This is a genomic window from Alkalilimnicola ehrlichii MLHE-1 (genome assembly GCF_000014785.1).
Classification (GTDB): Bacteria; Pseudomonadota; Gammaproteobacteria; order Nitrococcales; family Halorhodospiraceae; genus Alkalilimnicola; species Alkalilimnicola ehrlichii.
Genome location: NC_008340.1, coordinates 568514 through 679981, shown reverse-complemented (window position 1 = coordinate 679981; position 111468 = coordinate 568514). Strand labels below are relative to the sequence as shown.

Here is a 111468-nt window from a genome sequence, read left to right as displayed (position 1 = left end):
GCTCACCGGCAACCTCGATAGGATGACGCTCCACCTTGCTGAGACGGGTGCAGAGGGGCAATACCCGGTCCATCGGTGACGCGTCGTCGAACAGCATGGCACCCCAGTGCTCCGTGCCCAGCCGCGCCAGTCCCACATCGTCCCCGGCCAGGTGGCAGAAGCGCTCGGCACAGGCGGCCGCGGCGTGGTCGAGGCCGCGCTGGCCGAAGGTCTCAAGCACCCTGGTGAACGGCGTATGCACTGCAACGACGTGCACCGACTCACCCTTTGCCTTCGCCGCTTCAATCGCGGTCCGTACCTGCTCATGGAACAGGTTGCGATTGGGCAGGCGCGTGGCACGGTCGTAGTTGACGATGCGGACGAACTGGTCGCGCTGGGCCAGGGCCTGGTGGCGGGCCCTCAGCAGCATCTCCAAGCGTTCCAGCAACTCGGCGCGGTCGATGGGGCTGACCACGAACTCATCGACGATGGACCGCAGGCGGCCGGCCCGACTGCGGAGGTCAGCCCGCGGGAGCACCAGCATGACCGGCAGAAAGACCGGCTGCTGCGCATGTTTGGCCTCGTACAGGGCATCCTGCCAGCGCAGCAGCGCTGGTCCGTCAGCGATGGCAAGGTCGAAGCCCTCGGCCGGGAGGTGGCCGTCCTCGACCTGGACCACGCGGTAACGGGCCGAGAGCAGGTTTGCCAGCTGCTGGCGATTGCCCCGCCCTTCCATCAGCAGCAGGATGCGTCCGGCCTGGTCTGTGTCGGCAGAGCCCGCCGACGCCACCGGCCGCCAGGCGGCGAGGGCCGGGCCCCTCGGCCCCGAGCTGCCCGAGTCAGACTCCGCGGCCATGGGTATCCTCCCTCGTTGACCCCGGCCCCGGAGGCAGGCTTTGCAACAGTTTCAGCAAGGCGTCCTTGGCCACGGGCTTGCGCAGGATGCTGGCCGCGCCGTACTGCAGCGAGCGGTTGCCGGCGTCACGGTCCTGGCTGGCGAACAGCACCACGAAGGGGACGCGGCAGTCCTGCAGTTGCTGGCACAGCGGCCAGACAGCCTGGCCGAAACCGGTCGGATCCACCAACGCGACCCAGTGCCCATCCCTTTGCTTCAGGAGCGCCTGCAACGCGTCGGCCGTGGGCGCACGGGCCGCGGCCATGCCCGCTTCCTCGGCCGCCGCGGCGAGCACCCGCGCATTGCCCGGCTGGCGCACGATCAGGATGACCCCTCGTTTGCCCGCTGCCGTCATTTCGACTCGGTCTCCCGCCGGGTAGCCATGCCGGGCGCCACGCTCGCCGGCTCCCCGACGCGGAAGCCACCCGGGGCGATCTCGAACCGGCGCTGCTGGCGATCAAAATCGGACATGCGTTTCTTGAGGATGCCGACGAGTTTCTCGAGCCGATCACCACCATGCACGTAACGGAAAAAGATGACGTTGTCCGCCAGATGACTGATCTCGCGCGACGATATCTGCAACTCCTCGCCGAAAGAATGGTTCTCGTTGACCAGGAGCACCGTGACACCCCTGCGCGACAGGGACTTGGCGAGCGTGTGCAACGGCCGCTGGACGGCCTCGTCCTGATTGAGCGCCATATCGAAGCCGGTGACGCTGTCGATCACGACCACGTCGATTTCCTCGTCCTCGACACGCTGCAGCAGATCACCCATGAACTCGTCTGCGAGATAGCGCAAGGGCTCGATCTGCTCCACTACCAGGCCCCTCGATTGCAGCGGTCCGTCGACATCGACATCGAGCGCGCGCAGGCGCCGGAGATAGCCGTCCAACTCCTCCTCGAACTGGAACACGCTGGCGCGATGCCCGTCGTGAGCGGCCGCGGCCGCGATCATGGCCGCCACCGTCGATTTGCCGATCCCACTAGGGCCCGTAATCAGCGTGATGGTGCCGTTCTCGAGGCCACCATGGAGCATTTCGTCGAAGGCGGCATTGCCGCTGCGGAACTGCACCGTACCTGCCCCGTCCGTCAGACGTCGCGTCGGCGGCACGGTGCGAGGGAACACATGAATGCCGCTCTTATCGACGCGGTACTCGTGTCGGCCGCGCTGGGCCGCGGAGCCGCGCAGTTTCGAGACCTCAATCGTGCGGCTGGATGGGCCCGCCTCCAGATTGATAACGCCATCGGCGAGAAACTGGAGATCGTCATCCGGGTTCTCCATGGACGACTCCGAGGTGAACACCACGGTGGCCCCACGCTCGACGAGAAACCGCAGCAGCGACACGACCTGTTGGCGGAACTGGTAACGGTCGGCGGACACGAGTCGCAGGTGTGTCAGCGAGTCGATGAACACGCGGTGCGGCTGGATCCGTTCGACCGCTTCCACTACGGTGTCGATCATCGGTGCCTGCTCGACATCGGACGCCGCGAAGACGTCGTAGGTCTCGGAGCCGGCGAAGAACTCCTCGGTTGGTGCCAGGCTCAGGAACTCGATGCCGCGGGTGTCGAGACCGACGGTGGCCGCGTTGGCACGGAGCTCCGCCTCCAGCTCCTGGAAGCCGATGAAGAGCGTGCGCTCCCCCTCGCCGGCGGCGGTGAGAAAACTGAGGCCGAGCGTGGTCTTGCCCAGCCCCGGCCCACCGCGAAGCAGGTAACCGCGACGGGCGATCAGGCCGCCGTCGAGGATCTGGTCAAGGCCGGCCACGCCGGAGGAGACACGCTCCGGCAGCCCGGCCGCCACGGAGGCATCGCCGCGTGAAGCGGAGGACATATTGGCTCTCCTTCAGAGCCGGAACAGGTGTTGTTCCCGGGACTCTGGATTGACAAGTTTACCCTGACACTACCAGGGAATCGTACGCCAATCCGCCCTTGATCCCAATCGACAACGGCAATCACCCACAGCCCCTCCAGAAGGATTCGGCCAGGCGGGCCCCGCATTCATCGCGCCTGTTCGCCGACCCCGTCCGTTTCCGGTGCGCTACCAAACACCCGGTCCGTCAGTTTGACGTACCAGGCCGCCGACTGCACCTGGATGATGAAGGCCAGCGCAACCACCAGCGCCGCATCGGCACCTGCCTCGCCAAAGGCGTTCATGGCCAATGCCAGGGCAATGGAGAGATTGCGCATCACCGTGCCGTAGACCAGCGCAATCCCCTCGCCCCGCCCCAACACGGCGCGGGCAATGCCGGTGCTGAGGGTGTAGTTGATCAGGTAAAGCAGGACCACCGGCACGGCGATAATCAGCAGGTCGCCGGGAGAGGCGATCAGGTCCCCGGCCTTCAGGGCCATGGCCACGAAGACGATACCCAGCACCCCCAGGGAGGAGAGCGGCGGGAAACGCGGGGCCCACCGCCTCTGGTAGCCCTCCTGGCCGTAGCGACGGCGCAGGTAGTGCTGGGTGATCTGCCCGGCCACCAGTGGCAGCAGCACGATAATGGCGATCTGGCGGAAGACCGTCAGCAGGTCCACCGGCACCTCGGCGCCCATCAGCCATTGCACGTAAAAGGGCGTCGCCACCGAGCCCACAAGCAGGCCAATCACCGTCATCTTGATGGCGGCGGGCACGTTGCCTTTGGCAAAGCCGGTCCAGGCAATGGTCATGCCGCTGGTCGGCAGCAGCGCCGCCAGCAGCAGCCCCAGGGCGAAATAGGGGTGATCGGCCAGGAACAGCAGCCCGATGGCAAAGGCGATGAAGGGAATGACGCCAAAATTCACCAGCAGCGCCAGGCCCTGGGCGCGACCGTCCACCCCTTCCAGGACCGAACGCACCTTCAGATTGACCATCATCGGGTAAACCATCAGGAAGGTGAGAGGCAGAATAAGCGCCTGCAGCCAGTCGCTCGGCGCCACGGCCCCGAAAACGAACCCCATCGCCATCATCGCGGGGATGGCGATAGTCAGCTTACCGGTAAGCTTGGACAGGATCTGAAAGGCGTTCATGGGTTCTCCCGTTGCGTCTCATTACTCGGCTTTTCCGTCGGATACCGGCCGCCCCACCGCGGCCATGAACGCCCCGAGTGGCAGCCGATCCGGCAGCATGCGCTCCGTGCCGGCGCGCAGTGCCCGCGGGCCGCGGGCACAGAAGAGGCCCCAACGGAGGTCCGTCAGCCGCCAGCCCGGCAGTGCCTGGAACCAGCGGCGCAGGTCTACCCCGCGATCCCAGCGCGCGCCGCGATAGCCCCCCCGCCCGGCCTTCTGCCAGTGCAACAGACTCGGCCGGTGGAGCAGCCCCAGGGCCACCCCCTCACGCGCCACCCGCGCCATCTCGGCCAACGCCACCTCCGGGGACTCGACAAAGCACAGGCTGGTGATCGCGATGCAGTTGGCGAAGGCCCCGTCCGGGAATGGCAGGGTTCGGGCATCACCCCGGACATACGCCACGGAATCATCCAGCGAGCGGGCGTAGCGCAGGGCATCGCCGTCCGGGTCCAGCCCGACCAGATCGAGGCCGGCCTGGGCAAAGCGCCGGGTAAAGTGGCCAGTGCCGCAACCGACATCCAGAACCCGGCTCCCCAGGGCCGGCCTCAGCAGCCGAAAGAGCAGATCGAACTCCCGCTTCGCCACCCAGCGGCCACGCGGACTGTGGTACCAGGCCTCGTAACCCGCAGGATGATCCCGGCTCTGACGCCCTGACATCGACACCCCCACTGGCAGACATCGGACCCAACCCGATGCGGGCACGGCCTCCAGTGTTTGACCTTAACCGGGGAATCCTCTACCGTCAATCAGAACGTATATTGTTATATTGAACACATCCACAGCAAGGATTCACCCCGAAACCCAGCCTGACAATCGGAGCCAGCACATGCACTACCTCATCCTGATCAACGATCCCCCTTATGGCACTGAGCGCGTCTTCAACGGCCTGCGTCTGGCCCACGCGCTGCTCAAAAAGGCCGACGACAACCGGGTCGACGTCTTCCTGATGGCCGATGCCGTGGTGGGTGCCAACGCCGGCCAGAAGACACCGGACGGCTTCTACAATGTCGAGCGTATGCTGCGTCGGGTGCTTGCCGGCGATCGCGGCCGTGTCCTGCTGTGCGGCACCTGCATGGATGCCCGCGGCATGTCCGACGACGACACCATGGACGGGCCACGCCGCAGCACCATGGACGAATTGGCGCAGATCACCGCTGACGCGGACAAGGTCATTGTTTTCTGATTCAGAGTCACCATGAGCGCACCAACCCCGATCTACCTGGACTACAACGCCAGCACGCCCATCGCCCCCGAGGTAGCCAAGGCCATGGCCCCCTACCTGCAGGAGGCCTATGGCAACCCCTCCGCCGGTCACTGGGCCGGCGGTCCGGCCCGTGAGGCGGTGGAGCAGGCGCGCCGGCAGGTGGCCCGGCTGATCGGGGCGGCGCCGGACGAGATCGTCTTCACCAGCGGCGGCAGCGAGGCGAACAACCACGCCATCAAGGGCACCTGGTACGCCACAGAGGGGCCATTTCACATCATCACCACGGCAGTGGAACACCCGGCCACCCTGGTCCCCTGCCGTTTCCTTGAATCCCTCGGTGCTAGCCTGACCGTACTCCCCGTGGACCGATATGGGCAGGTGAACCCGGACGCGGTCCAGGCGGCCATCACCCCCGAGACCCGCCTGATCAGCGTCATGCACGCCAACAACGAGGTGGGCACCCTGCAGCCGGTGGAGGCCATCGGCCGCATCGCCCGCGACCACGGTGTCCGCTTCCACGTGGACGCGGCGCAATCGGCCGGCAAGGTGCCCATCAACGTCCAGGCCATGGGCGTGGATCTGCTCTCGCTCGCCGGCCACAAGTTCTACGGCCCCAAGGGCATCGGCGCGCTCTACGTCCGTCGCGGCATCGACCTGACGCCGCTGATCCACGGCGCCGGTCACGAGGGGGGGCGCCGCGCCGGTACCGAGAGCGCGCTGCTCGCCACGGGGCTGGGCACCGCCGCCGAGAAGGCGCGTGACCTCAGCCCCATGGCTCGGGTTCAGGCGCTGCGCGACCGGCTCTGGACGGGCCTGAAGGGCCATTTCGGTGATACCCTTTGCCTGAACGGTCACCCTCAGGCCCGTCTGCCCAACACCCTGAACGTCGCCTTCGCCGACTGTGTAGGCGCGGCCATCCTGGACCGGCTCGACGGTGTCGCCGCCTCCACGGGCTCCGCCTGCCACGCCGGCTCTGTCACGCTCTCACCGGTGCTGGCCGCCATGGGGGTCCCGGAGCGGGTGGGCATGGGCGCACTCCGGTTCAGCCTGGGCCGCTGGACCACGGAACAGGAGATCGACGAGGTTATCGCAAGGCTCGCCCGGGCGGTCCCCCAGGCCCGGGCCGCCACCACACAGGAACCATCATGAGCCACACCCCCGAGACCACCCGCAAGCGCGATCTCCTCGCCCAGATTGCCACCGTCGGCAAGGCCCTGGGCCACGCCTACCGGCTGGAACTGCTGGAATACGTCGCCCAGGGCGAGCGCACGGTGGAGGCCCTCACCCAACTCACCGGGCTGCATCTGGCCACTGTCTCGCAGCATCTGCAGCACCTTCGCCGCGCCGGCCTGGTCCGCACCCGCCGTGAGGGCAAATACATCCACTACCGGGTGGCCGGCGACGATGTGGTCAACCTGGTCAACAGCCTGCGCTGCGTCGCCGAAAACAACCTCTCCGAGGTACAGCGGCTGGTCCAGGACTACTTCGACGATACCGAGGCGCTGGAGGCCCTCCCCACCGCCGACCTGCTGGAACGGCTGCGGGAGGGGTCGGTGACCCTGCTCGACGTGCGGCCGGAAGAGGAGTACCGCGTCGGCCACCTCCCCGGCGCCATCAATATCCCGGCCTCGGAGCTGGCGCAGCGCCTGCGCGACCTGCCACCGGGCCGGGAGGTGGTGGCCTACTGCCGCGGCCCCTACTGCGCGCTCTCCCACGACGCGGTCCGTCTGTTGCGCGAGCGGGGTGTCAAGGCCCTGCGCCTGGAGGCCGGTTACCCGGAGTGGAAGGCGGCCGGCCTGCCGGTGGAAGACCGCTGACACCCGGCGGTCACATCAGGATCGCCAGCAGCACCGGCAGGTAGAGCAACGACAACAACGTGGAGACGAACACCAGGCTGGCCACGTACTCCGGCTCCCGGCCCGCGCGCACCGCAAACAGGTAGTTGAATACCGCCACCGGCATACTCATCTGCAGCACCAGGATGGCGTGGGCCAGGGGCGAGAGCCCCACCAGAAGGCCGGCCCCCCAGGCCAGCAGGGCGGCCACCGGGATTCTCAACAGGCTGAAGCCCACCCCCGACATCAGGCCGGTCACCCGAATGCTGGCCAGAGAGACCCCCAGGGTGATCAGCATGAGCGGCACGGTGAACCCGGAGATCAGGTCCACCGTGTTGTCCAGCCAACGGGGCAACTCACTGTCGGTGATCAGCAACCCAACCACGATGAGTATGGCGTAGACCGTGGGGGTCCGGAGCAGTGCCCGCAACGGATTCCCGCGGCTGGCCATCATCGTCCCCAGGGTGAACTGGAACAGGGTGACGGTGATCATCACCGTGATCCCGAAGGCGAAGCCGGTACCGCCGAAGGCGTAGAGGACCACCGGCAGGCCCATGTTGCCGGTATTGGGGTACATCATCGGCGCCAGCAACACCCGCCAGTCGCGACCCAGCAAACGGGCCATCAGGAAGGTGACCGCGCCCATCGCCAGCACCACGAGGGCCGTTGCCAGCATCGTCCGGCCGAAGGCACTGATGTCGATGTCCGCCCCGGAGACCGCGGCCAGGACCAGTGCGGGCGTGCCGATATTGAAGACCAGCCGGGTGACGAAATCCACCGGATAGGGGTGGCCCAGTCGCACCCAGGCAAACCCCAGACCGGCCCCGGCCAGCACGGGGGCCATGACAGCAAATAACTCTGCAAACATTGCGGCCCCCGAACAGGCGGAGAGAGAAAAGCCGAGTATTTTCTGCGGGAAAAACGCCGGACGCAACCCGGCGCTGGAGGGTCAGCACCGCTGCATCAAAGCTGGCGGCCGGTTACAATCAGGCGCCCCGATCGCTCACCGACCCTGACCCATGGAACCAAAACCGACACCCAAGCCCCTGCTGTACCACATCATCGGCGCCCTGGTGCTCATCATCACCGGGGTGATCTGGCTGTTCCTGCAGTGGCGCGCCGACGGTCCGGCCAGCGAGTGGGAGGCGGCCCTACCCCACGCCCTCGTACTGGGCGGGTTCGCGTGGTACGCCGTCACCCGCCTGCGGATCTGGCGCCGGCAGCGTGACTGACCGTCGCACCGAGTCCCCTCCGTCGGACGGACGGCGCCGGCTCAGGGCACCTCAGCGGCCCAGCTTCGCGGGTAGAGGCTGGCCAGGTGCCGGCTGCCATCCTCCGCCGCCGGGCTGACCACGCCCAGGCCCAGCCCATAGCCCCGGCGCCGGACCACCACCGAACCGCTCTCCCCCAGCCCGATGCCCTGCCCCGGTTGCAGCGTCACCACCTGGCGGCGGGTATAGGCCTGCGCCTGGCTTTCGTCCAGTTCCACCACGTTGCGCCGGGCGTAAGCGCCCAGCGCCATCACCCCGGCGGTGGTGAGTTTGGGCGGCTTCATCTGCACCCCGACGGTCGGCAGACCGAAGAACACCCGCTCCGGCCGGGCCGGCGGCTCGTGGTCCGCGGCAATGAGCTGGGCGTATTTGCGGCCACGGTGGACCAGCCGCAACCCGGCCAGGGCCGACCCGGGAATGGCGTAGCGCTGGACAATACCCTCCAGCCAGTGACCGTCCGTCGGCCGTTCTGCCGCCCGCGCCCCCTCGCGGCACTCGCCGCCCACCCGCTCCAGCAGGGCGATGAAAAACCCCCCGGTGTTGTTGTGGTGGGGCCAGAGCCGGACCGCCTGGGCCAGCTCCGGCAGGAAGGTCCGGCCCCGCCACCCGGTGAGCCCCGGTGCCAAGTACAGCCCGGGCAGGCTCACCGGCAGCAAGCGCAGTTCGTCCGGGTAGCGGCGCAGCAGGGCATCCACCACCTGTTCGTTCTCCTCCGGGGCAAAGGTGCAGGTGGAGTAGACGATACGCCCGCCCGGGCGGCAGAGCCGCACCGCCTTGTCGAGAATGGCCGTCTGCCGCGCGACAAGCCGCTCACGGGTCTCGCACAGGGCCTGGGCGGAGGGCTGGCTGGACTTGCGCACCGTGCCCTCGCAGCTACAGGGCACGTCGGCGATGACCCGGTCGAAACCGCCCGCGTGGGGGGAATAGTCCTGTGCCGGCCGACAGGTGACCGAGACGTTCATCAGCCCCAGCCGCTTGATCAGATGACGGATGGCGGCCAGCCGCCCCTTGGCCACATCGTTAGCCACCACGGTGCCACGGTTTCCCAGCGCCAGTGCCGCCTGGGCGGTCTTGTTGCCGGGGGCGGCGCACAGGTCGAGCACCCGGTGACCGGGCTGCGGATCCAGCAGCGTCACCGGCACCATGCTGGCCTCCTCCTGCGCATGGTAAAGCCCGGCGGCCTGCCCCCAATGCGCCCCCGGACGCAGCCCGGCGGGCAGACGCAGGGCCGAGGGCTGCCAGGCCACCGGCCGGGCATCGATACCCGCCTCAGCCAGCAGCGAGCGCAGGGCCTCGCGGGTGATCCGCGCCGGGTGGGCCCAGATGGTCGCCGGCAGCGGACTGGCCACCGCCGTCTCGAAGGCCGGCCAGTCGTCCACCACATCGCGGTAGCGGAACAGCGGGTTGTCGGGACGGACAGCACCCATAGCCGGGGGCTCAGGCCTCGCTGCGCCGGACCACGCGCCGCTTCACCCAGCGCACGCCGAGCCAGACCATGGCCACCACCAGCGGCACCGCCGCGCCCCGGAGCAGATCGACGGAGACATCCAGCCCCGCAGCGCGGCCGGCACCGAGCAGGTAGCCGACCAGGGAGACGCCGTAGTAGCTGATGGCCACCACCGACAGACCCTCCACCGTCTCCTGTAGCCGCATTTGCAGCCGGGCGCGGCGGTTCATGGAGTCCAGCAAGTCGCGGTTCTGTGCCTCCAGGGCCACGTCCACCCGGGTGCGCAGCAGATCCCCGGTGCGGGCCACCCGGCGGGCCAGCGACTCCTGGCGCCGGGCCACCGACTCACAGGTGCGCATGGCCGGCTCCAGGCGCCGTTCCAGAAAGCCCTTTATTGTCTGCATGCCCGGGATCCGCTGCTCGCGCAGTTCCGCCATACGCCGCTCCACCAGCGCGTAATAGGCCCGGGCGGCGTTGAACCGGTAATGGGTGGCATTGCCGATGCGCTCCACCTTCGCGGCCAGCGACGAGAGATCGGCCAGCAACCCCTGCTCATCCTCCAGGGCCCGAATATCGGTCAGCCGCTGGGTCATCGACGCCAGCCGCTCCTCCAGGGCCGTGAGCTCCGGGCTCACCTGCCCGGCGACCGGGAAGGCCAGCAGGGCCATCATGCGGTAAGTCTCGATATCCAGCAGGCGCTGCACCACACGGCCGGCCTGGCGCTCGCGCAACCGGATGTCGCGCACCAACATGCGCGAATAGCCGTCGTCGTGGATGCGGAAGTCGGTCCAGGCGCGGGCCGCCCCGTCAGAGACCACGCTGCCCACCACCGTGTTGCGATTGAACAGCGCCACGGTGTCGGCGACGCTGCGCGCCGGCATATCGGCGGACTCCAGGCCCAGATGGATCGCCACCAGCCGCTTGCCGGGCAACCGTTCAAGCCAGTCCAACGGCACCTGATCAATGGCCGGGTTCTCGAAGGGGTGGTCGAAGGCCCCGTGAACGAAAAAGGTGTAGGTGGAGAACTCCGTGCGCCGCTCCCACTTGAGCCGGAAGGGGCCGAAGTCCTCGCTCAGGTGGTTGGCACCGGACGCCGGCGGGGCCACGCCGAAGCGCTCGCACAGGGCGGCCACGTGTTGACGATCGGCGTCCGCGCCATGGCGCCCGGAGAGCATGGCCAGGTGGGAGACCCGCATCGGCGCACGCAGGATCTCAAAGGGCCGGGCGTGGACCTCGTCGTGGATCTGGCGACGCAGGGGGTGGTCCGTCAGGTGGTAGGCGTTGGCGTCATCGTTCATGCGGGCGAAAGATACCTCAGGTCTTCGCTGGGGCAAAGCGGGCCGTGTGTCGCAGCCTGGCCGACGACCGGTCTACGCCGTCCGGGCAAGGATGTAGAATAGGCCACCCACTCGAGCGAAGAGGAGCGACCTTGGCGCTGCTGCATCTGCACGACATCCACCTGGCCTTCGGCGGTCCGACGCTGCTGGACGGCGTCAGCCTGCAGCTGGAAGCCGGCGAGCGCATCGCCCTGCTCGGCCGCAACGGTTGCGGCAAGTCCTCCCTGCTGCGCCTGTTGGCGGGCGAACACACCCCGGACAGCGGACGCATCGAGGGCCTGGAACGGCTCGATGTCGCCCTGCTGCCCCAGGACATCCCCGAACGCATGGCGGGTAGCGTCTACCATGTCGTCGCCGAGGGGCTCGGCGAGCTGGGCGAACTGGTGGAACGTTACCACCAGACCAGCCGCCAGGTGGCCATGGGCGACGAGGCAGCCATGACCCGGCTGGAGCATATTCAGCACGAGCTGGAGGGGCGCGGCGGCTGGGCCCTTCACAATCGGGTGGAGGCCACCCTGAGCCGGCTGGGCCTGCCCGCCGATGCCCGCTTCGACCAGCTCTCCGGCGGGCTGAGACGCCAGGTGCTGCTGGCCCAGGCGCTGGTCCGCGACCCCGATCTGCTGCTTCTGGATGAGCCCACCAACCACTTGGACCTGGAAGCCATCCAGCGGTTGGAGGAGGTGATCGCCACCACCGAGGCCTCGGTAGTCCTCGTCACCCACGATCGCGCCTTCCTGCGCCGGGTGGCCACCCGGATCGTGGAGCTGGACCGCGGGCGGGCATACAGCTACCCCGGCGATTGGGACAATTACCTGCGCCGGCGCGATGAGCGGCTGAACGCCGAGGCCCAGGCCCAGGCGCGGGAGGACAAGCGCCTGGCCCAAGAGGAAGCCTGGATCCGCCAGGGCATCAAGGCCCGGCGCACCCGCAACCAGGGGCGGGTGCGGGCCCTGCAGGCGCTGCGTGAGGCGCACGCCGCCCGCCGGACTGGTCAGGGCACCAGCCGGCTGGACATCCAGGCGGCGGAGCAGTCGGGCAAGCTCGTGGCCGAGGCCGAGCAGGTCGGGTTCACCCTGCCCGACGGCCGGCCGCTGATCCAAGACTTCTCCACCACCGTGCTGCGCGGCGACCGCATTGGCCTGGTGGGCCCCAACGGCGCCGGCAAGACCACCCTGCTGCGCCTGCTACTGGGGCGGGTTCAGCCCACGGCGGGCCGCATCCGCACCGGTACCCGGCTGGAGGTGGCCTGGTTCGACCAGCTTCGGGAGACGCTGGACGATCAGCGCAGTGTCGCCGACAACATCGCCGACGGCCGCGAGTTCATCGAGGTGGGCGGCCGGCGCACCCACGTCCTGGGCTACTTGCAGGACTTCCTGTTCACCCCAGACCGGGCACGCAGCCCGGTGCACAGCCTCTCCGGTGGCGAACGCGCCCGGCTGCTGCTGGCGCGGCTGTTTACCCGCCCGGCCAACCTGCTGGTGCTCGACGAGCCCACCAACGACCTGGACATGGAGACCCTGGAGCTGCTGGAGGACCGCCTGGCCGATTATGACGGCACCGTGTTGCTGGTCAGCCACGACCGCGAATTCATGGATCAGGTGGTCACCAGCACCTGGGTCTTCGAGGGCGAGGGCCGGATCACCGAGCACGCCGGCGGCTACAGCGACTGGCTGCGCCACCAGGCCCAGCGCGACACCGAGCAGGGCCGCCAAACGCGCCGCACCGAGGCCGCCCAGCGGCCGGAGCGCCCGACCAGCCGCAGTCGCCGGCCCGCCAAGCTGGGCTACAAGGCCCAGCGGGAGCTGGCCAGCCTGCCCGAGACCATCGAACGGCTGGAGCAGGAACAGAGCGAGCTGCAACAGCAACTGGCCAACCCGGCGATCTACCGCGACCGCCCGGAGGATATCCCGCGCCTGCAGGCCCAACTGGAGGCCCTGGAGGAGCGGCTGATGAGCGCCTTTGAGCGTTGGGAGGAACTGGAGGCCCAGACCCAGGTCTGACCTCCCGGAGCCCGGGGCTGCGGCCAGATGCCCCCCCGGGCGTCATTCTGCCTGCCGCAATAAGGTGTTAAATTGGGCGCCGGGGCCCGGCTCCGGGGCAAGCAAGAGGTTTACATGCAAACATCCAACCCCTCCGGCAGCCTGATCGGCCGGGTGATCGGCGTGCTCGGGGCGATCGTAGTGATCGGCTTCACCGCCTTTCTGGGCGTCTTCGTCTTTCTGGCCCTGCTGGGCCTGGCCGCGGTGGGGGCCGTGGTCTTCGCCGTCCGCCTCTGGTGGCTGCGTCGTCAGCTCCGCCAGGCGGCCGAGCGCGCCCAGGCGCGCCACCAGCGCCAACAATCGGCCGCCGGCGGCCGCGTGATCGAGGGTGAATACCGGCGGGAGGAAGGCCGGCGGCAGGATTGACCCGTCGGGACCCTCTCCACCGAGCAGACCTTCAACAGCATAAGTGGCCCAAGTCAGCGTGCCCGGGCCATTCACCAGAAAAACGGGCGAAGGACATTGAGGGATCGTTTCACACTGACGATTACCGACTACCGGGGCTCCCGGCACTTCTCGCTACACCAACTGGTGAAGCGGGTGGCGCTGGGGACGGTCACCGTCATCCTGCTGACCTTCCTGGCCGGCGGCGCCACCATCTGGTGGCTCAACCACAACCTCACCGAGTTGGCCGAACGTCGCGACCAAGCACAGTCGGAGTACGAGCAATTGCAGGACCACAAGGTCCGGGTCATCCAGGCGATCGAACGGCGTAACGCCGAACTCAACCGCGTCATTGAGGAGCAGTCCGCCGAACTGAGCCAACTGGACCTGGAGCTGGGCCACATTGAGGCCATGGTCGGGCTGCGGCCGGAACCCGACGTGGGCCGCAGTCAGCGCCTGGACACCGCCAGCCAGACTGCCCTGGAGCGGGCGCTGATGCTGCAAACCATCCCCAGCGGCAACCCCATCCAGGGGCATAGCCGCAAGACCAGCGGCTATGGCTGGCGCCGCCACCCGATCAGCGGCGAGCGCTCTTTCCACGCCGCCGTGGACCTGGCCGCCGACCGCGGCACCCCGGTGGTGGCCACCGCCGACGGCGTCGTCAACTTCGCCGCGCGCCATAACAGCGGTCTGGGCAAGCTCGTCATCCTTGACCACAACTTCTCCTTCAAGACCTACTACGCCCACCTGGACCGCATCAAGGTCCGCCAGGGCGAGTTCGTCCCGGCAGGCACCGTGATCGGCCGCGTGGGCAGCACGGGCAGCGCCACCGGACCGCATCTTCACTACGAGGTCTGGCACCTGCAGCGCAAGCTCAATCCGGAGCCGTTCGTCGCCTGGGACATCGACAACTACGAAGCGCTTTTCGAGAAAGAGGGCCGGGTAAAATGGGACTCATTGGCAAAGGGGCTAAAACGCAGTCTAAGCCTACAGGAACGACAGTTATCGCTGCGGGTACCGAACTCGTCGGGGAACTGACCTGCGAGGTGGCCCTTCATCTGGACGGTACCGTGCGGGGCACCGTCCGCACCCACGGCGATGTCTCCATTGGTGAAAGTGGCCGGCTGGAGGGCACCATCCAGGCCGAACGACTGGTGGTCAGCGGCCATCTGGAGGGGGACGTGGACTGCCATGCGCTCGAGATTGTCGCCAACGGCAGGGTCCACGGCGATGTCTATAGCGATACCTTCGTGATCGAGCCGGGCGGCATCTTCCGCGGCCAGAGTCATGCCCGGGACGAGCAGCATCTGGCCCTCACCGACCAGCAGGAACGGCCGCACGCCCTGCCCGGCCACGACACCGGGGCCACCACGCCGGCGGACGACGACGCCGCGGAGCCGGAGGCCGCCCCGGGCCGCACGTAACGCGTCACCCGGGCGCCGGCCACTGCCGGCCCGGCGCCTCAGGCATGGCGGTGCACCGCCCGGCGCCGCAGCCGCAGGGCTCTCGGCCCGCGCGGCTGCTTCTGGTGCGCACGATTCACCCGCAGCCGCTGCCCCTGGTAGGGCTGGCCGTCCAGCGCCGCCATGGCCGCCTCCGCCGCCCGGACCTCCATCTCCACAAAGGCGAACCCGCGGGGTTCGCCACTGCTTCGATCCCGCACCAGTCGCGCCGAGCACACTTCACCATAGGGCCGGAACAGAGCCTCCAATGCCCCCTGTTCACAGTCGGTCGGCAGATTGCCGACGTAGAGCTGCTGCCTGTCCATGGGTTGACCTCCGCTTAACCCGTACCCGGTAAGAGCAGTATAGAAGGCTTTTCGCGGCTTGTTGCAACGCACCAAATGGCGTGCTATGTTGCATCGCACAAGTCATTAAGACACCTAATTGGAGGTGACCCCATGTACGAGCAGTTCAACAAGCAGTTCCAGGCGCAATTCGGCGATATTTTCAAGCAGATGGAAGGCCAGGGCGAACCGGTCCGCCGGATGATGGGCCTGATGCTGGAAGGCGCTGAAAAGTACACCCAGCTGCAGCTGGACATCCTGAGTTCCTGGTCTGACCTGACCTTCAGTCAGGCCCGCGCGACCCTGGAGATCAGCGACCAGAAGAGCCTGACGGACTACCTGGAGAGCCGCCAGAAGCTGGCCGAGCAGTGCAACCAGAAGCTCAACGAGGATGCCGGCAAGCTGGTGGACCTCGGCCGCGACTTTGGCGAGCAGGTGCGCAAGCTGGCCGCCGAGAGCGGCAGCCCGCTGGCCAGCATCCCGGCTGCCGCCGCAGCGGCGCCCAGCGCCAGCGCGCCCGCCCAGAGCAGCGCCAGCACCGGCAGCACGAGCGGCGGCAGTGGCGCGAAGCGCACCACCCGCAGCACCGCCAGCAAGGGCAGCTCCGCCCGCCGTACCACCAAGTCCGCTTAAACGGCGGCAACCACCGGTACAGGCCCCCACCGGGGCACGCCGGACACAAAAAACCGCCGCGCCTCACCGAGGGCGCGGCGGTTTTTTGTGTCCGGCGTCGACGGCGGAGGAGCCGGTCTCAGGAGGCCTGCTCGCGGGCGATGGCCCGATAGCCGATGTCGCGGCGGCAGAAGGCCCCCTCCCAACTGATCTCATCCACCAGCTCGTAGGCGGCGGCCTGGGCCTCGCTCACGGTATCCCCCAGGGCGCAGGCACACAGCACCCGCCCGCCGTTGGTCCGCACGCGCTGATCGTCGCCCAGCACCGTGCCGGCGTGGAACACCTTCTGACCGGCCGGATACTCGGTCCTAAGCCCGGTGATCTCGTGGCCTTTTTGATAGCTGCCGGGGTAGCCGCCAGCCGCCATCACGACACCCAGGGCGGCCCGCGGCTTCCAGTGCGCCTCCACCTCGTCCAACCGCCCATCCAGCGCCGCTTCGCAAAGCTCCAGCAGGTCGCTGTCCAGGCGCATGAGGATGGGCTGGGTCTCCGGGTCACCCATGCGGCAGTTGTACTCCAGCACCTTCACGCCACCTTGGGCGTCCACCATCAGGCCGGCATACAGAAAGCCGGTGTAACGCCGCCCCTCCTCGGCCAGCCCCTTGACCGTGGGGTGGATAACCTCGTCCATCACCTGCTTATAGCGCTCCGGTGTCAGCACCGGAGCCGGCGAGTAGGCCCCCATGCCACCGGTGTTCGGGCCCCGGTCGCCCTCGTCGCGGGGCTTGTGGTCCTGGGAGGAGGCCAGCGGCAGGACGTGCTCGCCATCCACCAGCGCGATGAAGCTCAGCTCCTCCCCCTCCAGGCACTCCTCCACCACAATCCGCTGTCCGGCCTCACCGAAGGCACTGCCGGTGAGCATGTCCTCGGCGGCCAGCAGCGCCTCGCCCAGGGTCCGCGCCACGGTGACCCCCTTGCCCGCGGCCAGCCCGTCCGCCTTCACCACAATGGGTGCGCCCTGTTCGCGAATATAGGCCTGGGCCGATTCCAGGTCGGTGAACACCTGGTAGGCCGCCGTGGGGATCTTGTAGCGGGCGAGAAAGTGCTTGGTGAAGGCCTTCGAGCCCTCCAACTCCGCCGCGCTGCGAGTCGGCCCGAGGCAGCGCAGGTTGTTCTCCTGGAAGGCGTCGACAATACCGGCCACCAACGGCGCCTCGGGACCGACCACGGTCAGCGCCACCTCCTCATCGCGCGCCAACTGCACCAATGCCGGGATGTCGCTGGCGCTGAGGCCCACATTACGCACGCCCGGCTCCAGCGCCGTGCCCGCGTTGCCCGGGGCCACCAGCACCTCATCGACGCGCGGCGACTGCGCCAGCTTCCACGCCAGGGCGTGCTCGCGCCCACCGTTACCCACTACCAGCACCTTCATCGCATCTGACTCCGTCTCGCTGGGGCGGCCCGGCTCAGTGCCGGAAGTGCCGCATACCCGTGAATACCATGACCAGCCCATGCTCGTCAGCGGCGTCGATCACCTCTTGGTCGCGCATCGAGCCACCCGGCTGGATCACCGCCCCAATGCCCGCCTCCGCCGCCTGGTCGAGGCCGTCGCGGAAGGGGAAGAAGGCGTCGGAGGCCATGGCCGCGCCCTTGACCTCCAGTCCGGCCTCGGCAGCCTTGTCGCGGGCGATACGGGTGCTGAACACCCGGCTCATCTGCCCGGCGCCGATGCCCAGGCTGCGCCCGTCGGCGGCGAATACGATGGCGTTGGACTTGACGTAGCGCACCACCGCCCAGGCAAACAGCAGGTCCTGCCAGGTCTGCTCGTCCGGCTGCTTGCGGGTGACCACCTTGAGCGCCCCCTGCGGCACCCGGGCGATGTCCCGCTCCTGCACCAGCAGGCCGCCGCCCACCCGCTTGTAGTCCAGGCCCGGGGCCCGCTCCGGCCCCCACTGGCCGCAGGCCAGCAGGCGGACGTTCTTGCGGGCGGCCACGGCCTCGCGGGCCTCCGCGGTGACGCTGGGGGCGATGATCACCTCCACAAACTGGCGCTCGACGATCGCCGCCGCGGTCCTGCCGTCCAACTCGCGGTTGAAGGCGATGATGCCGCCGAAGGCCGAGGTGGGGTCCGCCTCAAAGGCGCGCTCATAGGCACTCAGCAGGTCCTGGCCGACGGCCACCCCGCAGGGGTTGGCGTGCTTGACGATGACACAGGCCGGCGCCTCGAAGGCCTTGACACACTCCAGCGCCGCATCGGTATCGGCCACGTTGTTGTAGGACAGCGCCTTGCCCTGATACTGCTCGGCAGTGGCGACACAGGGCTCCACAACATCGTGCTCGCGGTAGAAGGCGGCCGCCTGGTGCGGGTTCTCACCGTAGCGCATATCCAGCGCCTTCTCGAACTGCACATTGAAGGTGCGCGGGAACCGCGCCGGTTCACCCTCGCCCAGCCGGGCACCCAGGTAACTGGCGATGGCCCCGTCGTAACGGGCCGTGTGCTCGAACGCCTTCACTGCCAGGTTGAAGCGGGTGGCCCGCCCCAGACCGCCTTCACGCTTGAGCTCATCGATCAACGCCTCGTGGTCGGCCGGATCGGTGACCACCGCCACATCGGCATGGTTCTTTGCCGCGGCGCGCAGCATGGCCGGACCGCCGATGTCGATGTTCTCGATGGCCTCCTCAAGGCGGCAGTCCGGATCGGCCACGGTGCGCTCGAAGGGATAGAGGTTGACCGCAAGCAGGTCGATGGGCTGAATGCCCTGCTCCGCCATGACCTCATCGTCGGTGCCCCGCCGCCCCAGCAGGCCGCCGTGGACCTTGGGGTGCAGGGTTTTCACCCGGCCGGCCATGATCTCGGGGAAACCGGTGTAGTCGGAGACCTCGGTGACCGGCAGGCCGGCCTCGCGCAGCAGTCGGGCGGTGCCGCCGGTGGAGAGCAGCTCCACCCCCTGCTCGTGCAGGGCCCGGGCAAACCGCTCGATGCCGGTCTTGTCGGAAACACTGATGAGCGCCCGGCGCACCGGCCGGAGGTCACTTACTGTGGCCATGGGAGCTGTCCTTCTGGTTGGGTGGGGCCGTGGGGTTACAGCTGGTATTCGCGCAGCTTGCGGCGCAGGGTACCCCGATTGATGCCCAGGAGCTGGGCCGCGCGTGTCTGGTTGCCGTCGGCGTAGTCCATCGCGGCCTGGATCAGGGGCACCTCCACCTCACGCATCACCAACTGGTGGAGGCCGTAGCAGTCGTGTCCGTTGAGCTGCTGGAAGTACTGACCCAGGGCTTCGGATACGGCCTCGCGCAGCGGCGCAATCGCGCTGTTACCGTGCGCGCCTGTGGAGGAGTTCGTTGTTTTGGCAGGTGACTGTTGTTCCATAGGGCGCTTTCGTCACGAGGAAAGGCTGCAAAGTTTCCTGCGGTTCGTCGGCCAATGCAAGCGCGGCCCGATCGTGCAGGGCACGACGGGTCCCGCCTCAATAAAAGCCCAGCTCAAAACTGGGTACCTGATCCGCTGGCACCATTATCTCCAGGCGCAACCGCTCGGCCTGCCCTGGGGCCAGCCCCGCACCCCCCGGCACGGCAGGGTGCAGGTAGTCCGTGGCGGTGAACCGCCGCACCCCCAGAGGCTGGCCATCCAGGTCGGTGATACGCACATGTATGTTCGGGAAATCCTGCCGGAAGGGCGCCGTGTTGACCAGGCGCCCCTCCAGGCGGATGACGTCCCGCCGGCGCGGGTGCTGTTCAAACACCCGGTCCCGCAACTGCAGGGCCCGAGGGTCGGAGAACCGGGGCAGCGCACAGCCCACCACGGCGCAACCGGCCTCGAGCCAGGGCCTGGCCAGCGGCTCCTGCGACAATCGGTCGCGGCAAAGATAGGCCGATTGCACCACCAGCAGACCGACCAACAGGGCGATGACCGCGCCGAACCGCCATGTCGCCCCCCGCGACCGACCCGCTGCTGCCACCGCTTACCCCCGTCGGGTGCCCGCCAACAGGGCCCAATCCCCCTGGTATTCCGGCCGCTCCATTTCGAACCAGGAACTATAGCACGCCCGCACCTGGTCGACCTGCCCCCGCAGGATCCCAGACAGGGCGATACGGCCTCCCGGCCGGACACTGGGCGACAACTCCCCCGCCATGGCAACCAGCACGCGGGCGAGGATGTTGGCCACCAGGACATCCGCCCCCGCCCGGGGCAGCGGGCCGGGGCCCTGGACCCGAATCCGTTCACCCACCCCGTTACGGCGGGCATTATCGGCCGTGGCCTGGCGGGCCTGCGGGTCGTTGTCCACGGCGGTGCAATGGCCGGCACCCAGCAGGCAGCCGGCCACCGCCAGGATCCCGGAGCCGCAGCCGTAGTCCACCAGCCGGGTGTCCGCCTGCAGCGGCAAGCCGTCCAGCCAACGCAGGCAAAGGGCCGTGGTGGGGTGGGTGCCGGTGCCGAAGGCCAGCCCCGGGTCCAGGCGCAGATTCACCGCCTCCGCTGCCGGCGGCGTCTGCCCCCAGGGCACCACCCAAAGCCGGTCACCGAAGCGCATGGGATGAAAATCGTCCATCCAGGCCCGTTCCCAGGCCCGGTCCACGAGCCGCTCCACCCGCCAGCCCCTGGGGGGTGCGCCCAGCACCTCGGCAACCCGGGCCTGCAGGCGCAGCGGGTCGACGGTGGCCGCGTCGAACAGTGCTGTCAGGCGCAGGTGGGACCAGAGACGCTGTTCACCGGGGCCCGGCTCCAGGATCTCTTCATCGTCCGGTTCGCTCAGGGTGATGGCGAGGGCGCCAAGCGCTTCCAGCAGGGCCTCTACACGGGGCACTTGCGACTGCGCACAGTCCAGGGTGATCTGCGTGTGGGGCACAGGGCGACTCAGCCAGCGTCGATGACCAGACAGGCGGCCTGCTCACGGGTGAAAAAGTGACCGTCGCGCTCGAATCCGGAGACGAGAGAGGGCTTTACGGCCAGCACGCGACCGTGCTCGTCGCGCCGCCAAACCAGCTCCTCCGGCAAACCGTCCAGGCGGTGGAAGGGTGCCAGGGTGCCGTCACGGTTCCGCGACAGATAGACCACGCCGGTCTCACTGTCGAGAAAGGCCGGACGAAACCCCTCCTTACGGTTGTGCTGGCTGACGCCGGCGGTACACCGAAAGGCCTCGTTCTCACTACGCAGCTGATCTGCCGTCATGGCGCGGGCCATGATCACCACCTCTAGCTGGTCGCTGCCCTAACGGGGGCAGCGGCGAGTCGCCTGTCTTTGAATGGAATGGCGCAGTATACGAACTTGTCATGCCAAGTCCAACAGACTGTCACCACTCTGCGTTACCCTGGCCGTCAGGATGGGCAAATAGCGTCCGGGAGGACGGCATCGCAATCTCCTGAGACAGACCTTGGTATTAGTGTAAGACCGAAAATAAAGTTGGCCAACCCACTTCGGCAACTTTTTTTTAAACCTCAGGCAAATAAAGCCGACAGCGGGGAAACAACACGAAGTTCCCCCGTCCGCCGGTACTGAATGCCGGTCTCAGCCCTGGTAGTTCTCGATGGACGCGCGGATCTCCTCCCGCGCGGACTCGGCCCCCTCCCAGCCGTCGATCTTGACCCACTTGCCGGGCTCCAGGTCCTTGTAGTGCTCGAAGAAGTGGCTGATTTGATCCAGCACCAGCTTCGGCAGGTCGTCCGGGCCCTTGATGTCGTCGTACATTGCGGTGAGCTTGCCCACCGGCACGGCCAGGACCTTGGCGTCCTCGCCCGCCTCGTCGGTCATCTTGAGCACCCCGATGGGGCGGCACTTGATCACCGAACCGGTGATGACCGGAAAGGGGGTGATAACCAGGACGTCGGCCGGATCGCCGTCGTCACACACGGTGTTGGGGATGTAGCCGTAATTGCACGGATAGTGCATCGCCGTGCCCATGAAGCGATCGACGAACATGGCACCGCTGTCCTTGTCGACCTCGTACTTTACCGGCTCACCGCGCAACGGGATCTCGATAATGACGTTGATCTCTTCTGGGGCTTTCTCGCCTGGGCCTACCCGTTCCAGGATCATGTGCGCTCTCCTCGTGATTGTTTCTGGACCCCGAGCCTTGCCCGGGCGCGGGATACGGGGGAGTATAAAGGATCAGGCTCACTTTTGCTGCATTGCGGGATAAACCAGCCGCTCCCGCCTGACCGCCATTCGGATCGTGTCTCAAGACTATGCCTTTTCTCGTGGAAAACTTGCGTGCACTGCTGCGCATTCTCGTCTTTCGGGCCAGTCCCGCCGAGCTGTCCGCCTCGCGGAACCTGTTGATCCTGCTCATCGCCGGCAGCGTCGGCATCGGCTATCTGGCGGCGGGGATCCTGCCGCAACCGGGCCCGGTGGAACTGCAACTGCTGGCGGCTATGATCGTGACCCTGGGGCTTGTCTACCTGGCCCTCTACTGGCGCGGGCTGCTCCCGCGCTTCAACCAGACCGCCAGTGCGGTGTTCGGCACCGACCTGCTGCTCAGTCTGCCCATGCTGCTGATCCAACTCCAGGTGGCTGCGGTGGACGAGGCCGGCGCCGGGCTGCTGCTGGCCGCCCTCACCCTTTGGGTCTGGCGCCTGGCGGTGCTGGGGCACGTCTTTGCTGAGGCGATGGACGTGCGGCGCAGCCTCGGCGTGCTGGCCGCGGTGGTCTACATGATTATTGTGCTGCAGATTGTCAGTGCCCTGGCACAATAGACCGGGTGCGCACCGGATAGGAGCAACCATGCATCTACACATCCTGGGCATCTGCGGCACCTTCATGGGGGGCCTGGCCCTGCTGGCGCGGGAGGCCGGTCACGTGGTGAGCGGTAGCGACCAGGGCATCTACCCGCCCATGAGCGACATGCTGGCGGAACAGGCCGTGGACCTGCGGGCCGGTTATGCCCCCTCACACCTGCAACCGCCCCCCGATCAGGTGATTGTCGGCAACGCCCTGTCGCGCGGTAATCCGGCGGTGGAGTACGTGCTGGACCAGGGCCTGCGCTACACCTCGGGGCCCCAGTGGCTGGGCGAGCACCTCCTCCACGACCGCTGGGTCCTGGCGGTCTCCGGCACCCACGGCAAGACCACCACCGCCAGCCTGTTGGCCTGGATCCTGGAGTACGCCGGATTGAACCCGGGCTTCCTGGTGGGCGGGGTGCCGACCAACTTCGGCCGCTCGGCCCGCCTCGGCGACGGGCCGTTTTTCGTCATCGAGGCGGATGAATACGACAGCGCCTTTTTCGACAAGCGCTCCAAATTCATCCACTTCCGCCCCCGCACCCTGGTGATCCACAACATCGAGTACGACCATGCGGACATCTTCCCCGACCTGGCCGCCATCCAGCGCCAGTTCCACCACCTGGTGCGCACCGTGCCGGGCAACGGCCTGATCATCGCCAACGGCGATCAGGCCAATGTTGCCGAGACCCTGGGCCAGGGCTGCTGGACCCCCACCCTGCGCCTGGGCACCGGGCCCGACTGCGACTGGCGCTACGACCTCAACGGGCAGGGCGAAATGGTGCTGCGCGGCGGGGATGCCACCCCGCTGACCGCCCGACCACCGCTGCCCGGCCTGCACAACGCGGCCAACTGCGCCGCCGCATTGCTCGCAGCCCGCCACGTCGGGGTCCCACTGAGCACCGGGCTCGACGCACTGGCCGGCTTCCGCGGCGTGAAGCGGCGCCTGGAGCTGCGGGGTGAGGCCGGCGGCGTGCGGGTGTACGACGATTTCGCCCACCACCCCACCGCCATCCGCGCCACCCTGGAGGCCATGCGGCCCGGCCCGGGGCGATTGCTGGCAGTGCTGGAGCCCCGCTCCAACACCATGCGCATGGGCATCCACCGGGAACGGCTGGCCGCCGCCCTCGCCCCCGCCGACGCCGTCTTCGCCCTGCAGGGCAAGGGCCTGGAGTGGTCGGTGGCGGACGCCCTGGCCGGGCTCACCCCGCCCGCCGAGGTGGCGCAGGACGTGCCGGCGCTGGTCCAGCGCATCCGGCAACAGGCCCGCCCGGGGGACCGGGTGGTGGTGATGAGCAACGGCGCCTTCGACGGTCTGCACGGCCGCCTGCTGGCGGCCCTGGATGGCCGGGAGGTCTCGGCATGATGCACGGCCACGTCACCCTGGCCCTGACCGGCGCCTCCGGCATGCCCTACGGGCTGCGCCTGCTGCAGTGTCTGCTGCACGCGGACACCCCGGTGCACCTGCTGGTCTCGGAGGCGGCCCGGGTGGTGCTGGGCCTGGAGACCGACCTGCAACTGCCCGCCAAGCCAAGCGCCATGGCGCGGCGACTGCTAGAGGCCTGTCGGCTCCCCGACTCGGCACCGCTGGCGGTATTCGGTGACCGCCAGTGGACGGCGCCCGTGGCCTCCGGCTCCGGCGCACCCCGCCAGATGGTGGTCTGCCCCTGCAGCATGGGCACCCTATCGGCCATCGCCACCGGCGCCAGCGATAACCTGATCGAACGGGCGGCGGACGTTGTGCTAAAAGAGAGAGGGAGGCTTATCCTGGTGCCGCGCGAGACGCCCTTTTCCGACATTCACCTGGAAAACATGCTTCGGCTCAGTCGCATGGGCACGGTTATCCTGCCGGCCAATCCCGGCTTTTACCACCAACCGGAGACAGTGGAGGCGCTGGTGGATTTCGTGGTGGCGCGCATTCTCGACCAACTGGGTGCCCCCCAGAGCCTGCTGCCGGCCTGGGGCGAGCGACTCAGTCCGACGGCCCATGGCGGAGGGCGGGCATCGTGAGCACCCTCCTGCCCCTGTTCCCGCTACAGACGGTCCTCTTCCCCGGCGGTCCCCTGGTGCTGCGCCTGTTCGAACCCCGCTACCTGGACATGGTGGCCCGATGCCTGCGCGAAGACCGGGGTTTCGGGGTCTGCCGCATCGTGGACGGGCGCGAGACCGGGGCGCCGGCCATCCCGGACCCGGTGGGCACGCTGGCCCGGATCATCGACTGGGAGAAGCGCAGCGACGGCTTGCTGGGCATCACGGTGCGGGGCGAACGGCGCTTCCGCATCGTCTCCCGCCACGTGGAGCGCGACGGGCTGCAACAGGCCGAGGTGGAATGGTTGCCACAACCCCCGCCGCGGCCAATCCCCCCCGTCCACGGCCCGCTGGCAGCGCTGCTGGAGCGCATCCTGCAACAGGTACGCGGCCCCTGGGCCGAGCTGCCGAGAGACTTCGACGACGCCGAGTGGGTGAGCTGCCGGCTGGCCGAGCTGCTGCCCATCCCGCCGGAGGACCGGCAACAACTGCTCGAGCTGGACGACCCGGTGGAGCGCTTGGCCGTGCTCCACAACGCCCTGCGCCAGACCGAGACCGCAGAGGACTGAACCGCGCCGGGCGCTGCGACCGGCCGAAGCCGGCCGCCGGGCGACGGTGATCAGCCGCGCCGCTGGGCGATACGCAGGCGCAGGGCGTTGAGGCGGATAAAGCCCTCGGCGTCCTTCTGATCGTAGGCGCCGCGATCATCCTCGAAGGTGGCAATGGTCTGGTCGAACAGCGAATCGTTCGCGGAATCGCGTCCCACCACAATGACATTCCCCTTGTAGAGCTTCAGCCGCACCACGCCGTTGACCCGGCGCTGGGTGGCATCGATCAACGCCTGCATGGCCTCGCGCTCCGGGCTCCACCAGTAGCCGTTGTAGATCAACTCGGCGTACTTGGGCATCACCTCGTCCTTCAGGTGGGCGCTCTCGCGGTCCAGGGTGATGGACTCGATGGCCCGGTGGGCGCGCAGCAGGATGGTGCCGCCCGGGGTTTCGTAGCAGCCGCGGGACTTCATGCCCACATAGCGGTTCTCGACGATATCGATCCGGCCAACGCCGTGCATGGCGCCCAGGTCGTTGAGCCGGCTCAGCAGCGCGGCGGGGCTGAGCTTCTCGCCGTCGATACTCACCGGGTCGCCGCCCTGAAACTCGATGTCGATATATTGGGCCTCGTCCGGGGCCGCCTCGGGCGAGCGCGTCCAGCGCCACATGGCCTCCTCGCACTCGGTCCAAGTGTCCTCCAGGACCCCGCCCTCGTAGGAGATGTGCAACAGGTTCGCGTCCATGGAGTAGGGCGAGCCGCCGGACTGCTTGCCCTCGATGGAGATGCCGTGCTTCTCGGCGTAGGCCAGCAGCTTCTCGCGGGAGTTGAGATCCCATTCGCGCCAGGGGGCGATCACCTTAATGTTCGGCTCCAGGCCGTAGTAGCCGAGCTCGAAGCGCACCTGGTCGTTGCCCTTGCCGGTGGCCCCGTGGGAGACGGCGTCGGCGCCGGTCTCGCGGGCGATCTCCACCTGGCGTTTGGCGATCAGCGGCCGGGCGATGGAGGTGCCGAGCAGGTACTCACCCTCGTAGATGGCGTTGGCCCGGAACATGGGGAAGACGAAATCGCGGACGAACTCCTCGCGCAGATCGTCGATGTAGATCTCTTTGATGCCAAAGGCCTCGGCCTTCTTGCGTGCCGGCTCCAGCTCCTCGCCCTGCCCCAGGTCGGCGGTGAAGGTCACCACCTCGCAGTCGTAGGTCTCGCGCAGCCATTGCAGGATGACCGAGGTGTCGAGACCGCCGGAATAGGCGAGCACCACCTTCTTGACGTCGCTCATGTCTCCCCTTCGCTTCGTGCTGTACCCCGTGCCCCACGGGGCCGGATGCCCGCGCGCGAGCGCGCCGGAGGCCTCCGGAAGAATGGAATGATCAGGCGGCTCATCATCCCCGCAGGCGGCCCGCAAATCAAGCGCCCGCCCGCTCCGGCCTCCGGCCCGGCCCACTACTCGAAGCGCGGGAAGAGCAGCTCGTTCTCCACTCTCATGTGGGTGCGCAACTCACCGGTCAGGTGCCGCACGCCGACGTACAGGGTGCGCCAGGAGTCGCAAGCGTCCTCCGGGGGTTCGAACCCGCCGGCCAGCGCCTGCAGCCGCAACAGGCTCTCCTCATGGTCCGCATGCTCGTGGCGCATACGCCCGATGGGCGCCGACAGCGGCGACATCCCCTGGCGCATGAAGGGGAAGAGCACGTTCTCCTCCTTGAGCATATGGTCCTCCAGGTCGATCCGCGTCGCCTCCAGCGCATCGGCCAGGCCGGCGGGCACCTGCGGATGGCCGGCATGCACCGCCTCCACCTTGCGCGCCAGCTCGATCAGCGGCGGCAACTCCCGGCGGTGGGCGTCGTGAAAGGTGGTCAGGATGTAGTCGATCAAGGCACCGGTGGCCTCCGGCAGCTCTGACGAATCGGTCGGGCATTGGGTCGATGGGGTCATGGGATGCTCCGGGTGGATGGCAGTTAGTCATTCCTCACCGAAATAGCCGGGGAAGTCCCGGCCATAACAGGGGGAGGAGGCGGGCTCGGCATCCGCCTGTTCGGCGGTCAGCGCCTCCAGCAACACCTCGCGCAGGACCACCGCCTGGTTATGGTCCCGGTCGCGGGCGGCGTAGAGCAGCGTGACATCGCCGCGGCGGCAGCAGGCCAGCAGTTGCCCGAGCACCTCAGGCGCACCGGCGAGTTCCTGGCGGTAGCGCTCACGGAAGGCCGGCCAGCGCTCTGGCTCATGAGCGAACCAACGGCGCAGCGCCGTGGAGGGGGCCAACTCGCGCAACCAGTGATCGAGGCGCAGGGCCTCACGCTTCATTCCCCGGGGCCAGACCCGATCGACCAACACCCGGGTGCCGTCCTCCGGTGCCGCTGGGTCATAGACCCGCTTGAGTCTCACCGCCCCCGCCATGGCGCCTGTCCGTCCCCGCAGGAAGATAGACCCAATATACATTTTTTACTGCCGGGGACAACCCCACCCCCGCATTGCCCGCAACGCCCGCTGCGGGCAAGATCAATGGTTCGATGGCAGCCGCTACCCCGGGAGGGACCATGGCCTCGGAGATTTTTCTGGTCGACAACGGGTCACTCCGTCCGCAGTCCATTCTCAGCCTGCGCCACCTGGCAGCGGCGCTGAGCGAACGGATCGGCGAGCCGGTGCAGCCGGTCTCACTGCTGCATAGCGACCGGGCACCGGAAGACGCACTCGAGGGGGTGCCCGCACGGACACTGGAGCCGACCCTGCGGGAACGGGCCGCCGCCGGCACCCGGCATTTTCGCATCGTGCCGCTCTTCTTCGGCCCGAGCCGGGCGCTCACGGACTACCTGCCCGAGCGGGTGGCGGCGCTGTCGCAGCACTTCCCCAAACTGGACGTGCAGGTGGCCCCGCCGCTGGTGACGCCGGAGCGCGGCCACGACCCACGCCTTGCCCACATCCTGGCGGAATCGGTCCAGGCGGTGGACCACGACCCCGCCACCCGCGTCATCCTGGTGGACCACGGCAGCCCGGCGCCGGAGGTCGCCCAGGTCCGCAACTACGTGGCCGGACAGCTCAGCATCCTGTTGCAGGGGCGAGTCGCCGGGGTGGTGCCCGCCTCCATGGAGCGCCGGCCGGGGGAGGCCCACCGGTTCAACGAGCCGCTGCTGGAGACGCTGCTCGCTCGGCCGCCGTTCAACCACGGCCGGGTAGTGATCGCCATGATGTTCCTGCAGCCCGGCCGACATGCCGGCCCGGACGGCGACGTCGCCCGCATCTGCGCCGAGGCCGAGGCCCGGCACCCGGCGCTGAAGACGGTGATGACGCCCCTGGTCGGGGCGCACCCGTTGCTGCCGGAGATCCTGGCCGACCGGCTGGCGGTCATCCATCCGCCGCCCGCAGCACCTGACGCCACCCCGCCACCCTAGTATCATTGGCGCCCGTTTCCAGGGCCATTTGACGAGGATTCCGCCGTGCAACGCATCACCCTGACCCGCCCGGATGACTGGCACCTGCACCTGCGCGACGGCGAGCAGCTGGCCACCGTGCTGCCCCACACCGCGACGGTGTTCGGCCGGGCGATTATCATGCCCAACCTGAAACCGCCGGTGACCACGGTGGACCAGGCCGCCGCCTACCGCGAGCGCATCCTGGCGGCACTGCCCGCCGGCGCGCACTTCGAGCCGCTGATGACCCTGTACCTGACCGACAACACGCCGCCCGCGGAGATCGAGAAGGCGGCGGCCAGCGGCTTCGTGCACGCGGTCAAGCTCTACCCGGCCGGCGCCACCACCAACTCCGACGCCGGGGTCACCGACCTGGCCCGCTGCGAGGAGACCCTGGCCGCCATGGCCGAGCGGGGCCTGCCGCTGTGCGTGCACGGCGAGGTCACCCGCGACGAGGTGGACATCTTCGATCGCGAGGCGCACTTCATCGACGAGGTGCTCGACCCGCTGGTGCAGCGCCACAGCCGGCTGCGGGTGGTCTTCGAACACATCACCACCCAGGCGGCGGTGGACTACCTGCGCCAGGCCCCCGACCGGGTCGGCGCCACCCTCACCGTCCAGCACCTGATGGCCAACCGCAACCACATGCTGGTGGGCGGCGTGCGCCCGCACTACTACTGCCTGCCCATCCTCAAGCGCGAGCGCGACCGCCAGGCGCTGGTGGAAGCGGCCACCTCCGGCCACCCGCGCTTCTTCCTCGGCACCGACAGCGCCCCCCACCCCAAGGGCGCCAAGGAGTCGGCCTGCGGCTGCGCCGGCGTCTACAGCGCCCACGCCGCCCTGCCCTTCTACGCCGAGATCTTCGAGGCCGCCGGCGCCCTGGACCGGCTGGAGGGCTTTGCCAGCCACCACGGGGCCGACTTCTACGGCCTGCCGCGCAACCGCGACAGCGTCACCCTGGAGCGGGCCGCCACCCCCATTCCGGAGGCCTTCCCCATGGGCGACGACACCCTGGTGCCCTTCCGGGCCGGCGGCGAGGTGGCCTGGCGGGTCGTCTGACTCGCCGCTGCATCTGGTATTCTTGCCCTCCCGCAACGGCACGTGACCGCGTAGAGACACCATGGACCCTGTGATCGCCCTGGTGGGCCGCCCCAACGTGGGCAAATCCACCCTGTTCAACCAGCTCACCCGCAGCCGTGACGCCCTGGTGGCCGACCACCCCGGCCTCACCCGCGACCGGCAATACGGCGTGGGCAAGGTGGGCGAGCGCCCCTACATCGTGGTGGACACCGGCGGGCTGGGCGACGACCCGGAGGGGGTCGAGCAAGGCATGCACCAACAGGCCTTGGCCGCCATCGAGGAGGCCGACGCCATCCTGTTCCTGGTGGACGGGCGCAGTGGCCCAACCGCCGCCGACGAGGAACTGGCCGCCCATCTCCGCCGCCAGGGCAAACCGGTCTGGCTGGTGGTCAACAAGACCGACGGTGTGGACCATCGGCTGGCCACCGCGGAGTTCCACGCCCTGGGCCTAGGCGAGCCGCTGCCCATCGCCGCGGCCCACGGCCGCGGCATCGCCGGGCTGATGGACCACGTGCTGGCCGGCCTGCCCGAGGGCTTCACCTCCGCTCACGCGGCCCTCCAGGTGGAGGAGGCCGAGGGCGCCACCCGCATCGCCATCGTCGGCCGGCCCAACGTGGGCAAGTCCACCCTGGTCAACCGGCTGCTGGGCGAGGAGCGGGTGCTGGTCTACGACATGCCGGGCACCACCCGCGACAGCGTCTTCATCCCGCTGGAGCGCGACGGCCGCCCCTACACCCTCATTGACACCGCGGGCATGCGCCGCCGCGCCCGGGTGCATGAGACGGTGGAGAAGTTCTCTGTCATCCAGACCCTAAAGGCCATGGAGGCGGCCCACGTGGTCATCCTGGTAATCGACGCCCGCGAAGGGGTCACCGATCAGGACACCCACCTCATTGGCCACGTGCTGGAGTCCGGCCGCGCCCTGGTGCTGGCCATCAACAAGTGGGACGGGCTCACCGCCGAGCAGCGCGAGGCGGTGAAGGCGGGGCTGGAGCGCAAGCTCACCTTCCTCAACTTTGCCCGCCGGCACTTCATCTCGGCCCTGCACGGCTCCGGCGTCGGCCTGCTGTTCGGCGCCGTGGACAAGGCCCTGGAGGCGGCCCGCCGCGACCTGCCCACCCCCATCCTCAACGAGATCCTGGCCGACGCCGTGGCCGCCCACGCCCCGCCGCTGGTCCAGGGCCGACGCATCAAGCTGCGCTACGCCCACCAGGGGGGCAAAAACCCGCCGGTCATCGTCATCCACGGCAACCAGGTGAAGAAACTGCCCGGCGCCTACAAACGCTATCTGGAGCACGTCTTCCGCGACGAGCTGGACCTCTACGGCACCCCGGTGCGGCTGGAGTTTCGCAGCGGCGAGAACCCCTACGAGGGCCGTCGCAATAAGCTCACCCCCCGCCAGCAGCGCCGGCGCAAGCGGCTAATGCGGATGGTCAAGCGCTGAGGGGAGTTAGCGGGGATGACAAAGTTGAGTGTTACACTTGGTTTTCGAGTGAGCCGCTGGGTTTTTACTCAGGCGGCTTGGGCTTAGAATCAGGCTAGGTCATACCATTCCCCAACGAGATAGGTTGAACAGCATGGATCAGGTGCAGGAAACCATCGCCAAGCAAGTCAAGGAAAACCCCATTCTGCTCTACATGAAGGGCTCTCCCCAGCAGCCGCAGTGCGGCTTCTCCATGCGCGCGGCGCAGGCGCTGGCCGGCTGCGGCAAGGAGTTCGCTTACGTGGACGTGCTGCAGGACGAGGCCATTCGCCAGGGGATCAAGGAGTTCGGCAACTGGCCGACCATCCCGCAGCTCTACCTCAACGGCGAGCTGGTGGGCGGCTGCGACATCATCATGGAGATGTACGAAAGCGGCGATCTGCAGAAGATGGTCGACCAGGCCGCGGAAAGCGCCAGCAACTGAGCCACACCTGGCCGCGCCGCACGCAGGGCGCGGCCCCGCCCTTCCCTTCCGTTCCCCTCAGGACGGTCACAGCACCGTCGCCAGTCATCACTGCAGGGCCTCGGAGCCTGAAACGAAGAACGCCCGCACTTAGGCGGGCGTTCTTCGTGGACGGTCCATGTCCCCGGCCCGTAGGCCGGCAGTGGCCTCAGAAGCTGTGGATCACACCCAGGGAGACCACCCAGGGGTTGTCACCGGCGGCGGGGCTGATGCCCTCGGGGCCGGCACCCTGGTAGTAGTCCACGTCGGTGGGCATCAGGGCCTGCTCACTCTTGTTGCGGGTCATGCCGGCGATGCCGTAGAGCGTGGTGCGGTCGGTGATGAAGTAATCCGCACCCAGGGCGTAGGTGGTGGCACCCTCGCGGCTGGCATCGGCGTCATAACGGCTGACCTGAGCCAGCAGCTCCACCTGCGGGCTGACCATGAAGCCCACGCCGGCGCCGTAGGCCTTGTCGTCCTCCATCACGTCACTGGAGCCGTAGTCCTGGTAGAAGGCGAAACCGCGCCAGACGTCGGTGATCTCGTAACCGAAGGTGGCCTGCCAGATCTTCAGCTTCAGGTCGTTGTAGCCCGGGTCGCCCGGCTCCAGCTCCGCCACGGCGTTGACCACGCCCTCGTTGGCCTGGAGATAGCCCAGGCTGGCGCTGATGGTGCCGCCCTCGACCTCGCCCTCGAAGCCCAGCTGACCGACAAAGCGGGAGCCCTTGTCGGTGCCCTGCTCCGGGCCGTACACAGCGGCGAAGGAGAAGCCGTTGAAGTCGGGGGTGACGTAGGCCAGTACGTTGGTGTGGCTGGTGGCCCCATCCAGACGGGCCATGGTGTGGACGCTGCCGACACGGTCGGCGAAGAGATCCAGCCCGTCCAGGGTGGCGAACAGCGGATCGTCCAGCATACCGCCGAGCACGGTACCAAAGCCGCCCTGCACACCGAGGAAGGACTCGGTGGTGCCGTCGAACAGACCATCACCGCCCGCGGTCAGGTTCACCTCGGTCTCGTACTGGAAGAAGCCGGTCAGGCCCATGCCCAGGTACTCCGAGCCGGTGATCCCGAGGGTGGAGAACCGGCTGGCCAGAAACTGGCTGCTGTCGGTCTTGTCGTCGGCGTGATCCACGGAGAGGTGGGCCTCACCATAGAGGTTCAGGTCGCCGGCCATGACGGCCAGCGGGGAGGCCATCAGGGCCGCCGCGGATACTGCAATGAAACGCTTTTTCATAGTGTCAGTCCTTGCCTGCTTGCCAGTGGAGACGCAGCGAGTGTTGCTAAAACACAACGGCCACCGTGTGTCTCACCTCACTGCTGAGGACTGTTTTAGGGGTTTTGGCAACAGACTGCAAGCATTTTTTTGCACCGCAACACGTGATCTGTTGCTTTTGCCCAACGATGGTGCTGATACCCACCCCGACCACGGCAGGCGCACCACTACAGTGCAACACCAAGGCACAGTGGCCACGAGGTGACCGGAGGAAACCGGTCAAAAAAAAGCGGCCACCCTCTCGGGTGGCCGCCTTTTCATGCCAGCCCGCGCAGCGCGGGCTGGCCTTCACACAACCGCTGGAGCGCGATCAGAAGTTGTGCTGCACACCGAAGGACACGCCCCACTGGTCGTCGCCCAGCGCAGGAGTGGTGCCCTCGTCACCAATGTTGTTGGTGCCGGAGCCGTGGCCGTAGTTGTGCATGATCCGCGCGACGTTGTCGTCGTTCTTGATCATGGCCCAGTTACCGTACACCTTGGTGCGGTCGGTCAGGTGGTGATCCACCGCCAGGGCGAACATGTCGGAGTCGGCGTTGGACCGGTCGGCGTCATAGAACATGACCTGGCCCTTCAGCTCGGTGCTCGGGGCAATGTAGAAGCCGGCGCCGATGCCGTAGACACGGTCATCGCCGTTGCCGTTGAACAGCAGATCGAAGGTGTCGCTGGAGCTGTAGTCCTGGTAGACACCCATGATGCGCCAGTTGCCGGCCTCCTTATACTCAGCGACCAGCTGCCAGACCTCGTGGGTCTCATCGACCTGAGCACCAGCCGCAGCGTTTACAACGCCCTCGTTGGCACGCAGGTAACCCAGGGCGACGAACAGGTTGCCGGCGCCGACCTGGCCGTTGAACTCAGGCTGGATCACGAAGCGGTCACCCTTGTCGGTGCCCTGGCGGGGGCCGTAGACGAAGGTGGCGTTGAAGCCTTCGAAGCTCGGGGTCACGTAGGCCAGCACGTTGTTGTGCCGCACGTTGTTGCCGGGCACGCCCAGGGTCACGGCGGTGCTCAGCAGGTTGTGGGCGTCGCCCAGCTGGTCGATCATGACGTTGGTGCGATCGACGGCGCTCTTGAGCGGACCGGACAGACGGCCACCCAGCAGGGTACCGAAGTCGCCGGTCAGACCCAGGTAGCTGTCACGGCCCTGGCCGAACAGGCCACTGCCACCGCCGTCAACAAGATCCACCGCGGTCTCGTACTGGAACAGACCGGTCAGCCCCATGCCCAGGTACTCGGAACCACGGACACCCAGACGGGAGCTGTTGCTCATCAGGTACTGGCTGGAATCGGTGTCGTCGTCCAGGTGGTCGACGGAGATGTGGGCGCGGCCGTAGATGTCCAGGTCGCCAGCAGCAGCAGTGGCGATGGCCAGCGGGGAGGCCATGGCCGCGGCGGCGGCAAAGGTGATGATCTTTTTCATGGGGCGTTTCTCCTCAGAAACTTAGCGGCGAATTTCGCTTCCCTCTCGGGTCTGTTGCTTTATTGCAACATTTCTTGGTGATGTCGCGTGGCAACGTCACGTGGGCCTTTTATACAACATGCCCCAGGGGTGTGCAAGCCCAAACACCCAAAAAATTAAGGCCCTGGCGTTGTTTTTTAACGACACTCGGCGGATTCACCCCGCTACGATTGCTGTTTTATCCGCGCAACACCCTGTTCGTGGCGGAAAAAGGGAAGACAACCAGCCACTAGAGCCCAAAACCTAACGCGCCCGCTGAAGAACCGGGCTGGGTGGACGCGCCCCCACCGTCACTGCGAGGAGGCGAAGCCGACGCGGCAGTCCACCGCCCTGAATCGCCACGGGCCTTCGGCCCTGGCGATGACGCGGGTGCGCCGTTCGTCGTTGATTCGGGCCCGGGCAGCGGCCGGCAGGGCTCGCGCGGGGTGCCATGGCCGTGCGGTGCGGCGGCCATAACGGGTATCATGCCCCCATGCTCACTTACCCCGATATCGACCCCGTCGCCATCCAGCTCGGTCCGCTGGCCGTTCACTGGTATGGCCTGATGTATGTCTTCGGCTTTGCCGCCGGCTGGTGGCTCGGCCGCCTGCGCGCCCGGCGGCCGCACTCCCCGCTGACCCCCGCCCAGGTGGACGATCTGGTCTTCTACATCGCCGTGGGGGTGGTGGTGGGGGGCAAGCTGGGCTACCACCTCTTCTACAACCTGGGGGGGCTTGCGGCCGATCCGCTCTCGCTATTGCGCCTCTGGGAGGGCGGCATGTCGTTCCACGGCGGCATGCTCGGGGTCTTTCTTGCCTGCTGGCTCTTCCAGCGCCGCCTCGGCTGCGGCTTTTTCCGCATGACCGACTTTGTCGCCCCGCTGATCCCGCCGGGCCTCGGCTTCGGCCGCATCGGCAACTTCATCAATGGCGAACTCTGGGGCGCGCCCAGCAACCTGCCCTGGGCCATGGTCTACCCGCCACTGGGCCCCGACCCCCGCCATCCTTCCCAGCTCTACCAGGCCCTGTTGGAGGGGCTGGTGCTGTTCCTCATCGTCTGGTGGTTCTCCCGCCGGCCGCGCCCGGCGATGGCGGTGAGCGGGGTCTTTCTGGTGGCCTACGGCAGTTTCCGCTTCCTGGTGGAGTTCGTGCGCCTCCCGGACGAGCACATCGGTTACCTGGCCTTCGGCTGGGTGACCATGGGGCAGGTCCTGTCGCTGCCGATGATCCTGGGCGGGGGCGTGCTGCTGGCATTGGCCTACCGGGGCGCGCGGAGACAAGCGGCACCGAATTGATCCGGCGGCCTGATCCGCATTCGGGCCATCCGCCGCCAGCGCATACGAAAAAGCCCGGCCGAGGGCATCGGCCGGGCTTTCCGGGAGTGGTGGGCCGTCAAGGACTCGAACCTTGAACCTACTGATTAAGAGTCAGCTGCTCTACCAATTGAGCTAACGGCCCTGAAGATGGGGTGAGCGATGGGATTTGAACCCACGACCGCCGGAGCCACAATCCGGAGCTCTACCAACTGAGCTACGCCCACCATAATGCTTACACAACGCTGCCTGCGGGGCCGGAACTGGCGCGCCCGGCAGGACTCGAACCTGCAACCGTCGGCTTAGAAGGCCGATGCTCTATCCGATTGAGCTACGGGCGCTTGTGTTGCCCTGGCCCAGCCGACTCGGCCCTGCCTGTTCGCAGGATTTGGTCGGGGTGGAGGGATTTGAACCCCCGACTTCCTGCTCCCAAAGCAGGAGCGCTACCAGACTGCGCTACACCCCGTTGCAATACCCGGCTGCCCGGGCAGCGTGATCGGGAGGCAAATAATACAACCGCCCCGGGGGCGGGTCAAATGGATTTACGCCCCCAAGTTTCGCGCCCCAAGTTGAGGCGACCACGCCGCCATGACAAAATCCGCCCCCTGACGCGGTGGTTCACCGCGGACACCCCCACCCGTGATCAGCAGGAACCCAGCATGAGCGCACAGATTCTGGATGGTAAGGCCATCGCCGCAGAACTACGGGAGCAGGTACGCAAGCAGGTGGAGGCCCGTGTCGAACGGGGCGGACGGCGCCCGGGGCTGGCCGTGGTCCTGGTGGGGGCGGACCCGGCGTCCACCGTCTATGTGGGCAAGAAGCGCCAGGCCTGCGAGCAACTGGGCATGCACTCCAGCGCCCACGAACTACCCGCAGAGACCACCCAGGACGAGCTGCTCGCCCTGGTGGACGAGCTGAACGGCCGTGACGAGATCGACGGCATCCTGGTGCAACTGCCCCTGCCCGATCACATCGACGAGCAGACGGTCATTGACCGCATCCACCCGGACAAGGACGTGGACGGCTTCCATCCGGTCAACATGGGCCGCCTGACCCTGCGCCTGCCCGGCCTGCGGCCCTGCACCCCGAATGGGGTAATGACCATGCTCGCGCACGCGGGCATCGAGTTGGAGGGCAAGGACGCGGTGATCATCGGCCAATCCAACATCGTCGGCCGGCCTATGGCGATGGAGCTGCTCAACGCCCGGTGCACCATCACCATCTGCCACAGCCGCACGCGGAACCTGGCCGATCGGGTGCGGGCCGCCGACATCGTGGTGGCCGCGGTGGGCCGGCCCGGCTTCGTCCCCGGCGACTGGATCAAGCCCGGGGCAGTGGTCATTGACGTGGGTATCAACCGGCTGGAGTCCGGCAAGCTCACCGGCGACGTGGACTTCGCCGCTGCCCGCGAGCTGGCCGGCTGGATCACCCCGGTGCCGGGTGGCGTCGGCCCGATGACTGTGGCCACCCTGATGGCGAATACCCTGGCCGCCGCCGAGGCCCGTGACAGCCGCGCCTGAACCCCTCTATAGTTGAGGGACATTCCCCCTCGGCACGGGCCAGGAGACGCCAGATGACCGACCCCGCAGATCGCCGGCGCTTCACCCGGGTGCGCTTCGAGGCCCCCGCGGAGCTCGAAGGCCCGGAGGGCTCAGTGCCCGTCGAGGTGGAGGACCTCTCCATGAAGGGGGCGCTGCTCGCCGTACCCCCGGCCTGGGGGCGCACCGCCGACAGCGACGCCCGCTACGCCCTGACGCTTAAGCTGAGCGAGCAGGATGTGGTGCGGATGGAGGTGAAGCCGGCTCACCTGCATGGCAGCGTCATCGGCTTTCGGTGCGAGCGCATCGATGTGGACAGTTTGACCCTGCTGCGCCAGTTATTGGAGGCCAACTCCGGCGATGTGGAGCTGATCCACCGGGAGTTGGAGCAGCTGGTGGCGCCGGAGGAGTAAGACCAGCGAGGTGGCGATCCAAACGCCGCATGGACTGCCACGCCCCCTTCGGGGGCTCGCAGTGACAGTGGGGGCCCGCCCCCGTCATCGCGAGGGCTGAAGGCTTTCCCCCGTCATCGCGAGGGCCGAAGGCTTTCCCCCGTCATCGCGAGGGCCGAAGGCTTTCCCCCGTCATCGCGAGGGCCGAAGGCCCGTGGCGATCCAGGGCGGTAGACTGCCACGTCGGCTTCGCCTCCTCGCAGTGACGGTGGGGGAGGTCCCCGCTCGCAGTGGCAGTGGGGGAGGTCCCCGCTCGCAGTGACGGTGGGGGCGCCACGGAGGGGCCGCCCCTGACCCCGGGGCGGGGTCGGTCAGAAGACCGCTTCCATCGCCTCCTGCAGGCGCTCGACGCCGATGACCTCCAGCCCCTCGGGCGGCTTCCTGGGCCGGTTCTTGCGCGGTACCACGGCGCGGCGGAAGCCGTGCTTGGCCGCTTCGACGAGGCGCTCCTCGCCATTGGGCACCGGCCGGATCTCGCCGGACAGGCCCAACTCCCCGAACACCACCGTGTCCAGCGGCAGCGGCCGGTCGCGCAGGCTGGAGAGCACCGCCAGCACCGCGGGCAGGTCGCTGGCGGTTTCGCTGACCCGCACGCCCCCCACCACGTTCAGAAAGACATCCAGCCCGTGCAGGGCTACCCCGCCGTGGCGGGCCAGCACCGCCAGTAGCAGTGACAGCCGGTTGCCGTCCAGGCCCACGGCCACCCGGCGCGGGTTGCTCAAGGGGCTGTCGGCGACCAGGGCCTGCACCTCCACCATCAGTGGGCGGCTGCCCTCCCGGGTCACGGTGACCAGGCTGCCGGGGACCGCCTCCTCGTGGCGGGAGAGGAAGATGGCCGAGGGGTTGCGCACCTCCTTCAACCCCTCCTCCAGCATGGCGAACACCCCCAGCTCGTTGGCCGCGCCGAAACGGTTCTTGACCGCACGCAGCAGGCGGAACCGGCTGCCGGAATCACTCTCGAAGTAGAGCACCGTGTCCACCATGTGCTCCAGCACCCGCGGGCCGGCCAGCGCCCCCTCCTTGGTCACGTGCCCCACCAGGAACAGCGCGGTGCCGCTGCGCTTGGCGTAGCGCACCAGTTGGGCGGCGGACTCGCGCACCTGGGAGACGGAACCGGGGGCGGACTGCAACGCCTCGGTGAACACCGTCTGCACCGAGTCCACCACCATGACCCGGGGCCGGCGCGCTTCCGCGGTGGCCAGCATGGCCTCCACGCTGGTCTCGGCCAGCACCTCCAGCCGGTCCCGGGGCAGACCCAGCCGGCTGGCGCGCAGGGCCACCTGCTGCAGCGACTCCTCCCCGGTGACATAGAGGGCGGCGTGGTCGCGGGCGAGGTTGGACAGGGTCTGCAACAGCAGGGTGGACTTGCCAATACCGGGGTCACCGCCGAGCAGGACCACGGCGCCGTTGACCAGGCCGCCGCCGAGGACCCGGTCCAGCTCTGTCGAATGGGTGCGTTGTCGGGCCTCCTCCTCCAGCGACACCTGGTCCAGGGTCTGCACGGTGGAGCGGGCGGCGAGCCCGGCGCGGCCCTTACCGGGGGCGGTGGGCGCGCGGGTGGTTTCCTCCAGGGTGTTCCAGGCCCCGCAGTCGGGGCACTGCCCCTGCCACTTGGGGGTGACGCCGCCGCAGGCGGTGCAGACGAATTCGGTCTTGGTGCGGGCCATGGATGTCCTTCCCGGATTCCGATACGGGGGATGGATCAGCGGGTCGGGGCCACCACCTGGCGCGGGGCACGCGGGGTGACCTGACAGTAGAGCTCGTAGGCAATGGTGCCGGCCCGCTCGGCGATGGTCTCCGCCGGCAGGCCGTCGCCCCAAAGCACCACCGGTGCGCCCGGCCGGGCCTCCGGGCAGGGGCGCAGGTCCACGGTGATCAGGTCCATGGAGACCCGGCCCAGGAGCTGGCTTTCCACTCCGTCCACCCGCACCGGGGTGCCGGACGGGGCGTGGCGCGGATAACCGTCGCCATAGCCGATGGCGACCACCCCCACCGGCATGGCCTCGGGGCAGCGCCAGGTGCTGCCATAGCCGATGGGGGCCCCGGCGGGCAGCCGTTTGACGCTGATCAGACCGCTCTCCAGGGTCATCACCGGGCGCAGGTCGGGCCGAGGACGGCCCTGGTCGATGAAGGGCGAGGCGCCATACAGCGAGATACCGGGGCGCACCCAGTCGTAGTGGGCGGCGGGCCAGCCCAGGGTGCCGGCGGAGTTGGCGGCGCTGCGCGGCCCGGGCAGGCCGGCACAGGCCTGGTCGAAGACCCGCAGTTGCTCCAGGGTGCGCGGGCTGTCACGGTCGTCGGCCTCGGCCAAGTGGGTGAGGAAACCGATCTGGCGCAGGTTGGGCAGCGCGGTAAGGCGGCGGTGCACCTCGGCCACCTCACCGGGCAGAAAGCCCAGGCGGTGCATCCCGCTGTCGACCTTGATCCAGACATCGAGCGATTCGTGAGGGCCGGCCGAGGCCAGCGCCTCCACCTGCCACCAGGAGTGGACGACGGGCTGAAAACCCTCGCGGACATGCAGGGGGATCTCGGCGGCGGCGAAGAAGCCGCCCAGCAGCACCACCGGCTGGGTGGCCCCGGCCGCGCGGATAGGCATTGCCTCGTCCACGCCGCTGACCGCAAAACAGTCCGCCTCGCCGGCCAGCGTGCGGGCTACGCGGTCGATTCCGTGGCCGTAGCCATCAGCCTTGATCACCGCCATTACCCGAGCGCCGGGCGCGCTGCTGCGCAGCAGCCGGTAGTTGTGGCGCAGGGCCTCCAGTCGAATCCGTGCCCGGGTGGGTCTGGCCTCACCGCGCATCAGCGCCCCCTCCCTGCCCCGCCGTGGTGCCGGCTCATTCGGGCAACCCGCCGCCGGGGTAGTATTCCTCGATGTGGTTCTCGAAGCGCGTGAACCGGCCCAGGAAGGTGAGCTTCACCGTGCCAATGGGGCCGTTACGCTGCTTGCCGATAATGATCTCCGCCACGCCCTTCTCCGGCGTATCCGGGTTGTACACCTCGTCCCGGTAGATGAAGACAATGACGTCTGCATCCTGCTCGATCGCGCCGGAGTTATGGCTGACGATGCCATCCGCAAGCCAGCACGCATTGCCAGGCACCGTCAGGTCAAAGACCTCTTCCTCTCCGGCCGGCTCGACGGAGACGACGCGATCCCAGAACACGTGCTGGTTGGCCAACATGCGGAGGCGCTGGTCATTCAGAATATCGGCGTAGCTCAAAAGCGTCTCTCTGGACGGTGAGAACGTGAAATGAGCTGATCCGCCATAAGCCGTTCCACGGAGCGCCGCCATCTGCCGATGGGTGATTCCCTCTTCCCTCATCCGCTCCCGGATGTAGTTGAAGACCTCCTCCGGCAAGGTATCCACGTTGGTATTCTCTACTAATCCACGGAGGTGCTGGAGGGCGCGCCGGGCGTTATGCGCTTGGTGGCCAAACGCACCGATTTTTTCGAGGTACCGCTGCTGCTGCACCGCCCCGGAGATATCCAGGGTGAACCAGCCCTCGCCGTCACCGTGGGTGATGTGCTTTGTCCGCCCCACAATGCCGAAACGGAGCAGCAGCGCAGCCACATCCTGGATCAGGTGGCGACTAGCGGTGGAAAAGTAGATCCGCGGACGGCCAGCGCTTCCCTGCGTAATACTCCCGTCCGTTGCCCAGAGATGGCGCAGGAAGAGCGCGAGTTGGTCGTTGTCGAGTTGAAACACCTCTTGGGGCAGATGCTTTTCACGCGAGCGCTGGCCGAACACCCCCAGCTGCTTGAGCCATTTGCCAACGCCTTGGGGGTGCCACCGGTTGCCGTTGCCGCTGATGACCAGTTGATGCCATTGTCCGCGTCCGGGGTGACGCGTGACCGTGCTTCCCATAGCCTCCGCCGCGCGCGACACCGCCTCGCTGTTGGCCTCACTTGCGGTGGTGTATCGCAGCGGCTGCCCCTTGATATAGCTGCCGTCCCCGACAAGGTGCGCGAGCAGCACGAGTTCGTGCTCTGCCCATCGCTTGGTTACTTTCGGGGCCGGGAGCTCCCGCGCAATACCCAGGCGGTCCCCCACACGGATATCACGCGCTTCTTTCCAGTCCCAGAGCCCGCGAAGCCGATGTTCGGGCGTGCAGCGGATCGTACGGCCACTGGCCAACCTGACCTGGAGCAATGGCCTTACGCCAACGGACCAGACCAAGTCCGTTTTGGCCGGCTCCAACCTGCCCTCTGCATTGACCGAGATGACCTCCGGCGTCTGCCCCACCAGATCGCGGATTGGCACCCGTTGGCCGTCCGCGAGAAGCACGCGGGTATCGCCGGTCACGCATTCGCGAAGATCGGACATAACCGGGCGCTTGTTGGGGCGCTGTTCCAGCGAACGGTTGAGCTGGGACAGGGCGATGACCGGAACGTCCAGCTCCTTGGCAAGCCCCTTGAGCGAGCGGGAGATCTCGGAGAGCTCCTGGGCGCGGTTTTCCTTCGCCCCGGGCAGTTGCATGAGCTGCAGATAGTCGATGACGATCAGCCCCAGGCCGTGCTCCCGTTTGAGCCGGCGGGCCCGGGCGCGCATCTCGGAGGGGGACAGCCCCGGGGTGTCGTCGATGAACAGCTTGGCCTGGGAGAGCAGACTGAGCGTGGAGGTGAGGCGCGGCCAGTCGTCGTCCTCCAGCCGGCCGGAACGGATGCGCTGCAGTTCCACCCGGCCGAGCGACGAGAGCATACGCATCGCCAGCGAGTCACCGGGCATCTCCATGCTGAACACCGCCGTGGGCGCCTCCTGCTTCATCGCCGCGTGCTCGACGATGTTCATCGCCCAGGTGGTGTTGTGGACGCAGACATCCTCGGCGACAAAGTTGTGGGTACCGTCCACGGTCAGGTCGTAGACCTGGTGCGCGCCGATGTACTCGATCTCGACGATCTCGTCCCAATGCAGATCAGAGGTGGCGAGCCGGGCCAGGTAGTCGTCCTGCAGCAGGTCAGCCAGTTCACTGGCGCGGTGGCGAGAAAGACGGCGAGCGCTGCGACCGGTCAGGTGCGCGTTGAAACCCTCTGGCAACACCCGGCCCGCCGCCTGGTAGATGTCGCCCCAACTCCGCTCCCCCTTGGCGGCGAGCACGTAGCGGCTCACCGACCAGGGCAAGCCACCGACGTTGTTGTGTCGCCGCTTTCCCGCCAGGGCCTCGCGCACGCCCCTGACCTGCTCCTCCTTGGAGAAGATGCCAATCTCCTCGCAAAAGGCGCGGAGGCTGGCCTGGTCCATCACCTCAAGCTCCCAGGGCGCGTGTTGCAGCCCGGGGTACCGGTTTCGCTTCTCCCGCAGTTTGCTGAGGATGCCAAAGCGCAGCAGCAGATGCTGGACGTCCCTGGCGAGGGCACGGCTGGAGGTGGCGTAACTGATCCGGGCCTGGCCGTTACCCTGAACAAACGCGCTCCCATCGCAGGCAAAGAGCCGGCTGAGGAACAGCGCCAGTTGCCCGCGTTTCAAGCGGAAGACCACCTCGGGAACGGCTTTTTCCGTCGCCAGCCTGCCCCAAAGCCGGTGCCGGTCCAGGAAAGCGGCCACCGGATTCGGGCTGTTCTTCCCGATATCCGCGTAGTCCGTCCCCGGAAGCGCCTGGCCACTGGATGCCAGCGTGGCACAGAGTCTCTGATAGGTCGCCGGTGCCGGAACGGTCCGGGCATTGATCCAACCGCTGACCGCCGCCTTACTGACCCCCAAGGCGTCGGCCAGCGCCTCACCGGTGAGCTGAAGCTGCTGCATGGCGCCCTTGAGCGCTTTCGCGAAGACATCCCGACCGGATTGGAGCGCCGTGCGACACCGGCTGACCCGCAATGACGGCGTGCGCCCCGGGGAGCCCACCGGGACACAGCGCACCCCACCCATAGCCGTCACCGCGTCGGTGAAGTCTCCCCGGACTCGCTCATCGGCATTGGTGAACAGGGGGCTGGTCTGCGTGGTCCCCCCGTCCCCCAGGAAGTAGGCTAGGAGCTTCACCTGATGCTCGGGCAGCCGTTCCCGACCGAATACCGGGATGCGCCGCGGGACCGCCACGTGCTCGCCGACACCGATTTCGCTCAACGGGCGCCAGCCGTCCCCGGTCAGGAAGGGATGGGTCAGCGTGGTGGCGATCTCACGACCGCTGGCCGTGCGCACCCGATAGACCGGCTTGATGCCATCATCGACGAAGGCGGCGGGGCGGGCCATCCCCAGGCGGAAGTCGTCGCCCAGTGTCAGGACTTCTGCCTCCTGCCGTGCCACCAGTTCATCGATGGTGACCCTGCCGCCGGTGCGCGGGTCCACCAGCCGGGAGCCGGCCATAATGCATTTGCCCATCGACGGCCTTCCCGCCACGATGACCAAATCACCGTTCTGCAGGCCGGAGGTCATGCGGTCGAAGTCGTCGAAGCCGGTGGCCAGGCCGGTGACCTCGCCGTCCTGGCGGTAGAGCTGGTCGATGCGCTCGACCACGCCGGGCAGCAGTTCCTTCAGGCCACGGAAGCCCTGCTTGTGGCGGCCGGTCTGCTCGGCGATCTGGAAGATGCGGCGTTCGGCCTCGTCCAGCAGCGTCTTGCTGTCGCGTCCCTCCGGCTGGAAGGCGCTGTCCACCACGTCGGTGCCAACGCGGATCAGTTGGCGCATCACCGAGCGCTCGCGGACGATGTCGGCGTAGGCCTTGATGTTGGCGGCGCTGGGGGTGTCGCTGGCCAGCGCCCCCAGGTAGCCCATGCCGCCGGCGGCCTCGAGCAGCTCGTGGTTCTTGAGCCATTCGGAGATGGTGACGGCATCCACCGGCTGGCCCTCGTCGGCCAGGGTGGCGATGGCCCGCCAGATCAGTCGGTGGTCACGGCGGTAGAAGTCCTCCTCCGTGACCCGGTCCGCCACCTGGTCCCAGGCGTTGTTATCCAGCATCAGGCCGCCGAGCACGGCCTGTTCCGCCTCTATGGAGTGAGGCGGAACCTTGAGCGCGTCTGTCGCTGCCGAGCTGGATTCCGTCTGGGCCATATCACCGCCGGGACTGCCGTCAACGGCAGGTTAACGCGAACACTCCGAGGGCGCAGCCGTGCACTGCACCCCCCACGAAACCGGCGGACGGCGGCACACCCGGCTTACGCCTCCTGGGACTGCACCACCACCTTGACCAGCGCCGTGACGTCGGTGTGCAGACCCAGCTCCAGCTCGTACTCGCCGGTGACCCGGATCGGGCCTTCGGGCATCCGCACCTCGCGGCGCGCCACCTCGACGCCGGCGGCGGTAATGGCGTCGGCCACATCCTGGGTGCCCACCGAGCCGAAGAGCTTGCCCTCTTCACCGGACTTGGCACTGATGGTGACGGTAAGCCCCTCGAGCTGCTCCTTGCGCGCCTCAGCAGCGGCCAGCGCCTCCTGGGCCTGGCGCTCGAGCTCGGCACGGCGCTCCTCGAAGTAGCGGATGTTCTCCTTGGTGGCCGGCTTGGCCTTGCCCTGCGGCACCAGGTAGTTGCGGCCGTAGCCCGGGCGGACCTTCACGCGATCACCCAGATCACCCAGGTTGGCCACCTTTTCCAGCAGTATGACTTCCATCGTTCTCAGACCTCGACAGTCGGAATGTAGACCCGTGCATTCAGCCCGGGTAATCGTTCTGATTCGGATCGCCCAGCCGGCGGCGCCACTTGAACAAGGCATCGGCGATGCCGACCAGCGCCACCAGTTGAAACACCAGCGGCATCATCAAGTAGGCCGCCACCAGCCAGGCCACGCTCATCTCCCGTGCCTTGACGTAGGCGTGGGTCAGCGCCATGGCCTGCACCGCGAACAGGGCACTGGCCACCAACGCCAGATCGGCCATCAGCCCGACCCCGGTGAACATGCCCGCGGCCACCAGGACCAGGGCCAGGATACCCGCCTCACGACCGATATCCAGACCGTGGAATTCGGCCTGGAAGCCGCCCGGATTGTACAGCAGTGCCTGCCACCAGCGGCCCAGCAGCAGTGCCAGCAGCGCCGCCCCCATGAGCCCCACGGCCCAGAAGCCGGTCATCCGCGGTAGCATGTTCTCGTCGAACATCTGCCAGGTGGCATCGTCCTGCGGCACACCGCCGAGCACGGCCTCCATGACCTCCCGCCAGTAGGCGTGCAGATCCGCCTGCATCAGGTGCAGCGCGACCACCGCCAGGGCCCCGAGCACGCCCAGGATCTGCAGGGCGATGGCCAACGAGACCGTACGCCGCAGCCAGAAGGCCAGCAGCAGCACCGGCGCCCAGAGCTCAATGGCCATCTGCAAGGCCGGCGCCGGCGTGCCCATAAGCAGCCAGTAGACGGCGCCCAGCCCGGCCAGCGCCGGCAGGGCCACACCGACCCCGTCACCGATCCCGCGCCGCAGGGTCACCAGCGCCAGCACCGCGGCACCCAGCCAGCCCAGCAACGGCACCAGGCCGGCGCCGGCCGCGACGGCCACCGCCTGCCAGCGCCCGCGCATCACGAACTCAGCGAGAGCGCGCATAGCTATCGGCCGTGAGCGGCTCAGTGGCGATCGGTGTACGGCAGCAGGGCCAGGTACCGGGCCCGCTTGATGGCCCGGGCCAGCTGGCGCTGGTAACGGGCACTGGTGCCGGTGATCCGGCTGGGGACGATCTTGCCGGTCTCGGTGACGTAGTTGCGCAGGGTGTTGAGATCCTTGTAGTCGATCTCCTTCACACCCTCGGCGGTGAAACGGCAGTACTTGCGGCGGCGGAAAAAGCGTGCCATGTCGATTACTCCTGATGAGATTCTTCGGTGGTATCGAGCCGGGTGATCCGTTTGGCGCAGAGGATCAGCTTGTAGTCCTCGCGCTGATCGCTGCGCGCCAGGTAACCCCGGACTTCCAGCGGTGTGCCGGCGGGCAGGCGGTCCAGCCCCTGGCAGAGCGCCTTGCCGGCGGCCCTGACCCCCACCCGCAGCATCTGGCTGCGGGGCACCCCGGCCTCGCTCTGCGCCGACTGGTGATCCAGGGCGAAGCGGGCGATGGGGATGCCGGCGGGGGACTCGCGCAGGCTGACCCGGTCCACCAGCACCCCGGTGAAGATCACCCGGTTGCTGGTCTGCCCGTCAGACACGGCGACCCCTTAGGCCTCGGCCGTGCGGCCGCCCTCTTCCTCGTCCTTCTCCTGGCTGCGGGCCAGCGGGGACGGCTCGGTGACGGCCTCGTCGCGACCGAGGACCATGTTGCGGATAACGGCGTCGTTGAACCGGAACAGCGATTCCAGCTCGTCCAGCTCGTCCTTGCCGCACTCGACGTTCATCAGGACGTAATGGGCCTTGATGAGCTTGTTGATGGGGTAGGCGAGCTGCCGGCGGCCCCAGTCCTCCAGACGGTGCACCTTGCCACCGTTGGACTCGACGATACCGGTGTAACGCTCGATCATCGAGGGCACCTGCTCGCTCTGGTCCGGATGGACCATGAAGACGATCTCGTAGTGTCGCATGCTCACTCCTTTCGGGTATTCGGCCCACGGTCCCCCGCGGGCCTGAACAGCCTTCGGCCCGGTGCGATCATCAACGGGCCGTAAGGCAAGGTTTTGACAAGCCGGCAAGTATAATCGGGGTACCGGGAAAGATCAAAAGATTCAACGCCGCTGGCGCAGGGCCTCCCAGAGCACCACTCCGGTGGCCACGGAGACGTTCAGGCTCTCCACCCGCCCGGCCATGGGGATGTGCACCAGCAGGTCACAGGCCTCGCGGGTGAGTCGCCGCAGGCCCCTGCCCTCGGCCCCCATGCACAGGGCCAGCGGACCGGTGAGGTCGGCCTCCCAATGCGCCGCCCCGGCCTCGCCGGCCGCGCCCACCAGCCAAATACCGCGGTCGCGCAGCCCGGCCAGGGTGCGCGCGAGGTTGGTGACCTGAAAGTACGGCACCCGCGCCGCCGCACCGCTGGAGACCTTATGGACCACCGGGGTGAGACCGGCGGCCCGGTCGCGCGGCGCAATCACCCCGTGCACCCCGGCGGCCTCGGCGCTGCGCAGACAGGCCCCCAGGTTGTGCGGGTCCTGCACCTGGTCCAGCACCAGCAGGAAAGCGGGCCCGGACAATCCGTCCAGACAGGCGTCCAGGTCATTGTCGTCCAGCGGCCGGGGGCCGCGATAGCGGATCGCGACCCCCTGATGCACCCCGCCTTCGGTCAGCTCGTCGAGCTGCTTGCGGGAGACACGCTGGATACGCAGGCCGCGCCCCTCCAGGCTGCGGAGCACCCGGACCAGCTTGGCGTCGCGACGGCCCTTCTCCACCCAGACCGCTTCGATGGCATCGGCATCACAGGCCGCCGCGGCCCGCACCGCGTGCAGGCCGTAAAGCAGCTCCGGCTCGCTCACTGCCGGCGGCTCCTCCGCTTACGCCCGCCCTGTTTGCCCCTGCCGCCCTGCTCGCTTCCGGGCAGGGGGTTGCCCTGGGCATCCAGCGGGTGGGCCACCATGGCAAAGTCGATCTTGCGCTCGTCCTTGTCCACCCGGGCGATCTTTACCCGGACGCGGTCGGTGAGCTGGTACGCCTTGCCGGTGCGCTCGCCGACCAGGCGGTGGCTGGCCGGATCGAAGTGGAAGAAATCACTCTCAAGCTGGGTAACGTGCACCAGCCCGTCCACGAACAGGTCCTCCAGTTCGATGAACAGGCCAAAGCTGGTGACCCCGGAGATGACGCCGTTGAACTCGTCACCCAGGTGCTGCTGCATGTACTCGCACTTGAGGGTCAGCAGCGCGTCGCGGGTGGCATCGTCGGCGCGGCGCTCGCAGGTGGAGCAGTGCTCGCCCAGGGCCACCAGCTCATCGTGGCGCACCGGGTAGTCGCTCCCCTTGCCGCCGTCCAGGATGTGGCCGATGGCGCGGTGGACCATCAGGTCCGGGTAGCGGCGGATGGGGGAGGTGAAGTGGGCGTAGGCATCCAGCGACAGGCCGAAGTGGCCGGAGTTGTCCGGCCGGTAGTCGGCGGCCTGCATGGAGCGCAGCATCACCGTCTCGATCAGGTGGCGGTCGGGCCGGTCCTGCACCTTGCGCATCACCTCGGCGTAGTCCGCCGCCCGCGGCTTGTCACCGCCGCCCAGGGGCAGGCCGATGCCGTTGAGGAACTCGCGCAGCGACAGCAGCCGGTCCTCCGGCGGGGTGTCGTGCACCCGGTAAAGCCCCCCGATCCGCTGGCGCTCAAGGAAACGGGCGGCGCAGACGTTGGCTGCGATCATGCACTCCTCGATGAGCTTGTGGATGTCGTTGCGCCGGGTGGGCGCGATGTTGACGATCCGGCCCTGATCATCGAACTCGATATCGGCCTCACTGCTCTCGAAGTCGATCGCACCGCGCCGCTCCCGCGCCTGGCGCAGGGCGCCGTACAGCTCGTAGAGGTGGTGCAGATGGGGCAGCAGTTCGGCGTGCTCCGCCGCGCCCTCCGGGTCGTCGCCCTGGAGCAGCCCCCAGACCTGCTCGTAGGTAAAGCGGGCGTGCGAGCGCATGACCCCACGCAGAAAGCGTGAGCGCTTGATCTCGCCGTTGCGGTCGATAAGCATCTCACAGGCCATGCACAGCCGATCCACCTTCGGGTTCAGCGAGCAGAGCCCGTTGGAGAGCACCTCGGGCAGCATGGGCACCACGTTGCGCGGAAAGTAGACCGAGGTGGCGCGGTTCCGGGCCTCGTCGTCCAGGGCAGCGCCTGGGCGGACGTAATGGGAGACGTCGGCGATGGCCACGGTGAGCTTCCAGCCGCTGGGGGTGGGCTCGCAGTAGACGGCGTCATCGAAGTCCCGGGCGTCGGCACCGTCGATGGTGACCAGCGGTGTGTTGCGCAGGTCGACCCGGTCGGCCTTGGCCGCTTCGGGCACCTCCTCGCCCAGGTGAGCGGTCTCGGCATCCACCGCTTCCGGCCATTCCACGGGGATGCCGTAGGTCTCGGCGGCGACCTTGATCTCCATGCCGGGGTCGATGTGCTCCCCGAGCACCTCCACCACCTGGCCGATGGGCTGGCGCCGCTCGGTGGGCTGGGAGCGGATCTCGACCACCACCATCTGCCCGCTCACCGCATCGGCGCCCTCGTGGGCCGGCACGATGATGTCGTGACTCATGCGCTTGTTCTCCGGCACCACGAAGCCGATGCCGCTTTCCTCGAAGTAGCGGCCCAGCAACCGGCTGTTGGCGCGCTCCAGCACCTCCACCAGCTCGCCCTCGGGGCGCTTGTCCTCACCCAGGCCCACCACCCGGGCGATGGCTCGGTCGCCGTGCATCAGGGCCTTCATCTGCCTGGGGGGCAGATAGACCCAGGGACTGCCATCGTCCGGGCGCAGCCAGCCGGAGCCGTTCTGGTGCCCCTGGATGCGGCCGCGCACCAGGTCGCGGTTGTCAACGATGACATAGCCGCGCCGGCGGTTGCGCACCAGTTGCCCGTCGCGCTCCATGGCGCGCAGGCGCCGACGCAGCCCTTCCTGCTGTTCGGGGTCGTTCAGTTCGAGCAGATCGGCCAGCTCCTGGCGGGTGAAGGGGCGGCCATGGGCCCCGATCACCTCCAGCAGGTATTCCCGGCTGGGCACCGGGCGGTCGTATTTTTGGCGCTCACGATCGAGGTAAGGGTCCTGCTCGGGTAGCTTGCTGCGTTTGCGTTTTGCCATTCGGTCTCTGTTGTCCTGTTCTTAAGTGGGGTCAGCGGCTTGTCAGCCGGACCCGTGTCGATGGGCCGAAGGATACGCCCTGTCGGGGGCATTGCAAACATGGCGGCCCGGAAAAGGGCTGGAAAAGTGTTGACGACACCGGGCCCGATCCGTATAGTTTGCGCCCAGTCGGTGGTGACGCAGCTCGCCACGACACGCCGAGGTGGCGGAATTGGTAGACGCGCCAGCTTCAGGTGCTGGTGGGGGTAACCCCGTGGAGGTTCAAGTCCTCTCCTCGGCACCAACACCGCGAAAGGCCGGGCCCGAAGGGGTCCGGCCTTTTTTGTGGTTATTGAATCTCCCAGCGGCCGTCGGCCGTGCGACAGGCCTGGCCGGTCACGGTCTCCCGCTGACCGTCGATGATCGCCTCGGTCTCAAACGTCCGGCAGGGGCGCCCCCCGGTCTCGCGGGTCGAGACGGGCGTGACGGCATACTCATGGCCGGTATTGGGGTTCTGCCAGCGGCTGGTCCGGTGATCGGGCTGGGTTTCCAGTGCCTGCGCTGTCCGCTGCCGATCCACCTCGTCCATGGTCCGCCCAATGTTGCCACCGATGGCGGCCCCGGCCAGGGTGCCGGCGATAATCGCCGCTGTTCGCCCCGAACCGCCGCCCACCTGGGCTCCCAACAAGCCACCCAGTGCACCGCCCACAACGGCGCCAGCCTGCTCTTGCGTCGGACCACCGTGCTGGGCGCAACCCGCCAAAAACAGCGCGGTCACAAGCGCCACGGCAAGTGCGCGAATTGCCTTGATCATGATGTAGACCCCCCAACTTGCTGACGGTCATATCGATTGGACAAGGCGTTGGGGGCTGCCGTTCAGTTTGCGGGGCGTGCCCCGACTCAGGCCGACTCGAAGGGGTTCTGCAGGACGATGGTCTCCTTGCGATCGGGCCCGGTGGAGACAATCGCCACCGGCACCCCGATCAGTTCCTCGAGCTTGCGCAGGTAGGCCCGGGCGTTCTCCGGCAGATCATCCCACTGCTGCACCCCCAGGGTGCTGCTTTGCCAGCCCGGCAGGTCGATGTATTGGGGCTCGCAGTCGGCCAACAGCTCCGCCCCGGGCGGCAGGCTCTCCCAGAGCTGGTCACCGCACTGGTAGCCGATGCAGATACGCAGGGTCTCCAGCTCGTCCAGGACATCCAGCTTGGTGATGCACAACCCGGACAGGCTGTTGATCTGCGCGGCCCGCCGCAGGGCCACCGCATCGAACCAGCCGCACCGGCGCTTGCGCCCGGTGGTGGCCCCGAACTCCCGCCCGCGCTCGCCCAGCAGGTCACCGATCTCGTCCTCCAGCTCGGTGGGGAACGGCCCGGAGCCCACCCGCGTCGTGTAGGCCTTGGTAATACCCAGCACGTAATGCAGATCGCGCGGACCGATCCCGGTCCCGGTGGCCGCGGCGCCGGCCACCGTGTTGGAGGAGGTCACGAAGGGGTAGGTGCCGTGGTCGATGTCGAGCAGGGTGCCCTGGGCGCCCTCGAACAGCAGGTCGCGCCCAGCGTCCATGTGCTCCTGCAGCAGTTGGCCGATATCCGCCACCATCGGACGCAGCTCGTCCGCATAAGTGAGGCAGCGCTCCAGGACGTCCTGGAAATCGATGGGCTGCTCGTGAAAATAGTGCTGGAGCACAAAGTTATGGTAATCCAGCAGCTCACCGAGCTTGGCCGCCAGCCGCTCCCGGTGGAACAGGTCGGCCACGCGGATCCCGCGGCGGGAGACCTTGTCCTCATAGGCCGGCCCGATGCCCCGCCCGGTGGTGCCGATCCGGGCCTGACCGCGCGCGGCCTCCCGGGCCTTGTCCAGGGCCACGTGGCAGGGCAGGATTAGCGGGCAGGCCGGGCTGATACGCAGGCGCTCGCGGGCCGGCACCCCCTTGCCCTCCAGCTCCTGCACCTCCTCCAGCAGGGCATCCGGGGCCAGCACCACCCCATTGCCGATCAGGCACTGCACCCCCTCGCGCAGGACGCCGGAGGGGATCAGGTGCAGGATGGTCTGCTCGCCGTCGATCACCAGCGTGTGCCCGGCGTTATGCCCGCCCTGGAAACGCACCACCGCCCCGGTGTGCTCGGTGAGCAGGTCCACCACCTTGCCCTTGCCCTCATCGCCCCATTGGGAGCCGACCACTACTACGTTCTTTGCCATTGCCTTGCCGTCGTTTGAATTACTGGGAATTTAAGTGTGTCTCCGCCCTGCCGGGCACTCCGCCGGCCCTTACAGCGGCCGGGTGACCCAACCACCGCCGTCGTCCTGCTGCAGCCGGCGGTCGCAGCCCTGGGCGGCCGCACCGCCCTGCTGGCCGGGCAGCTCCTGCACCACCCGTTCGCCCTCGGCGCGCAGGGCCTCAATGACCTTGATCAGGTCCGGCTCGTCACCCCACGGCGCCAGCACCCCCTTACCGGCGGGAACCGCGGGCTGCCCGTCGGCGACCTGGACCAGGGTCCGCAGGTCGGCGCTGAAGCCGGTGGCCGGACGGGGATTTCCGAACACCCGTCCGATGTCGTCGTAGCGGCCGCCACGCGCCACCTCAGAGCCATATCCGGGCACCAGGGCGGCGAATACGATGCCGGTGTGGTAGCCATAGCCGCGCAGCTCGGCGAGATCGAAGTGCAACGGCAAATCGGGCAGACGACGCTCCAGGCCGGCGGCCACGCCCCAGAGGGTGCGCAGCGCCTGGCGGACCCCCTGAGGCGCCTCAGCCAATACCTCGCCGGCATGGTCGAGGGCCTCCAGGCCGCCGTTGAGCTGCGGCAGGGCCCGCAGCATCCGGCGCAAGTGCGGGTCGATCGCGGCCTCGTCGAGAAGCTCATCGATCTCCGCCACCGCCTTGCGTTGCAATGCCTCCAGCAGCGCCCCCTCCTGCGCGGGGGTGCAGCCGGCGGCCCGGGCCAGACCGCGGAAGATGCCCACATGGCCCAGGTCCAGGTGGGGTTGGGCGACGCCGGCCGTGCGCAGACTCGCCACCGCCAGGCTGATGATCTCGATGTCGCTCTCGACCCCCGCGTGGCCGAACAACTCGGCGCCCACCTGGACCGGGTTGCGCGACCGGGAGATGCCCTCGGGCCGGGCGTGCAGGACGCTGCCGATGTAGCAGAGCCGCGAGGGCGCCTCACGGCGCAGGCGGTGGGCATCGATGCGCGCCACCTGCGGGGTGATGTCGGCGCGAACGCCCATCAACCGACCGGTGAGCTGGTCAGTGAGCTTGAAGGTCTGCACATCCAGGTCGTGCCCGGTGCCGGTGAGCAGCGAGTCCAGGTATTCGATGAAGGGGGGCATCACCAGCTCGTAGCCCCAGGCACCGAACTGGTCCAGCAGTTGCCGGCGCAGGGTCTCCATCTGGGCGGCCCTGGGGGGCAGCAGCTCGTCCACACCCTCGGGCAGCAACCAGCGGTTGTCTTTGCTGAAGGCGGAATCGCTCATGGGAAGTCCTTCAGTTCCGGAAAAAGACGGCAGGGTACAGGTCCGCACGTTCGCTGAGCATGATACCCGTTTGCCTGTCATAAAAAAGGCCGGGCCTTACGGCCCGGCCCGGCTTTAGTCGAAAGCTCGCCTTTAGGAAGACGCCGCGGGGTTCACTCATCGGCCCCTAAGGGGAGTTCCAGACCGTTGGTGTTGAAGTACCGGAAGAACTCACTGTCCGGTGAGAGCACCAGCATGTCCTCCTTGCTCCGGAAGGTCTGACTGTAGGCCCCCAGGCTGCGGTGGAAGGCGTAGAACTCCGGGTTGTCGTTGTACGCCGCGGCGTAGATGGCGGCCGACTGGGCGTCACCATCACCACGCAGGCGCTCGGCATCACGATAGGCCTCGGCCAGGATGACCGTGCGCTGGCGGTCGGCATCGGCGCGGATACGCTCGCCCGCCTCCTCACCAAGGGCCCGCAGTTCGCGGGCCACACGCTCACGCTCAGCCGCCATACGCTGGAAGATGGACTCGTTGACGTCCTCCGGCAGGTCGATGCGCTTGAGCCGCACATCCAGCACCGCGATCCCCACGTCCTCGACCGATTCCGCGGACCGCTCGCGCAGGATCTCCATGATCTCGACGCGTTCGCCGGAGATCACGTTCTCCACCGTGCGCTGACCAAACTCGTCGCGCAGCCCCTGCTGGACGATCTCGCGCAGCCGTGAGTTGGCACGCTGGAAGTCGCCACCGGCAAACGAGACATAGAACCGGGTGGGATCACTGATCCGCCACTTCACGAAGGAGTCGACGATCAGGTTCTTGTTCTCCGCGGTGAGAAAGCGCTGCGGCTCGGCGTCCAGGGTCTGCACCCGGCGGTCGAACTTGCGCACGTTATTGACGAAGGGCAGCTTGAAGTGCAACCCGGGCTCGAAGTCATCGCGCACGACCTCACCCAGGCGGAACTTCAGGGCGAACTCCCGCTCGTCCACCGTAAACACGGAGAAATAGGCCAGGATGGCGGCCACCACCACAACCGGTATCAATACCGACTTAATCATCTGATTCATCAGCGCACCTCCCGGGTCCGCAGCGAGTCACGCGCGCGCTCGGTGGGCGTGACCGCGTCCCGGCCGCCCAGCGGCGGGGCCATGGACAGGTCGCGCGCCTCGTCGTTGTCCTCCCCGTCCTGCTCGACGCCACGCCGGTCGATCATACGGTCCAGCGGCAGGTACATCAGCGGCTGACCACCCTCGACATCGATCATGATCTTGCTGCTGTTGCCCAACACCCGCTCCATGGTCTCCAGGTAGAGCCGCTGGCGGGTCACCTGCGGCGCCCGCTCGTACTCGTTAAGCAGGGCGGTGAAGCGCTCGGATTCACCCTGGGCCCGTGCGATCACCTGATCGCGGTAGGCCTGGGCCTCCTCCCGCTGGCGGGCCGCTTGACCCTCGGCACGCGGGAGCAGTGCATTAGCATAGGCACGGGCGCGGCTGATGGTGCGCTGCTGGTCCTCGCGGGCACGGATGGCGTCGGCGAAGGCCGGCTGCACCTCTTCCGGCGGCTGGGCGTCCTGGATGGCGACCCGGACCAGGGTGATCCCGGCCTGGTAGCGGTCCAGCGCCTCCTGAATGAGCCGCTCCGACTCATCCGCCACCTGGGCACGGCCCTGGGTGAGCACCCATTCCAGCGGTGTGATGTGGGCGCGGGCCGTCTCGTCGGCCCCCGTCATCAGCGCCTGCAACTCCTCCTCGGTAAGCTGATCGGCCAGTTCATCGGCGAGCTGGCCAAAGTCCTCCCCCGGGCCGATCTCCACGTCCTCGGGCGCCTCGGCCTTACCCACCACCTCGCGCAACGCGCTCTCCGCGAGCTGCTTCAGGGTGTCATCCGGAAAGCGGAAGTTGAACAGATAGTTGGCCGGGTCGCTCACCCGGTATTGCACCGCCACCTTGAGGTTCACGATGTTCTCGTCCCGGGTGAGCATCAGGGCCTCGCGCAGCACCGATCGGGTCCGCTCGCCCATGGACTCGTAACCGATCTCGATGGTGCGCACCTCGGAGACGTCCACCCGCTCGACGCTGCCAATGGGACGCGGGAAGTGCCAGTGCGGACCGGGCTGGGTGACGCCGGTGTTGGCACCAAAGGTCAGCTCCACCCCACGCTGCCCCTCGTCCACGATATAGATACCGGAGGCGAGCCAACCGGCGATCACCAGACCGCCAAGCAGGGCAATACCCTTGGCGCCAGGCCCTTTGAAGCCCTGACCGGAACCGCCGCCGTTGCCGGCACCGCCGCCCTTCTTGCCACCGAAAAGCTGGGTGACCTTGTCGCGCACCTTGTTGATGGCCTCATCGAGGTCGGGCGGCCCCTGGTTGTCGCCGCCCCCGCCACCGCGGTTGCCGCCACCCCAGGGATCGCGGTTACCGCCACCTGGCTCATTCCACGCCATGGATGTCTCCGTGGTTTAAAAGGTTGGATCCGCCTGCGCTGCAAAGCGCAACCGATGATTGTAATGAGAGCGTCGCTGTTCCCGCAAGGCGGGGTTCAGGATGGGTCGTGTAGCGCAGTCTCAGTCTCCAGGGGCGCTGTAAGCCCCTCGTTGCTCCGCAACCGGTCCAGTTCGCGCCGGGGCAGGTCCACCAGCAGGTCGATCACACCGTCCTCCTCCACCCGCTCGTCCAGGACCTGGCCGAGCTGATAGAACCGGGCCCGCAGCCGCCCCTGGTGGGCCGGCAGCCGCACGCGGCCCCGTACGCGGCCACCGCCCAGGCACTCGGCCACGGCCTCCTCAAGCTCGTCGAGCCCGCGGCCCGCGGCCGCCGACACCCAGACCGCCTCGGGGGCCTCGCGGTCGTCGCGGAGGATACCGACCGGGTGTTGGCAGAGGTCGGCCTTATTGTACACCGTCAACACCGGCACCTCGCTGGCGCCTATGTCGGCCAGTACCTGCTGCACCTGGCGCGCGTGCTCTCGGCGATCCGGATCGGCTGCGTCCACCACATGCAGCAGCAGATCGGATTCACCCACCTCCTCCAGAGTGGAGCGGAAGGCGGCCACCAGGCCGTGCGGCAGGTCACTGATAAAACCGACCGTATCCGCCAGTATGACCGGCTGGCCGTCCGGGAGTTCCAGCCGTCGCAGGGTGGTGTCCAGGGTAGCGAAAAGGCGGTCGTCGGCGTAGAGGCCGGAACCGGTCAGGGCGTTGAACAGCGTGGACTTGCCGGCGTTGGTGTAGCCGACCAGCGAGACCACCGGAAACTCCTGGCGCCGACGCGCCTGCCGGCCCTGGGCGCGCTGGCGGCGCACCTTCTCCAGCTTGCGCTCCAGTTGCTTGATGCGCGTGCCGAGCATGCGCCGGTCCATCTCGAGCTGGGTCTCACCCGGCCCGCGAAGGCCGATCCCGCCTTTCTGGCGCTCCAGGTGCGACCAGCCGCGGACCAATCGGCTGGCGATGTGGCGCAGCTGGGCCAACTCCACCTGCAGCTTGCCCTCATGGGAGCGAGCCCGCTGGGCAAAGATATCGAGGATCAGGCCGGTACGGTCCAGCACCCGGCAGCGGAACGCCCGCTCCAAGTTACGCTCCTGCGCCGGACTGATGGCGTGGTCGATCAGGACCAGGTCGATCCCTTCCGCGGGGATACGCGCGGCGAGTTCCTCGACCTTGCCCCGCCCCAAAAAGAAACGGGGATCCGGGCTGTGCCGGCGGTGGCGGACCGCGTCCACCACCTCGGCCCCGGCCGACTCAGCGAGTGCCTGGAACTCATCCAGGGTATCCCGCGGGTCACCGTCCAGGTCCAGATGGATGAGCAACGCCCGCTCGCCCCCCTCGGGGCGCTCGAACAGGGCCGCAGGGGCCGTGTTTGTGGGGGTGGCTTCAGATATTGCCGAATTCCTCGCTGGACTGTGCGTGGGTCTCCGTCGGGACCGGCGGCGCGGTGCGCACGTTGCGAGCCGGAACGACGGTGGAGATGGCGTGCTTGTACACCATCTGATTGACGTTGTTACGGAGCAGAATCACGAACTGGTCGAACGATTCAATCTGCCCCTGCAGTTTAATCCCATTGACCAGATAAATGGATACCGGCACCTTTTCCTTGCGCAGTGCGTTCAGGAACGGTTCCTGTAACGATTGCCCCTTGGCCATCAGCTTGACTCCTAAACCTTTCTTGTTGTCCGGGCTTGCGCCGGTCGATCAAATTACCCGCCCAAAAAATTCGGGCATGCCCCAAAATTCAGTACTGTCCAAAGTCTATCACAGGCCTTCCATCACGCGACCGCATCAACCGCCCGACAGGAAACGGCCGACCCGCTCGGGCAGTCCGTCGCGGGCCTGTTCCGGCGTCAACCAAGCCGTCACACCGCGCTCCCGCCGCAGCCAGGTGATCTGGCGCTTGGCGAACTGGCGGGTGGCGGCGATGCCGCGCTCGCGCAGCGTTTCCCGGTCATAGCACCCGTCCAGGTAATCCCAGACCTGGCGATAGCCGACCGAGCGCATCGCCGGCAGCGCCCGATGCAGGTCCGGCCGCTGGCGCAGGGCCGCCACCTCGTCGATGAAGCCTTGCGCCAGCATCTGGTCGAAGCGCCGGGCGATACGCCGGTGCAGTTCGCCCCGTGACTCCGGCATCAGCACCCACTTGCCGATGGGCCAGGGCAGCCGCTGCCGCCCGGCCCTCTGTAGTTCTGACAGGGATTGGCCGGTAAGTTCCCAAACCTCCAGCGCCCGCTGGATGCGCTGGGCGTCGTGGGGGTGGATGCGGGCCGCCGCCTCCGGGTCCACAGCCGCCAGGCGGTCGTGCAGCGCACCCCAGCCGTGGGCGGCCGCCTCGCCCTCCAGCCGCCGGCGCAGGGCCGGGTCGGCCTCCGGCAGCTCTGACAGACCGTGCTCCAGGGCACGGAAGTAAAGCATGGTGCCACCGGCCAGCAGCGGCACTCGGCCCGCAGCGTGGATCTCATGGATGGCCGCCAACGCATCGGCACGGAAGCGGGCCGCGGAGTAGGCCTCGCTGGGATCGAGGATATCGATCAGCCGGTGAGGGACCTCCGCCAGCAGGGCCGCGGAGGGCTTGGCGGTGCCGATATCCATACCCCGGTAGACCAGCGCCGAGTCCACGCTGATAATCTCCACCGGCAGCCGCCGGGCCAGGGCCACGGCACAATCGGTCTTGCCGGTGGCGGTCGGCCCCATCAGGAAGAGCACCGGGGGCGTGCCCGGCTGACGGACGGCGTGGCTCACCGGTCACTGCCCCCGCATGAACAGCCGGTCCAGGGCGTCCATATCCAGCACGGTCCACGTCGGCCGGCCGTGGTTGCACTGGCCGCTGTTCGGGGTGGCCTCCATCTCGCGCAGCAGCGCGTCCATCTCCGGCAGGGTCAGCCGCCGGTTGGCGCGCACGGAACCGTGGCAGGCCATGGTGGCCAGGACGTGGTTCAGCGCCTCCTCCACCTGGCGGCTACGCGACTGGGTCCGGAGGTCGGCCAGCACGTCACGCACCAGCGCGACCGGCTCGGCATTGGCCAGCAGGGCCGGCACCGCACGGACCAGCACCCGGTCCGGGGCCACCCGGTCCACCTGAAAACCCAGTTGCCGGAAACGCTCGCCGGCGCGCTCCACCTCTTCGCCCTCCGCCGGCGTCACGCTCAGCCCCTCCGGCATCAGCAGGGCCTGGCTGGCGATGCCACTGCCCGAGAGTTGCGCCTTCATGCGTTCGTAGACCACCCGCTCATGGGCGGCATGCATGTCCACCAAGACCAGGCCCTGGTCGTTCTGGGCCAGGATGTAGACCCCATGGACCTGGGCCAGGGCGTGGCCCAGCGGCGGGCCACCCCGTTCCGTCGGATCGCCCGCACCTCCGGTCTCACACGCGACGGCCTCCCCGGCAGGTGCGTCCCGGACGACGCCGGAGGGAGACGCGACGGCCGGGCCGGCCGCGTGCGCCTTGCTGCGCTCGCCATAGAGCAACCGGGCCTCCTCCAGCGGCAACCCCAGGCCGTGCTGGTGTGGCGATCGCCGGGCCGTTGGCGCGGCGCCAGCGGCTGGTGCGGCCCCACCCCACCGTTCCCCCGCGGCAGCGGCCAAGCTGCGCGGCCCCTCGGCCGACGCCACCGACCCCTGCGGTGGCTGCACCCCGGACGCCGTAGCAGGGCTGACGCGAGCCAGCGCCTCCCGCACCTGTCGGAACAGAAAATCATAGACCAACCGACTGTCGCGGAAGCGCACCTCGTGCTTGGTGGGGTGCACGTTCACGTCCACCCGGTCGGGGTCCAGGTCCAGGTAGAGCAGGTAGGCGGGGAAGCGGTCGCGGTAGAGCACGTCGGCGTAGGCCCGACGCAGGGCGTGGCCGGCCATGCGATCGCGGATCATGCGGCCGTTGACATAGAAATACTGCAGATCCCCCTGGCTGCGGGAAAAGGTGGGCAGCGCCAGCCAGCCGCTCAGCTTCAGGCCGGCGGCGGCACACTCCAGGTGGATACACTCACCCAGGAAGCCCTCACCGAGGAGCTCACCCAGCCGCCGCTCGGCGCCGGCCCGGTCACCGGCCGGCGGCAGGTCGAGCACGGTGCGCCCGTTGTGCTGCAGCCGGAAGGCCACGTCGAAGCGCCCCAGCGCCAGGCGCCGCAGGGCCTCCTGGGCATGGCTGAACTCGGTGCGGTCGGTGCGCAGGAATTTGCGTCGACCGGGGGTGTTGAAGAAAAGGTCACGCACCTCGACGGTGGTCCCCGGCGGATGCGCCGCCGGCTCGGGCCCGGCGGGCTCGCTGTCGCCATCGGTGCGCACCGCCCAGGCGTGCTCAGCCCCGGGCGGCCGGGAGATCAGCCGGAGCCGGGAGACCGCACCGATGCTCGGCAGCGCCTCACCGCGAAACCCCAGACTGACCACCTGCTCCAGCTCACTCAGCGACGTGATCTTACTGGTGGCGTGGCGCCGCAGCGCCAGGCCGAGCTGCTCGCGGGGGATGCCGTTGCCATCATCGCGCACCCGTATCAGGCGCTTGCCGCCCTGCTCCAACTCCACCGCAAGGCTCCGGGCACCGGCATCCAGGCTGTTCTCCACCAGCTCCTTGAGCACGGACGCCGGGCGCTCCACCACCTCGCCGGCGGCGATCTGGTTGACGAGCTGCAGGGGCAGTTGCTGTATGGGCCTGACCATTGACCCTATGGTATCACCAGGGTACGGCCCACCACGATGTTGTCGCCGTTGAGATCATTGGCGGCGCGCAGCCGGCCGACGCTGACGTCGTGCCGTTGGGCAATGGCGCTGAGGGTATCGCCGCGACGGACCACGTACTCCTGCCCCCCGGCCTCGTCCCCGGCCATACGCAGCTCGGGCAGCATGACGTCCTCGGCGTAGCGCTCGATGGACCGCGCCAGGGCCCGGGCCAGGTTCTGCTGGTGTTCAGCCTGCCTGAGCAGGCGCTCCTCCTCGGGGTTGGAGATAAAGCCCAGCTCCACCAGCATGGAGGGCATATCCAGACTCTTGAGCACGGCGAAGCCCGCCTGCTCAACCCGGCCGCGCAACAGGCGGTTGGTCCGGCCCAGTTCCTCCAGGGCCTTGTCACCCAGCTCCAGGCTGGACTCGACCGTGGCTGCGCGGGAGAGATCCACCAGCACCGAGGCGACCATGTCGTCCTTGTCCTTGAGCGAGACGCCGCCGATAAAGTCGGCGGCGTTCTCACGCTGCGCCAGCATGCGCGCCGCCTCCGAGGTGGCGCCCTGCTCGGAGAGCACGTAGACGGAGCTGCCGCGCACCCGGCGATCATCCAGGGCATCGGCATGGATGGAGACGAACAGATCGGCGTTGTTCTCGCGCGCCTTTCGGGTCCGGTCACGCAACCCCATGTAGTAATCGCCATCGCGGATCATCAGCGGCCGGAGACCGGGCTTGTCCTCCAGCAGCCGGGCCAGCCGCCGTGCGACCTGGAGGGCGATGTCCTTTTCGAAGGTGCCGCCGGGGCCGATGGCGCCCGGATCCACCCCGCCGTGGCCCGCATCGATGGCCACCACCAGGTCCCGCTGGCGCGTACCGTTGCCCACCGAACGGGTGGGCTCGGCACGGGCTCCGGAACGGCTTTGGGAATCGGCCGAGCGCCCGGCGGACTCGGCATCGCGCCGACCGTGGGGCTCGAGGTCCACCACCAGCCGGTGTCCGCGACCGTTGCCGGGGGCCACCAGGAAGGTGCGCGGGCGCACCTGTTCGGTAAGGTCCAGCACCAGGCGCAGGTCGCCATCACCCCGGGCGCCCGAGCGCAGGCGCTCGACCACGCCCTGCCCGGTCAGGGTCAGGTCACTGGCGGCCCGGGCGCCGCGGATGTCGATCACCACCCGATGGGGATCGGCCAGGGTGAAGGCCTTGTGCTCCACCGCCCCGCCCAGATCGAAGACCACCCGGGTGGTGTCCCCGGAGTCGGAGGCACGCACGCCGCTGACCTCGGTCTGCGCCGAGAGCAGCGCCGAATGGCAGAGCAGCAGGAGCCCGATAATGATCGACCATTGCAACGGATTGGGCAACGACATGGGACAGCGCCTGAAAGTAGAGGTGGTACGCCCTTCAGTAAGACACACCCCCAGGCACTTTTCAAGGGAATCTTCAGTCAGAATGGTGTGTTGCAGAAAACTCCTGGTAAACCAGGTGAACCTTTATCAGGTCCACCGCCTGCCCCCCCGCGCCCCGCTCCAGCCGCGCCTCGCGGCTGGTGCCGGTGTGGGATAGCGTGATAGAGAGCACAGGGCTCGGCAGCACCCCCTCGCCCCGCTCCGGCCACTCCACCAACACCGTATCGGTCGGCTGCAGCAGGTCGCGCAAGCCGATGAACTCCAGCTCCTCCGGGTGGCCCAGCCGGTAGAGGTCCAGGTGGTGGACGCGGCGCCCTCCCGGCTGGTAGCTCTCCACCAGCGTGTAGGTGGGGCTGCGGACCGCGCCGGCGTGCCCCAGGTGCCGGAGCAGCCCGCGCACCAGGGTGGTCTTGCCGGCACCGAGTTCGCCGTAAAGACAGACCAGCCCGGCGGGCACCGTCTCGGCCAGCGCCGCGCCCAGGGCGCGGGTGGCCTCCTCGTCGGGAAGCGGCAACGACAGGGTGGTAAGCGCACTCACGGGTTGACCTCGGCACGCAGGGCCATCAGCACATCGCCCGCCAGCAGCCCGCGCTCCCCGGCCCGGGCGGCCCGGTCAGCGGCGCGGGCATGCACCAGCGCCCCCAATTCGGCCGCCTCCACGGCGGACAGGCCTTGTGCCAGCAACCCGAGCACCACCCCGGTGAGGACATCGCCCATGCCGCCGCTGGCCATCCCCGGATTGCCGGCGGTGACCAAGCGCGGCAGGGCCCCCGGGGCGGCGATCACACTGCCGGCGCCCTTGAGCACCACTGCCCCGCGGTAGCGTTCCACCAGCGCGTCGGCCGCGGCCAGCCGATCCGCCTGCACCTCGGCAGGGGTCACACCCAGCAGCCGGGCCGCCTCGCCCGGGTGGGGGGTGAGCAGGGCGTTGGGGCAGGGACGCGGGTCGGCGGCCAGCAGGTTGAGGGCATCGGCATCGAGCACGCAGGGGTGCTCAGTCCGCAGCGCCGCCTCCCAGAGCGCGCGCCCCCACGGCCCCTGCCCCAGCCCCGGCCCCAGGGCCCAGGCAGTGGCCTTCTCCAGCAGCGGCGCCAGGCCCTCGGCGCTGTCCAGGCCGTGGACCATCAGCTCCGGGCGCGCGGCCAGCAGGGCGGCGACGTGCGCCGGGCGGGTGGCCACGCTGACCAGCCCCGCCCCGGTGCGGCCCGCCGCCTCGCCGGCCATCCGCGCCGCACCACCCATGCCCAGATCACCGCCGATCACCAAGGCGTGGCCGAACTGGCCCTTGTGGGCATGGGCCGGGCGGGGGCCGAGGCACCGGCGCAACAGCTCATCGCGGCAGAGACCCGCCACCGGGGCCATATCCTGGTAGATCTCCGGCGGCACACCCAGGTCGTCGAAGTAGAGGGTGCCGGCACACTGCGGGCCGGCGCCGGTGAGCAGCCCCGGCTTGAGACCGATGAAGGTCACCGTGCAGTGCGCCTCCACCGCCTCCCCCATCACGGCACCGGTGCCGGCGTTGAGCCCCGAGGGCACGTCGATGGCCAGCACCGGCACGCCGGCCGCCTTCAGCGCCTGCAACGCCTCCCGGTAGCGCCCCTCCACCGGCCGGTCCAGGCCGGTGCCCAGCAGGGCGTCCACCACCACGTCCTCGTCCGCCAGGCCGGTCGGATCCCAGGACTCGATCTGCCCCCCCTCCTCCTGGAAGCGGCGCGCCACGGTAGCGGCATCGCCGTTGAGCCGGTCGGGGTCGGACAGGGCCTGCAGGCGCACACCGAGGCCGGCGCGCCGGGCCAGCCGCGCCACCACGTAGCCGTCGCCACCGTTATTGCCCCCGCCGCAGAGCACCCGCAGGCGGCGCACGTGGGGCCAGTGCTTGAGCAGCACTTCCCAGCCCCGGCGGCCGGCGCGCTCCATCAGCGACAACCCGGGTAGGCCGTGATCCTGAATGGCCCGGCGGTCCAGCTCCTGGACCTGGGCCGGCGTGTAGAGGTATTCCGGTAGTGTATTCATGCCCCCAGTTTACAATGGGCGGATGGAGAGAACAGCCGATGACATGCAGGCGCTGGCCGAACGCATCCGCGTCTGGGCGGGCGAGCTGGGGTTCACCGGCGTGGGTATCGCCGACCCGGACCTGCGCCAGGATGAGTACTGGTTGCTGCGCTGGCTGCGCCGGGGCTGGCAGGGGACCATGGGCTGGATGGGGCGCCACGGGGTGAAGCGCAGCCGACCGCAGCGGCTGCTGCCGGGCACGGGGCGGATCATCTCGGTGCGGCTGGACTACCAGCCGGCGGGGGCGGAGCCCTGGTCGGTGCTGGCGGACGGGCGCAAGGCCTATGTCGCCCGCTACGCCCTGGGGCGGGACTATCACAAGCTGATGCGCCAGCGGCTGCAGAAACTCGCCCGGCGGATCGAGACCGAGGTGGGGCCGTACGGTTACCGCGCCTTTGTGGACAGCGCCCCGGTGCTGGAGAAGGCGGTGGGCCGGGAGGCGGACCTGGGCTGGATCGGCAAGCACACGCTGTTGATGGACCGGGACGCCAGCTCGTGGTTCTTCCTGGGGGAGCTGTTCACGGACCTGCCCCTGCCCGCCGACCCGCCACGGCGCCGCGGCCACTGCGGCCGGTGCCGCGCCTGTATCGATGTCTGCCCGACGGGGGCCATCGTCGGCCCCTACCAACTCGATGCCCGCCTCTGCATCAGTTACCTCACCATCGAACACGACGGCCCGATCCCGGAGCCGCTGCGGCCGCTGATGGGCAACCGGGTGTTCGGCTGCGACGACTGCCAGCTCATCTGCCCGTGGAACAAGTTCGCCCGGCCGACGGCGGAGGGGGACTTCCAACCGCGGCACAACCTGGACCACGCGGACCTGGTGGAACTGTTCGGCTGGACCGAATCGCAGTTTCTCGACCGGATGGCGGGCTCGGCGATCCGTCGCCTGGGGCACGAGCGGTGGCTGCGCAACCTCGCCGTAGCCTTGGGCAACGGGCCGGCCAGCGCCGAGGCCGTGGCGGCGCTGGAGGCGCGACAGGAGCACCCGTCAGCCCTGGTGCGCGAGCATGTGGCGTGGGCCTTGAGACGGTTGACGGAACCCGGAAACGCGGAATAAGCCGTCATTTTTCCGGAAGAGAAGCACAACCCCCACCCGGCACTGCGAGGAGGCAGAGCCGATGTGGCAGTCCAGGGCCTGTGGATCGCCACGTCGCTGCGCTCCTCGCGATGACGGGGGTGGCGACCCTCCCCGTCACTGCGAGGAGGCGAAGCCGACGCGGCAGTCTACCGCCCTGGATCGCCACGGGCCTTCGGCCCTCGCGATGACGGGGGAAAACCTTCGGCACCCGCCCCTCGGCCCCAACGCCGCCCCCAACACCACATCAAAAACGAGAAAAGCCGCTCCGGAAACCTGACCGGAAACGGCTTTTTGCATCGCATCACGCCGGTGGACGCCAGCGGGGCGCCCTCAGCGCATCAGGATCAGGCCACCTGCAGCGGGATGCCGTTGCGCTGGTGGGTAATCCGGTTATCGCCGTCGCAGTAGACCAGCGCGGGCTCGTGGCGGTCCAGCTCCGACTCGTCCACGTTGGCGTAGCAGCAGATGATGATACGGTCACCCTCACTGCACAGATGCGCCGCCGCACCGTTCATGGAGATCATGCGCGAACCGGCCTCGCCACGGATGGCATAGGTGGTGAACCGCGCACCGTTCGCCAGATTGTAGACATGGATCTGCTCGAACTCGCGGATACCGGCGGCATCCATGAGGTTGGCATCAATGGCGCAGGACCCCTCGTAGTCCAGCTCTGTATCCGTCACGCAGGCCTGGTGCAGCTTGCATTTCAGCATGTTCAATTGCATACCGAATCACCGTTTTCTTGCCGTACAACTCGCCGCTCCACGCGAAGCCAGACCCGTACAGGCCCGACAGGGGTGACGAGGCGCTCTTGTGCAACCGCACATTTCAGTCGCGGATTATGCTGATTTATTGATCCCGGTTCAATTCCAATTCGATATTATCGATCAGGCGCGCCCGTCCCAACCAGGCCGCACCCGCCACCACCAGGCCCCGGTCGCCTGGCGCCGCCGGGGTCAGATCGTCGGCCCGGCACACCTCCAGGTAGTCCGGCTGAAAGCCCTGTTCCGCCAGCATGGCCCGCCCGCGCGCCTCCAGGCGACGGTAGTCGTCATCCCCCGCCCGGATCCGCTTCGCCATCCCCTGCAACGTGCGGTAGAGGCCCGGCGCGATATGCCGCTCCTGCTGGGTGAGATAGCCGTTGCGCGAACTCATGGCCAGCCCGTCCGGCTCACGCACCGTGGGCATGCCCCGCACCTCCACCGGGATATTCAGGTCCGAGACCACCTGCTCGATCACCCGCAACTGCTGGTAGTCCTTGCGGCCGAAGACCGCCACGTCCGGCTGTACCAGGTTGAACAGCTTGACCACCACCGTGGCCACCCCCGTGAAGTGGCCGGGCCGGCTGATACCGCAAAGACGCTCAGCCAGCGCCCCCACCTCCACCCGGGTGGCCTGGCGCACGCCGCCGCGGTACATCTCCTCCACCGGGGGCGCGAACACCGCATCCACCCCACGCGCCTCAAGGCCGGCACAGTCCTCACCAAAGGTGCGTGGATAGCTCTCGTAATCCTCGTTGGGGCCGAACTGCAGCGGATTGACGAAGATGCTGGTCACCAGCCGGTCACAGTGCGGCGCCAGATACTCGGCCAGGGCCAGGTGCCCCTCGTGCAGATTGCCCATGGTGGGCACCAGGCCCACCCGGAGGCCCTCCCGGCGCCAGTCGGCCACCAAGGCGCGCAGATCCGCTGTGCGCTTCAGCCGCTTCACCCCTGCCCTCCGAACGAGTGCGCCGCATCCGGAAAGGCACCGCTACGCACCGCCTGCACATAGGCCTGAAGGGCACACTGGATACTGCCGGCGCCGTTCATGAAGTTCTTGGAGAACCGCGGGATCCGGCCCGGGGTAACCCCCAGGATGTCCTGCAGGACCAGGATCTGGCCGTCACAATCGGGCCCGGCGCCGATACCGATCACCGGGATCTCCAGCCCCTGGCTGATGCGCCGGCCCAACTCGGCGGGCACACACTCCAGCAGCAGCAGGTCGGCGCCCGCCGCCTCGAGGGCCTGGGCATCGGCCAGCATGGCGTCGGCGGCCGCGCTCTCCCGCCCCTGCACCCGGTACCCCCCCAGCTTGTGCACCAGTTGCGGCTGCAGCCCCAGGTGGGCGCACACCGGAATGCCGGCACGGGCCAGTCGGGCCACCAGTTCGGCCTGCTCACCGGCCCCCTCCAGCTTGATCATCTGCGCCCCGCCCTCCTGCATCAACCGGGCGGCGTTGCGCAGGCCGTCCTCCAGGGTGGCGTAGCTCATAAAGGGCATGTCGGCCATCACCAGGGCGGAAGGCCGGGCCGCGGTGACGCAGCGGGTGTGGTAGACCATCTCCTCCACTGTGACCGGCACGGTGGTGTCCCGCCCCTGGACCACCATGCCCAGGGAGTCGCCCACCAGGATGACGTCCACCCCGGCCTGGTCCTCCGCCACGGCAAAGGTGTAGTCGTAGGCCGTGAGGGCGACGACCTTCTGGCCGTCCGCCTTCATCCTCTGCAGCCGCCCGACAGTGACGGGGCGACGGGTCTGCGGCGGGTCACCGGTATACATGGCTACAGCGTATCTCCTGCTGGAGGTGACAGGACAATCGGGCTCAAGGCAACGGCGGCGGCGCGATCTTCTCGAGTGATTCTCCGCCGCAGCCGGCCAACAGCGTCTCCAGGGCCGGAAGGCCGGGCAGCGGCGGCGCGTCCGCCAGTTCGGCCAGAGGATACAGCACGAAGGCGCGGTGCGGCAGCCCGGGATGGGGCACGGTCAACCGCGCATGGGCGACCCGATGGTCGCCGTAGAGCAACAGGTCCACGTCCAGCGTGCGCTCACCCCAGTAGCGACCGCGCACCCGTCCCTGCTGGCGCTCCAGCCCCTGAATCTGGTCCAACAGCACCAGCGGGTCCAGCCGGGTGCGCAGGGCGACCACGGCGTTGACGAAGTCGGGCTGGTCCACCGGGCCCATGGGCGGATTGCGGTAGAGCGACGAGCTGCGCAGCCCCCGGCACCCGGGCAGCCGGGCCAGCGCCGCCACAGCCCGCTCGATCTGCGCGCGCGGACCGTTCAGGTTGCTGCCCAGCCCCAGGTATGCCGTCACCCAGTCACTCATGGCCTGCGGCGCCCCGCGGTGGAGCCGCCGGTGCTCAGCGGCGCCGGCGGCGCCGGCCCCGGCGGCCGCGTCCGCCTTTCTGGTCCAGGACCACCTGTGCGCGCTGCTCCGGGTGCAGCTCCTGAAACTGGGTCCACCACTCGGCCAGGGCCTCGGGCACCTCGCCGATGGTCGCACGCAGCAGCAGGAAATCGTAGGCGGCACGGAACCGCGGGTGGCCCATGAAGCGCAGCGGGCGCTTGCCGGTACGCTGGTCGAAGCGCGGCTGCAGGGTCCAGATCTCGCCCATGGGGATCCCGAAACGCTTGGGGATGGCCACGCTCTGGCGCTGACGCCGCTGGATCTCGGCGGCGGCCTGCTGCAGCGCCGGCACCGGGGGCACGTCCTCTTCCGCCTGCAGGGCCAGGGAGCGGGCCACCACCGCCGGCCACAGCAGGGCGGCGAACAGGAAGGCGGGCGTGACCGGCTTGCCGTTCTCGATGCGCTCGTCGGTGTTCTTCAGGGCCTGGGCGATGAACGAGAGCACCACGCCGTGCTGGTCCGCCTCGATCTCCCGCTCGGTCATCGGGAAGAGGGGTGCGAACAGGCCGTGTTGGCGCAGCATCTCGAAGGTCTCGGCGGCCAGCCCGCCCATAAAGAGCTTGAGCACCTCATCGAACAGGCGCGCCGGCGGCACCTCGGCCAGCAGGTGGGCCATGCGCGGCAGCGGCTCGGCGGTATCGGGATGGATGCGGAAGCCCAGCTTGGCGGCGAAGCGCACCGCACGCAGCATCCGCACCGGATCCTCCCGGTAGCGGGTCTCCGGGTCGCCCATCAGGCGGATGACCCCCTGATCCAGGTCCTTCAGCCCGCCGGCGTGGTCCACCACGCTGAAGTCAGCGATGTTGTAGTAGAGCGCGTTGATGGTGAAGTCGCGCCGTAGGGCATCCTCTTCCAGGGTGCCGTATACGTTGTCGCGCACGATGCGGCCGTTCTCGAAGGCCACCTCGCCCACGGCCCGGTCACGGACCTCGACGTCGTCATCGTCGAAATCACCGTCGGCCTCGTCGTCGTCCTGGCTCTCCGGATCATGCAGGGCGCGGAAGGTGGCCACCTCAATGATCTCGCGGCCGAACTGCACGTGGGCCAGGCGGAAGCGGCGGCCGATCAGCCGACAGTTGCGAAACAGCTCCCGTACCTCCTCGGGCCGGGCGTCCGTGGCCACGTCGAAATCCTTGGGCTCATGACCCAGGGACAGGTCGCGCACGCCGCCGCCCACCAGGTAGGCACCGTAGCCGGCATTCTTCAGCCGGTACAGGACCTTGAGGGCGTTCTCGCTGATATCCGCGCGGGAGATGCGGTGCTGATCCCTGGGAACGATCGCGGGGTTGTCGGAGTTGATGGTCTGTTCCGTCACGTGGAAATTGGCACTTGAGACTGCGAAATGGGCGCGTATAATACCACCCCTGTTCGGCGCTGCCGAGTTAACAAGCAAAACGCTCCCATCGTCTAGCGGTCAGGACGCCGCCCTCTCAAGGCGGAAACCGGGGTTCAATTCCCCGTGGGAGCGCCATCTTCCCTACCACCCGCTGATCCCTATCCGGCCCGGACGCCATGCCCCAGCACGCCTATCCCGCGAGTTTCACGGTCCGGCTCGTTGCGTTCGTCTACGACCTGATGCTGGTCCTGGCCATCCTGATGGTGGGCGGCGCGCTGCCCCTGCTGTTCACCGGCGGTGACGCCATCGAATCCGGCACGCTGCCGGGGACGCTCTATCAGCTCTATCTGCTGTTCCTGGCCGGCGGCTACTTCGTCTACTGCTGGGTTCGCGGCGGGCAGACCCTGGGCATGAAGACCTGGCGGCTGCGGCTGGTGGACCCGGAGGGCCGGCGGGTGACCCTGCGCACCGCGCTGTTGCGCATCCTGCTGCCGCTGCTCGGCTGGGCGGCCCTCCTCCTCGGGCTTTACGGGGCCTACTTCTCCGGCTGGTCCGAGGGGCAGACGACGGGCCCGCGCCACTTCACCTTCCTGCTCTCGGGGCTGCCTTTACTGCTCATGTTTGGCTGGATCCTCGCCGACCCCTGGCGTCGCGGGGTGCACGACCGGCTGGCCGGCACCCTGGTGGTGCGGGAACCGCGACCCGCGAAGCCCGCCCGATAGTCGCGGGCGGCGCTAAGGGCCCGTCTCAGCGCACCTTGAGAATCCCCAGGATACCGGCGGCCAGGAAGGCGAATGCCGGCAGCAGGGCGCTGGCCGAGGGCGGCAGCCCGAAGACCACCCCGGCGTGGTTGAGCATGCGGTTGACCAGGAAGAACGCCACCCCGATCAGCACCCCGATAAAGATGCGCTGCCCGGCCCCGGTGGAGCGCACCGCCCCGAACACCAGCGGGATGGTCAGCAGCAGCATGGCCAGGGTGGAGATGGGGGTGGCCACCTTGACCCAGAAGGCCAGCCGCCATTCGCCGCTGTCCAACTCGTTGGCCTCCAGATAGCCGATGTAGGTGCGCAAATCGGCCATGGACAGGCTTTCCGGATCCACCACCACCACATCCAGCACCGCCGGTGACAGGGCGCTCTCCCACACCTTCTCGTCACCCAGATCGGCGACACTGATGCCATCGGCGTGCAGATGCACCTCGCCCGGCTCGCGCAGGATCCACCGGCCGTCCCGAAACAACGCCTCGCTGCCGGAGAGGACCCGACGCAGGGTCATCGGCTCGCCATCGCGCTCCTCGAAGTGATAGATGGTCAGCCCCTCCAGGTGGGCCGGGCTGCGGGCCCGCCGCACCTCGATGAACTGGCCGCCGTCCCGCGCCCACAAGCCACCGGCCCCGCTGATACCGACGTCGCGGGCCATGGCGCTGGCGCGCAGCTCGGTGGCCGCCCGCTCGGCCGGCGGCACCACCCACTCGCCCATGGCCATGGCGATCAGCGCCAGCACCAGGCCGCCAGCCGCCACCGCCCGGGCGATCTGCAATACCGAGACACCGGCCGCACGCATCACCGTCAGCTCATTGCGCGCCGCCAACGCACCCAACCCCATCAGCGCACCGATAAGGGTCGCGAAGGGAAAGGCCTCATAGGCCCGGGACGGGCTACTGAGCAGCACATAGGCGAGGGCCGATAACGGCCCGTAATCGGCGGTGCCGATATCCCCGCCCTCGTCCACGAAGCTGAACACCAGGTCCAGCGACATGATGACCACCAGCGCCACCAGGGCGCTCGCCACCACGGTGATGATCAGATAACGGTCCAGCAACCGGATCATGGTGCCCGCCCCTTGTGCCCGCCACGCGCGGGCAGCAGGTCGAAGCGCCAGAGCAGGCCCAGCACGCCCACGGCCAGCACCGCCCCATGCAACCACCAGAGCCCAAGGGCAGCCGGGACCTGGCCCGTCTCCAGCCAATCCTGGCCCACGGTCAGAAACTGGAAATAGCCCACATAGACCAACACGGCAGAGAGCAGGCGCCCGTAACGCCCGTCCCGCGGCGCGCTCTTGCTGAGCGGCACCGCCAGCAGCGCCAGCAGGAGGGTCATGGCCGGCATCGCCAGCCGCCATTGCACCTCGGCCCGGTCGGCCGGATGGTCGGAACCCCACAGCTCGGCGGTGGGCTGAGCATTGCGGCGCAGGCGCACGGCCACCTCCTCCGAACCCTCCGCCACCAGGACCCCGTGGCGCTCGAAGCGGGTCACCCGCCAGTCCGCAGCGCCCGGTCGGCCGTCGTAACGCCAGCCATCCAGCAGCACCAGGTAGCGGTCACCGGTCTCCGGGTCCTTCTCCTGTACCCCGCGCCGGGCCGCCAGGACCACCCGGTCCGCGGTGCCACCGGCGCGGATGAAGACGTCCTCCATCTCGCGCTGGTCTTCGCTGAGCCGTTCCAGGTAGAGCGTTCCTTCGGTGGCCCCGCGCGCCTGCAGGAAACGGCCGGCCTGCAGGGCGGCGAACTCCACCTGGGCCTCCGCCTCGGCCTGCACCTGCTCCGCCTTCTGGGTCGCCGCCGGCCCCCAGTACAGCGACAGCAGCCCCACCAGCCCTGCCAGCGGCAGGGCCAACCAGAGCAGCGCGCGAAACTGCCGCCAGGGCCCGATCCCGCAGGCGGACATCACCGCCATCTCGCTGTCCCGGTAGAGCCGGCCAAAGGCGAGGACGATGCCCAGAAAGAAGCTGGCGGGCAGAATCATGCCCAGATAGCGAACCGTCTGCAGGCCCAGCAGGGTGAGGATGACCCCACCGGGCAGTTCGCCACCGGCGGCATCGCCCAGATAGCCGATCAGCCGGTTGGTCGCCAGCACCGCGAACAGCACCAACAGCACCGCCAGCCAGGCGAACAACACCTCGCGCACCAGGTAGCGATCGACGACGGGAATGCGGATGGGCGACAAGCTCGGGGCCTCTACGGCTGCAAAAGGGACGTTGCGCAGATTAGACTACTCGACGGAAGTCACGGTGACTAACCCATCAAGGGCGCCGAAGCGTAACCGAGGGCCGCCGGCCCTGGCGAGTTCGCGCGTCCGCCCGGGCCCACAAGGGAGCGTTTCATGGACCACACCGTCAAGAGCAAGACCGCCGATACCGTCAGCAGCCCCTGCGCCGTGGTGGGCGTGTTCGAGCGCCGCCGCCTGTCCCCTGCCGCCAAGGCCGTGGACGAGGCCAGCGGCGGCGCCATAACCGCGGCCCTGAAGCGGGGCGATATCGAGGCCAAGCCCGGTCAGACCCGCCTGCTCACCGATCTGGACAACGTCAAGGCCGCCCGGGTTCTGCTGGTGGGCCTGGGCGTGGAGCGCGACCTGGACGAGCGCACCTACCGCAAGGCCGTCACCGCCGCCGCCCAGGCGGCGCAGGACTGCGGCGCCGGTGAGGCGACCTTCTACCTGCCGGAGGTCGAGGTGAAGACCCGCGACCTGGCCTGGCGGGTCCAGCAGCTCGCCATCGGCGTGACCGGCGCCCTCTACCGCTTCGACGACATGAAGAGCGAGGCGGAAACGCCCAGGAAGCCGCTGAAGAAGCTCGCCCTGGGGGTGGCGGACAAGGCCGAGGCCAAAGTCGCCGATGAGGCCCTGGCGCAGGGGATGGCGGTCGGCCGGGGCATGAGCCTGGCCCGCGACCTCGGCAACCTGCCCGGTAACGTCTGCACCCCCAGCTACCTGGCCGACCAGGCCAAGGCGCTGGGCAAGCGGTTCGACAAACTCAAGGTGCAGAGCCTGGACCGCAAGGACATGAAGAAGCTGGGCATGGGCGCGCTGCTGGCGGTGGCCCAGGGCAGCCAGGAGGAGCCGCGCCTGATCGCCATGGAGTGGAACGGCGGCAAGAAGGACGAGCAGCCCTACGTGCTGGTGGGCAAGGGGATCACCTTCGACACCGGCGGCATCTCCCTGAAACCCGGGGCGGCCATGGACGAGATGAAGTTCGACATGTGCGGCGCCGCCAGCGTGTTCGGCACCCTGCAGGCGGTGGCCGAGATGAACCTGCCCATCAACGTGGTGGGCGTGGTGCCGGCCAGCGACAACATGCCCGACGGCAAGGCCACCCGCCCGGGGGACATTATCCAGACCCTGTCCGGGCAGACAGTGGAGGTGCTCAACACCGACGCCGAGGGCCGGCTGGTGCTGTGCGACGCCCTTACCTGGTCCGAGCGCTTCAAGCCCAAGGAGATCGTCGACATCGCCACCCTCACCGGGGCCTGCATCATCGCCCTGGGTCACCACCGGAGTGCGGTGCTGGGCAACCATCCGCCCCTGGTCAAGGCCCTGCAGGATGCCGGTGAGACCAGCGGCGACAAATGCTGGGAACTGCCCCTGGACCCGGAGTACGACGAGCAGCTCAAGAGCAACTTCGCCGACATGGCCAACATCGGTGGGCGACCGGCCGGCACCATCACCGCCGCCAGCTTCCTGGCCCGCTTCACCAAGCGCTACCAGTGGGCCCACCTGGATATCGCCGGCACCGCCTGGCTCACCGGTGAGCAGAAAGGCGCCACCGGCCGGCCGGTGCCGCTGCTCACCCGGTACCTCATGGACCGGGCCGGGGCCTGAGGTGAGTGGGCAGCCGCAACCGCTGGTGCGCTTCTACGTGCTGAACCGCGCCACCGACCCGGTTCAGCGGGAGCGCTTTGCCTGTGAGCTGGTGGCCAAGGGGCTCGAGCACGGCGTCCGGCATATCCATATCCAGGTGCATGACCCGCAGCAGGCCCGCCGGCTGGACACCCTGCTGTGGACCTTCCGCAAGGAGAGCTTCATCCCCCACGCGGTGCAGGCGGAGGCCGAGGATGAGCCGGTGGTGATCGGCGACCGGCCCGAGCCGCGGCCCGACGCCCTGCTGATCAACCTGGCCGCGGACATCCCGCCGGAGTGGACGGCATTCGGCCGTGTGTTCGAGGTGGTGGTGCAGGATCCGGAGATTCTGCACACCACCCGCAGCCACTTCCGCACCTACCAGCAGGCCGGTGTCACGCCGGAAAAGCATGACGTGCGCTGACCTCACCAATCCTCGGACAGGCAACCATCCCCTTGCCTCTAAGGGGGCGCAGCACCTGGTGGTTTCCTTCCATACTACATACGATGAGGGGTGCACCGTCCTCGTTCAGGGGCGAGTTTGATGTGGCGAGCCGCCTCATACCCATAACCGAACGATGACCAGGGCGTTTCCGGAGGAACCCGCATGACCCAACGCGTAGCAAAGTCACTGCAAGAACGGGAGGTGCAAGCCAAGGACGGACAACGTTATCTCCTGCGGCCCATCCGCCCCAGCGACGCCCCATCGCTGATGCGCGGCTACCAGGCCCTGTCGCCCCAGGAGCGTTGGTTCCGCATGCTGCATGCCGTGCCGGAATTGAGCGAGGACGCGGCACGGGCCTTCTGCAACCCGGACCTGGCGCGGGATTTCTGCCTGGTGCTGGAGGGGCAGGACGGTCTGGCCGGGGAGATCGTGGGCGGCGCCCGCATCACCGGAGAGGCCAATGGCCGTGACTGCGAGTTCTCAGTCTCGCTGCGCCCCGAGGTCCGTGGCCTGGGCCTGGCCCAGGCGGCCCTGCGCATGGCCCTGCAGGCGGCGGCAGAGGCCGGTTATGAACGGGTTTATGGCACCATCGCCCGCGACAACCGGGGCATGATCCATCTGGCCGTGCTACTGGGCTTCAACATCCGACAGGATCCGGACGACCCCGCCTTCGTGATCGCGGAAAAGGCCCTTTGACCGCCCCCACCACCCACTGAGGCCCGGTAAGGCGGGCGGAACGGAAACCGCCCGGTGACCCCGGATGCCCGGGCGCTGCCCTGCGCGTTAGCGGAAACTGCGGTAAGATAACGAGTTTTCCAAGCCCCCAACCCAATCGGATCAGACCGGATACATGGAAAAGACCTACCAGCCGCAGGCCATCGAGGAAAAGTGGTACGCCTACTGGGAAGAGCACGGGCATTTCGCCCCCTCCGGCGAGGGTGAGCCCTACTGCATCATGATCCCGCCACCCAATGTGACGGGCACGCTGCACATGGGCCACGCCTTCCAGGACACCATCATGGATGCGCTGATCCGCTACCAGCGCATGTGCGGCCGCAACACCCTCTGGCAGCCCGGCACCGACCACGCCGGCATCGCCACCCAGATGGTGGTGGAGCGCCAGCTGGAGGCCGAGGGCAAGTCCCGCTTCGATCTGGGCCGCGAGAAGTTCCTCGAGCGGGTCTGGCAATGGAAGGCGGAATCCGGCGGCACCATCACCCGCCAGCTGCGGCGCATGGGGGCGTCGGTGGACTGGTCCCGCGAGCGCTTCACCATGGACGAGGGGCTGTCCCGTGCGGTGCGCGAGGTCTTCGTGCGGCTCTACGAGGACGGCCTGATCTACCGGGGCAAGCGGCTGGTCAACTGGGATCCGGTGCTGCACACCGCCGTCTCCGACCTGGAGGTCACCAGCCAGGAGGAACAGGGCCACATCTGGCACATGCGCTACCCGATCTCCGACGGCTCGGGCCACGTGGTGGTGGCCACCACCCGGCCGGAGACCATGCTCGGCGACACCGCCGTGGCGGTGCACCCGGAGGACGAGCGGTTCAGGCACCTGGTGGGCAAGACGGTGGACCTGCCGCTCACCGGCCGTCAGATCCCGGTGATCGCCGACGACTACGTGGACCCGGAATTCGGCTCCGGCTGCGTCAAGATCACCCCGGCCCACGACTTCAACGACTACGCCGTGGGCGAGCGCCACGACCTGGCGAAGATCAACATCCTCACCCCGGATGCCGCCATCAACGAGCACGCGCCCAAGGCCTACCAGGGGCTGGACCGGTTCGAGGCGCGCAAGCGCATCGTGGCCGACTTGGATGAACTGGGCCTGCTGGAGAAGGTGGAGGACCACACACTGATGGTGCCGCGCGGCGACCGCAGCGGCGCCGTGCTGGAGCCCTTCCTCACCGACCAGTGGTACGTCCGCGCCGAACCGCTGGCCCGGCCGGCCATCGAGGCGGTGGAAGCGGGCCGCATCCGGTTTATCCCCGGGAACTGGGACCGCACCTACTACGAGTGGATGAATAACATCCAGGACTGGTGCATCAGCCGCCAGATCTGGTGGGGGCACCGCATCCCCGCCTGGTACGACGCCGAAGGCCATGTCTACGTGGGCCGCACCGAGGAGGAGGTGCGCGCACGGCACAACCTGGGCAACGTGCCGCTGCACCAGGACGAGGACGTGCTGGACACCTGGTTCAGCTCCGCGCTCTGGCCCTTCTCCACCCTGGGCTGGCCCGACGAAACCGAGGCGCTACGCACCTTCTACCCCACCTCGGTGCTGGTCACCGGCTTCGACATCATCTTCTTCTGGGTCGCCCGGATGATCATGATGGGCCTGCACTTCATGGACGACGTGCCCTTCCGGGAGATCTACATCCACGGCCTGGTGCGCGACCCGGACGGGCAGAAGATGTCCAAGTCCAAGGGCAACGTCCTCGACCCGCTGGACATCATCGAGGGCATCGAGCTGGAAGAGCTGGTGGCCAAGCGCACCAGCGGGCTGATGCAGCCGCAGATGGCGAAGCGGATCGAAAAGGCCACCCGCAAGCAGTTCCCGGACGGCATCCCCGCCCACGGCACCGACGCCCTGCGCTTCACCTTCGCCTCACTGGCCACCACCGGCCGCGATGTGGTCTTCGACCTGGGCCGTGCTGAGGGCTACCGCAATTTCTGCAACAAGATCTGGAACGCGGCCCGCTACGTGCTGATGAACACCGAGGGCCACGACACCGGGGTGGCCGCCGAGGACGTGAAGCTCACAGTGGCCGACCGCTGGATCATCTCGCAGCTCCAACGCACCGAGCTGCGGGTGCGCGAGGCACTGGACGGTTACCGTCTGGACCTGGCCGCCCAGGCCATCCACGAGTTCATCTGGGACGAGTACTGCGACTGGTACCTGGAGCTGTCCAAGCCGGTGCTCAACCAGTCCGACGACCCGGCCCTGCTGCGCGGCACCCGCCGCACCCTGGTACGGGTGCTGGAGGCCGTCCTGCGGCTCACCCACCCGATCATGCCCTTCATCACCGAGGCCGTCTGGCAGCAAATCGCGCCGCTGGCGGGCAAGCAGGGCGACAGCATCATGACCCAGCCCTACCCGGTGGCCGAGGCCGGGCTGGTGGACAACGCCGCCGAGGCGGACATCGCCTGGATCAAGCAGTTCGTGCTGGGCGTGCGCCGCATCCGTGGCGAGATGGATCTGTCACCGGCCAAGCCACTACCGGTGCTGCTGCAGAACACCGCCCCCGAGGACCGCGCCCGGTTGGAGAACTACGACGCCTTCCTCAAGACCCTGGCCCGGCTGGAGTCCATCGAGGAGGTCACCGGCGAGGCGCCCGAATCCGCCATCGCCCTGGTGGGCGACATGCAGCTCCTGGTACCCATGGCCGGCCTGATCGACAAGGACGCCGAGCTGGCCCGCCTGGACAAGGCCCGCCAGCGCCTGCAAAAGGAGGTGGCGCGCCTGGAGGGCAAACTGGGCAACGAGAACTTCATCACCAAGGCGCCGGAGGCGGTGGTCCAGAAGGAGCGCGACAAACTCGCCGACCAGCGCTCCGCCCTGGAGAAGATCGAGACCCAGCGCGAGAAGATCGCCCGGGTCTGAGCGGCATACCGGGCCGAGCCTGAGGCGGCGGGTCGCGTCAGGGCGACGCTGCCCACCGGGCTCAAGCCCCGGCGCTGGCGAGCACTACCCGGACGATCAGCACCAGAACCAGGATAAAGACCAGCGTGAAGGCCACGCCGGCGGCGATGAACAACCAGGGGCTCCCCTGGGTAAAATCGCGCCGCCGGGCCTGCTCGGTCTGCACCCCGAAGGCCGCCGCCAGGGTGCTCATCAGGACCTGCCACCAGCCCATCCGCTCACGCCCCACCGCCCGGCCCCTCGATCAGCCGCGCCAGCACCAGGGCATCCTCCCGCCCCCCGGTAGCCGGGTAATAGCCGCGGCGTCGCCCGATTCGCTCGAAGCCCGCCGAGCGGTAGAGAGCCTGGGCGCCCTTGTTGCTGGGTCGCACCTCCAGGAAGAGCTCCTGCACCTCGAAGGTGGGGGCATCCGCGATCACCCGTTCCAGCAGCGCCTGCCCCACCCCCTCCCGGCGCACCTCCGGACTGACGCATAGGTTCAGGATATGGCCCTCTCCGGCCACCGCCGAGATCAGCACGAAGCCCACGATATGCCCGCCCCGCACATAGACCCAGCCGGGATACCCGGCGCGCAGGCAGTCGCGGAAGATGCCGTAGGACCACGGCCAGGAATAGGAGCGCTGCTCCACCTGCACCACTTCGGGGAGATCCGCCTCAATCATCGCCCGGATCCTTCCGGGCCGGGGGGCAACGACGGCTACCATGGGCGCCTCCGATGGGCCGGGCACAGGGCTATTCCGCCAGGATCCGGCGGATACGCTTGAGATCCTCCCAGGCCCTCGCCTTGTCCGCGGGGTTACGTAACAGGTAAGCAGGATGATAGGTGGCCAGCAAGGGGACATCCACCGGGGCATAGCGATGCAGCCCACCCCGGAGCCGCCCCAGCGGCGTGGTGACATTGAGTAGCTGATGGGCGGAGACCCGGCCCAGGGCGACGATCAAGCGTGGCTCCAGCAGGGTGAGCTGACGTTCCAGATAAGGCCGGCACGCCGCGACCTCCTCGGGCCGCGGGTCGCGATTGCGCGGCGGCCGGCACTTCACCACGTTGCAGATGTAGACCCGGGAGCGATCCAGGCCGATGGCGGCCAGCATGCGATCCAACAGGCGCCCGGCCTGGCCCACGAAGGGCTCGCCCCGCTTATCCTCCTCGGCCCCGGGCCCCTCGCCCACCAGGACCAGATCCGCCTGCCGACTGCCCACCCCGAAGACGGTGTTACGGCGCCCTTCACAGAGCCCGCACAGGCGGCACCCGGCCACCCGGTCTTCCAGAGCGGCCCAGTTCAGCCGCGCCACGTCACCGCTGGTGGGGTCCGCCTCGGAGGCAGCGGCCGGTTCCGCCGCGGGGGGCGCCGTGACCACGTCCGCCGGCGCCGGCCCGGGCTCTGGCGCCCCATCCCGCACCGGGTCCGGCCCGGCCGGAACGGCATCCGCCACCTGCGGCCCCGCCCCCGGCCGCGGCACATAGAGATCAACCCCCATCTGCCGCAGCCGTTGGTACCGGCGGGCGTCGCGGCCAGCGTCGCCCATGGCGCTAAACGTCCGCCGCCTGCGGGTGGCGCCGCAGCTCACCCTGGTCGATCTTGTTCAGGGCGTTCAGGTAGGCCTTGGCCGAGGCGATGACGATGTCGGTGTCCGAGCCTTGCCCGTTGACGATCCGCCCACCCCGTTCCAGGCGCACGGTCACCTCGCCCTGGGAGTCGGTCCCGGTGGTGATATTGCTCACCGAGTAGAGCAACAGCTCGGTATCCGCCGCCCCGACCAGCTCCTCAATGGCCTTGAAGGCGGCATCTACCGGACCACTGCCCGGACAGACCGCCCTGCGCTCGTGGCCGTCCACCGCCAGGGTGACAATCGCCTCCGGGGTCTCCCCGGTCTCGGAGCAGACCCGCAGCGCGAGCAGCCGGTAACGCTCGTTCTCCAGCTCCAGGTTGGCCTCGGTGACCAGCGCCTGCAGGTCCTCGTCGAAGATCTCGTGCTTCTTGTCCGCCAGCCCCTTGAAGCGCTGAAAGGCCTCGTTAAGCTGCTCCTCCGACTCAAACTCGATGCCCAGATCCTTGAGCCGGGCGCGGAAGGCGTTGCGGCCCGAGTGCTTGCCCAGCACCATGCGGTTGGTGTGCCAGCCCACGTCCTCGGCGCGCATGATCTCGTAGGTCTCGCGGTGCTTGAGCACCCCGTCCTGGTGGATGCCCGACTCGTGGGCGAAGGCGTTGGCGCCCACGATGGCCTTGTTCGGCTGGGGCTGGAAACCGGTGATATTGGCCACCAGGCGGCTGGCAGGGACGATCTCGTGGGCATCGATCCCGGTGTCGCAGGGGAAGAAGTCCTGCCGGGTGCGCACCGCCATGACCACCTCCTCCAGTGCGGCGTTGCCGGCCCGCTCGCCCAGGCCGTTGATGGTGCACTCCACCTGTCGGGCCCCGTTCATCACCGCGGCCAGGGAGTTGGCCACCGCCACCCCCAGATCGTTGTGGCAGTGCACCGAGAAGACCGCCTTGTCGGAGTTGGGCACCCGCTCGCGCAGCCGCCCGATCAACCCGCCGAATTGCTCGGGCAGGTTGTAGCCCACCGTATCGGGGATGTTCACGGTGCCGGCGCCAGCGTCGATCACCGCCTCAATGACCCGGCAGAGGAACTCCGGATCGGAACGCCCGGCGTCCTCCGGCGAGAACTCCACATCGTCGCAAAGGGAGCGGGCCAGCTTCACCGCCCGGACGGCGGCATCCACCACCTCGTCGGGGGTCATCCGCAGCTTCTTCTCCATGTGGATGGGCGAGGTGGCCAGGAAGGTGTGGATACGCCCGGCCTCGGCCTCCTGCAGCGCCTCACCGGCCCGCCGGATATCGTCCTCGCGGGCGCGCGCCAGGCCGCAGATACGGCTGCCCCGTACCGCACGGGCGACGGCGCGGACCGACTCGAAGTCGCCTTCGCTGGCGGCGGGGAAACCGGCCTCGATGACATCCACCTTCAGTCGCTCCAGGGCACGGCCGATGCGCACCTTCTCCTCGCGGGTCATGGAGGCGCCGGGGCTCTGCTCGCCGTCGCGCAACGTGGTGTCGAAGATGATGAGTCTTTCTTTCTCGCTCATGATGGTTCTCCCGGAAGGCCGGCCGCGCACGCCGACCACCTTATACGAATACCCTCCCGCTGCCGAGACGCGGGCCTGGAAACTGGACAGACTGTGAGGTGGGGGTGACTTAGCTGCCTTGCGGCAGCAGCAGTCGCAGACTGGTGAAGGTCAGCAGCGGACGGCCGGACAGGGACGACGCCCAACGCCGGGAGGCGCCGGTGGAGATTGCGTCGCTGGGCAACCCTTGGAAGATCATGAGGTATGGAACACTCTGGCCGTTGTGTTGGAACCGATTGAGCTTGACTATAAACGCGAACCCTGTGCACTGACAACCCCAATCACCACCGTCCTGCCGGGTCTTTCCCCCCGGGCCGGCGGCCGCCACCCGAACGCTTGCGCCCGAGCACCGGTTTCCGTCATAACTGACCGGATGGACACCGCAAACCTGGCGTACCGCAAGCTACAGAATCTGCTCGCCGCCGCCCTGCTGTTAGGGGGTCTGACCCTGCTCCTGGGGCTGATGGGCTGGCTCCTGGCCGGCGGCGCCGGGTTGGTCTGGGCGGTGGCCCTGGCGCTGATCACCAGCCTCGCGGCGCGCAGCCTGCCCGCCCGGTTGCTGCTTGCCCACTCCGGTGCCTCGCCCTTGCCGGTGCGGGCGGCGCCGGAGCTCTACCAGGTGCTGACGGAGCTCTACCGACGGGCGGGGCTGCGCCACCGCCCCACGCTCTATTACCTGCCCTCTCCGGCCTTAAATGCCTTTGCGGTCGGTCACCGGGACGACGGCGGCATCGCCGTCAGCAGCGGTCTGCTGCGCACCTTGAACCTGCGCGAACTGGCCGGCGTACTGGCCCACGAGGTCAGCCACCTGCGGCACAACGACACCACGGTGATGGCCATGGCCGACGCCATGGCCCGGCTCACCTTCTGGGCGGCGGTGCTGGGCCAGGTGGTGCTGCTCCTGCTGTTGCCCTGGTGGCTGGCGGGCGAGCTGCCCATCCCCTGGCTGCTCTTCCTCGCCATTCTGTTCGCCCCCAGCGCCAGCACCCTGCTGCAACTGGCCCTGTCCCGGAACCGGGAGTACGCGGCGGACATGGAGGCGGCGAACCTCACCGGCGACCCCGAAGGGTTGATGTCGGCCCTGGTGAAGCTGGAACGGTTCAATGGGGGCTGGTTGCGCAGCCTCTTCGGGCGCACCCCGCAACTGGCCCCGCCATGGCTGCGCACCCACCCACCAACCGAGGAGCGCATCCAACGCCTGCAGAACCTGGCGCATCGGCGACCGGCGGCGACCCCGTCGGAGCTCTTGGGTCGGCCGCCGTTCACCCTGCGGGTCATCCCGCCGGCCACCCGCCCGCAGCGGCGCTACTGGCTGATCCGGCGGCGCTGGCCCTGACCGATGGCGAGCCGGGGTGGCGGGGGCATCCCGCTGTGGCCCGGCCGATCAGCCGGAGCGCCCCTCGCGCACGCGTCGGCGACGCTGATGCCAGGTGAGCGCGGGACCGGAGAGCATGTAGATGAAAAAACCGGCGAAAAGCACGGTGGGCGGGTGGATCAGTAGGAAGGCCAGGGCAAGCAGCACCACCACCATGGTGAAGAAGGGCACCCGGTAGCGGAAGTCCACCTCTTTGAAGCTATAGTAGCGCAATCGGCTGACCATCAGCAGGCCGGCCGTGAGGACAATGACCCCACTGGCGATCATGGCACTGCCGTCGCTGATACCCAGGTGATCCCCCACCCAGATCAGCCCCGCCACCACACCGGCGGCCGCCGGACTGGGCAGCCCCTGGAAGTAGCGCTTGTCCGCCATCCCCACCTGGGTGTTGAACCGGGCCAGGCGCAGTGCCGCGCAGGCCGCGTAGACGAAGGCGATCAGCAGACCCAGCTTGGCCAACGGCCCGGGCAGGCTGGCGGTGCCGGAGAGCGCCCAGATCCAGGCCACCAGGGCCGGCCCTACGCCGAAGCTGACCATGTCCGCAATGCTGTCAAACTGTACGCCGAAGTCGCTTTGGGTGTTGGTCATCCGTGCCACACGGCCGTCCAGGCCATCGAAGACCATGGCAATGAAGATGGCCAGGGCCGCGTTGCGGAAGTCGCCGTTGAAGGCCGAGATGATGGCGAAGAAGCCGAAAAACAGACAACCGGTGGTCAGGAGGTTGGGCAGCAGATAGATGCCACGACGGCGCTTGCTCGCATCCATGGGGGTTCGCTTTACTGGCTGTGGGGCTGGGCTACCTAGTGTAACCTCTGAATGCGGCCCGGAACGAACCACAAGGCCGGCCCGCCGCGGGCGCAGGGCGGACGGCAAACTGACGGAGTGAACCGATGCATTGGAAACGGCTGCTGGGACTGGTCATTTTGATCGCCGGTGCGGTACTGCTTTACTTCGGCTGGGGCCTGGCCTCGACGCCGGAGGAGCAGGCGCAATGGGAGGCCACCGGTAACTTCACTGACCAGACCGCCATGATGCTGATCAGCGGCGGTGTGGCCTCCATCGTGGGCCTGATGCTGATCCTCTTCGGCCGGCAGTGACCCCGCGGGCCGGATGACCCCGGCCGTGAGGCCGGCCGTGAGGCCGGCCGCGGAAAAGCGGGCCCCGAAAAGACGAGGGCCCCGGGGGGCGCGTAAACCCCCGGGGCCCTCTTTCCGGCAGGACACGGGCGCCGGCGACGCCCGACCCTACAGCGGACCTTACTTGGCCTGGCCGGCGACGTTGCCGAACTCGCGGGCGCTGTCCTGCACCAGCTTCTGGGCGTTCTGCGCCAGCTCCTGGTTCAGGGCCACGACCTTCTCGGCCTCGCCCTTGGCACGCTGGCCAATCTCTTCGGCGAGCTTGCGCTGGCCTTCGACGTAGGACTGCAGGTCGTTCTGGTCCTTGATGTCCAGCGCGGCGCGAGTCTGCTTCAGAGCGGTCTCAGTGTTGGCCTTGGCGGCCTCGAACTGAATGTTGACCAGCTTCTCGAAGTAGTCCAAACCCAGGCCGGCGTAGGCACGGGCGGGGCCGACAAACAGCTTCTCAGCCTGCTCGGAATACTGCTGGAAAGTCTCGTTGCTCATAGTGTTCACCTTTGCATCAAAATGGCTTGGGGGTTCAGGAGCTGAGGTTGTCCCCTCCTGATGCAGTGCACAATACCAAAGCCGGTGGTGCGCCGCAACATTTTTCGCGCAAAGCGTTAGACCATTGATGCATAAGTGGTATGCGCTTCCTGTCTGATCCCTGACCGGCCCTTGTAAGGGCCGGAAAAGGTGACGGATAGGTCAGTCGCGCCGGGCGTCCGCCGGGTCCGACCGGTCGGCATCGGCCACCCGGCAGACCTCCGCGGTAATCCCGCTGAAGCGCAGCACCCGGACGCGCTCACCCGGGGCGAGCGGCCGGTCACCGGCAGGCCCGTCACCGGGGTCCACCAGTCGGACGGGGAAGAAGTCGCCCAGCACGCGGATGCCCAACCGCTCGCCCCAACGCTCGACCACGTAGGTCTCGCCACCCACCCGGGTGTCCCGCCGGGCCGTCCCACTGCGACCGCCGCTCATCCGCCGCATGAACCAAAGCACGACGGGCAGCAGCAGCAGGCCAGCCACGCCGGCCACTGCGAGTTGCCCCGTCAATCCCAGCCCCAGCAGCGCCGCCGCCATGCCCGCCAGGGCCGTCAGCCCCAGCAACAGCAGCACACCGCTGGTGCCACCGGCCAGCAACAGGTCGGCGAGAATCAGCGCCAGTCCGGCCACCAGCCAGATCACCCAGGGATCGAAGTGCTCGGTCATGCCCCCTCCTTTTTCCAGACCCAGCCAAGCCTGACCCAAGCATCCCGCCTGAGCAGCGGCCTGGCAAGCACCCCCCAAAAGAAACCCCCGGCGGGCGCAGGGCCACACCGGGGGTGCCGCATGAGACGGGAGACGGTGACTACATACCGACGGCGCAGAGGAAGTCGTCGTTAAAGTCGTCCTCGTCGTCCGCCTTATCGTCCAGTTCGGCGTGGGAGTAACAGCGGTTCTCGATCTCGGTCGCCCCATCAATGCAGACTTCGTTGTCGTGGAAGGTCATCGTGATATTGAAGTCATGGCCACCGGCCGATCCCTCCATGTGCAATTCACCACTGCTCGGGTAATCATCACCCGGGTCATCAAGCCGCAGATCCGCGACAGTGTCGTACACCACAGAGAACAGCCGGTCGATGGTGGGGTCCGAGGCCTCCGAATAGAGCCCGACACTCATACCGCCGTCGATGGTGAAATCGATCGGACCGCTGCTCGGCCCTTCGATGGTGGCCTCCAGGCCCGCATCCATCTGCGTGCTCATCCGGACTTCCTGTCCGTCGCACATACCGCCGAACTCACTGTTCACTGCGCTCAGCACTTCCAGCCGGGCATCCTCCACCCCCGCACCTGAGAAATGATTCTCGTACTCCCCGTCGAAGGTCATCCAAAAGTGCATCTCGATATCGCCGGTGGTCTCCACCTCCGAGCGGTAATCGTTCGCGGTCCAGTGTAAGGCGGTGTCGTAGCCGGCGTCCGGCGTCACGGTGAAATCCAGCTCCATGTACCCGTCAATCAGGGTGTCGCTGTCGAACGTGGGGCCCGAGGAAGACCTCATGCACTCGTCGGCGTCCAGTTCGAAGTAGTCCGGGCCGCTGGTTACCTCCAGGGTCCCGGTGTCACACTCGAAATCGTCCCAGCCCGAGCCACCCGTGGCGGTGACCGTCTGGCCTCCCATTCCGTCGTCCGCCTCCGCCAGGGGCGGCGGCCCGTCAAGCACCTCCTCGGAGTTACCGATGAAATCAAAGAGGAGCTCCTGGGGCGCAAGCCCCATGCCCACGGCCATCTCCTCGCTTTCGGCAGCCGTCATCTCCTCCGTCCCCTCGTCTCCGTTCCCGCTGCTGCTGCCAGACGACAGGCAGCCGGTCAGCGCCAAGGGGGAGAGCAACCCGACGACCAGCGCTCCCTTGCAATAGACCGGATAACGCATATTCCCTCCGTCAATCTTTACCGTTCTTGTTCCAGCGGCCACCCCCCACAAGAGCAAAGACCGCTTCAAAGAAAACGTAGAATATACAAGACAACTTGCCACACCCGATTGGTATTAGTTGCTTTTGTGTGTGGTAGAGGCCCTGGCGGTACGCGGTGGCGGCACACAAAAAAAACCGGGCCCCTGCTCAGGGGCCCGGCCTCGGCGTCCAGGATGGCGGCCCCGGAGACGGGGCGCCGGAACGGTGGCGCGTCAGTTCTTGTCCTTGTCCACCAGCTTGTTGGCGTTGATCCAGGGCATCATGCCGCGCAGGCGCTCGCCCACCACCTCGATCTCGTGCTCGGCGGCGAGCCGGCGGCGGGCGGTGAGGGTCGGGCAGCCGGCCTGGTTCTCCAGCACGAACTCGCGGGCGAACTCGCCCTCCTGGATCTCGGCCAGGATCTCGCGCATGGCCTCGCGGCTCTCCTCGTTGATCACCCGCGGGCCGCGAGTGAAGTCACCGTACTCGGCAGTGTTGGAGATGGAGTAGCGCATGTTGGCGATGCCGCCCTGGTAGAGCAGATCGACGATCAGCTTGGTCTCGTGCAGGCACTCGAAGTAGGCCATCTCGGGGGCGTAGCCCGCCTCGACCAGGGTCTCAAACCCGGCCTGGATCAGCGAGGTGATACCGCCGCAGAGCACCGCCTGCTCGCCGAACAGGTCGGTCTCGGTCTCCTCGCGGAAGCTGGTCTCGATGACACCGGCACGGCCACCGCCGTTGGCGGAGGCATAGGACAGGGCGATGTCCTTGGCCTTGCCGGTGGCGTCCTGGTGGATGGCGATCAGGCTGGGCACGCCGCCGCCCTCCACATAGGTGGAGCGCACCAGGTGGCCCGGGCCCTTGGGCGCGACCATGATCACGTCCAGGTCGGCGGCGGGCTGGATCTGGCCGAAATGGATGTTGAAGCCGTGGGCAAAGGCGATGGCCGCACCGGGCTTCACGTTGGGGGCGATCTGGTTGTGGTAGATCACCGCCTGGTGCTCGTCTGGGGCCAGGATCATGACCACGTCCGCCTGGGCGGCGGCGTCCTCGATGCTGGCCACGGCCAGGCCGGCCTTTTGCGCCTTGGCCGCGGAGCTGGAGCCCTCGCGCAGCCCCACCACCACGTCCACACCCGACTCTTTCAGGTTGTTGGCATGGGCATGGCCCTGGGAGCCGTAGCCGATGACGGCGACCTTCTTGCCCTGAATGATGGAAAGATCGGCGTCCTTATCGTAATAGACTTGCATGATTCCCCCGTCCGGATTCACGTTGCGGCGCCAGGGCGCCCATGGCTTGACTGGATTCAGACCCGCAGGTGCTTCTCACCGCGGGCAATACCGATGACCCCCGAGCGCACCACCTCGAGGATGGCGCTCTGCCCCAACACATCGAGAAAGGCGTCCAGCTTCTCGCCGGGCCCGGTGAGCTCGATGGTGTAGATGCGGTCGGTGACATCGAGGATGCGCCCGCGGAAGATATCGGTCAGACGCTTGAACTCCTCACGCTGGTCCGCGCCCGCGGCGGCCACCTTGATGAGCATCATCTCGCGTTCGATGTGCCGGCCCTCGGTCATGTCCATGACCTTGACCACATCCAGCAGTTTGTTGAGCTGCTTGATGATCTGCTCGATGATGCGATCGTCACCGATGGTGACCAGCGTCATGCGCGACAGGGTGGGGTCGTCGGTGGGGGCTACGGTGAGGCACTCGATGTTGTAGCCCCTTGCCGTGAACAGCCCGGCGATACGCGAGAGCGCACCGAACTCGTTCTCCACCAGGATCGATATGATATGCCGCATGGTCCGCTGGTCCTTCTGGATCTGCCCCGGGGGCGATGCGCACCCGGCCGACCGGGCCTGATCGCACCGGGGCCTGAAAAAAGCGCTCGCAGGAAAAGGAGCAAACCTACTCGGGATGCGCCTGAGCGTCAAGCCGGGCCGGCCGGACACGCCGGCACCGCCGCTGGGGCCTTTCGCCGCAGCCCCGGATCCTGCCCCGAATGAGGTGACCGGCCCGGCGCCGGTGTCACCGGTCGCTGCTAACCGCTATGGTTAGACAGGATGTCTCCCCGCCGGGCGATCGCCGCCCGGGGAGGCCCGCGTGCCGCGACAGGGAGGGGCCCGCCCCGGGCCACAGCCGCCAGCAATGGAAGAACTCACCGAGCAGTTCATCGCCGGCAACGAAACCATCCTGCAGTTGGCTGTGGCACTGCTGCTGGGCGCGCTCATCGGTCTGGAGCGCGGTTGGGAATCGCGGGAGCTGGCCGCCGGGCGCCGGGTGGCAGGGATCCGCACCTATGCCCTGCTCGGGCTGTTGGGTGGCCTGTCGGCGGTGCTTTCCGAGGCCCTCAGCCCCTGGGCCTTCCCGGTGATGCTGATCGGCGTGGCGGCGCTGACGCTGGTGGCCTACCGCACCCAGGCGGAGCAGGAGCGCAACGTCAGTATCACCGGCGCGGTGGGCCAGATACTCACCTTCTCGTTCGGGGCGATCGCGGTGGCGGTGGACATGGTGGTGGCCACCGCGGGCGCAGTGGTCACGGTGCTGATCCTGGACAACAAGCGGGAGATCCACGGCCTGATCAACCAGCTTCATGCCCATGAGCTGGACGCGGCCTTCAAGCTGCTGTTGATCTCCGTGGTCATGCTGCCCCTGCTGCCGGACGAGGGCATGGGCCCCGGCAGGGCCATCAACCCTTACGAGATCTGGTGGCTGGTGGTGTTGATCGCCTCGGTCTCCTTCGTCGGCTACTTCGCCGTCCGGGTCGGCGGCACCGAGAAGGGGATCCTGTTCACCAGCCTGTTCGCGGGGCTGAGCTCCTCCACCGCGCTGACCCTGCACTTCTCCCGACAGTCGCGCCAGGCCGCCGAACTCAGCCCACTGCTGGCCGCCGGCATCCTCATCGCCTGCGGCACCATGTTCCCGCGCATCCTGCTCTATGCGCTGATCATCAATCCGGCACTGATCCCGGCGCTGGTGCTGCCGGTCATCGTCATGGCCACCCTGCTCTACCTGCCCGCGCTGGTCATCTGGCACCGGCAACGCCGGCGCCAGGACGTGGCCCAGCCGACCCTAAAACAGAACCCGCTGGATCTGAAGTCGGCGTTGATGTTCGGTGCCTTGCTCACCGCCATCATGTTCCTCGGTGAATGGCTGCGGGAATGGCTGGGGGACGCCGGCATCTATCTGCTGGCCGCCTCCTCCGGGGTGGCGGACGTGGACGCCATCACGTTGTCGTTGACCCGGATGTCCAACGTCTCCATCACCCTGGACACGGCGGTGATGGGCATCGTCATCGCCGCCTCGGTGAACAACCTGATCAAGGGCGGCCTGGCCGCGGTGATCGGCACCGGCGCGCTGGGCAAACGGGTCACCGGTCCCATGCTGTTGTCGCTGGCCGCCGGGCTGGCCGTGGCTTGGTGGCAATAGGCGGTGAAGGCCCCCGCAACCGGCGCGAGAAAACCTGCTAATCTCATGGTATTGAACATTATGGGTTCAGCTTCCCGCCGGTTTGCCGACTATTAAGGCAGGGAGACCTGATCCTGTATCAGCGTTTTTCGCATAACTAACACCCGATCCAACCGAAACCGGAACCATGCAACGGGACAGCAGCCGCTATATCATCCGCGCCAGCGTCAAGGAATTCTCCCTGCCGCCTATCCACGATGGCCTGGTCCTGGGGCGTGAGTCCCCCATCGGCCACATGGCGGTGGCCAAGGCGCTGGATCTGCTCACCATCACGCCCTACGAACACCTGGAGATCGAGGACGAGGTCATCGGCGATGTCCTGGTACGCAGCGCCGTGCTGCGCAAGCTCAGCGCCGACCAGGTCCGTGACTTTGTGCTGACGCGGGTGAAACCGCTGATGGGGCCGGAGGAGATCGTCCACCTAGAGATGGAAATCGAGGTCCAGATCGACTCGGAGGGGACATGAACGGCGATCTTCAGGCATCGGACCTACTCTGCAGCCACTGGATCGAGGTGGCCGCCATCCAGCGTTACCGCGATGTGGTGCGTGATGGTAAAGAGCCGGTGCGCGCCTTCGCGGTGCTGAACGAGGACGGGCGCTTCATGGGGCTGGTGGAGGAGCGCCAGGCCGCCCTCTTCCCCGGCCGCATCTTCGCCGACCTGCTGGTCAAACGCCCCCCAGAACCGGTAGCCGCCGACGCCGCGGTGCGAGACGTGCTGAATGCGCTGGACCGCGCCCCCACCCTGCACCTGCCGGTGGTGGATGAGCGGGGCGAGTGTATTGGCGTCACCTCGCACACCTGTCTCTTTTCCGTGCTGTTGTCCCGCGAACAAGCGCTGCGCCGCGAGCGCGAATCGCTCATCCTGCAACTGCAGGATGAGCTCCACGCCCACGAGATCGCCAGCGCGGTCTTCAACGCCACCTCCGAGGGGATCATGGTGACGGACGCGGAACAGCGCATCATCTCCGTCAACCGTGCCTTTGTGAACACCACCGGCTATGAACCCCGGGAGGCCCTGGGCCAGAGCCCCAGCATCCTCTCCTCCGGACGCCACAGCGCTGACTTCTACGCGGACATGTGGGAACAGCTTCGGGAGCACGGGACCTGGGAGGGGGAGATCTGGAACCGGCGCAAGAACGGCGAGGTCTACCCGGAGTGGCTCCACGTGGATGCCATCCGCGACGAGGCCGGACGGATCACGAATTACGTCGGGGTCTTCTCCGACATCACCAAGCACAAGGAGCTGCACGATCGGCTGCATGCATTGGCCAATTACGACAGCCTGACCGGACTACCCAACCGGACTCTGTTCCTTGATCGCCTCCGGCAGATCATCGCCCTGGCCGAACACCGCGGGTTCTCCTTCTCCCTCCTCTACCTGGGCCTGGACCGGTTCAAGGAGATCAACGACACCTACAGCCACACTGCCGGCGATCAGGTGCTGGTGGAGGTCGGCCAGCGGCTGCAGACCTGCCTGCGGGAGAAAGACGACCTGGCACGCATGGGCGGCGATGAATTCGTCATCCTCGTGGAGGGCGAAGAGCTCAACGTCCACACCGTGGCCCAACGCCTGCTGCGCACCCTGGAAAACCCGATCCTGATCGACCAAGAGCCCTTCTTTGTCTCCGCCAGCATCGGCATCTGCCACTACCCCGACGACGGCGCGGACACGGATACGCTGATGGCGACGGCCCAATCGGCCCTCTACCAGGCGAAGGCCGCCGGCCAGGGCGGCTTCAGTCTCTACTCACCCGACGCCCATGAACGCGCCCGACAGCGGGTGCGCCTGGTCTCGGACCTGCGCGAGGCGCTGGAGCACAACAGGCTCGAACTGGCCTGGCAACCCCAGTTCGGTCTCGACAACCGCCGGGTGACCGGCTTCGAGGCCCTGGCCCGCTGGCAGCGGGACGATGGGCGCCCGATCAGCCCCGCCGAATTCATCCCGCTGGCGGAGCAGTCGGGGCTGATCGCGCAACTGGGGCGATGGGTGATCGACACCGCAACCGCTGAGGCCAAGGCGCTGCTGCAGGCCCGGCCGGAGCTGGAGCAGGCCCGCTTTGCGCTCAACCTGTCCCCCTACCAGCTTGATGACTCCCTGCCGAAGATCCTGACCGATGGCCTGGCCGCCGCCGGTCTCCCGGCCGGCGCCCTGGAGGTGGAGATCACCGAATCCGCGCTCTTCGCCGACCAGGAAAGGGTGACCGAAACGTTGAATGCCATCGGCTCGACCGGAGTCCGATTGGCGGTGGACGACTTCGGCACCGGCTACTCCAACATCGCCCGGCTCAAGCTGCTGCCTATCCACCGGCTCAAGCTGGATCGCTCCCTCATCACCGACCTGGAGCACGACCACAGCGACCGGGAGATCGTCCGGGCGCTGCTGGCCATGGCCGAGGCCCTGGGCCTGGACGTGGTGGCCGAGGGGGTTGAGACGCAGGCCCAGGCCACCTTCCTGGCCCAGGCCGGCTGTCCACAGGCACAGGGCTACCTGTACGCGCGGCCGCAACCGCTGGAGCCGTTACTGACCTGGCTGCGCGGATAAGCCGGTGTCCCCCGCGGGTTCGTCCCGGCCTGTGGCTGTTGTATCCTTCCCAGCCAGGTTTTCAATCAGAAGGATATGCGCCGATGCGAGCCAGCCTGTTTCCGCTCTCCACCAGCAAGGAGACCCCCGCCGACGCCGAGATCGTCAGCCACCAGCTCATGCTCCGGGCCGGGATGATCCGCAAACTGGCGGCCGGCCTGTACACCTGGACACCGCTGGGGCTGCGGGTGCTGCGCAAGGTGGAGCAGATCGTGCGCGAGGAGATGGACCGCGCCGGCGCCCACGAGCTGCTGATGCCGGCGGTGCAGCCGGCGGAGCTCTGGCAGGAGTCCACCCGCTGGGACAAGTACGGCCCCGAGCTGCTGCGGCTGAAGGACCGCCACGAGCGCGACTTCTGCTTCGGCCCCACCCACGAGGAGGTGATCACCGACTACGTGCGCCGGGAGGTGAAGAGCTACCGCCAGCTGCCGCTCAACCTCTACCAGATCCAGACCAAGTTCCGCGACGAGATCCGCCCCCGCTTCGGGGTCATGCGCGCCCGCGAGTTCCTGATGAAGGACGCCTACTCCTTCCACCTGGACGACGACTGCCTGGCGCGCACCTACCAGGTGATGTACGAAACCTACACCCGGATCTTCGAGCGCACCGGCCTGGTCTTCCGCGCGGTGGCGGCCGACTCGGGCAACATCGGCGGCAGCGTCTCCCACGAGTTCCACGTGCTGGCCGAGTCCGGTGAGGACGCGGTGGCCTTCTCCGATGAGAGCGACTACGCCGCCAACGTGGAGCTGGCCGAGGCGGTGGCCCCGGCCGGCGAGGCCCCGCCACCGGCCGAGACCATGCGCCGGGTGGACACCCCCGGGGCACGCACCATCGACGACCTGGTCCGAGACTACGGCCTGCCCATCGAGAAGACCGTCAAGACCCTGGTGGTGCACGGCGCCGACGGTGGCCTGGTGGCCCTGCTGGTACGCGGCGACCACAGCCTGAACGACGTCAAGGCCACGACCCTGCCCCAGGTGGCCGAGCCGCTGGTGATGGCCGGCGAGGAGGAGATCCGCGCCGCGGTGGGCGCCGGCCCCGGCTCGCTGGGCCCGGTGGAACTGCCCCTGCCCTGCGTGGTCGACCGCAGCGTGGCAGTGATGAGCGACTTCGCCGCCGGCGCCAACCAGGACGACGCGCACTATTTCGGTATCAACTGGGGCCGCGATGTGGCCCTGCCCGAGGTGGCCGACCTGCGCGAGGTGGTGGCCGGCGACCCGAGCCCCGACGGCCGGGGCACCCTGGAGATCGCCCGCGGCATCGAGGTGGGCCATATCTTCCAATTGGGCCGGGAGTACAGCGAGAAGATGAAGGCCACGGTGCTGAACGAGGCCGGCGACGCCCAGACCGTGACCATGGGCTGCTACGGCATCGGCGTCTCCCGCGTGGTGGCCGCCGCCATCGAGCAGAACCACGACGACAACGGCATCATCTGGCCCGCGCCTATCGCCCCCTTCCAACTGGCCCTGGTGCCCATCGGCATGAACCGTTCCGAGGCGGTGACCGAGCAGGCCGAAAAGCTCTACGCCGAGCTGCAGGCGGAGGGCGTGGAGGTCTTTTTCGATGACCGCGACGCCCGCCCGGGGGTGAAGTTCGCCGACATGGAACTGATCGGCATCCCCCACCGGCTGGTGATCGGTGACCGGGGGCTGAAAAACGGGGTGGTGGAGTACCGGGGCCGGCGGGACAGCGAGAGCACCGATGTGCCGCTGGCGGAGCTGAGCGCCTTCCTGCGGGAACGCCTGGGCTGACCGCCCCGGGCCCATGCGCTGGCTGCTGACACTGTTGCTGCTGGCCGGCCTGGCCGTCGGGCCGGCACCGGCAGCGCAGGCCACCGGCGCGCAGGGTCAGGCGCCCGACCCGGCCCTTCGGGCCGCGCTGCAAGAGGCCATGGAAGAGGGCGATAGCTTTGACAACCGCTACGTGGCGCAAGTCTGGCTGGTGGCCATGTCCGCGCGGATCGAGGACCGGGTGCCGGACCCGGACCAGCGCATCCGATTGCTGCGCAAGGTGCACGCCGAGGCCACCCGGGCCGGGCTCGACCCCCAGTTGGTCCTGGCGGTCATCCACGTGGAGAGCAACTTCAACCGCTTCGCGGTCTCCACCGCCGGTGCCCGCGGGATTATGCAGATCATGCCCTTTTGGCTGGACGAGATCGGCCATGACGGCGACAACCTGTTCGACCTGGGCACCAACCTCCGGTTCGGCACCACCATCCTCGCCCACTACCTGGCCATCGAGAACGGCAACACCACCCGTGCGCTGGCCCGCTACAATGGAAGCCTGGGGCAGACTTGGTACCCGGAGCGCGTCTACCGCGCCCTGAAGCGCCACTACCGCTTCGACTGAGCCGCGGCGCCGGGTGGGATTACTGCCACCCCCTCGTCCCTGCGGCAACAAGTCGCACCCGGTCACGGCCCATTGTCAATACGAATGATTGTCACTACGCTCTGACGTGTGGCAGCCCATCCCAACCCATAAGGAAGCGAACATCATGAAGACTCGATTCACCCTCCTGCCCCTGCTGCTTGCCGGCTTACTGTCCGGAGCCCCCCTACTGGCCGACGAGCCCGACCGGGCCGACCATTTCAAAGGCCTGGAGGCCGACACGCTGGAGCAGGCGCTGGAGAACTACGCGGAGTACAACCAGCGCCTGACCGAGGTGCTGAGCGCGGATACCCTCAGCACCGAGGACATGGTGGCCATCCACGAGCTGACCTACACCCTGGAAAACGCCCTGGAGAGGATCCAGGAAGAGACGGAACGGTTGGCCTGGCTACTGGAGGAGATCCACCTGGGCTCGGAGCACTACGACGAGGCCCGGATCCGGGAGAACGCCCCGGAGTACCTGGAGAAGTCCAACCTGCTCACCGACTGACACCGACGGGTGAATCGCCGCATCGCTTCGCTCCTCTTGATGAACTTGGCCAGACGCTGCGGACGCCCCCTAGCCTCACTGCGAACGCGGACCCACCCCCACCGTCACTGCGAGCGCGGGCCATTCCCCACCGTCACTGCGAGTGAGGCGAAGCCGACGCGGCAGTCTACCCCTCTGGATCGCCACGGGCCTTCGGCCCTCGCGATGACGGGGAGGGGCTGGCTAGCCCTCTTGAAGAACTTGACTATGCCGGAAGCGGAAAGTCGCCCCCACCGTCACTGCGAGGAGGCGAAGCCGACGTGGCAGTCTACCCCTCTGGATCGCCACGGGCCTTCGGCCCTCGCGATGACGGGGAGGGGCTGGCTAGCCCTCTTGAAGAACTTGACTGTGCCGGAAGCGGAAAGTCGCCCCCACCGTCACTGCGAGGAGGCGAAGCCGACGTGGCAGTCCACCGCCCTGGATCGCCACGGGCCTGCGGCCCTCGCGATGACGGGGAGGGGCTGGCTAGCCCTCTTGAAGAACTTGACTGTGCCGGAAGCGGAAAGTCGCCCCCACCGTCACTGCGAGGAGGCGAAGCCGACGTGGCAGTCTACCGCCCTGGATCGCCACGGGCCTTCGGCCCTCGCGATGACGGGGAGTAGGTGGCGGCCCTCGCGATGACGGGGGGTGGGTCTCCGGGTGGCGGGGGTGGAAGTCTGGTGTTTAGGACGGGGCGTGTGTCCAGATCACGCCGCCGTCCTCGTCCAGCGCGGGGTAGGGCCGGCCCTCTTTGCGGCAGCGTTCGGCGATCCTCGGGTGCAGCCACTCCACCAGGGTGCGGGTGATCTCCGCCTCCGCCATCCGTGGGGTCTCGTATTGCCCGGCCGCCAGGCGCTGGCGCTGGGCCTCGAACAGGATCACGGCCGCCGCCACCGAGACGTTCAGTGACGCCCCCAGCCCGAACATGGGGATGATCACATGCCCGTCGGCCAGCGCGGCACCCTCCTCGCTGACGCCCTCCTTCTCCGCCCCCAGCAGCAGGCAGCACGGTTTGGTGTAATCCACCTGGCGGTAGTCCACCGCCTGCTCTGACAGGTGGGCGGCGTAAACCTTCATGCCCTGTCCCTGCACGGCACGGACGGCGGCGGGCAAATCGGCGTGGGTCTCCACCGCCACCCACTGGCCGGTGCCCGACGAGGCGGCGCGGTGCACCGTGAAGTCCTGGTGCCGGGAGACCGCATGTGCCCGGGGCACGCCCACCGCATCGCAGGTACGCAGGATGGCGGAGAGATTGTGCGGCTTGTGGACCTGGTCCAGCAGGACCTGCAGGTCGGGCTGGCGGCGCTCCAGGGTCTGGCGCATACGGTGCAGGCGTCGTGCAGTCATGGCTCCGGTTTGATCGCTTGAGTGATTTGGGGGACGCTACTATACACCCAGTGCCCGCCGGACCAGGACGGGTGATCCGTGAGGAGAGAGAGGGCCATGCAGAGCAACGAGCACGTACTCATCGCCGGCTGTGGGCAGTTGGGCACCGCCCTGGGGCAGCAGTTGGCCGAGGCGGGCCATCGGGTCACCGGGCTGCGCCGGCGGGCCGACGCCATCCCACCGCCGCTGGAGCCGCTGGCCGCGGATCTACAACGCCCGGAGACATTGGCGAAGCTACCGGCCGACATCGGCCTGGTCTACTGCATCCTCACCCCCGACGAGTACAGCGATGACGGCTACTGGCGCGCCTACCACGACGGGCTGTTGGGCCTGCTGCACGGACTGGAGCGGGCGGGTGCCCAGCCGCGCCGGCTGATCTTCGTCTCCAGCACCTCGGTCTACGGCCACGACGACGGCCGCTGGGTGGACGAATGGACCGAACCGACGCCGGCCACCCGGCGCGCGGAGGCGCTGCTGGCCTCAGAGCAACTGGCCCGGGAGAGCGGCCTGGAGACCACCGTGGTGCGTTTTTCCGGCATCTACGGCCCCGGGCGGGAGTACCTGGTGCGCCTGGCCCGTGAGGGCCGGCCCTGCCGCCCGAACCACTGGACCAACCGGATTCACCATGAAGACTGTGTGCGGGCGCTGGCGCACCTGCGGCTGCGGGATGTGGAGGCGACCACCTACATCGCCACCGATTGCGAGCCGGTGCGCCAGTGCGAGGTGCTGGACTGGCTGGCCGACCGCGTGGGGGCCGACCGCCCGCCGCGGGCCGACAGCGACGCCCCGGTCACCGGCAAGCGGCTGAGCAACAGCTTCCTGCTGGCCTCGGGGTTTCGCTTCCTCTACCCGGACTACCGCAGCGGCTATAGCTTCGTGCGCCGCTGCCCGGAGCCGCCGGCCCCCTGAGGGCCCGGGTGCAGGCCGGACTCACTCCTCCCGGTCCGGCTCGCCGCGGCCGCCGAACTCGAACCGGTACATCAGGTCCAGGGCGTTCTCCACCCCGCTGACCGCCTCCAGGAAGAGCTGCCGCGCCAATTGGTAACGCAGGGTGAGGGTGTTCTCGGGGTTGAACACCCCCACCCCGTAGCTGAGATAGAGCCGGGGGTTCAGGTAGCCACCGATCACCACCTGGGCCTCGTCCCCCTCACCCACGGCCTCCACCTCCAGGTCCTCTACGCCCAGGGCCTGGCCCAGCCCGCCGACGATGCCGGAGGCACCCCGCACCCCCAGCCCCAGGGCAGCCGAAGCCATCATCGCCTCGGCACCGTCCCCCTCAGCACTCAGCGGCCGGCCGCGGATCAGGTAGGAGAGCGCCTCGTCGTCGGGCATGGCCGGTTCGGAGAAGAGGCTGGCGCGGGGGTCGTCGGCGCGGCCCTCCACCCGGATCCCGGCCACCACGTCGTAGCGGGGCACGTCACGCACCGCCTCGATCTCCAGTTGCGGCTGGTCCACCGGGCCAGCGAACAGCAGGTTGCCGCGCCGGATGCGCAGGTTCTGGCCGTAGGCCCGGTAGCGGCCATCGACCACCCGGATCTCGCCAACGCCCTCCGCCACATCGTCGTCGCGCAGGCGCACCCGCATATTGCCCTCCAGGGCACCGGTGAGGCCGAAGGCGGTCAGCGTCAGCGACTCCGCACCCAGCCGCAGCTCAACGTCCACGTCCAGGTCCCAGCCCACCAGTGCCTCCTCGTCCACCACCAGCATGTCCTCGGTGCGCTCCACCACCACCACGTCCGGGGAGAGGCCGACGGCCTGCTGGGGCAGGTCCTGGATCTCGATCGTGCCCCGGGGCACATCCACCCGCCCGCGCAGGAGGATGTGATTGGGCCGGACCACGGCACGCAACGCGGGCCAGACCTCGAGATCGAGCCCGGGTGGCAGAAAGACCTCCAGCGCCTCGCCGTCCAGGTTGGCGAACACCTGCCAGGCCTCGCCGCCCCAGAGGACCCGGCCCCGCAGTTCACCACGGCCGGCACCGGCCCGGAACGTCCCCGCGTAGTCCGCCTGGGCCCCGGCCACATCCACGGTGAACTGAATATCGCTGAGGGTCACCGGCAGCTCTGGGCCGTCGGCCAGACCGTCCTCCAGGGTGATCTGACCGCGGATGTCCGGCGCCGTCCAGTCACCGCCGATGTCGGCTTGGGCCCGCAGCACACCCTCCAGGCGGTTAAGCTGCGGGACAAAGGCCCGGGCCACCGATACCCCCAGGTCCTCGAGCACCAGCTCGCCGTCCAGCCCGCGCGCCCCGGGCCTGGGATCGGTGACCAGACGCAGCCGGGCATCGCCGAGCTGGGCCGAGCTCAGGTCCACGGCCAGCTCGGTGCGGGTCTCGGTGTAGTCCAGCCGGGCGGTGAGCGACTCGTAACGCAGCTCCTCGTGGTCCTGCTCGTCGTCCTCGTCATCCAGCCGGATGCGCAGGGTACCGTCCTCGCTGACCAAGGCGAGTTCTGCGACCAGGGCCTCGCCCCAAGTGACCCGGCCCTCGGCCCCCAGGGCGGCGCGCAGCGACAGGTCCTCGGGCAACCAGGGCCGCAGGCCCGCCTGCAGGTCATAGTCGCTGAGACTGAAGATCAGCTCGCCGCTGGCGGCGGCGACGGCCGGTTCGTCCACACACAGCCGGCCTTGCTCATTGACCGTCCAGCAGTGGGCGTCCACGCGCAGGGCACCCGGATCGCTTCCCCAGGCCAGGGGCAGCGGTTGCTCCAGGGCCAGGCGATGGCCGTAGCGCGGGGCCATGAGCCGGGCATGAGCCAGCGTCCCCTGCCAGTCACCGCTGGCCCGGTCGAAGGCCCCCGCCAGGGCCAGGTCCACCTCCAGCCCACCGCGGCCGCCGGCGACCAGGGTGGCCCGATGGTCCTCCTCCCGGCCGGTGACCTCCACCACCACCTCGTTCAGGTGCTCGGGGCCGGCGGCCAGATCGTCGAGCCGCAGTCGGATCCGGCTGTCCGCCTCCCCCAGGGCGGGGATCCGGGCGGAGAGCGCCAACCGCCCGAGGACCAACCCGCCGGGTCCGCGCAGATCGCGCCCGGCCAACTCCAGCTGCAGGTCGGGCCGCTCCCGCGCACCACCCACTTGAAAATCGCCCTCCAGGGCGCCGGCCAGCTCCGGCACCCCCAGGACCGCCAGGTCGGGCAGGCGGAGAGTGCCGACCAGATCCCACTCCTCAGCCAGCGCGCCGGCCACCGACAGGCCGGTCTGACCGTCCACCGACAGGTTGAGTTCGTCGAAGCGCAGATGACCGGCGGCATCCAGGTCCACGGCCCCGTCCAGCGCCAGGGCATAGTCCTGCACCCGGGCATTGACGCCGGGAATCGACAGCCGCAGCTCGGGGCCCTCCGGGGTCAGCCGGCCGGCACTCTCCAGCCGACCGTCCACCCGCTCCGGGGCCCCGTCCCAGAACCCACCCGGGTTCAACCCCCGCAGGGTCAGCCCGAGGTCCCACTGCGGCGGCCCGGACCAGTCCACCACCCCCGCGAGTTCGGCGCTGCCCTCCAGCAGTTCCAGGGTCAGCGCCTCGACCCGGGCCCAGGTGAGATCGCCGTGGGCCTGCAGGTCGAGCCCGGCGGCCGGCAGATCCGGCCCGGTCAGGTCGCTGCGCAGGTGCGCCCGCCAGCCGGCGAGATCCCCGCTCAGGCGGAGCTCGCCATCGCGGGCCCGGTAGCCCTCGGGATCATCCAGCGGCCAGCCCAAATGCGACCAGCGGGCCTGCAGCTCGACCGGCAGCCGGGCATCCAGCGGCGCCACCTCCCCGTCCAAGGTCAGCGACTGATCACCGGTCGCCGCGGCCAGGGCAAAGGTCAGCCCTGTCTGCAGCGTCCCGGCCAGCTCCAGGTCCAGTTGCGGGGTGTCGGGCAGCGCCAGCGGCAGAAGCGGTGCCAAACCCTCCCCCCCGGACAGGGACAGTTGCAGGGCCAGCGGCCAGTCGCCGGCCAGTTCCAGCCGGCCCTGGCTGCGCAGATCGCCGTAGGGGTGACTCAGGTCCAGCCGCGCCAACCCCAGTTGCTGGCCCTCCAGGCTGGCGGTGAGGTCCACATCGGGCAGGGGCAGCGACTCGTCGGCACCGGGCAGCCACAGCGCACCCTCGCGCAAGCGAAAGACGTGCAGGTGGACGTCCAGCGGCAGATGCACCTCGGGCAGTACCGGCGGCGTGTACTGGAAATCGGCCAGAGCCGTGCCTGCCGCCGTGTCCGGTTCGGCGTCACCGTCGACCGCTGGCTCGGCCTCCGGCAACCGGATCTGCAGGCCCCGCAGCTCAGTGCGCACCAGGGTAAGCACGTCGCCCTCCAGCGCACCCTCCAGGCCCAGGAAGTCCAGAGCGATGTCCTGACCGGCCACCCGCAACCGTGCGCCGCGCAGTTCCACCCCCGCCAGCCGGAGGTCGATGGGCAGATCCAGCCGCCCCATGAGGGCCTCGGCCGGTGGCGGCTCGGGCCCGGGCTCCTCGGGCGCGGCCTCCGGGATCCGCGCGTCCAGATCATGGACCTGCGCCCGACTGAGGCAGAAGGCCCGATCGGTCAAACAGGCGGGGTCCCAGCGGGTCACCACTCGGCCAGCCGTGACCACCAAGTCGCCATCGCGCCAGCCGGAATCCGCCAGCTCCAGCCCCCGCCAGAGGCTGCCGCCGGTCACCTCCAGGGTCAGGCGCGGCTCGACCCGCTGGGCCAGATCCGCCGCCGTACGCGCCCCGGAGGTGGTACCCACCAGCCAGGCCGCTGTCCCGGCCAGGATCACCATCAGCCCGAGCAGGCCCCAGAACAGGATGCGCAATGCCCGCCTCATATCTCCGGCCCCATGGAGAAGTGCAGCCGCCAGGGGTTGCCCGATTTGCTGAGCGCCGAGGCGAAGTCCAGCCGGATCGGGCCCACCGGCGAGATCCAGCGGATACCGAACCCGGCCCCCACCTGTGGGTCGGGGTCGTCCAGATCGTCAAAGGCGTTGCCGGCATCGGCGAAGACGGCCGCCCGCCAGCGGGGCCGGAAGGTATAGCCGTACTCGGCACTGGCCACCGCCAGATAGCGGCCGCCGATGACATCGCCTTCGGCATCCTCCGGCCCCAGAGTCTGGTAGCGGTAACCGCGCACGCTCTGATCGCCGCCGGCAAAGAAGCGAAGGGACGTTGGCACCTTGCCGAACTGGCTGGAGATGAGCGCACCCAAGTCGCCACGGACCAGGATCCGGTGGTTGTCCGCAAAACTCCGCAGCAGCCGGGCCCCGGTGCGCACCCGGAGCAGGTCGATATCGGAGCCCATCCACTCGTCCGTGCCCTCGACACTGAACAGCAGGCGATCGCCCCAGTAGGGGTCGGCGCCGCCCCGGGCCCGGTTGCGGGTCCAGCTGCCGCTGGGCAGATAGAGGGTGGTGGTGCGGGTGTCGTCGGAGACCGTGAACCGGTCCCGGTCCCAGCGGAGCCCCAGGTTCTGCTGCCAACCGCTGTCGAAGCGGTGCTGGTGCTGCACGGAGACGGTCAGCAGCTCGCTCTCGGTGTCCTCAATGTCCTCGAACTGGAAACCCGCCTGGAGGATCAGTTGGGTGCGCAGCGGGTCGGCCAGCGGGATCTTGTACCGGGTGGAGATGTTTTGGCGCGGCTCCGAGAGCTCGGTATCCACCGACAGGCTATGGCCCCGTTGATTGACCCAGGGCCGGGACCAGCCGGCACGGATGCGGGGTCCGACATCGGTGGAGAAGCCCGCCCCCAGACGGACCTGGTGGGCGCGTTCGGCGGTCAGCTCCACCTCCACCGGCACCCGCAGGGCCTCGTCGGCCTCCCGGGGCTCAGGGCGGACGGTGACCCGGGCAAAGTACCCGCTGTCCCGGAGGGCCCGGTTGAGGGCGGTGATGTGCTCTGCCCGGTAGGGCTCGCCGGGCTCGAAGGGCACCAGCCGCTGAAGGAACCAGGGGGCCAGCGCTGTCTCGGAGAACGTCACCTCCCCGAGCCGATAGCGACGACCGGTATCGAAGTGGAGCATCACAGTGGCCTCACCGGCCGCCACGTCCACCTCCACCCGCCGCCGGGTGTAGCGGGCATCGAAGTAGCCCCGGTCCAGCGCCAGGCTCTGCAGCTGCCGGCGGGCCGTCTCGTAGCGGTCATGGCGCAGCACGTCACCCGGCTGCACGGCGAGCCGCGCCTGGATGCCCTCGAAAGCCGGGTCGTCACGCGCCTCGCCCTCGATGCGCAGATCCACCGCGGCGATGCGCACCGGCTCGCCCGGATCGATGCGCAGGATGAACCGCGGCCCGTTATCGGTCTCCTCGCGCTCGACGTCGATCTGCGGCCGGTAGTGACCCAGCGCCTGGAGGGCCTGAGCGGCCCGTTCCGGCAGTTGGCGCTCGTAAGTGCGCAGGGCCCGGCGGCTGTCGCCGGCGGGCTCGCCCAGCCAGGCCTCGACATTGTCCCGCAGGGCGCCACTGACGCCCTCCACCCGGACCTCCACGCCATGGGCCGCCGGCGCCATGACCAACAGCAGGACCAGGACGCTGGCCACGAGGTGCCGGCGACAGGTGATCGAAAAGCCGGGTACATTCACAAGCGGTGGCAGGCTCCATGGCCGGGACCGGAGGAAAGAACCAATCATTTTCTACGTTGTAGCAACGGGGGCCATCCGCGCGCAAGCGCCTTCGAACACTGGCCCCGATTGGAAGATGCCCTATACAATCGCAGCATCACCCCGGCCGCACGGAGCCTTCGCATGAGCGAGCAGGACAACGCCCCCACCAGCTCCGATCTGGAGGAGCACCGGTTACGCCTGCGCAACCTCAAGCTGGAGGACTACCCGGACATCAAGCACATTATGGACCAGGTCTACCCCGGCAGTATGGGCGGGGCCTGGTCGCGGGAGCAGTTCGCCGCCCAGATCAACCGCTTCCCGGAGGGCCAGATCTGTGTGGAGGACAACGGCCGGGTGGTGGCGGCGGCGCTCACCCTGATCGTGGACTACAGCCGCTTCGGCGATCGCCACACCTACGAGGAGATCACCGGCAACGGCTATTTCACCACCCACGACCCGAAGGGCGATGTGCTCTACGGCGTGGACGTCTTTGTCGACCCGGAATACCGGGCCATGCGGCTGGGGCGACGGCTTTACGACGCCCGCAAGGAGCTGTGCCGGCGGCTCAACCTGCGCGCCATCGTCGCCGGCGGGCGCATCCCCGGCTACAAGCAGCACGCCGATGAGATGACGCCGGAACGCTACATCGAGCTGGTAAAGCAGAAGGAGATCTACGACCCCATCCTCTCCTTCCAGCTCGCCAACGATTTCCACGTACGCCGGGTGATCACCGACTACATGCCCGAGGACCGCGAGTCCCACGCCTACGCCACCCTGGTACAGTGGAACAACATCTTCTACGAGGCCGCCGAGCCCCCGCTGATCGCCGCCCGCAGCAAGGTGGTGCGGGTGGGCGCGGTGCAGTGGCAGATGCGCCCGGTCACCTCGCTGGAGGAGTTGATGGGGCAGGTGGAGTTCTTCGTCGACGCGGTGGCCGGCTACAACGCGGACTTCGCCCTGTTGCCCGAGTTCTTCAACGCCCCGCTGCTGGCCCAGTTCAACCAGGACAACCCGGCCGAGGCCATCCGCGGCATGGCCCAGTACACGGACGATATCTGCGAGGCGATGTCCCGGCTCGCCGTCTCCTACAATATCAATATCGTCGCCGGCTCCATGCCGGTCTACCGGGACCAGGTGCTGTACAACGTCTCGTTCCTGTGCCGGCGCGACGGCACCATCGACCACCAGTACAAGCTGCACATCACCCCGGACGAGCGCAGCTACTGGGGGGTGCGCGGGGGCGACAGCCTCAAGGTGTTCGAGACCGACGTCGGCCGCGTGGGCATCCTCATCTGCTACGACGCTGAGTTCCCGGAGCTGGCGCGTATACTGTCACAGCAGGGCGTGGAGATACTGTTCGTGCCGTACTGGGTGGACACCAAGACCGGTTACCTTCGGGTGCGCCGCTGTGCCCAGGCACGCGCCATCGAGAACGAGTGCTACACGGTCATCACCGGCAGCGTCGGCAACCTGCCGGACATCGAGAACATCGACATCCAGTACTCCCAGTCGGCGGTCTTCTCGCCGGCGGACTTTGCCTTTCCCCACGATGCTATCGTGGCGGAATCCACTCCCAACACCGAGATGACCCTGATCGTCGACCTGGACCTGGACAAACTGACCGAGCTGCGCAACGAGGGCTCAGTGCGCAATTACCGCGACCGGCGGCTGGACCTCTACCGCATCCAGTGGTTGGGCCGCCAGGACTAACGCCGCTGACCCGTGAGGAGAGACACCATGAGCATGATGCACCCCACGATCCGTCGCTTCACCGCGCTGCTGCTGACCGGACTGATGCTGCTCAGCATGGCCGCCCCCATTGCCGCCCAAGGCAACCCTGCCGGCATGGTGGCCACCGAGACCCTGGTCGAGGAAATGCGCGGCGAGCAGATGCGCGCCGAGCTGCAGGCCTTTCTGGCCCGCGACGAGGTGCGCGACCAACTCGCCCGGCTGGGCGTGGACCCGACCGAGGCGGAACAGCGGGTGGACCTGCTGACCGATCAGGAGGTGGCCGAGATGCACGGCCGCCTTGAGGACCTGCCGGCCGGGGCCGGTCTGGGGACCGTGGTGGGCGCGGCCGTCCTGATCTTTCTGGTGCTGCTGGTGACGGACATCCTCGGTTTCACCGACGTCTATCCCTTCGTCACCCGCACCGCGAACTGATGGCCTGGCGTGCCGCGGGACTGGTGATCTGCCTGCTGGTGCTGGCCGGGTGTGCCAGCACCAGCACCCTGCGCGAGGGGCTGCCGGAGCCGCCACCGGCGGTGGAGATAGCGGACGTGCCCTTCCACCCCGATGAGACGCTCTACTGCGGCCCGGCCTCGCTGGCCACGGTGCTGGAGTGGAGCGGGGTGGAGACCACCCCAGAGGCCCTGATCCCGGCACTGCACGTACCGGAGCGGGGGGGCACCCTGCAAAGCGAACTGGTGGCGCAGGCGCGGCATCAGGGGCGGCTGGCCTACGTGCTGCGCCCCCGCACCGAGGCCCTGATCACGGAACTGGAGGCCGGCCATCCGGTGGTCGTCCTGCAGAACCTAGGCCTGGGCATCGCCCCGCGCTGGCACTACGCGGTGCTGGTGGGTCTGGACCCGGCAGCGGACGAGTTCATCCTGCGCTCCGGTCCCCACGAGCGCCACCGCACGCCTGTGAACACCTTCCTGCGGACCTGGGCACGCGGCGAGAGCTGGGCGCTGGTGGTGCTCGAGCCGGGCCAGGTCCCGGCCAGTGCCGACCCCGGACGCTACATGGAGGCCGCCCACGCCCTGGAGGCCACCGGTCAGCAGGCCGCCGCCAAACGCGCCTGGCAGGCCGGTATCAGCCGCTGGCCGCAGAGCCCCCACATGGCGGTGGCGCTGGCCAATCTGCATTTCGCCCAGGGCGACCTGGAGCAAGCGGAGCGCCTGCTGCGCCAGGCCCTGGAGCGCAATGCGGGATCGGGCGCCGTGTACAACAACCTGGCCTGGATCCTGGCCGAGCAGGGCCAGTGGTCCAGCGCCCTGCAGATGGCCGAGCAGGCCGTCGCCGAAGGCGGGCCACACCGCAACCAGTTCCGCCAGACACTGGAAACCTTGCGCGAGCAGGCCGGAGACCGGGCCGCCAACGACTGACCCCCGCGCTGTTCAGGCCACCCACACCCGCAGGGTGGCCAGCGCCAGCAGCAGGATCACCACCCCACTGAGCCGGAAGCGCAGTTGCTGATACCAATCCGGCAACTGAAGCACCCCGGCCGCCCGGCGCTCGTAAAGCCACCACCCCAGGAACCCAAGCAGCAGCAGGGGCAGCCCGGCCCAGGGCAGGAGCAACAGGGCCAACCAGCCCACCAGCGGAGGGATCACCGCGGCCACCAGGCCGCGCACGTCCCCCGTCCCCCGGGCCAGCGACATGCCCCAGTGGGTGGCACCAAGAAAGCTGAGGATCACCGCCCCGTAGGCCATCAACCAGAGTGAGAAAAACCGCCCGGTGGCCGAGTCCACGGCCGCAAACAGCAGCACCAGCACGCCGAAGGCGAAGGGCAGCAGCCCGGCATAGCTCAGGCGCTGTACCCAGGTCCGGGCCTCGGGCCCGAGCCCGGCGGCCCCCGCCTGCGGTGGGTCCAGGTAGTCCTGCAGGCCGCCGACGAAGCGCCCGTCGACAAAGACCTGGGGCAATGTCTTGTGCCCGGTCATCGCCTGCAGGGCGTGAAAGCGCTCGCGCATGGCGGCATCCCCCATCCCCATGCGCACCTCCCGGTAGGGCTGCCCGCGTGCCTCGGCCGCGGCTTTCAGCATCCCGGTCTCGGTGAGCTCGGAACAGAAGACCACCACACCCTTGTCGTCAAGTGCCTCTCGGATAGCTGCCTCATGGCTCGACACTGTCGGTTCTCCTTTCCAGCCGGCGGCTGCGGTGAGCGGGTGCCTTCAGCTTAGAAGCGAAGGGGCAAAGCGGCAATGACGACGCCGGCCCTGGGCCGAATCACGGCACACCGCTGGCGTCTTCGCTCACCCTTGGTAAAATACGCCAATTGCTGAGCCAACTACTTGGGTTTAGGAGGCGTTTCATGTATAGCCCCAGGGGCGAACCGGTGGTCTTCGAGCGGGACTGCGAGGCCGTCGTCATTCCGGCCGGTGAGTCCGGCACCATCCCCAAGGGCGCCGAGGGCGTCCTCACCCAGGCACTGGGCGGCAGCTTCACCGTCTACATCCAGGGCCATTTGTTCCGTGTCGCCGGCAAGGACGCGGACGCCATCGGCAAGGAGCCGCCCCAGCCCCCCGAACTGCCCCCCAACGCCACCGACGAGGACGTGGAGAAGCTGATCTGGGAGCAGATGGACACCTGCTACGACCCGGAGATCCCCATCAGCATCGTCGAGTTGGGCCTGATCTACGGCTGCGATATCACCAAGGACGAGGAGGGGCAGCGCCGGGTCGACATCCGCATGACCCTGACCGCACCCGGCTGCGGCATGGGCGATATCCTGGCCGACGACGTCCGGGCCAAGGTGGCCATGGTGCCCACGGTCAAGGATGTGAACGTGGAGCTGGTCTTTGATCCGCCCTGGAATCAAAGCATGATGTCGGAGGCCGCCCGCCTGCAGACGGGTCTGATCTAACCGACGGCCCCGCCTTACCCACCCGCCGGAAGGGCAGCCCCCTCCGTCGGGCCAAGGCTGACGGCCCCCTCCTTCCGGATCCATCAGCCTTAGCCCGACGGCCCCCTTCGAACCATAAAAACCTTCAATCATTTTTGGGGCTTACGGCCATTGCCCCGTCATGGTGCGTGGTCTTACCATACAGCCAACGTTGAGAGACGGAGTCCATCCCAGGGCACCCCGCGCTCCAGGCCGCCTTCCGGCGCCGGACATCAACACCAGACAACGACTGGCCCGGAGGCCTCCGGGCGGCACACCCGGCACGGGTGTTGCGGAAGCACAGTTATCGGCTTTTTCAATCGACGGGTGTGACGATCGTCGCGACGACGATACGTCTTCAGGAGGTGCGGTATGGCTGAAATGGTACGTGATCTGGATCGGGTGACCCTGACCTGCGAGCGGCTCGCGCGGATGACCGAGGCGGAGCGCCAAGCCTGGATGCAACAGGCCATGGCCGAACAGCGCGCCGTCGTGCTGCGCGAGATGCTGCGTGGGATCCGGGGCAAACTCGCCCGACTGCTGGGCCGGCGCGGCCAGGTGCTGCCGGTGGAGGAGCAACCCCGACCGGACCAGTACGACGAGCACACCCTGCGCGCGGTGAATGCCCACGGCGAGGCCAGCAACGAGGCCCACGCCCGGCGCGTGGCCTGAGCCGACCACAGGGTGGCGTCGTCCTGGCCGCCTCCCCCCCCGGGGGAGGCGGCCATTTTCGTTGTCCCAGCGCAAAAGCCCCGTCCCCACCCCTATGCTGCGCCCCGGAAGCTTTCCCCCAAGCGCCTTGCAAGCCCGCGTGAATGGCATAACTTGAAGGTAAGCCACGTCCATTCATGGGGTGTTCCCATGCCCGGGTGAGCCCTTATGGCCCCACCCGCACACCCCACCGGGGGAGTCCAATATGAGCGAAGTGCGCCGTCCCGTCGCTGCAGGCCTGTTCTATCCCGGCCATCCGGAGCTGTTGCGCCAGTCCCTCGACACCCTGCTGCGGGCGCATCCAACCCTGGGTACCCGCCCCCGGGCGCTGGTCCTGCCACCCGGCGGCCAGGCCCGGGCCGGGGCGGCCATCGCCGCGGCGTGCAGCCTGCTGCAGGCTGCAGCCGCGCCACCGAATCGGGTCTATCTGCTGGCCACAACCCCCCACCGCACGGCTGAAGGCCCCGCCTTCAGTGGCAAACGGCAGTTCGCCACCCCGCTGGGCCGCCTGACCCTGGATGCGGCCGGGATCGAGCGCCTGCAGGACGATGCGGGAGGCGCCCTGGACGACCGGGCACACGCGCTGGAACACCGGCTGGAGGCCCCCCTGCCCTACCTGCAACGGGTGCTTCCGCCGTTTCAACTGGTGCCCGTGCTGTTACCCGAGGCGGGCACCACCAGTGCGGCCTGTGGGCGCATCCTGCAGCTTGCCCTGGAGGATCGAGCGGGACTGCTGGTGGTAGTCGACGCACCCGACGGCCCCCTGGACCGCCAGCTCCAGGTTCAGGCGCGGGCCCTCGGCCTGGACCGGCAGCCGGCGCCCTCGGCCCCGGACCACCGCCGTGAGGGCCCAGACGCCCCCCTGGCACACAGCTTCCACTGACCGCCCTCGGCCGGGCATCCGGCCCCGGCTTTCCCCGACGGCCCTGGCTTGGCACAATCCAGGGCTGTTTCCGCGTCTTCCAGAGGGCAACTTTCCATGCAAGCGGGTGGTTTCACCGAACCGGGCCTGGGCCGGCCCCACAATGAGGATCATTTTGGCTACGACCTGCCGGCGGGGGTCGCGGTACTGGCCGATGGCGCCGGTAACCGGCCCCATGGGGAGGTGGCCGCCAGCCTGGCGGTGGAGACGGTACTGGCCATCGCCCGCAACCACCACGGTGCCGACCACACCTGGCTGGAATCCGGGGGCGAACCGCGCAAACTCGCACAGCTGGCCAACCAGGCCCTGCTCGCCCACACCGAGAGCAACCGCCGCCACCGCGGCATGGGCAGCACACTGGCCCTGCTCTGCGTGGCCCCGGCCGCCGTCAGCCTGGCCCTGGTGGGGGACTCGCCGGCCTACCGCCTGCGCGATGGCCAGATGACCGCCCTGGGCCCCGGTGACGCCGCGGATCAGGCCTTGGGCGAGCAGCCGCGGGTGCAGCCGGACTTGCATGACCTGGACCGCGCCGCCGGCGACCTGTTTTTGCTCTGCTCCGACGGCGTCTCATCCGCCTTGGACGATGAGGCCCTGTGTGCCCTGCTGATGGCCACCCAGAACGACCTGGCCGCCAGCGCGCGCCAGATCGTCCTGGAGGCACGCCAGGCCGGCGGCGAGGGTGACGCCTCTGCCCTGCTCGTGCGCCTGGACTGACCCGCTAGGCCCCGCTCACACCCACCACAACGCCACGGGGAGGCGCGGAGGCGTCCGCGTCCCCCCGTGGCAGGCGGGGCGCCTCAGCGGCGCCGGGGCGGGGTGTGCAGGGGGCCTTCCTGCTCGGCGTAATAAGCCGCCAGATCCCAGATATCGGCATCGCTCAGCCCGGAGGCCATGCCATTCATGATGGGGTTCTGGATGTCGGTATCCCGGTAGCGGCGCAGCATGCGCGCCATATAGTCGGCATGCTGCCCCGCCAGTTTCGGATACTGCGGATCCGGGCTGTTGCCATCCTCACCGTGGCAGGCGATACAGGCCGCGGACAGCTCCTGCCCCCGCACCGGATCACCCCGGTCGATGGCCGCCGCCGGCAGCGCCATGCACAACGACAATCCTCCCAACCCCAAAACCCAATAACGCTTCATCATCAACGCCCCCTGGAACCCGGTTCACTGGCTGCAAAGAAGGCCGCGATATCCTCTATGTCGCCCTCGCTCAGGCTGCGCGCCTGGGCGTTCATGGTGGGATGATCGCGCAGCCCCTCGCGGAAGGCCCTCAGGGCATCCACCAGGTACTGGGCATGCTGGCCGCCCAGTTTCGGCACGTGGTAGCTCGGGTAAACGTTGCGTTGCCCGGGCACCCCGTGGCAGCCCATACAGGTGTCGGCCTTCAGCGCGCCGGCCACCGGGTCGCCGGCCTGGACGGGGCCGGCCAGCATGGCGGCGGCCAGGGCAACCCCGGCCGCCATGGTTCGGATAGTGGGCATAAGCCTCCCCCTCGGTGCGAGTATGGGTTGGTGGGCCGTCGGCCCCCAAAACCCTTTGTTTTGCTCTACCTTCTGTTTAGCACAGCTCGGGAAGATTGCCCGAAAGGTGGTTTACAGCACCCGGAACCCTTCCGGCGGCTGCTCACCCACCGCCGACACCTCCACCCCCGTCACCTGGGCGTTGGGCGGCCCCTCCTCCAGCCACTTGGCCAGTTCATCCAACGCATCGGTGGGGCCGTGGGCCAGGACCTCGACGCGCCCATCCACCAGATTGCGGGCATACCCGCTAAGCCCCAACTGCTCCGCATGCCGCTTGGCGCTGGAGCGAAAAAAGACCCCCTGAACGGTCCCGGATACCAAAAAACGCCTGCTCTCGTTCATCGTTCCTCGC

The 111468-nt window shown here is 68.2% G+C and carries 110 protein-coding genes and 6 tRNA genes (2 of these 116 only partly in view); 44 read left to right on the top strand and 72 right to left on the bottom strand.

Annotation, left to right across the window (positions count from 1 at the left end; all coding sequences use genetic code 11):
• The 5 genes from MLG_RS03245 to MLG_RS03225 form a co-directional block, all read right to left on the bottom strand.
• Window positions 1-835: the start of a putative bifunctional diguanylate cyclase/phosphodiesterase gene (locus MLG_RS03245; protein ID WP_011628379.1), read on the bottom strand. Its footprint begins 923 nt before the window's first position; 835 of the gene's 1758 nt are visible here — the first part of the coding sequence; its start codon is at window positions 833-835; its stop codon lies beyond the left edge, outside the window.
• Window positions 819-1229: a response regulator gene (locus tag MLG_RS03240; protein ID WP_011628378.1), complete on the bottom strand. Its 411-nt coding sequence runs from the start codon at window positions 1227-1229 to the stop codon at window positions 819-821. Before MLG_RS03240 ends, MLG_RS03245 begins: the two co-directional genes overlap by 17 nt.
• Window positions 1226-2704 (bottom strand): DUF3939 domain-containing protein, encoded by a 1479-nt coding sequence (locus tag MLG_RS03235; protein WP_011628377.1) that lies wholly within the window; start codon window positions 2702-2704, stop codon window positions 1226-1228. The genes MLG_RS03240 and MLG_RS03235 overlap by 4 nt, the downstream gene beginning before the upstream one ends.
• Before the next feature lie 167 nt (window positions 2705-2871).
• Window positions 2872-3873 (bottom strand): arsenic resistance protein, encoded by a 1002-nt coding sequence (locus MLG_RS03230; protein WP_011628376.1) that lies wholly within the window; start codon window positions 3871-3873, stop codon window positions 2872-2874.
• Window positions 3874-3894: 21 nt separating this feature from the next.
• Entirely contained in the window at window positions 3895-4569 is a 675-nt protein-coding gene (locus MLG_RS03225) for a class I SAM-dependent methyltransferase (protein WP_011628375.1), read from the bottom strand.
• A 169-nt stretch (window positions 4570-4738) separates the two neighbouring features.
• Here MLG_RS03225 and MLG_RS03220 point away from each other — a divergent pair, with 169 nt between their 5' ends.
• Genes MLG_RS03220 through MLG_RS03210 form a run of 3 tightly spaced genes read left to right on the top strand, consistent with a single transcriptional unit; the run spans window position 4739 to window position 6933 of the window.
• Window positions 4739-5095 (top strand): DsrE/DsrF/TusD sulfur relay family protein, encoded by a 357-nt coding sequence (locus MLG_RS03220; protein WP_011628374.1) that lies wholly within the window; start codon window positions 4739-4741, stop codon window positions 5093-5095.
• A 12-nt stretch (window positions 5096-5107) separates the two neighbouring features.
• On the top strand, window positions 5108-6265 hold the full coding sequence (locus MLG_RS03215; RefSeq protein WP_011628373.1) for a cysteine desulfurase family protein: 1158 nt from the start codon (window positions 5108-5110) through the stop codon (window positions 6263-6265).
• Window positions 6262-6933 (top strand): ArsR/SmtB family transcription factor, encoded by a 672-nt coding sequence (locus MLG_RS03210; RefSeq protein ID WP_011628372.1) that lies wholly within the window; start codon window positions 6262-6264, stop codon window positions 6931-6933. The genes MLG_RS03215 and MLG_RS03210 overlap by 4 nt, the downstream gene beginning before the upstream one ends.
• A 10-nt stretch (window positions 6934-6943) precedes the next feature.
• Here the strand turns inward: MLG_RS03210 and MLG_RS03205 are convergent, their stop codons facing one another.
• Window positions 6944-7819, bottom strand: a complete 876-nt coding sequence (locus MLG_RS03205) for an AEC family transporter (RefSeq protein WP_011628371.1) — start codon at window positions 7817-7819, stop codon at window positions 6944-6946.
• A gap of 151 nt (window positions 7820-7970) precedes the next feature.
• Between MLG_RS03205 and MLG_RS03200 the strand changes: the two genes are divergently transcribed.
• A complete protein-coding gene (locus tag MLG_RS03200) occupies window positions 7971-8183 on the top strand; it encodes a hypothetical protein (protein ID WP_011628370.1) in 213 nt (70 codons plus the stop codon).
• Window positions 8184-8224: 41 nt separating this feature from the next.
• Here the strand turns inward: MLG_RS03200 and MLG_RS03195 are convergent, their stop codons facing one another.
• Both MLG_RS03195 and MLG_RS03190 read right to left on the bottom strand, forming a co-directional pair.
• On the bottom strand, window positions 8225-9649 hold the full coding sequence (locus tag MLG_RS03195; RefSeq protein ID WP_011628369.1) for an RsmB/NOP family class I SAM-dependent RNA methyltransferase: 1425 nt from the start codon (window positions 9647-9649) through the stop codon (window positions 8225-8227).
• Between the two features lie 10 nt (window positions 9650-9659).
• Window positions 9660-10967: a DUF3422 family protein gene (locus tag MLG_RS03190; RefSeq protein ID WP_011628368.1), complete on the bottom strand. Its 1308-nt coding sequence runs from the start codon at window positions 10965-10967 to the stop codon at window positions 9660-9662.
• 131 nt (window positions 10968-11098) lie between these two features.
• Between MLG_RS03190 and MLG_RS03185 the strand changes: the two genes are divergently transcribed.
• The 4 genes from MLG_RS03185 (at window position 11099) to MLG_RS14665 (ending at window position 14853) form a co-directional block, all read left to right on the top strand.
• Window positions 11099-13006, top strand: a complete 1908-nt coding sequence (locus tag MLG_RS03185) for an ATP-binding cassette domain-containing protein (protein ID WP_011628367.1) — start codon at window positions 11099-11101, stop codon at window positions 13004-13006.
• Window positions 13007-13120: 114 nt separating this feature from the next.
• On the top strand, window positions 13121-13411 hold the full coding sequence (locus MLG_RS03180) for a hypothetical protein (RefSeq protein ID WP_156774627.1): 291 nt from the start codon (window positions 13121-13123) through the stop codon (window positions 13409-13411).
• Window positions 13412-13507: 96 nt separating this feature from the next.
• Entirely contained in the window at window positions 13508-14467 is a 960-nt protein-coding gene (locus MLG_RS03175) for a M23 family metallopeptidase (RefSeq protein ID WP_011628365.1), read from the top strand.
• An 8-nt stretch (window positions 14468-14475) separates the two neighbouring features.
• Window positions 14476-14853: a bactofilin family protein gene (locus tag MLG_RS14665; RefSeq protein ID WP_011628364.1), complete on the top strand. Its 378-nt coding sequence runs from the start codon at window positions 14476-14478 to the stop codon at window positions 14851-14853.
• Window positions 14854-14891: 38 nt separating this feature from the next.
• Here the strand turns inward: MLG_RS14665 and MLG_RS03165 are convergent, their stop codons facing one another.
• Window positions 14892-15197 (bottom strand): RNA recognition motif domain-containing protein, encoded by a 306-nt coding sequence (locus MLG_RS03165; protein WP_011628363.1) that lies wholly within the window; start codon window positions 15195-15197, stop codon window positions 14892-14894.
• A gap of 132 nt (window positions 15198-15329) precedes the next feature.
• On the opposite strand from MLG_RS03165, the gene MLG_RS14660 reads away from it, so the two are divergent.
• Window positions 15330-15848 carry a phasin family protein gene (locus MLG_RS14660; protein ID WP_011628362.1) on the top strand — a complete coding sequence of 173 codons (519 nt, stop codon included), beginning with the start codon at window positions 15330-15332 and terminating at the stop codon, window positions 15846-15848.
• Between the two features lie 118 nt (window positions 15849-15966).
• Here the strand turns inward: MLG_RS14660 and purD are convergent, their stop codons facing one another.
• From purD to ppa, 7 genes are all read right to left on the bottom strand, one after another.
• Window positions 15967-17259: a phosphoribosylamine--glycine ligase gene (gene purD, locus MLG_RS03155; RefSeq protein WP_011628361.1), complete on the bottom strand. Its 1293-nt coding sequence runs from the start codon at window positions 17257-17259 to the stop codon at window positions 15967-15969.
• A 34-nt stretch (window positions 17260-17293) separates the two neighbouring features.
• A complete protein-coding gene (gene purH, locus MLG_RS03150; RefSeq protein WP_011628360.1) occupies window positions 17294-18874 on the bottom strand; it encodes a bifunctional phosphoribosylaminoimidazolecarboxamide formyltransferase/IMP cyclohydrolase in 1581 nt (526 codons plus the stop codon).
• A gap of 35 nt (window positions 18875-18909) precedes the next feature.
• Complete coding sequence (gene fis, locus MLG_RS03145; RefSeq protein WP_011628359.1) at window positions 18910-19197, bottom strand: DNA-binding transcriptional regulator Fis; 288 nt, start codon at window positions 19195-19197, stop codon at window positions 18910-18912.
• 97 nt (window positions 19198-19294) lie between these two features.
• A complete protein-coding gene (locus MLG_RS03140) occupies window positions 19295-19786 on the bottom strand; it encodes a DUF3426 domain-containing protein (protein WP_011628358.1) in 492 nt (163 codons plus the stop codon).
• 3 nt (window positions 19787-19789) lie between these two features.
• Window positions 19790-20674, bottom strand: coding sequence for a 50S ribosomal protein L11 methyltransferase (gene prmA / locus MLG_RS03135; protein WP_011628357.1), 885 nt, complete (start codon window positions 20672-20674; stop codon window positions 19790-19792).
• 8 nt (window positions 20675-20682) lie between these two features.
• Entirely contained in the window at window positions 20683-21009 is a 327-nt protein-coding gene (locus MLG_RS03130) for a hypothetical protein (RefSeq protein WP_011628356.1), read from the bottom strand.
• A gap of 324 nt (window positions 21010-21333) precedes the next feature.
• Window positions 21334-21861 (bottom strand): inorganic diphosphatase, encoded by a 528-nt coding sequence (gene ppa / locus MLG_RS03125; protein ID WP_011628355.1) that lies wholly within the window; start codon window positions 21859-21861, stop codon window positions 21334-21336.
• Between the two features lie 170 nt (window positions 21862-22031).
• On the opposite strand from ppa, the gene MLG_RS03120 reads away from it, so the two are divergent.
• From MLG_RS03120 to MLG_RS03105, 4 genes are read left to right on the top strand one after another with little or no spacing between them, the layout of a single operon-like run.
• The gene (locus tag MLG_RS03120; protein ID WP_156774626.1) at window positions 22032-22517 is read left to right on the top strand and encodes a hypothetical protein; all 486 of its coding nucleotides are present in this window, start codon (window positions 22032-22034) and stop codon (window positions 22515-22517) included.
• 28 nt (window positions 22518-22545) lie between these two features.
• Window positions 22546-23907 carry a UDP-N-acetylmuramate:L-alanyl-gamma-D-glutamyl-meso-diaminopimelate ligase gene (mpl, locus tag MLG_RS03115; protein WP_011628353.1) on the top strand — a complete coding sequence of 454 codons (1362 nt, stop codon included), beginning with the start codon at window positions 22546-22548 and terminating at the stop codon, window positions 23905-23907.
• Window positions 23904-24551, top strand: coding sequence for a flavin prenyltransferase UbiX (locus MLG_RS03110; RefSeq protein WP_011628352.1), 648 nt, complete (start codon window positions 23904-23906; stop codon window positions 24549-24551). The genes mpl and MLG_RS03110 overlap by 4 nt, the downstream gene beginning before the upstream one ends.
• Window positions 24548-25138, top strand: coding sequence for an LON peptidase substrate-binding domain-containing protein (locus MLG_RS03105; RefSeq protein WP_011628351.1), 591 nt, complete (start codon window positions 24548-24550; stop codon window positions 25136-25138). Before MLG_RS03110 ends, MLG_RS03105 begins: the two co-directional genes overlap by 4 nt.
• Window positions 25139-25188: 50 nt before the next feature.
• Here MLG_RS03105 and MLG_RS03100 read toward each other — a convergent pair whose 3' ends face one another.
• The 3 genes from MLG_RS03100 to MLG_RS03090 form a co-directional block, all read right to left on the bottom strand.
• Window positions 25189-26397 (bottom strand): argininosuccinate synthase, encoded by a 1209-nt coding sequence (locus tag MLG_RS03100; RefSeq protein WP_011628350.1) that lies wholly within the window; start codon window positions 26395-26397, stop codon window positions 25189-25191.
• A 164-nt stretch (window positions 26398-26561) separates the two neighbouring features.
• The gene (locus MLG_RS03095) at window positions 26562-27050 is read right to left on the bottom strand and encodes a hemerythrin domain-containing protein (RefSeq protein WP_011628349.1); all 489 of its coding nucleotides are present in this window, start codon (window positions 27048-27050) and stop codon (window positions 26562-26564) included.
• A 27-nt stretch (window positions 27051-27077) separates the two neighbouring features.
• On the bottom strand, window positions 27078-27512 hold the full coding sequence (locus MLG_RS03090) for a DUF488 domain-containing protein (protein WP_011628348.1): 435 nt from the start codon (window positions 27510-27512) through the stop codon (window positions 27078-27080).
• Between the two features lie 140 nt (window positions 27513-27652).
• On the opposite strand from MLG_RS03090, the gene MLG_RS03085 reads away from it, so the two are divergent.
• From MLG_RS03085 to grxD, 4 genes are all read left to right on the top strand, one after another.
• Entirely contained in the window at window positions 27653-28504 is an 852-nt protein-coding gene (locus MLG_RS03085; RefSeq protein WP_011628347.1) for a sirohydrochlorin chelatase, read from the top strand.
• 45 nt (window positions 28505-28549) lie between these two features.
• A complete protein-coding gene (gene pyrC, locus MLG_RS03080) occupies window positions 28550-29581 on the top strand; it encodes a dihydroorotase (protein ID WP_011628346.1) in 1032 nt (343 codons plus the stop codon).
• 61 nt (window positions 29582-29642) lie between these two features.
• Window positions 29643-31046, top strand: coding sequence for a ribosome biogenesis GTPase Der (der, locus tag MLG_RS03075; RefSeq protein ID WP_011628345.1), 1404 nt, complete (start codon window positions 29643-29645; stop codon window positions 31044-31046).
• Window positions 31047-31179: 133 nt separating this feature from the next.
• The gene (grxD, locus tag MLG_RS03070; RefSeq protein WP_011628344.1) at window positions 31180-31509 is read left to right on the top strand and encodes a Grx4 family monothiol glutaredoxin; all 330 of its coding nucleotides are present in this window, start codon (window positions 31180-31182) and stop codon (window positions 31507-31509) included.
• Between the two features lie 187 nt (window positions 31510-31696).
• Here the strand turns inward: grxD and MLG_RS03065 are convergent, their stop codons facing one another.
• Both MLG_RS03065 and MLG_RS03060 read right to left on the bottom strand, forming a co-directional pair.
• Entirely contained in the window at window positions 31697-32761 is a 1065-nt protein-coding gene (locus tag MLG_RS03065) for a porin (RefSeq protein ID WP_011628343.1), read from the bottom strand.
• A gap of 349 nt (window positions 32762-33110) precedes the next feature.
• The gene (locus MLG_RS03060; protein ID WP_011628342.1) at window positions 33111-34217 is read right to left on the bottom strand and encodes a porin; all 1107 of its coding nucleotides are present in this window, start codon (window positions 34215-34217) and stop codon (window positions 33111-33113) included.
• 511 nt (window positions 34218-34728) lie between these two features.
• Between MLG_RS03060 and lgt the strand changes: the two genes are divergently transcribed.
• Window positions 34729-35529 carry a prolipoprotein diacylglyceryl transferase gene (gene lgt / locus MLG_RS03055; RefSeq protein WP_041717884.1) on the top strand — a complete coding sequence of 267 codons (801 nt, stop codon included), beginning with the start codon at window positions 34729-34731 and terminating at the stop codon, window positions 35527-35529.
• A gap of 87 nt (window positions 35530-35616) precedes the next feature.
• On the opposite strand, the gene MLG_RS03050 is transcribed toward lgt, so the two are convergent.
• The 4 genes from MLG_RS03050 to MLG_RS03035 form a co-directional block, all read right to left on the bottom strand.
• Window positions 35617-35692 (bottom strand) — tRNA-Lys (locus MLG_RS03050).
• 6 nt (window positions 35693-35698) lie between these two features.
• Window positions 35699-35774: transfer RNA gene (locus MLG_RS03045), tRNA-His, on the bottom strand.
• A gap of 37 nt (window positions 35775-35811) precedes the next feature.
• A tRNA-Arg gene (locus MLG_RS03040) sits at window positions 35812-35888 on the bottom strand.
• Between the two features lie 48 nt (window positions 35889-35936).
• Window positions 35937-36013, bottom strand: a tRNA-Pro gene (locus MLG_RS03035).
• 193 nt (window positions 36014-36206) lie between these two features.
• Here MLG_RS03035 and folD point away from each other — a divergent pair.
• Together folD and MLG_RS03025 are read left to right on the top strand one after the other, a co-directional pair.
• On the top strand, window positions 36207-37067 hold the full coding sequence (folD, locus tag MLG_RS03030; RefSeq protein WP_011628340.1) for a bifunctional methylenetetrahydrofolate dehydrogenase/methenyltetrahydrofolate cyclohydrolase FolD: 861 nt from the start codon (window positions 36207-36209) through the stop codon (window positions 37065-37067).
• A 53-nt stretch (window positions 37068-37120) separates the two neighbouring features.
• Window positions 37121-37498 (top strand): PilZ domain-containing protein, encoded by a 378-nt coding sequence (locus MLG_RS03025; protein WP_011628339.1) that lies wholly within the window; start codon window positions 37121-37123, stop codon window positions 37496-37498.
• Window positions 37499-37848: 350 nt separating this feature from the next.
• Here the strand turns inward: MLG_RS03025 and radA are convergent, their stop codons facing one another.
• From radA to rnr, 10 genes are all read right to left on the bottom strand, one after another.
• Entirely contained in the window at window positions 37849-39204 is a 1356-nt protein-coding gene (radA, locus tag MLG_RS03020) for a DNA repair protein RadA (protein WP_011628338.1), read from the bottom strand.
• A gap of 35 nt (window positions 39205-39239) precedes the next feature.
• The gene (gene alr / locus MLG_RS03015) at window positions 39240-40337 is read right to left on the bottom strand and encodes an alanine racemase (RefSeq protein ID WP_011628337.1); all 1098 of its coding nucleotides are present in this window, start codon (window positions 40335-40337) and stop codon (window positions 39240-39242) included.
• A gap of 34 nt (window positions 40338-40371) precedes the next feature.
• Entirely contained in the window at window positions 40372-44517 is a 4146-nt protein-coding gene (dnaB, locus tag MLG_RS15060; RefSeq protein WP_011628336.1) for a replicative DNA helicase, read from the bottom strand.
• A gap of 104 nt (window positions 44518-44621) precedes the next feature.
• The gene (gene rplI / locus MLG_RS03005) at window positions 44622-45074 is read right to left on the bottom strand and encodes a 50S ribosomal protein L9 (RefSeq protein ID WP_011628335.1); all 453 of its coding nucleotides are present in this window, start codon (window positions 45072-45074) and stop codon (window positions 44622-44624) included.
• Between the two features lie 40 nt (window positions 45075-45114).
• Window positions 45115-45993, bottom strand: a complete 879-nt coding sequence (locus MLG_RS03000) for a YybS family protein (protein WP_011628334.1) — start codon at window positions 45991-45993, stop codon at window positions 45115-45117.
• Window positions 45994-46013: 20 nt separating this feature from the next.
• A complete protein-coding gene (gene rpsR, locus MLG_RS02995; protein WP_011628333.1) occupies window positions 46014-46238 on the bottom strand; it encodes a 30S ribosomal protein S18 in 225 nt (74 codons plus the stop codon).
• A gap of 5 nt (window positions 46239-46243) precedes the next feature.
• Window positions 46244-46585: a primosomal replication protein N gene (gene priB / locus MLG_RS02990; RefSeq protein WP_011628332.1), complete on the bottom strand. Its 342-nt coding sequence runs from the start codon at window positions 46583-46585 to the stop codon at window positions 46244-46246.
• A gap of 9 nt (window positions 46586-46594) precedes the next feature.
• A complete protein-coding gene (rpsF, locus tag MLG_RS02985) occupies window positions 46595-46954 on the bottom strand; it encodes a 30S ribosomal protein S6 (protein WP_011628331.1) in 360 nt (119 codons plus the stop codon).
• A 141-nt stretch (window positions 46955-47095) separates the two neighbouring features.
• Complete coding sequence (gene rlmB / locus MLG_RS02980; protein ID WP_011628330.1) at window positions 47096-47836, bottom strand: 23S rRNA (guanosine(2251)-2'-O)-methyltransferase RlmB; 741 nt, start codon at window positions 47834-47836, stop codon at window positions 47096-47098.
• Window positions 47833-50109: a ribonuclease R gene (gene rnr, locus MLG_RS02975; protein ID WP_011628329.1), complete on the bottom strand. Its 2277-nt coding sequence runs from the start codon at window positions 50107-50109 to the stop codon at window positions 47833-47835. The genes rlmB and rnr overlap by 4 nt, the downstream gene beginning before the upstream one ends.
• 196 nt (window positions 50110-50305) lie before the next feature.
• Here rnr and MLG_RS02970 point away from each other — a divergent pair.
• Window positions 50306-50392, top strand: a tRNA-Leu gene (locus MLG_RS02970).
• A gap of 45 nt (window positions 50393-50437) precedes the next feature.
• Here MLG_RS02970 and MLG_RS02965 read toward each other — a convergent pair.
• From MLG_RS02965 to MLG_RS02910, 12 genes are all read right to left on the bottom strand, one after another.
• The gene (locus tag MLG_RS02965; RefSeq protein WP_011628328.1) at window positions 50438-50902 is read right to left on the bottom strand and encodes an RT0821/Lpp0805 family surface protein; all 465 of its coding nucleotides are present in this window, start codon (window positions 50900-50902) and stop codon (window positions 50438-50440) included.
• An 86-nt stretch (window positions 50903-50988) separates the two neighbouring features.
• A complete protein-coding gene (locus tag MLG_RS02960) occupies window positions 50989-52287 on the bottom strand; it encodes an adenylosuccinate synthase (RefSeq protein WP_011628327.1) in 1299 nt (432 codons plus the stop codon).
• A gap of 69 nt (window positions 52288-52356) precedes the next feature.
• Window positions 52357-53562 (bottom strand): ATP phosphoribosyltransferase regulatory subunit, encoded by a 1206-nt coding sequence (locus MLG_RS02955; RefSeq protein ID WP_011628326.1) that lies wholly within the window; start codon window positions 53560-53562, stop codon window positions 52357-52359.
• 152 nt (window positions 53563-53714) lie between these two features.
• Window positions 53715-54611 (bottom strand): protease modulator HflC, encoded by an 897-nt coding sequence (hflC, locus tag MLG_RS02950; protein WP_011628325.1) that lies wholly within the window; start codon window positions 54609-54611, stop codon window positions 53715-53717.
• Window positions 54611-55990 carry an FtsH protease activity modulator HflK gene (gene hflK, locus MLG_RS14650; RefSeq protein ID WP_011628324.1) on the bottom strand — a complete coding sequence of 460 codons (1380 nt, stop codon included), beginning with the start codon at window positions 55988-55990 and terminating at the stop codon, window positions 54611-54613. Before hflK ends, hflC begins: the two co-directional genes overlap by 1 nt.
• Window positions 55991-56085: 95 nt before the next feature.
• Window positions 56086-57384, bottom strand: coding sequence for a ribosome rescue GTPase HflX (gene hflX / locus MLG_RS02940; protein ID WP_041717883.1), 1299 nt, complete (start codon window positions 57382-57384; stop codon window positions 56086-56088).
• A gap of 31 nt (window positions 57385-57415) precedes the next feature.
• Complete coding sequence (gene hfq, locus MLG_RS02935) at window positions 57416-57685, bottom strand: RNA chaperone Hfq (RefSeq protein WP_011628322.1); 270 nt, start codon at window positions 57683-57685, stop codon at window positions 57416-57418.
• 135 nt (window positions 57686-57820) lie between these two features.
• On the bottom strand, window positions 57821-58726 hold the full coding sequence (miaA, locus tag MLG_RS02930; RefSeq protein ID WP_408626110.1) for a tRNA (adenosine(37)-N6)-dimethylallyltransferase MiaA: 906 nt from the start codon (window positions 58724-58726) through the stop codon (window positions 57821-57823).
• Between the two features lie 51 nt (window positions 58727-58777).
• The gene (gene mutL / locus MLG_RS02925; RefSeq protein WP_011628320.1) at window positions 58778-60688 is read right to left on the bottom strand and encodes a DNA mismatch repair endonuclease MutL; all 1911 of its coding nucleotides are present in this window, start codon (window positions 60686-60688) and stop codon (window positions 58778-58780) included.
• Between the two features lie 5 nt (window positions 60689-60693).
• On the bottom strand, window positions 60694-62052 hold the full coding sequence (locus tag MLG_RS02920) for an N-acetylmuramoyl-L-alanine amidase (RefSeq protein ID WP_011628319.1): 1359 nt from the start codon (window positions 62050-62052) through the stop codon (window positions 60694-60696).
• Between the two features lie 73 nt (window positions 62053-62125).
• The gene (gene tsaE / locus MLG_RS02915; RefSeq protein ID WP_011628318.1) at window positions 62126-62629 is read right to left on the bottom strand and encodes a tRNA (adenosine(37)-N6)-threonylcarbamoyltransferase complex ATPase subunit type 1 TsaE; all 504 of its coding nucleotides are present in this window, start codon (window positions 62627-62629) and stop codon (window positions 62126-62128) included.
• A complete protein-coding gene (locus MLG_RS02910) occupies window positions 62626-64104 on the bottom strand; it encodes a bifunctional ADP-dependent NAD(P)H-hydrate dehydratase/NAD(P)H-hydrate epimerase (RefSeq protein ID WP_011628317.1) in 1479 nt (492 codons plus the stop codon). Before MLG_RS02910 ends, tsaE begins: the two co-directional genes overlap by 4 nt.
• Window positions 64105-64126: 22 nt before the next feature.
• Here MLG_RS02910 and queG point away from each other — a divergent pair, with 22 nt between their 5' ends.
• Window positions 64127-65203, top strand: a complete 1077-nt coding sequence (gene queG, locus MLG_RS02905) for a tRNA epoxyqueuosine(34) reductase QueG (RefSeq protein WP_041717882.1) — start codon at window positions 64127-64129, stop codon at window positions 65201-65203.
• A gap of 365 nt (window positions 65204-65568) precedes the next feature.
• Here the strand turns inward: queG and panD are convergent, their stop codons facing one another.
• From panD to pcnB, 5 genes are all read right to left on the bottom strand, one after another.
• A complete protein-coding gene (gene panD / locus MLG_RS02900) occupies window positions 65569-65949 on the bottom strand; it encodes an aspartate 1-decarboxylase (protein ID WP_011628315.1) in 381 nt (126 codons plus the stop codon).
• A gap of 124 nt (window positions 65950-66073) precedes the next feature.
• Window positions 66074-66934: a pantoate--beta-alanine ligase gene (panC, locus tag MLG_RS02895; RefSeq protein ID WP_011628314.1), complete on the bottom strand. Its 861-nt coding sequence runs from the start codon at window positions 66932-66934 to the stop codon at window positions 66074-66076.
• Window positions 66931-67764, bottom strand: coding sequence for a 3-methyl-2-oxobutanoate hydroxymethyltransferase (gene panB, locus MLG_RS02890; protein WP_011628313.1), 834 nt, complete (start codon window positions 67762-67764; stop codon window positions 66931-66933). Before panB ends, panC begins: the two co-directional genes overlap by 4 nt.
• A gap of 43 nt (window positions 67765-67807) precedes the next feature.
• A complete protein-coding gene (gene folK / locus MLG_RS02885; protein ID WP_232209277.1) occupies window positions 67808-68299 on the bottom strand; it encodes a 2-amino-4-hydroxy-6-hydroxymethyldihydropteridine diphosphokinase in 492 nt (163 codons plus the stop codon).
• Window positions 68300-68345: 46 nt separating this feature from the next.
• On the bottom strand, window positions 68346-69707 hold the full coding sequence (gene pcnB / locus MLG_RS02880) for a polynucleotide adenylyltransferase PcnB (protein ID WP_049753508.1): 1362 nt from the start codon (window positions 69705-69707) through the stop codon (window positions 68346-68348).
• An 81-nt stretch (window positions 69708-69788) separates the two neighbouring features.
• Here pcnB and MLG_RS02875 point away from each other — a divergent pair.
• A tRNA-Glu gene (locus MLG_RS02875) sits at window positions 69789-69863 on the top strand.
• Window positions 69864-69904: 41 nt separating this feature from the next.
• On the top strand, window positions 69905-70450 hold the full coding sequence (locus MLG_RS02870) for an RDD family protein (RefSeq protein ID WP_011628310.1): 546 nt from the start codon (window positions 69905-69907) through the stop codon (window positions 70448-70450).
• Between the two features lie 25 nt (window positions 70451-70475).
• Here the strand turns inward: MLG_RS02870 and lptG are convergent, their stop codons facing one another.
• Together lptG and lptF are read right to left on the bottom strand one after the other, a co-directional pair.
• Window positions 70476-71558 (bottom strand): LPS export ABC transporter permease LptG, encoded by a 1083-nt coding sequence (gene lptG / locus MLG_RS02865; RefSeq protein ID WP_011628309.1) that lies wholly within the window; start codon window positions 71556-71558, stop codon window positions 70476-70478.
• Window positions 71555-72673, bottom strand: coding sequence for an LPS export ABC transporter permease LptF (lptF, locus tag MLG_RS02860; protein ID WP_011628308.1), 1119 nt, complete (start codon window positions 72671-72673; stop codon window positions 71555-71557). Before lptF ends, lptG begins: the two co-directional genes overlap by 4 nt.
• A 156-nt stretch (window positions 72674-72829) precedes the next feature.
• On the opposite strand from lptF, the gene MLG_RS02855 reads away from it, so the two are divergent.
• The 4 genes from MLG_RS02855 (at window position 72830) to MLG_RS02840 (ending at window position 78390) form a co-directional block, all read left to right on the top strand.
• Window positions 72830-74323 carry a leucyl aminopeptidase gene (locus tag MLG_RS02855; protein ID WP_011628307.1) on the top strand — a complete coding sequence of 498 codons (1494 nt, stop codon included), beginning with the start codon at window positions 72830-72832 and terminating at the stop codon, window positions 74321-74323.
• 1 nt (window position 74324) lies between these two features.
• Window positions 74325-74765 carry a DNA polymerase III subunit chi gene (locus tag MLG_RS02850; RefSeq protein WP_011628306.1) on the top strand — a complete coding sequence of 147 codons (441 nt, stop codon included), beginning with the start codon at window positions 74325-74327 and terminating at the stop codon, window positions 74763-74765.
• A gap of 183 nt (window positions 74766-74948) precedes the next feature.
• Window positions 74949-75482 (top strand): GNAT family N-acetyltransferase, encoded by a 534-nt coding sequence (locus tag MLG_RS02845; RefSeq protein ID WP_011628305.1) that lies wholly within the window; start codon window positions 74949-74951, stop codon window positions 75480-75482.
• Between the two features lie 154 nt (window positions 75483-75636).
• On the top strand, window positions 75637-78390 hold the full coding sequence (locus MLG_RS02840) for a valine--tRNA ligase (RefSeq protein ID WP_011628304.1): 2754 nt from the start codon (window positions 75637-75639) through the stop codon (window positions 78388-78390).
• Between the two features lie 61 nt (window positions 78391-78451).
• Here MLG_RS02840 and MLG_RS02835 read toward each other — a convergent pair whose 3' ends face one another.
• From MLG_RS02835 to MLG_RS02820, 4 genes are all read right to left on the bottom strand, one after another.
• The gene (locus MLG_RS02835) at window positions 78452-78643 is read right to left on the bottom strand and encodes a DUF2970 domain-containing protein (protein WP_049753507.1); all 192 of its coding nucleotides are present in this window, start codon (window positions 78641-78643) and stop codon (window positions 78452-78454) included.
• Between the two features lie 4 nt (window positions 78644-78647).
• The gene (rimI, locus tag MLG_RS02830) at window positions 78648-79091 is read right to left on the bottom strand and encodes a ribosomal protein S18-alanine N-acetyltransferase (protein WP_232209276.1); all 444 of its coding nucleotides are present in this window, start codon (window positions 79089-79091) and stop codon (window positions 78648-78650) included.
• A 70-nt stretch (window positions 79092-79161) separates the two neighbouring features.
• Window positions 79162-79956, bottom strand: coding sequence for a uracil-DNA glycosylase (locus tag MLG_RS02825; RefSeq protein ID WP_011628301.1), 795 nt, complete (start codon window positions 79954-79956; stop codon window positions 79162-79164).
• A gap of 4 nt (window positions 79957-79960) precedes the next feature.
• Window positions 79961-81514, bottom strand: coding sequence for a 2-isopropylmalate synthase (locus MLG_RS02820; RefSeq protein ID WP_011628300.1), 1554 nt, complete (start codon window positions 81512-81514; stop codon window positions 79961-79963).
• A gap of 412 nt (window positions 81515-81926) precedes the next feature.
• Between MLG_RS02820 and MLG_RS02815 the strand changes: the two genes are divergently transcribed.
• Complete coding sequence (locus MLG_RS02815; protein ID WP_011628299.1) at window positions 81927-82889, top strand: zinc metalloprotease HtpX; 963 nt, start codon at window positions 81927-81929, stop codon at window positions 82887-82889.
• A 48-nt stretch (window positions 82890-82937) separates the two neighbouring features.
• Here MLG_RS02815 and pssA read toward each other — a convergent pair whose 3' ends face one another.
• A complete protein-coding gene (gene pssA / locus MLG_RS02810) occupies window positions 82938-83693 on the bottom strand; it encodes a CDP-diacylglycerol--serine O-phosphatidyltransferase (RefSeq protein ID WP_011628298.1) in 756 nt (251 codons plus the stop codon).
• A 125-nt stretch (window positions 83694-83818) separates the two neighbouring features.
• Between pssA and MLG_RS02805 the strand changes: the two genes are divergently transcribed.
• Window positions 83819-84025: a DUF3185 family protein gene (locus MLG_RS02805; protein WP_011628297.1), complete on the top strand. Its 207-nt coding sequence runs from the start codon at window positions 83819-83821 to the stop codon at window positions 84023-84025.
• A gap of 159 nt (window positions 84026-84184) precedes the next feature.
• On the opposite strand, the gene MLG_RS02800 is transcribed toward MLG_RS02805, so the two are convergent.
• The 5 genes from MLG_RS02800 to ilvN all read right to left on the bottom strand — a co-directional run bounded on the left by MLG_RS02800 (window position 84185) and on the right by ilvN (window position 88276).
• Complete coding sequence (locus tag MLG_RS02800) at window positions 84185-84550, bottom strand: phasin family protein (protein WP_011628296.1); 366 nt, start codon at window positions 84548-84550, stop codon at window positions 84185-84187.
• A gap of 201 nt (window positions 84551-84751) precedes the next feature.
• Complete coding sequence (locus MLG_RS02795) at window positions 84752-85255, bottom strand: NfeD family protein (RefSeq protein WP_011628295.1); 504 nt, start codon at window positions 85253-85255, stop codon at window positions 84752-84754.
• A gap of 139 nt (window positions 85256-85394) precedes the next feature.
• Window positions 85395-86456, bottom strand: a complete 1062-nt coding sequence (locus MLG_RS02790; protein ID WP_011628294.1) for a hypothetical protein — start codon at window positions 86454-86456, stop codon at window positions 85395-85397.
• 252 nt (window positions 86457-86708) lie between these two features.
• Entirely contained in the window at window positions 86709-87725 is a 1017-nt protein-coding gene (gene ilvC / locus MLG_RS02785; protein ID WP_011628293.1) for a ketol-acid reductoisomerase, read from the bottom strand.
• A gap of 56 nt (window positions 87726-87781) precedes the next feature.
• A complete protein-coding gene (gene ilvN, locus MLG_RS02780) occupies window positions 87782-88276 on the bottom strand; it encodes an acetolactate synthase small subunit (RefSeq protein ID WP_011628292.1) in 495 nt (164 codons plus the stop codon).
• A gap of 346 nt (window positions 88277-88622) precedes the next feature.
• Here ilvN and MLG_RS02775 point away from each other — a divergent pair, with 346 nt between their 5' ends.
• The 6 genes from MLG_RS02775 to MLG_RS02750 all read left to right on the top strand — a co-directional run bounded on the left by MLG_RS02775 (window position 88623) and on the right by MLG_RS02750 (window position 95403).
• Window positions 88623-89903 carry an MgtC/SapB family protein gene (locus MLG_RS02775; protein ID WP_041717881.1) on the top strand — a complete coding sequence of 427 codons (1281 nt, stop codon included), beginning with the start codon at window positions 88623-88625 and terminating at the stop codon, window positions 89901-89903.
• Between the two features lie 166 nt (window positions 89904-90069).
• Window positions 90070-90408: a hypothetical protein gene (locus MLG_RS02770; protein ID WP_011628290.1), complete on the top strand. Its 339-nt coding sequence runs from the start codon at window positions 90070-90072 to the stop codon at window positions 90406-90408.
• Window positions 90405-92486 carry a putative bifunctional diguanylate cyclase/phosphodiesterase gene (locus MLG_RS02765; protein WP_011628289.1) on the top strand — a complete coding sequence of 694 codons (2082 nt, stop codon included), beginning with the start codon at window positions 90405-90407 and terminating at the stop codon, window positions 92484-92486. The genes MLG_RS02770 and MLG_RS02765 overlap by 4 nt, the downstream gene beginning before the upstream one ends.
• Before the next feature lie 83 nt (window positions 92487-92569).
• Window positions 92570-94276 (top strand): proline--tRNA ligase, encoded by a 1707-nt coding sequence (locus MLG_RS02760; RefSeq protein ID WP_011628288.1) that lies wholly within the window; start codon window positions 92570-92572, stop codon window positions 94274-94276.
• Window positions 94277-94289: 13 nt separating this feature from the next.
• Window positions 94290-94874, top strand: a complete 585-nt coding sequence (locus tag MLG_RS02755) for a lytic transglycosylase domain-containing protein (protein ID WP_011628287.1) — start codon at window positions 94290-94292, stop codon at window positions 94872-94874.
• Between the two features lie 145 nt (window positions 94875-95019).
• Window positions 95020-95403: a DUF6746 family protein gene (locus tag MLG_RS02750; protein ID WP_011628286.1), complete on the top strand. Its 384-nt coding sequence runs from the start codon at window positions 95020-95022 to the stop codon at window positions 95401-95403.
• Window positions 95404-96105: 702 nt separating this feature from the next.
• On the opposite strand, the gene trmH is transcribed toward MLG_RS02750, so the two are convergent.
• Window positions 96106-96768: a tRNA (guanosine(18)-2'-O)-methyltransferase TrmH gene (gene trmH / locus MLG_RS02740; RefSeq protein WP_011628285.1), complete on the bottom strand. Its 663-nt coding sequence runs from the start codon at window positions 96766-96768 to the stop codon at window positions 96106-96108.
• Window positions 96769-96864: 96 nt separating this feature from the next.
• Here trmH and MLG_RS02735 point away from each other — a divergent pair, with 96 nt between their 5' ends.
• A complete protein-coding gene (locus tag MLG_RS02735; protein ID WP_011628284.1) occupies window positions 96865-97716 on the top strand; it encodes an SDR family oxidoreductase in 852 nt (283 codons plus the stop codon).
• A 21-nt stretch (window positions 97717-97737) separates the two neighbouring features.
• Here MLG_RS02735 and tamB read toward each other — a convergent pair whose 3' ends face one another.
• Window positions 97738-101589, bottom strand: a complete 3852-nt coding sequence (tamB, locus tag MLG_RS15815; RefSeq protein ID WP_011628283.1) for an autotransporter assembly complex protein TamB — start codon at window positions 101587-101589, stop codon at window positions 97738-97740.
• Complete coding sequence (tamA, locus tag MLG_RS02725) at window positions 101586-103334, bottom strand: autotransporter assembly complex protein TamA (protein ID WP_232209275.1); 1749 nt, start codon at window positions 103332-103334, stop codon at window positions 101586-101588. Before tamA ends, tamB begins: the two co-directional genes overlap by 4 nt.
• A 162-nt stretch (window positions 103335-103496) precedes the next feature.
• On the opposite strand from tamA, the gene MLG_RS02720 reads away from it, so the two are divergent.
• The 3 genes from MLG_RS02720 to MLG_RS02710 are packed head-to-tail and all read left to right on the top strand — an operon-like array spanning window position 103497 to window position 106462.
• The gene (locus tag MLG_RS02720) at window positions 103497-105065 is read left to right on the top strand and encodes a bifunctional GNAT family N-acetyltransferase/carbon-nitrogen hydrolase family protein (RefSeq protein ID WP_011628281.1); all 1569 of its coding nucleotides are present in this window, start codon (window positions 103497-103499) and stop codon (window positions 105063-105065) included.
• Window positions 105066-105092: 27 nt separating this feature from the next.
• Window positions 105093-105518, top strand: coding sequence for a PA2779 family protein (locus tag MLG_RS02715; protein WP_011628280.1), 426 nt, complete (start codon window positions 105093-105095; stop codon window positions 105516-105518).
• Window positions 105518-106462 (top strand): PA2778 family cysteine peptidase, encoded by a 945-nt coding sequence (locus tag MLG_RS02710; protein WP_011628279.1) that lies wholly within the window; start codon window positions 105518-105520, stop codon window positions 106460-106462. Before MLG_RS02715 ends, MLG_RS02710 begins: the two co-directional genes overlap by 1 nt.
• Window positions 106463-106474: 12 nt before the next feature.
• Here MLG_RS02710 and MLG_RS02705 read toward each other — a convergent pair whose 3' ends face one another.
• Window positions 106475-107206 carry a DUF3429 family protein gene (locus MLG_RS02705; protein ID WP_011628278.1) on the bottom strand — a complete coding sequence of 244 codons (732 nt, stop codon included), beginning with the start codon at window positions 107204-107206 and terminating at the stop codon, window positions 106475-106477.
• 185 nt (window positions 107207-107391) lie between these two features.
• Between MLG_RS02705 and sufT the strand changes: the two genes are divergently transcribed.
• The 4 genes from sufT to MLG_RS02685 all read left to right on the top strand — a co-directional run bounded on the left by sufT (window position 107392) and on the right by MLG_RS02685 (window position 110308).
• Entirely contained in the window at window positions 107392-107943 is a 552-nt protein-coding gene (gene sufT / locus MLG_RS02700; RefSeq protein WP_011628277.1) for a putative Fe-S cluster assembly protein SufT, read from the top strand.
• A 390-nt stretch (window positions 107944-108333) separates the two neighbouring features.
• A complete protein-coding gene (locus tag MLG_RS02695) occupies window positions 108334-108633 on the top strand; it encodes a hypothetical protein (RefSeq protein WP_011628276.1) in 300 nt (99 codons plus the stop codon).
• A 244-nt stretch (window positions 108634-108877) separates the two neighbouring features.
• Entirely contained in the window at window positions 108878-109555 is a 678-nt protein-coding gene (gene amrB, locus MLG_RS14645) for an AmmeMemoRadiSam system protein B (protein WP_011628275.1), read from the top strand.
• Between the two features lie 96 nt (window positions 109556-109651).
• Entirely contained in the window at window positions 109652-110308 is a 657-nt protein-coding gene (locus tag MLG_RS02685) for a PP2C family protein-serine/threonine phosphatase (protein ID WP_011628274.1), read from the top strand.
• A gap of 83 nt (window positions 110309-110391) precedes the next feature.
• Here MLG_RS02685 and MLG_RS02680 read toward each other — a convergent pair whose 3' ends face one another.
• From MLG_RS02680 to MLG_RS02665, 4 genes are all read right to left on the bottom strand, one after another.
• Window positions 110392-110739, bottom strand: coding sequence for a c-type cytochrome (locus tag MLG_RS02680; RefSeq protein WP_011628273.1), 348 nt, complete (start codon window positions 110737-110739; stop codon window positions 110392-110394).
• Complete coding sequence (locus tag MLG_RS02675) at window positions 110739-111077, bottom strand: c-type cytochrome (RefSeq protein ID WP_011628272.1); 339 nt, start codon at window positions 111075-111077, stop codon at window positions 110739-110741. Before MLG_RS02675 ends, MLG_RS02680 begins: the two co-directional genes overlap by 1 nt.
• Window positions 111078-111188: 111 nt before the next feature.
• Window positions 111189-111458, bottom strand: coding sequence for an acylphosphatase (locus MLG_RS02670; RefSeq protein WP_011628271.1), 270 nt, complete (start codon window positions 111456-111458; stop codon window positions 111189-111191).
• A protein-coding gene (locus MLG_RS02665; RefSeq protein ID WP_011628270.1) for a virulence factor BrkB family protein crosses the window boundary here: on the bottom strand, window positions 111455-111468 show its 3' portion. The gene runs 1324 nt beyond the window's last position; 14 of the gene's 1338 nt are visible here — the last part of the coding sequence; its start codon lies off the right edge, out of view; its stop codon occupies window positions 111455-111457. Before MLG_RS02665 ends, MLG_RS02670 begins: the two co-directional genes overlap by 4 nt.

What these genes read in the sequence shown, in the direction of transcription:
- MLG_RS03240 (WP_011628378.1), bottom strand. Translation starts at nt 1,229, where the DNA reads ATGACGGCAGCGGGCAAACGAGGGGTCATCCTGATCGTGCGCCAGCCG.
- MLG_RS03235 (WP_011628377.1), bottom strand. Translation starts at nt 2,704, where the DNA reads ATGTCCTCCGCTTCACGCGGCGATGCCTCCGTGGCGGCCGGGCTGCCG.
- MLG_RS03230 (WP_011628376.1), bottom strand. Translation starts at nt 3,873, where the DNA reads ATGAACGCCTTTCAGATCCTGTCCAAGCTTACCGGTAAGCTGACTATC.
- MLG_RS03225 (WP_011628375.1), bottom strand. Translation starts at nt 4,569, where the DNA reads ATGTCAGGGCGTCAGAGCCGGGATCATCCTGCGGGTTACGAGGCCTGG.
- MLG_RS03220 (WP_011628374.1), top strand. Translation starts at nt 4,739, where the DNA reads ATGCACTACCTCATCCTGATCAACGATCCCCCTTATGGCACTGAGCGC.
- MLG_RS03215 (WP_011628373.1), top strand. Translation starts at nt 5,108, where the DNA reads ATGAGCGCACCAACCCCGATCTACCTGGACTACAACGCCAGCACGCCC.
- MLG_RS03210 (WP_011628372.1), top strand. Translation starts at nt 6,262, where the DNA reads ATGAGCCACACCCCCGAGACCACCCGCAAGCGCGATCTCCTCGCCCAG.
- MLG_RS03205 (WP_011628371.1), bottom strand. Translation starts at nt 7,819, where the DNA reads ATGTTTGCAGAGTTATTTGCTGTCATGGCCCCCGTGCTGGCCGGGGCC.
- MLG_RS03200 (WP_011628370.1), top strand. Translation starts at nt 7,971, where the DNA reads ATGGAACCAAAACCGACACCCAAGCCCCTGCTGTACCACATCATCGGC.
- MLG_RS03195 (WP_011628369.1), bottom strand. Translation starts at nt 9,649, where the DNA reads ATGGGTGCTGTCCGTCCCGACAACCCGCTGTTCCGCTACCGCGATGTG.
- MLG_RS03190 (WP_011628368.1), bottom strand. Translation starts at nt 10,967, where the DNA reads ATGAACGATGACGCCAACGCCTACCACCTGACGGACCACCCCCTGCGT.
- MLG_RS03180 (WP_156774627.1), top strand. Translation starts at nt 13,121, where the DNA reads ATGCAAACATCCAACCCCTCCGGCAGCCTGATCGGCCGGGTGATCGGC.
- MLG_RS03165 (WP_011628363.1), bottom strand. Translation starts at nt 15,197, where the DNA reads ATGGACAGGCAGCAGCTCTACGTCGGCAATCTGCCGACCGACTGTGAA.
- MLG_RS14660 (WP_011628362.1), top strand. Translation starts at nt 15,330, where the DNA reads ATGTACGAGCAGTTCAACAAGCAGTTCCAGGCGCAATTCGGCGATATT.
- purD (WP_011628361.1), bottom strand. Translation starts at nt 17,259, where the DNA reads ATGAAGGTGCTGGTAGTGGGTAACGGTGGGCGCGAGCACGCCCTGGCG.
- purH (WP_011628360.1), bottom strand. Translation starts at nt 18,874, where the DNA reads ATGGCCACAGTAAGTGACCTCCGGCCGGTGCGCCGGGCGCTCATCAGT.
- fis (WP_011628359.1), bottom strand. Translation starts at nt 19,197, where the DNA reads ATGGAACAACAGTCACCTGCCAAAACAACGAACTCCTCCACAGGCGCG.
- MLG_RS03130 (WP_011628356.1), bottom strand. Translation starts at nt 21,009, where the DNA reads ATGGCCCGCGCCATGACGGCAGATCAGCTGCGTAGTGAGAACGAGGCC.
- ppa (WP_011628355.1), bottom strand. Translation starts at nt 21,861, where the DNA reads ATGATCCTGGAACGGGTAGGCCCAGGCGAGAAAGCCCCAGAAGAGATC.
- mpl (WP_011628353.1), top strand. Translation starts at nt 22,546, where the DNA reads ATGCATCTACACATCCTGGGCATCTGCGGCACCTTCATGGGGGGCCTG.
- MLG_RS03110 (WP_011628352.1), top strand. Translation starts at nt 23,904, where the DNA reads ATGATGCACGGCCACGTCACCCTGGCCCTGACCGGCGCCTCCGGCATG.
- MLG_RS03100 (WP_011628350.1), bottom strand. Translation starts at nt 26,397, where the DNA reads ATGAGCGACGTCAAGAAGGTGGTGCTCGCCTATTCCGGCGGTCTCGAC.
- MLG_RS03095 (WP_011628349.1), bottom strand. Translation starts at nt 27,050, where the DNA reads ATGACCCCATCGACCCAATGCCCGACCGATTCGTCAGAGCTGCCGGAG.
- MLG_RS03090 (WP_011628348.1), bottom strand. Translation starts at nt 27,512, where the DNA reads ATGGCGGGGGCGGTGAGACTCAAGCGGGTCTATGACCCAGCGGCACCG.
- MLG_RS03085 (WP_011628347.1), top strand. Translation starts at nt 27,653, where the DNA reads ATGGCCTCGGAGATTTTTCTGGTCGACAACGGGTCACTCCGTCCGCAG.
- der (WP_011628345.1), top strand. Translation starts at nt 29,643, where the DNA reads ATGGACCCTGTGATCGCCCTGGTGGGCCGCCCCAACGTGGGCAAATCC.
- grxD (WP_011628344.1), top strand. Translation starts at nt 31,180, where the DNA reads ATGGATCAGGTGCAGGAAACCATCGCCAAGCAAGTCAAGGAAAACCCC.
- MLG_RS03065 (WP_011628343.1), bottom strand. Translation starts at nt 32,761, where the DNA reads ATGAAAAAGCGTTTCATTGCAGTATCCGCGGCGGCCCTGATGGCCTCC.
- MLG_RS03060 (WP_011628342.1), bottom strand. Translation starts at nt 34,217, where the DNA reads ATGAAAAAGATCATCACCTTTGCCGCCGCCGCGGCCATGGCCTCCCCG.
- lgt (WP_041717884.1), top strand. Translation starts at nt 34,729, where the DNA reads ATGCTCACTTACCCCGATATCGACCCCGTCGCCATCCAGCTCGGTCCG.
- folD (WP_011628340.1), top strand. Translation starts at nt 36,207, where the DNA reads ATGAGCGCACAGATTCTGGATGGTAAGGCCATCGCCGCAGAACTACGG.
- MLG_RS03025 (WP_011628339.1), top strand. Translation starts at nt 37,121, where the DNA reads ATGACCGACCCCGCAGATCGCCGGCGCTTCACCCGGGTGCGCTTCGAG.
- radA (WP_011628338.1), bottom strand. Translation starts at nt 39,204, where the DNA reads ATGGCCCGCACCAAGACCGAATTCGTCTGCACCGCCTGCGGCGGCGTC.
- alr (WP_011628337.1), bottom strand. Translation starts at nt 40,337, where the DNA reads ATGCGCGGTGAGGCCAGACCCACCCGGGCACGGATTCGACTGGAGGCC.
- dnaB (WP_011628336.1), bottom strand. Translation starts at nt 44,517, where the DNA reads ATGGCCCAGACGGAATCCAGCTCGGCAGCGACAGACGCGCTCAAGGTT.
- rplI (WP_011628335.1), bottom strand. Translation starts at nt 45,074, where the DNA reads ATGGAAGTCATACTGCTGGAAAAGGTGGCCAACCTGGGTGATCTGGGT.
- MLG_RS03000 (WP_011628334.1), bottom strand. Translation starts at nt 45,993, where the DNA reads ATGCGCGCTCTCGCTGAGTTCGTGATGCGCGGGCGCTGGCAGGCGGTG.
- rpsR (WP_011628333.1), bottom strand. Translation starts at nt 46,238, where the DNA reads ATGGCACGCTTTTTCCGCCGCCGCAAGTACTGCCGTTTCACCGCCGAG.
- rpsF (WP_011628331.1), bottom strand. Translation starts at nt 46,954, where the DNA reads ATGCGACACTACGAGATCGTCTTCATGGTCCATCCGGACCAGAGCGAG.
- rnr (WP_011628329.1), bottom strand. Translation starts at nt 50,109, where the DNA reads ATGGCAAAACGCAAACGCAGCAAGCTACCCGAGCAGGACCCTTACCTC.
- MLG_RS02965 (WP_011628328.1), bottom strand. Translation starts at nt 50,902, where the DNA reads ATGATCAAGGCAATTCGCGCACTTGCCGTGGCGCTTGTGACCGCGCTG.
- MLG_RS02960 (WP_011628327.1), bottom strand. Translation starts at nt 52,287, where the DNA reads ATGGCAAAGAACGTAGTAGTGGTCGGCTCCCAATGGGGCGATGAGGGC.
- MLG_RS02955 (WP_011628326.1), bottom strand. Translation starts at nt 53,562, where the DNA reads ATGAGCGATTCCGCCTTCAGCAAAGACAACCGCTGGTTGCTGCCCGAG.
- hflC (WP_011628325.1), bottom strand. Translation starts at nt 54,611, where the DNA reads ATGAATCAGATGATTAAGTCGGTATTGATACCGGTTGTGGTGGTGGCC.
- hflK (WP_011628324.1), bottom strand. Translation starts at nt 55,990, where the DNA reads ATGGCGTGGAATGAGCCAGGTGGCGGTAACCGCGATCCCTGGGGTGGC.
- hfq (WP_011628322.1), bottom strand. Translation starts at nt 57,685, where the DNA reads ATGGCCAAGGGGCAATCGTTACAGGAACCGTTCCTGAACGCACTGCGC.
- miaA (WP_408626110.1), bottom strand. Translation starts at nt 58,726, where the DNA reads ATGGGGCCGACCGCCACCGGCAAGACCGATTGTGCCGTGGCCCTGGCC.
- mutL (WP_011628320.1), bottom strand. Translation starts at nt 60,688, where the DNA reads ATGGTCAGGCCCATACAGCAACTGCCCCTGCAGCTCGTCAACCAGATC.
- MLG_RS02920 (WP_011628319.1), bottom strand. Translation starts at nt 62,052, where the DNA reads ATGTCGTTGCCCAATCCGTTGCAATGGTCGATCATTATCGGGCTCCTG.
- MLG_RS02910 (WP_011628317.1), bottom strand. Translation starts at nt 64,104, where the DNA reads ATGAATACACTACCGGAATACCTCTACACGCCGGCCCAGGTCCAGGAG.
- queG (WP_041717882.1), top strand. Translation starts at nt 64,127, where the DNA reads ATGGAGAGAACAGCCGATGACATGCAGGCGCTGGCCGAACGCATCCGC.
- panD (WP_011628315.1), bottom strand. Translation starts at nt 65,949, where the DNA reads ATGCAATTGAACATGCTGAAATGCAAGCTGCACCAGGCCTGCGTGACG.
- panB (WP_011628313.1), bottom strand. Translation starts at nt 67,764, where the DNA reads ATGTATACCGGTGACCCGCCGCAGACCCGTCGCCCCGTCACTGTCGGG.
- MLG_RS02870 (WP_011628310.1), top strand. Translation starts at nt 69,905, where the DNA reads ATGCCCCAGCACGCCTATCCCGCGAGTTTCACGGTCCGGCTCGTTGCG.
- lptG (WP_011628309.1), bottom strand. Translation starts at nt 71,558, where the DNA reads ATGATCCGGTTGCTGGACCGTTATCTGATCATCACCGTGGTGGCGAGC.
- MLG_RS02855 (WP_011628307.1), top strand. Translation starts at nt 72,830, where the DNA reads ATGGACCACACCGTCAAGAGCAAGACCGCCGATACCGTCAGCAGCCCC.
- MLG_RS02845 (WP_011628305.1), top strand. Translation starts at nt 74,949, where the DNA reads ATGACCCAACGCGTAGCAAAGTCACTGCAAGAACGGGAGGTGCAAGCC.
- MLG_RS02840 (WP_011628304.1), top strand. Translation starts at nt 75,637, where the DNA reads ATGGAAAAGACCTACCAGCCGCAGGCCATCGAGGAAAAGTGGTACGCC.
- MLG_RS02835 (WP_049753507.1), bottom strand. Translation starts at nt 78,643, where the DNA reads ATGGGCTGGTGGCAGGTCCTGATGAGCACCCTGGCGGCGGCCTTCGGG.
- rimI (WP_232209276.1), bottom strand. Translation starts at nt 79,091, where the DNA reads ATGATTGAGGCGGATCTCCCCGAAGTGGTGCAGGTGGAGCAGCGCTCC.
- MLG_RS02825 (WP_011628301.1), bottom strand. Translation starts at nt 79,956, where the DNA reads ATGGGCGACGCTGGCCGCGACGCCCGCCGGTACCAACGGCTGCGGCAG.
- MLG_RS02820 (WP_011628300.1), bottom strand. Translation starts at nt 81,514, where the DNA reads ATGAGCGAGAAAGAAAGACTCATCATCTTCGACACCACGTTGCGCGAC.
- MLG_RS02815 (WP_011628299.1), top strand. Translation starts at nt 81,927, where the DNA reads ATGGACACCGCAAACCTGGCGTACCGCAAGCTACAGAATCTGCTCGCC.
- pssA (WP_011628298.1), bottom strand. Translation starts at nt 83,693, where the DNA reads ATGGATGCGAGCAAGCGCCGTCGTGGCATCTATCTGCTGCCCAACCTC.
- MLG_RS02805 (WP_011628297.1), top strand. Translation starts at nt 83,819, where the DNA reads ATGCATTGGAAACGGCTGCTGGGACTGGTCATTTTGATCGCCGGTGCG.
- MLG_RS02800 (WP_011628296.1), bottom strand. Translation starts at nt 84,550, where the DNA reads ATGAGCAACGAGACTTTCCAGCAGTATTCCGAGCAGGCTGAGAAGCTG.
- MLG_RS02795 (WP_011628295.1), bottom strand. Translation starts at nt 85,255, where the DNA reads ATGACCGAGCACTTCGATCCCTGGGTGATCTGGCTGGTGGCCGGACTG.
- MLG_RS02790 (WP_011628294.1), bottom strand. Translation starts at nt 86,456, where the DNA reads ATGCGTTATCCGGTCTATTGCAAGGGAGCGCTGGTCGTCGGGTTGCTC.
- ilvC (WP_011628293.1), bottom strand. Translation starts at nt 87,725, where the DNA reads ATGCAAGTCTATTACGATAAGGACGCCGATCTTTCCATCATTCAGGGC.
- ilvN (WP_011628292.1), bottom strand. Translation starts at nt 88,276, where the DNA reads ATGCGGCATATCATATCGATCCTGGTGGAGAACGAGTTCGGTGCGCTC.
- MLG_RS02775 (WP_041717881.1), top strand. Translation starts at nt 88,623, where the DNA reads ATGGAAGAACTCACCGAGCAGTTCATCGCCGGCAACGAAACCATCCTG.
- MLG_RS02770 (WP_011628290.1), top strand. Translation starts at nt 90,070, where the DNA reads ATGCAACGGGACAGCAGCCGCTATATCATCCGCGCCAGCGTCAAGGAA.
- MLG_RS02765 (WP_011628289.1), top strand. Translation starts at nt 90,405, where the DNA reads ATGAACGGCGATCTTCAGGCATCGGACCTACTCTGCAGCCACTGGATC.
- MLG_RS02760 (WP_011628288.1), top strand. Translation starts at nt 92,570, where the DNA reads ATGCGAGCCAGCCTGTTTCCGCTCTCCACCAGCAAGGAGACCCCCGCC.
- MLG_RS02755 (WP_011628287.1), top strand. Translation starts at nt 94,290, where the DNA reads ATGCGCTGGCTGCTGACACTGTTGCTGCTGGCCGGCCTGGCCGTCGGG.
- MLG_RS02750 (WP_011628286.1), top strand. Translation starts at nt 95,020, where the DNA reads ATGAAGACTCGATTCACCCTCCTGCCCCTGCTGCTTGCCGGCTTACTG.
- trmH (WP_011628285.1), bottom strand. Translation starts at nt 96,768, where the DNA reads ATGACTGCACGACGCCTGCACCGTATGCGCCAGACCCTGGAGCGCCGC.
- MLG_RS02735 (WP_011628284.1), top strand. Translation starts at nt 96,865, where the DNA reads ATGCAGAGCAACGAGCACGTACTCATCGCCGGCTGTGGGCAGTTGGGC.
- tamB (WP_011628283.1), bottom strand. Translation starts at nt 101,589, where the DNA reads ATGAGGCGGGCATTGCGCATCCTGTTCTGGGGCCTGCTCGGGCTGATG.
- MLG_RS02720 (WP_011628281.1), top strand. Translation starts at nt 103,497, where the DNA reads ATGAGCGAGCAGGACAACGCCCCCACCAGCTCCGATCTGGAGGAGCAC.
- MLG_RS02715 (WP_011628280.1), top strand. Translation starts at nt 105,093, where the DNA reads ATGAGCATGATGCACCCCACGATCCGTCGCTTCACCGCGCTGCTGCTG.
- MLG_RS02710 (WP_011628279.1), top strand. Translation starts at nt 105,518, where the DNA reads ATGGCCTGGCGTGCCGCGGGACTGGTGATCTGCCTGCTGGTGCTGGCC.
- sufT (WP_011628277.1), top strand. Translation starts at nt 107,392, where the DNA reads ATGTATAGCCCCAGGGGCGAACCGGTGGTCTTCGAGCGGGACTGCGAG.
- MLG_RS02695 (WP_011628276.1), top strand. Translation starts at nt 108,334, where the DNA reads ATGGCTGAAATGGTACGTGATCTGGATCGGGTGACCCTGACCTGCGAG.
- amrB (WP_011628275.1), top strand. Translation starts at nt 108,878, where the DNA reads ATGAGCGAAGTGCGCCGTCCCGTCGCTGCAGGCCTGTTCTATCCCGGC.
- MLG_RS02685 (WP_011628274.1), top strand. Translation starts at nt 109,652, where the DNA reads ATGCAAGCGGGTGGTTTCACCGAACCGGGCCTGGGCCGGCCCCACAAT.
- MLG_RS02680 (WP_011628273.1), bottom strand. Translation starts at nt 110,739, where the DNA reads ATGATGAAGCGTTATTGGGTTTTGGGGTTGGGAGGATTGTCGTTGTGC.
- MLG_RS02675 (WP_011628272.1), bottom strand. Translation starts at nt 111,077, where the DNA reads ATGCCCACTATCCGAACCATGGCGGCCGGGGTTGCCCTGGCCGCCGCC.
- MLG_RS02670 (WP_011628271.1), bottom strand. Translation starts at nt 111,458, where the DNA reads ATGAACGAGAGCAGGCGTTTTTTGGTATCCGGGACCGTTCAGGGGGTC.